Below are 115,343 nucleotides of genomic sequence, written 5' to 3' on the forward strand. Positions count from 1 at the left end.
ATTCCTCCCATCAATACGCGATTAGCTGCCTTAAATCAAAAATTGTCGCCGGAGGGTTAACTAAAATCCCAGCTCGTTAACAATTTTGCACCTTATCGGTGCGCGGGCCATCTGGCCCCTGACCTGGGATACACTATGGAGTTGCTCTGCCCGGCCGGAAATCTTCCGGCGTTGAAGGCGGCTATCGAAAACGGTGCCGACGCTGTTTATATAGGCCTGAAGGATGATACCAACGCCCGCCATTTTGCGGGTCTCAACTTCACCGAGAAAAAGCTGCAGGAAGCGGTAAGCTTTGTCCATCAGCGGCGCAAAAAGCTGCATATTGCGATCAATACCTTTGCTCACCCCGACGGCTACGCGCGCTGGCAGCGGGCGGTGGATATGGCCGCCCAGCTGGGGGCTGACGCGCTGATCCTCGCCGACCTGGCGATGCTGGAGTATGCGGCCGAGCGCTACCCACACATTGAGCGCCACGTTTCGGTGCAGGCTTCGGCCACCAACGACGAGGCGATCCGCTTCTATCACCGCCACTTTGACGTTGCCCGCGTGGTGCTGCCCCGCGTGCTGTCTATTCATCAAGTGAAACAGCTGGCCCGCACCTCGCCGGTTCCGCTGGAGGTCTTTGCCTTCGGTAGCCTGTGCATTATGGCCGAGGGGCGCTGCTATCTCTCATCCTATTTAACCGGTGAATCCCCCAACACCGTGGGGGCCTGCTCCCCTGCCCGCTTTGTCCGCTGGCAGCAGACACCGCAGGGGCTGGAGTCGCGCCTTAATGAGGTGCTGATCGACCGCTATCAGGAGGGCGAGAACGCGGGGTATCCGACGCTGTGCAAAGGCCGCTACCACGTCGACGGCGAGCGCTACCACGCCCTGGAAGAGCCTACCAGCCTGAATACGCTGGAGCTGCTGCCCGAGCTTCTGGCAGCAAATATCGCCTCGGTAAAAATCGAGGGTCGTCAGCGCAGCCCGGCCTATGTCAGCCAGGTGGCAAAGGTGTGGCGTCAGGCGATCGACCGCTGCATGGCTGCGCCCGATCGCTATGCCCCGCAGCCGGCGTGGATGGAGACCCTCGGCGCGATGTCTGAAGGCACGCAGACCACCCTTGGCGCCTATCACCGTAAATGGCAGTGAGAGACAAGATGAAATATTCATTAGGACCGGTTCTCTACTACTGGTCAAAAGAGACGCTGGAGGATTTCTACCAGCAGGCCGCCAGCAGCAGCGCCGATACCATTTACCTGGGCGAAGCGGTATGCAGCAAGCGCCGGGCCACTAAAGTAGGCGACTGGCTGGCGATGGCGAAATCCCTCGCGGGAAGCGGCAAACAGGTCGTGCTCTCTACCCTGGCGCTGGTGCAGGCCGCCTCCGAACTGGGGGAGCTAAAGCGCTACGTAGAGAATGGCGACTTTCTGCTTGAGGCGAGCGATCTTGGCGTAGTAAACATGTGCGCCGAACGTAAGCTGCCCTTCGTCGCAGGGCATGCTCTGAACTGCTATAACGCAGTCACCCTCCGTCTGCTGCTGAAGCAAGGCATGGTGCGCTGGTGCATGCCGGTGGAGCTCTCCCGCGACTGGCTGGCGAACCTGCTTAATCAGTGCGACGAGCTTGGCATCCGCGAGCAGTTTGAGGTGGAGGTGTTGAGCTACGGTCATCTGCCGCTGGCCTACTCTGCCCGCTGCTTTACCGCCCGCTCCGAGGATCGCCCCAAGGACGAGTGCGAGACCTGCTGCATTAAGTATCCCACCGGGCGCAACGTGCTCTCTCAGGAGAACCAGCAGGTGTTTGTCCTGAACGGCATCCAGACCATGAGCGGCTATGTCTACAATCTTGGCAACGAGCTGACCTCGATGCAGGGGCTGGTAGATATGGTACGTCTCTCGCCGCTGGGAACCGAGACCTTCGCTATGCTCGACGCCTTTCGCGCCAATGAAAACGGCGGTGCGCCGCTGTCTCTGACAGCGAACAGCGACTGCAACGGCTACTGGAAGCGCCTCGCTGGCCTTGAGCTGGTTTGAAAAAAAGCTCACTTTGTTAACTACGGTAATCAATTTTTAATGCAGTATTAAAAGATTGCCGTCGACAAAGTGAGCATATGATGACTGACAAAACCGTTTCTTTCTCGGTGCTGGATTTAGCCCCGATCCCGCAGGGCGCTACGGCACGCGATGCGTTCCGCCGTTCCCTGGATTTAGCCCAGCTGGCAGAGAAGCGCGGCTATCGCCGCTTCTGGCTGGCCGAGCACCACAACATGACCGGCATCGCCAGCGCAGCAACGTCGGTGCTGATTGGCTATCTGGCCGCCAATACCCAGACGCTGCACCTCGGTTCCGGCGGCGTGATGCTGCCTAACCACGCTCCGCTGGTGATCGCCGAGCAGTTTGGTACCCTGAATACGCTCTATCCGGGGCGTATCGATCTGGGCCTGGGCCGTGCACCGGGCAGCGACCAGCGCACCATGATGGCCCTGCGCCGGCACATGAGCGGCGATATCGATAACTTCCCACGCGACGTGGCGGAGCTGGTGGACTGGTTTGACGCCCGCGATCCAAACCCGCACGTTCGTCCGGTACCGGGCTACGGGGAGAAGATCCCGGTGTGGCTGCTTGGTTCCAGCCTCTACAGCGCCCAGCTTGCCGCTCAGCAGGGGCTGCCGTTTGCCTTTGCGTCGCACTTTGCCCCGGATATGCTCTTCCAGGCGCTACACCTCTACCGCACGAACTTTAAACCCTCCGCACGGCTGGAGAAACCCTATGCGATGGTGTGCATCAACATTGTTGCCGCCGACAGCAACCGCGACGCGGAGTTTCTCCATACCTCGATGCAGCAGGCGTTTGTAAAGCTACGCCGGGGCGAAACCGGCCAGCTGCCGCCGCCGATTGCCGATATGGGATCCTTCTGGTCGCCGTCCGAGCAGTATGGCGTGCAGCAGGCGCTGAGCATGTCGCTGGTAGGGGATAAAGCTAAGGTGCGCCACGGGCTGGAAACACTTCTGCGCGAGACCGAGGCCGATGAGATCATGGTCAACGGCCAGATTTTCGATCACCAGGCGCGGCTGCACTCGTTTGAGCTGGCGATGCAGGTGAAAGAGGAATTATTGGGGTAAATTTGTTTTGCCGGGCGGCGCTAAGCTTGCCCGGCCTACGGTTGCTGGCGATCTAGTGATATACCGGTAATACGTTAAAGCTCGATAAAATGTGCACCACGGCATTGCCTACCCCGAACAGCAGGATCAGCGCAATCATCGGCTTCCCGCCCCAGACGCGGAACGTGGGGCTACCGAAGCGCTTGCGTGACGCACGCGCCAGCAGAGCCGGAACAATCGCTGCCCAGATGGTCGCCGCCAGCCCGGCATAGCCGATGGCGTAGAGGAAGCCGTTCGGCCACAGCAGCCCACCGACAATCGGCGGCAGGAAGGTCAGCAGCGCGGTTTTAAAGCGGCCGCTGGCGGAGTCGTCAAAGCCAAAAAGATCGGCCAGGTAATCAAACAGCCCCAGCGTCACCCCCAGAAACGAACTGGCGACCGCAAAGTTAGAGAACACCACCAGAAGCAGATCCAGACTGCGGCTATTCAACACGCCGCTCAGGGCCTGCACCAGCACGTCAATATTTCCCCCCTGCTGCGCAATGCCAACAAACGCCGGACGGGTGATATTCCCCATCGTCACCAGCAACCAGATGGTATACAGACCCAGCGCCAGCAGCGAACCGTAAGCAATGCAGCGTGTGATGGTGCGCGGATCCTTGCCGTAGTACTTCATCAGGCTTGGCACGTTGCCATGATAGCCAAACGAGGCGAGGCAAAATGGCAGGGTCATTAGCAGGTACGGCGTGTAGGAGGCGTGGCGCTCGGCGACGTTAAACAGCGTGGCGGGCTCGACGTGCCCCAGCAGGCTACCGAAGGTCAGGAAGAAAGTGATGACCTTTGCGCCCAGCACAATGGCTGTCATGCGGCTCACCGCACGGGTGGAGAGCCAGACGATAAACGCGACGATTAATGCAAAGCCCAATCCCGCCAGGCGCGGTGAAACGTTGAGCGACATCTCCGAGAAGGTGTGGTGCAAAATCGATCCGCTCGCCGAGATATAGGCGTAGGTCAGAATATAGAGCACAAAGGCAATAGAGACGCCGTTAACCAGGTTCCAGCCTTTGCCCAGCAGGTCACGGGTGATGGTGTCAAAGCTGGAGCCAATGCGGTAGTTGAGGTTGGCCTCCAGGATCATCAGCCCGGAGTGCAGCATACAGAACCAGGTAAAGACCAGCGCCGCAAGCGACCAGAAGAACCAGGCGCCCGACATCACCACCGGCAGCGAGAACATCCCTGCGCCAATAATGGTTCCTGCGATGATCACCACGCCGCCGAGCAGCGACGGAGTAGTATGGGTGGTGGAAAGCGTAGCCATTCTCTCTTCTCTCTAAAATGCGTTTCGCTGCGCATTGTACCAGTACATGAGTACATTACCGATAAAAAAAGCCCCGATTGTTGAGATCGGGGCTGGAACGCTTACTTTACAGTAACGTTTCTGCGCTTACACGCTTACGCGTCGTTGTTAAAACGACGGCGCGGCGTGGAGGCGTCATCACGGCGCGGACCGCGGCTTTCACGGCGCTCACCGCTGAAGCGACCAGCACCTGCTGGGGCAGAACCTTCGCGACGCGGGCCACGACCGCCTTCACGACGCTCGCCGCCGCCGAAGCTACGACGTTCGCCAGCCGGACGGTCACCGCCGCCACGGCGCTCACCACGTTCGTGCGGCTGTGCATCGCCCAGCAGCTGCATATTCATCGGCTTGTTCAGAATACGCGTGCGGGTGAAGTGCTGCAGAACTTCACCCGGCATGCCTTTCGGCAGCTCGATGGTGGAGTGAGAAGCGAACAGCTTGATGTTACCAATGTAACGGCTGCTGATGTCGCCTTCGTTAGCGATAGCGCCAACGATGTGACGCACTTCAACGCCATCATCACGGCCCACTTCAATGCGGTACAGCTGCATATCACCAGCGTCACGACGCTCGCGACGCGGACGGTCTTCACCACCACGCTCCGGACGGTCACCACGCGGGGCACGATCGTTACGGTCGCGCGGAGCACGTTCGTCACGGTCACGGAACTCACGCTTCGGACGCATCGGTGCATCTGGCGGTACGATCAGCGCACGTTCGCCCTGAGCCATCTTCAGCAGTGCTGCAGCCAGGGTTTCGATATCCAGCTCTTCGCCTTCCGCTGTCGGCTTGATCTGCGCCAGCAGAGCACGGTACTGATCCAGATCGCTGCTCTCCAGCTGCTGCTGAACTTTCGCGGCGAATTTTTCCAGACGGCGTTTGCCCAGCAGTTCTGCGTTCGGCAGATCGGCTTCTGGAATGGTCAGCTTCATGGTGCGTTCGATGTTACGCAGCAGACGACGCTCGCGGTTCTCAACGAACAGCAGCGCACGGCCTGCACGACCTGCACGACCGGTACGGCCGATACGGTGGACGTAAGACTCGGAGTCCATCGGGATGTCGTAGTTAACAACCAGGCTGATACGCTCTACGTCAAGGCCACGGGCCGCAACGTCGGTAGCGATCAGGATGTCGAGACGACCATCTTTCAGACGCTCCAGGGTCTGCTCACGCAGCGCCTGGTTCATGTCACCGTTCAGCGCGGCGCTGTTATAGCCGCTGCGCTCCAGCGCTTCAGCCACTTCCAGGGTCGCGTTTTTGGTACGGACGAAGATAATCGCCGCGTCAAAATCTTCCGCTTCCAGGAAACGCACCAGCGCTTCATTTTTACGCATGCCGTATACAGACCAGTAGCTCTGGCTGATGTCCGGGCGAGTCGTGACGCTGGACTGGATGCGCACTTCCTGCGGCTCGTTCATAAAGCGGCGGGTAATGCGACGGATCGCTTCCGGCATGGTGGCGGAGAAGAGCGCGGTCTGATGATCTGCCGGGATCTGCGCCATGATGGTTTCAACGTCTTCGATGAAGCCCATACGCAGCATTTCATCCGCTTCGTCCAGCACCAGGCCTTTCAGGCCGGAGAGGTTCAGCGTGCCACGTTTTAAGTGATCGAGCAGACGGCCCGGCGTACCCACAACAATCTGTGGGCCCTGGCGCAGGGCGCGCAGCTGCACGTCATAGCGCTGGCCGCCGTAAAGGGCAACCACGTTTACGCCGTGCATATGTTTAGAGAAGTCAGTCATCGCTTCAGCAACCTGAACGGCCAGTTCACGGGTTGGAGCGAGCACAAGGATCTGCGGCGCGCGCAGGTCCGGATCAATGTTGTTCAGCAGCGGCAGCGAGAACGCTGCGGTTTTACCGCTACCGGTCTGGGCCATACCCAGCACGTCACGACCAGAGAGCAGGTGCGGAATGCACTCAGCCTGGATCGGAGAAGGTTTTTCGTAACCGAGATCGTTAAGCGCCTCAATAATAGAAGGTTTCAGCCCAAGATCGGAAAAAGTGGTTTCGAATTCAGCCATGTAGTACGAGTGCCTCAATGTCATTGGCGGCCAGTCTACATAACTCATCGTGAAAATAATTAGCAATTTTCATTGAAAAGTGTGAACCGGCTCAAAGTAGGTGTATTGACGAACAACAACGCCCTCACCCGCGAAGATGATGGCAATCAAAAAAAGATTGTGGGCTGATGTTTATGTCGTCAGCTATTGCTGGTCCGATTCTGCCAGGTCGTCTTGCTCCTGGCCCAAGAGCGATAATTCCAACAATGCATAACGGTGCTCAACATAGTTGTGTACGTTGTTAGCAACCGCTAATTTGAACAGTGCCGTAGCGCTGTCCTTTTCCCCCAGACTTAGGTAGTACTTACCTAAATAGAAGTTGGTTTCACTGAGATGCTCAGCGAGCGAGGTGTTATCCGTTGCGTCCGCCTTCAGGCGCTCCATTAACGTTTTTTCGTCAATGTTGCCCAGGTAGAACTCGACAATGTTCCATCCCCATTGCTCCTTGTCCGATTTCTCGAAGCGCTGTTCCAGTGCTTCTTTCGCCTGCTTCTCATCGAGCTTCTGCTCGGCGAGATAAAGCCACAGACTGCGGAAAGGATCGTTGGGATCGTCTTGATAAAACGCTAGCAGATCATCTTGCGCTAACTTGTCACGACCGCCGTAGTAGAGAGCGATACCGCGATTCAAGTGCGCGTAGTTGTAAGTTGGATCAAGCTCAAGTACAGAATCAAACGCTTCATAGGCAGCATCAAAATTGCCTGCCTGCGTTAAGTAAATGCCAAGGTAGTTGAATACCTCAGGCATATCGGGTCGGATTGCCAGCGCTTGTGAAAAATCATTTCGCGCTAGTGCCCTCAGACCGAGACTATCATACAACACTCCGCGCTCATATAAAAGCTGCGCGCGTTCATCATCGGTTAAAGCCCGACTGGCAAGAATTTGTTCCATACGTGCCAGAATCACTTCCTGCTGCAAAGTCGGTTGCAATGGCACTGCGAGGACTTCGTTCTTACGCCAGGCAGAGTTGCTGCATCCTGCCAGCGTTAGAGCTGTCGCAACGAAACACCAGCGCAAAAAAGGCTTCATTTCCTACTCCCGAAGACAACAAAAGGTTGAACGTCCTGTCCCCCGGCTGCAATCATGGCATCCTGCCCGGTTGTAAAAGCTCCCCGCCAGCGGCGAGGAGCTCATCGCAACGTTACTCGCCCTGGTCTGCTGCCGGCGCCTGCGGCGCGTCAGTGGACGGAGACTGCTCGGTTGCTTCTTTGATGCTCAGACGGACACGGCCCTGGCGGTCAACTTCCAGAACTTTTACCGGCACTTCCTGACCCATCTGCAGGTAGTCGGTCACTTTCTCAACGCGCTTGTCAGCGATCTGAGAGATGTGAACCAGACCCTCTTTACCGCCACCGATGGCAACGAACGCGCCAAAGTCAACGATACGGGTCACTTTACCATTGTAGATACGGCCAACTTCGATCTCAGCGGTGATCTCTTCGATACGACGGATAGCGTATTTCGCTTTCTCGCCGTCGGTCGCAGCGATCTTCACGGTACCGTCATCTTCGATTTCGATGGTGGTGCCGGTCTCTTCGGTCAGGGCACGGATAACAGAGCCGCCTTTACCGATAACGTCTTTGATCTTGTCCGGGCTGATCTTGATGGTGTGGATACGCGGTGCAAACTGCGAGATGTCGCCGCGCGGCGCGTTGATTGCCTGCTCCATCACACCCAGAATATGCAGACGTGCACCTTTCGCCTGGTTCAGCGCAGCGTGCATGATCTCTTTGGTGATGCCTTCAATTTTGATATCCATCTGCAGGGCAGAGATACCTTCGCGGGAGCCCGCTACTTTGAAGTCCATATCACCCAGGTGATCTTCGTCGCCCAGAATATCGGACAGTACGACAAAGTTGTCACCCTCTTTCACCAGACCCATCGCGATACCTGCCACGGCGGCTTTGATCGGCACACCGGCGTCCATCAGTGCCAGCGAAGCGCCGCACACGGAAGCCATAGAGGAGGAGCCGTTGGATTCGGTGATTTCAGATACCACACGTACGGTGTACGGGAACTTCTCGGTGTCCGGCATCACTGCCAGTACGCCGCGCTTCGCCAGACGACCGTGACCAATTTCACGACGCTTCGGCGAGCCCACCATACCGGTTTCACCTACGGAGTACGGAGGGAAGTTATAGTGGAACAGGAAGCTGTCGGTACGATCGCCCATCAGCTCGTCAATGTTCTGCGCATCACGTGCGGTACCCAGGGTCGCGGTAACCAGCGCCTGCGTTTCGCCACGGGTGAACAGCGCGGAGCCGTGAGTACGCGGCAGCACGCCAGTACGCACGTCCAGACCACGGATCATATCTTTTTCACGACCGTCGATACGCGGCTCGCCTGCCAGCACGCGGCTACGCACCACGTTTTTCTCGATGGCGTGCAGAATGTCGCCCAGCTCGTTAGCGTCCAGAGAGTCGTCTTCAGCAACCAGGGTAGCGATAGTTTCAGATTTGATCGCGTCAACCTGAGTGTAACGCTCCTGCTTGTCGGTGATGCGGTAAGCATCGCTCAGACGGGATTCTGCCAGCGCAGCAACGCGTGCGTTCAGCGCTGCGTCAACCACTTCCGGCTGCCAGTCCCAACGCGGTTTACCCGCTTCTTTCACCAGGTCGTTGATGTTCTGGATCACGATCTGCTGCTGCTCGTGGCCAAATACCACTGCGCCCAGCATCTGATCTTCGCTCAGCAGTTCTGCTTCGGATTCAACCATCAGCACAGCAGCTTCGGTACCGGCAACCACCAGGTCCAGCTTGCTCTCTTTCAGCTCGTCCTGAGTCGGGTTCAGAACGTACTGGTCGTTGATGTAACCAACACGCGCCGAGCCGATTGGGCCGTTGAACGGAATACCGGACAGGGAGAGGGCTGCGGATGCACCAATCATCGCCACGATGTCTGGGTTAACCTGCGGGTTAACGGAAACCACGGTCGCGATAACCTGCACTTCGTTAACGAAGCCTTCCGGGAACAGCGGGCGAACCGGGCGGTCAATCAGACGCGCGATCAGGGTTTCGCCTTCGCTTGGACGGCCTTCACGACGGAAGAAGCCACCCGGGATTTTACCGGCAGCGTAGGTACGCTCCTGGTAGTTAACGGTCAGCGGGAAGAAGTCCTGGCCCGGCTTGGCCTTTTTCTGGCCTACAACGGTAACGAAGACCGCGGTGTCGTCCATGCTTACCATAACGGCAGCCGTCGCCTGACGGGCCATCATGCCGGTTTCCAGCGTCACGGTATGCTGACCGTACTGGAATTTACGAATGATCGGATTAAGCAAAATTTTACCCTTTCTCAAATGTTTGACAGCACACCTTGCGGCGTGCTGACGTTAAACCCGATCCTCAGTGCATCCTCGCGACTAATGACAACCGACACCCCCATGGGTGAAGCCTCTCATTAGCCGCGCGAACCTCTGCAACGAAGATCATTCAAAGCAACAATACAATAGTTTAGAGTGAATTGCTGCCGTCTGGTTGAAAAAAGGGGCCATCAAGGCCCCTTTCTCTGAAACTCGCCAGACTTAGCGACGCAGACCCAGACGCTCGATCAGCGCAGTGTAGCGTGCAACATCTTTACGTTTCAGGTAGTCGAGCAGTTTACGACGCTGAGATACCATACGCAGCAGACCACGACGGCTGTGGTGATCTTTTTTGTGCTCTGCAAAGTGACCCTGCAGGTGGTTGATCTGAGCAGTCAGCAGGGCAACCTGTACTTCGGTAGAACCGCTGTCATTTTCGCCACGACCGAACTCGGAAACGATTTTTGCTTTAGCTTCAACGCTTAGAGACATTTTGAACTCCAAAATTAAAAGAATGAAAGGATGCCGATCTCTAATTCAGCGATCCCAGATTTAACGCCCGCTCGCTGTTACACAGCTAACGCGACGTTAAGCGGCAATATTCTACTCGCAGTACCCTGTTATCGCAAGGTAGCTGCATAAGCTTATGCCGCCGGATACTCTACGACAAGTCGACGCGGGGCAACGCGGCCCTCATCGTCAATCTCGCCCATGCCGATGAACTTGCCTTCGTCACCTTCCGTCACGCGCACCAGCCCGTTCAGCGGCGCGCCCGTGGTGCGTACCGGGTTACCGTTCTTGAAGTAGACCGACGAGGTCAGCGGCAGATTGACTACCGGGAAGTCCGCAGCCGGGCTGTCCATTGGCATCAGCAGCGGATCCAGCAGTTGTGCTGCGGGTCGCGCCTGCTGCTCAGCCTGTTCGACCAGCGCGTGGAGCTGCTCCAGGGTCACCATGCGATCCACCGGATAGGTGCTAACGGCCAGGCGACGCAGGAAGGTCACGTGTGCGCCACAGCCCAGCTTCTCACCGAGATCGTCAATGATAGTGCGGATATAGGTGCCTTTCGAGCAGTGAACTTCCAGCTCCAGCTCGTTGTCTTCGTGGCGAATAAACAGCAGCTCGTAGACGGTAATGGGCCGGGCTTCACGCGGCACCTCAATGCCCTGACGCGCGTACTCATAGAGCTTTTTGCCCTGGTACTTAAGCGCCGAGTACATCGATGGAACCTGCATTGTGTCGCCACGAAAACTCTCCAGCGCGTCAGCAAGCTGTTGCGCACTAAAGGTCACCGGGCGCTCCTCAACGATTTCACCATCCGCATCGGAGGTATCGGTGCGCTGGCCGAGGCGAGCAACCACCCGGTAGCGTTTATCGGAGTCCAGCAGGTACTGGGAAAACTTTGTCGCCTCGCCCAGGCAGATCGGCAGCATGCCGGTCGCCAGCGGATCCAGCGCGCCGGTATGCCCGGCACGGTTGGCGTTATAGAGGCGCTTTACTTTTTGCAGCACGTCGTTGCTGGACATCCCCTGGGGCTTATCCAGCAGCAGCACGCCGTGCACGTCGCGACCGCGACGACGAGGACGACTCATCAGTCCTCCTTGCTGTCGTCCGGGTTGACGCGACGCTCATCGTCCTGTCGCACCACGTTGGTCACCAGGTTAGACATGCGCATCCCCTCGACCAGCGAGTTGTCGTAGAAGAAGGTCAGCTCCGGCACGATACGCAGGCGCATGGCTTTGCCAAGCAGCGAGCGGATAAAGCCAGACGCTTCCTGCAACGCTTTGAGGCCCGCTTTCACCGCGGCTTCATCTTTGTCGTTCAGGAAGGTAACAAACACTTTGGCATAGGCCAGATCGCGGGACATTTCGACACCGGAAACGGTGGTCATCATGCCCAGACGCGGATCTTTGATTTCGCGCTGCAGGATCATTGCAATCTCTTTCTGCATCTCCTGGGCCACGCGCTGTGGGCGACCAAATTCTTTCGCCATAATAAATTCTCCAGACAAAAAAGGGGCCATTAGCCCCTTTTAATATGATTGCCGGGTGACGCGAGGCGATCCCGGCCTACAATCACTCGATGCTACGTTTGATCTCGATAATCTCGAACACTTCGATCATATCGCCAACGCGAACGTCGTTGTAGTTCTTCACGCCGATACCACATTCCATGCCGTTACGGACTTCGTTAACGTCATCTTTGAAGCGGCGCAGGGACTCCAGCTCGCCTTCGTAGATAACCACGTTGTCACGCAGAACGCGGATTGGGTTGTGACGTTTAATCGTGCCTTCGGTAACCATACAGCCTGCGATAGCGCCGAATTTCGGTGATTTGAACACGTCACGCACTTCAGCCAGACCGATGATCTGCTGTTTCAGCTCAGGCGACAGCATGCCGCTCATCGCTGCTTTCACTTCGTCGATCAGATGATAGATGACGGAGTAGTAGCGCAGATCCAGGCTCTCAGCGTCGATAACTTTACGCGCGGAGGCGTCAGCACGGACGTTGAAGCCAACCAGGATGGCGTTGGACGCCGCAGCCAGGGTCGCGTCGGTTTCGGTGATACCACCTACGCCGGAACCGATGATCTTCACTTTAACTTCGTCAGTAGAGAGTTTCAGCAAGGAGTCGGAGATCGCTTCCACAGAGCCCTGTACGTCAGCTTTCAGCACGACGTTCACTTCGTGAACTTCGCCCTCGGTCATGTTAGCAAACATGTTCTCGAGTTTAGATTTCTGCTGGCGTGCCAGTTTAACTTCACGGAATTTGCCCTGACGGTACAGCGCAACTTCACGCGCTTTCTTCTCGTCACGCACCACGGTCACTTCGTCACCCGCAGCCGGCACGCCGGAGAGACCGAGGATCTCAACCGGAATAGACGGACCCGCTTCCAGCACTTCCTGACCCAGTTCGTTACGCATCGCACGCACGCGGCCATATTCGAAGCCACACAGAACGATGTCGCCCTTGTTCAGGGTACCTTCACGAACCAGCACGGTAGCAACCGGACCACGACCTTTATCCAGGAAGGATTCGATAACCGCACCGCTCGCCATGCCTTTACGTACCGCTTTCAGCTCAAGAACTTCAGCCTGCAGCAGGATAGCGTTCAGCAGGTCATCGATACCGGTACCCGCTTTCGCCGACACAGGGATGAACTGAGATTCACCGCCCCACTCTTCCGGCATAACGCCGTACTGGGAGAGTTCGTTCTTAACGCGGTCCATGTCAGCTTCTGGCTTATCGATTTTGTTCACCGCAACCACGATAGGCACCTGCGCCGCTTTCGCGTGCTGGATAGCTTCGATGGTCTGCGGCATCACGCCGTCGTCAGCTGCAACGACCAGCACAACGATATCCGTTGCCTGCGCACCACGAGCACGCATAGAGGTAAACGCGGCGTGGCCCGGGGTATCCAGGAAGGTGATCATACCGTTGTCGGTTTCAACGTGGTATGCACCGATATGCTGGGTAATGCCACCCGCTTCGCCAGAGGCTACTTTCGTTGAACGAATGTAGTCGAGCAGCGAGGTTTTACCGTGGTCAACGTGACCCATGATGGTCACGACCGGCGCGCGCGGTTCTGCCGCAGCGCCTGTATCACGGTCGCTCATTACCGCTTCTTCCAGCTCGTTTTCACGACGCAGGATAACTTTGTGGCCCATCTCTTCGGCCACCAGCTGTGCGGTTTCCTGGTCGATAACCTGGTTGATGGTCGCCATTGCACCCAGCTTCATCATCGCTTTGATGACCTGAGAGCCTTTAACGGCCATCTTGTTGGCCAGCTCGCCCACGGTGATGGTTTCGCCAATCACAACGTCACGGTTAACGGCCTGGGCTGGTTTCTGGAAGCCCTGCTGTAAAGAGGAGCCTTTACGCTTGCCGCCTTTACCGCCGCGACCCGCTGCACGTGCTTCTTCACGGTCAGCTTTAGATTCAGCGTGCTTGTTGCCCTTCTTCTGAGGACGCGCAGCTTTTGTAGCAGTACGGGTACGGCTACGGCCGCCTTCTACTTCGCGATCGTTCTCGTCTTCAGCCTGGCGAGCATGCTGAGAGGTCGTTACGTGATAATCGCTGGTGTCTTCGGTTTCTACAGGTTCGATAACCCCGTTCCTCTCGTTTTCTTCCGCCATACGGCGTGCTTCTTCTGCTACGCGACGTGCTTCTTCTTCAAGCTTACGACGCGCTTCTTCTTCGGCTTTACGCTTCAGCTCTTGCGCTTCGGCTTCACGACGTGCTTTTTCAGCCTGGGCAGCTTTGGTCATTTCGTCAGATGGTTGATTGCTCACTTTGCTCGTTTCCGCAGCGTCGCGCTTCGCCGTATCAGCGGTGTCGCGTTTCGCTTTTTCTTCGGCTTCACGTTTCGCTTTCTCTTGTGCGTCACGCTTGGCTTTGTCCTCGGCTTCACGCTTCGCAGCTTCCTCTGCTTCACGCGTTGCCTTCTCTTCCGCTTCGCGCTTCGCCTCTTCTTCCGCGGCGAGACGTTCAGCCTCTTGCGGATCGCGTTTTACAAAGGTGCGCTTTTTACGGACTTCGATCTGCACCGATTTACTCTTCCCGCCGGTGCCAGGGATATTCAGCGTGCTGCGCGTTTTGCGCTGCAGCGTCAGCTTGTCCGGCGCAGAACCGTGTTCACGGTTCAGGTGCGCCAGCAGCGTCTGTTTCTCTTGCGCTGTGACTGAGTCTTCAGCAGCCTTCGGGATCCCTGCATCAGCAAATTGCTGTACCAGGCGGTCTACGGAGGTCTGAATCTCAGCGGCCAGCGTTTTTACGGTTACATCTGTCATGCTGTTCCTTCCTGCTACAGTTTATTACGCTTCGTCGCCGAACCAGCAAATATTACGTGCGGCCATGATGAGCTCACCCGCTTTCTCGTCGGTTAACCCTTCGATATCGCTTAGGTCATCAATGCCCTGGTCAGCGAGGTCTTCCAGCGTACAAACACCACGAGCAGCCAGTTTAAACGCCAGCTCGCGATCGAGGCCTTCAAGGTTAAGCAGGTCGTCAGCCGGTTTGTTATTACCAAGGCTCTCTTCCTGCGCCAGGGCCAGGGTCGTCAGGGCATTTTTCGCGCGTTCGCGCAGGGCCTCAACGGTCTCTTCGTCCAGACCCTCAATTTCCAGCAGCTCTTTCATTGGCACATAGGCCAGCTCTTCCAGGGTTGAGAAACCCTCTTCAACCAGCACGGTGGCAAACTCTTCGTCAATGCCAAGGTGTTTGGTGAAAGTATCAATCGCCGCATGGGCTTCCGCCTGATGCTTGGACTGGAGATCGTCAACGGTCATGACGTTGAGCTCCCAGCCGCTCAGCTGCGATGCCAGACGGACGTTCTGACCGTTACGGCCAATCGCCTGTGCCAGGTTACCGGCTTCTACAGCGATATCCATGGTGTGCTTGTCTTCGTCCACCACGATAGACGCTACGTCTGCCGGTGCCATCGCGTTGATCACGAACTGCGCCGGGTTATCATCCCACAGGACGATATCGATACGCTCGCCGCCCAGTTCGGTAGAGACCGCCTGAACACGGGCACCGCGCATACCGACGCAAGCGCCGACCGGATCGATACGCTTATCGTTGGTTTTCACCGCGATTTTCGCACGGGAACCCGGATCGCGGGCCGCCGCTTTGATCTCGATAACTTCTTCACCGATCTCTGGCACTTCGATGCGGAACAGTTCGATCAGCATTTCCGGTTTGGAACGGGTCACGAACAGCTGCGCACCGCGCGCTTCAGGACGCACTGCGTAGAGCACGCCGCGAATACGGTCGCCCGGACGGAAGTTTTCACGCGGCAGCATATCTTCACGCAGGATCACGGCTTCAGCATTGCTGCCCAGATCCAGCGTGATGTTGTCGCGGTTCACTTTCTTCACCACGCCGGTGATGATCTCACCTTCGTGCTCACGGAACTGATCGACAACCAGTGCGCGCTCGGCTTCACGTACCTTCTGTACGATAACCTGCTTCGCCGTCTGAGTCGTGATACGGTCAAAGGTCACAGACTCAATCTGATCTTCTACGTAGTCGCCTGGGTTCAGGCTCTCATCTTCGTAGCGTGCGGCTTCCAGCGTGATTTCACGCGTCGGCATGGTGACTTCTTCAACGATTACCCAGCGGCGGAAGGTATCAAAGTCACCGCTCTTACGATCGATCTCCACGCGGACATCGATCTCTTGCTCATATTTTTTCTTTGTTGCTGTAGCCAGCGCGCTTTCCAGCGCTTCAAAAATTTTTTCGCGCGGCAGCGCTTTCTCATTGGAAACAGCTTCAACAACAGCCAAAATTTCTTTATTCATTGGGGGCCTTTCACCTCAATCCAGACTGTTAAAAGTGGGGGACCAGGTTCGCTTTCTGGATGTTGCTCAGCGCGAACACTTCATCTTTACCTTCGACCGTAACGGTGATCATCTCGCCATCAACACCTTTGATAACGCCCTGCCATTTGCGACGATTCTGAACCGCCATACGCAGTACCAGGGTGACCTCTTCGCCTACATAGCGCGCGTAGTGTTCGGCTGTGAACAACGGACGATCAAGACCAGGTGAGGAGACTTCAAGGTTATAAGCGACGGTAATGGGATCTTCCACATCCATCACGGCGCTAACCTGATGGCTGACATCAGCACAATCATCAACATTGATGCCATCTTCACTATCAATATAGATGCGCAGCGTAGATGTGCGACCACGGATAAATTCAATACCAACCAGTTCGTAGCCCAGCGCCTCGACCGGTGCGGTAATCATCTCTGTTAATTTTTGCTCTAATGTGGACAAACCCACCCCCAAGACATAAAAAAAGGGCGTAAGCCCAGTTATTCTGTAGTCAGATAACAAAAAACCCCGATAAATCGAGGCTTTAGATAACTGAACCCTATAGCCGTAACAACGGCCTGGAGAACCTTTCGCAACTGTTTTTTTCAAATGTGACGCCGAAGGCTCAAGGTCTTCATAGTATATTTGAAAAAGAACACTAAGGGAAAGTGGTTGCGGGGGCCGGATTTGAACCGACGACCTTCGGGTTATGAGCCCGACGAGCTACCAGGCTGCTCCACCCCGCGCCTGAATCGTGGCAAATACTACGCCGATATTGCATTAAATGCAAGTTAAGACAGGTGTAAACACCGGGAACGACTGATTAGACAGACATTATAATCAATTGATTTTATTCATTGCAACTAAAAAAGACGCCTTTGCTCTCTGCCCCGCTATTATCCCGTGATTTTTTTTAATGATTTTGCCATGCAACGCTTTCGGTCGCCGCGAAAAGATGATTAAATGAAAACTCACTTATTTTGCATAATCATGCATTACTGATGGGTGCCCAGGCGCTTTTTGCGGTAATGTTTAGCCTATCATCATGGCGTGGCTGTTAAGTCTCTCACCATAGGTATAGTTAGCAGGGATTTATTTTATGACGACGATTCTCAAGCATCTTCCGGTTGGACAACGTATTGGCATCGCTTTCTCCGGCGGCCTCGACACCAGCGCAGCCCTGCTGTGGATGCGCCAAAAGGGCGCGGTTCCTTATGCCTACACGGCGAATCTGGGTCAGCCAGATGAGGATGACTATGAGGCTATTCCACGCCGTGCAAAAGAGTACGGCGCAGAAAATGCACGCCTGATCGACTGCCGTAAGCAGCTGGTTGCCGAAGGCATTGCCGCTATTCAGTGCGGTGCGTTTCATAATACCACCGGCGGACTGACCTATTTCAACACCACCCCGCTGGGCCGTGCCGTCACCGGTACCATGCTGGTTGCCGCCATGAAAGAGGACGGCGTGAACATCTGGGGCGACGGCAGCACCTATAAAGGCAACGATATCGAACGCTTCTACCGCTACGGCCTGCTGACCAACGCCGAGCTGAAGATCTATAAGCCGTGGCTCGATACCGACTTTATCGACGAGCTGGGCGGCCGTCAGGAGATGTCTGAATTTATGATCGCCTGCGGCTTTGACTACAAAATGTCAGTCGAGAAAGCCTACTCCACCGACTCCAACATGCTGGGTGCAACCCACGAAGCCAAGGACCTGGAGTTTCTTAACTCCAGCGTCAAGATCGTTAACCCGATCATGGGCGTCAAGTTCTGGGACGAGAGCGTGAAGATCCCGGCGGAAGAGGTGACTATCCGCTTCGAGCGCGGTTACCCGGTGGCGCTGAACGGCAAAACCTTTGCAGATGACGTTGAGCTGATGCTGGAAGCCAACCGCATCGGCGGCCGTCACGGTCTGGGCATGAGCGATCAGATTGAGAACCGTATTATCGAAGCGAAGAGCCGTGGCATCTACGAAGCTCCGGGGATGGCCCTGCTGCACATCGCCTACGAGCGTCTGCTGACCGGCATTCACAACGAAGATACCATTGAGCAGTATCACTCTCACGGTCGCCAGCTCGGCAAGCTGCTCTATCAGGGCCGCTGGTTCGATCCGCAGGCGCTGATGCTGCGTGATGCGCTGCAACGCTGGGTGGCGAGCGCCATCACCGGTGAGGTGACGCTGGAGCTGCGTCGTGGTAACGACTACTCCATTCTGAATACGGTCTCTGACAACCTGACCTACAAGGCAGAGCGTCTGACCATGGAGAAAGGCGACTCGGTCTTCTCACCGGACGATCGTATCGGCCAGCTGACCATGCGTAACCTGGATATCACCGACACCCGCGAGAAGCTGTTCAACTACGCTGAGACGGGCCTGCTCTCCTCTTCGGCCAGCACCGGCCTGCCGCAGATGGATAGCCTTGAGCATAGCGATAAGCAGTAATATCGCATTGAGGTATTAAGGGCGCATAAGCGCCCTTTTTTATGCCTGCCAGCTTACATCCTACTTCGCCGCGTCGTTCAGTACCGCATCGAATTTATCTACCGGGCAGAAACCCTCCGCATCGACCGGACAGCCTTTCAGCGCTAGCGTTACGCGCTGTGCCGGTGCCTGTAGCGTGAGCACATCGGCATTGCGCAGCTGTTCCGTGCTTTGATACACATACTCAATCTTCATCAGATCGCGGTTAGCGGTCTGGTCATGCCAGCGTTGGAAAATAATTTTACCGCCGATCGGCGTGCGCTCGTACTGGTCATGGAGCTGGTAGGGTTTAAAATCCAACGCCGTCAGCAGCGAGGCGATGTTAGAGTCATGGCCTACCAGCAGCGTGACTTTCGGCGCGCTGGCCCGGTCCGTCACCAGCGCCTTGTCGATATACTTCACCAGCGGTTTCGCCACGTTCTGCGCCACTGCCGTAGAGGTAAAGAGCGAATCCTGATAGCCGTTTTTCAGCTTCGACAGCACGCGCCACTGCTGGTCGGTTTTGATCTCTCCCCAGGCGACCTGATCCATCGGGAAGCCTTCGTAATACTGTAGGGTGAAGGCATCCACCAGCGAGTTGCCCACCTTCAGCGGCCCCGAGACACCCGGCTCTTTCTCATACCCGGCGCTGAAGGTATCTTTCGGGTCGGTCAGGGAGCAGACCTGTTTCTCTTTACAGGAGGGGGAGTCGGCATAATGTGTGATCTGCGCTAGCAGCTTATAGCTTTCATCCAGCTGCATCCCCTGGCGCTCGGTCTGCATGGCCTGTACCGCCTTGTCACGGAACGCCGCGTCCTTATCAGTAATAACGGGATTAAAGGTGGGATCCATCGTGCCCATCGCATCCTGATGGTGAACCGGCACGTCGCAGCCGGGGAACGCGCCGGTAATGAAGAACTGCGCCGTGGCGACGGTACGCTGCAGGCTGTTGGCGTAGGCATAGACGGCGTCAGACGTAGGGCACTCGCCCGCTTTCACCAGCCCCTGCTCCGCCAGCCATTCACGCATGTAGTGCCCCATGTAGACTTCAAGCACCCCGCCCTTGGTGGTGAGCTGCCCGCCCGGCACGTCCCACTCAGGCCATTTGTTCGGCGTCGACTGCTGCAGCACGCTGCCGTTATCCGCCAGCGGCGCGCGCAGGTTGTGGCGGCTCATGATCAACACCTGCTGTAGCTGGTAGCCTTCTGGCGTCGTTTGTGCCTGCGCACCTGCGGTTAATGCGCCGGCCAGCGCAACTGCGAGTAGTGCTCTTTTCATCCCTAACTCCTCACCTTTGTCATTGTCGTGCTAAGTGTGACAGATTAATGACAAATTTCCCGGAGCCGTTTCGCAAAGTGGGCAAGCGCCTACTGCCTAAGCTGATGACCGTATTCATGCATCCAGTCGGCCAGCGCCGCGAGGGCATGTTGCAGGGTGAGACCAAGAGGAGTGATGTGATACTCCACGCGAGGGGGAATTTCAGGGTAGACGGTACGCGTGACCAGCCCGCGCTGTTCGAACAGCCGCAGCTGCTTGGTCAGCTCTTTTTGCGTAATGGGTGCGGCGGCCCGCAGCAGCTCGCCAAAGCGTACCGGTTCGTTGATGACGATCAGACGATAGATAATTGGAATGGCCCACTTTCCGGAGAGCAGTCCGATAAAGCTGGTCATCGGGCAGGGTTCATGCTGACAATTTTTTTCTTCAGCACAGTCGAGTAATAACGCCATTGCACACCTCTTGCCTCGTTAGTATCCAATTGGTACCTGGTTTATTTTAGATAGTAACGTTTCTATAGTGCTTTCTCCAGTGTCCAATCAGGAGAAGAAAATGGGTCGTTTAGCAGATAAATATACGCTGATTACCGGCGGTACGACGGGCATCGGCCTGGCGACGGCGCAGGAATTTATCGCCGAAGGGGCGCACGTGGCGGTAACCGGCCGTAACCCCGACACGCTTGCCGAGGCAAAGCGCATTCTGGGGGATAACGCATGGGTGATCCCTGCCGATGCGGGCGATATTGCCGCGCAAAAGCAGCTTGCCGAGACGATTGCAACCCGCTGGCCGCGGTTGGATGCACTCTTCATCAACGCAGGCGATGTTACCCACGGTGAGATCGAGGCGTGGGACGAGGCCAAATGGGATCGCTTGATGGCGATAAACCTCAAAGGCCCCTTCTTTCTGATTCAGGCCCTGCTGCCGCTGTTGAATAATCCCTCTTCGGTGATCCTCTGCGGCTCGGTTAGCGCACGCATCGGCCTGCCCACCAGCAGCGTCTACGCCGCCAGCAAAGCTGGCCTGCTTTCGCTGGCGCGTACGCTGTCCGCCGAGCTGTTGCCGCGCGGCATTCGCGTAAACGGTCTCAGCCCCGGCCCGGTAGAAACCCCGGCGATGGGCAAGCTTGGCCTTGAGCCAGAGGCGTTACGGGCCATGCAGGAGGAGATTATCAAACTGGTGCCGCTCGGAAGAATGGGTAACGTACGTGAGATGGCAAAGGCCGCGCTCTATCTTGCGTCGGACGACTCAAGCTATACGGTGGGTACCGACTTGCTGGTCGACGGCGGCGTCGGCAGCCTGTAACGCTATGCGGGGCTTGCGGGCCCCTTTTTACTGTCTTACCCGGTCTGGATCTGCATCAGGGTCAGATTGCCACTCATTACCGCGCCGGTATCGATGTAGTATTGATTGGCAAAGCGTTGTGCCTTACGCAACGGCGTATGGCCAAAGATAAAGAGATCGGCACCATGAATATCTTTTACCCTGCCCGCCTGTGAGGCGGCCAGCCGATCCCGGTTCCAGAGGATCTGCTCTTCGTCGACCGGGGTGCCAAAAACGTAGTTATCGTCAGGGTAGTCGGCGTGACACACAATCACTTTTTTACCCTGCGTGGTGACCTCAACGATCAGCGGTAGCGCAGCAATATAGGGCAGCAACGCTCTGGCCTGCTGCTCCTGCTCATCATCAAGATTGAAAAACCAGCTGCCGCCGTTCATCCGCCAGTGGCTGGCGCTGCCGTTATGGAGCAGGCAGTTCAGCATCATCTGCTCATGGTTGCCGCGTACTGTCCGGCACCAGGGACAGGTAACCAGCGTCATACACTCCACGTTCTCCACGCCGCGATCGGTGAGATCGCCAACGGAAATCAACAGATCCTGCGACGTGTCGAACCCAACGAAGCTGAGTTTATTCAACAGCAGGCTGTAGCAGCCGTGAAGGTCGCCGGTAACCCAGATGTTGCGCCATGCCGTGCCGTCGAGCCGCTGCCAGGTCATGATACTGTACCGCACAGGAGTGGTTGCTGTTTTTAAGCAGTATAGCCGGGAGAGGAGAGGAGAAAGCGCGCGCCGCTGTTTTCGTGAAGTACAGACGAAAAAAAAGAGATCTTGCGATCTCTTTTCTCTGGAATATTGGTACCGAGGATGGGACTCGAACCCACAAGCCCGTTAGGGCACTACCACCTCAAGGTAGCGTGTCTACCAATTCCACCACCTCGGTACGGAATACTTACTGTGGGATATCGCTGGTCGGCTTATTAGCCGGCGCTGCGGGTTGAGTCTGCTCAGATTTCGCTGGCGCGCTCAGATTTTCCCACTCGCTCCCTTTGTTGGTTTTATTGCTGTTAATGTTACCCAGCACCAGACTGATAATGAAGAACAGGGTCGCCAATACAGCCGTCATACGGGTCATGAAGTTACCAGAACCACTTGAACCGAACAGCGTACCGGAAGCGCCTGCACCAAAGGAGGCTCCCATATCAGCGCCTTTGCCTTGCTGCAGCATGACCAGACCCACAAGGCCAATCGCCACAATAAGGAAAACTACTAAAAGAGCTTCGTACATAATCAACCTGTTCCTTGCGGAGTTGCCGCGTAACATACGCTTCAAACCCTTAGCGGGTTTCAAACCAAAAGCGGGAGTTAATGTTATTTCCCACTTGAGCGGGTGTGAATACTAACCAAAGCGCATGACCTGCGCAAGGGCAATTTCGCTGCATTGTATCAACTGCGGAAAAAAAGAGCAAAAGCCGTATTCGCAGGCTATCTGATACACTAAATGGGCAAAAAACAGTCGCTTATCGATGCCTGCTTTCTGTATCGATCTTGACTAATTTGTACTTACCGTACTTGCGTACAATTCGCCAGACATCGTCGCCCTGCTCGACAGGCTCATTCAGGCGGTAAAAAACCGTTTTATTACCCATACGCACGCCTAGCTGCAGATCGTCGCCCTCGCCGCTGATCAATGTAACAACGGGTGTACTCTCTATTACCGATAGCGCTGCGGGTTCGGCAGGCAGCGACGCGGATGCTACCGGGTCACCTGGCGAAGTGGCTATCATACGCATTGGGTCGATAACCTGCTGGTTGTGGCTCAACGCCAGATGCAGATGGGGGCCGGTCGTGCGCCCGGTTGCGCCGGAGCGCGCGATTAAATCCCCCTGCTTAACCTGCTCCCCTTTCCGGACGTTAAGCGTGTTGAGATGAAGATAACGGCTGCGCCAGCCGTTGAGATGATCAACGGTGATGAAAAAACCGGTCAACGGTCCATAACCTGTCTCTGCTACCCGTCCGTCGGCAATAGCCTTAACTTTACTGTTCATAGGCGCGTGAAGATCCACGCCTTTATGGTTAAGAAAAATATGCTCAAGCGGATGAAAGCGCATACCGAACGGTGAGGTCACCCGTAGCGGACCAGAGAGCGGCCAGCTAAATAGCGGAGCCGGTTGTTCTGGAGCCATGACGACAGCCTTTTGCAAAGGAAGCGAGGCATACGCAGACAGCGAAAAAATGCTGGCCAGAAGAGTCAGCAAAAACACGAGTACCGGCATTAACGAAGCACCTCCATGTGTAAAATCAACAGCGCGGTAGCCGCTATGGCTGGCCCGAACGGCATGTAGGGCACAGCAGTAGTAATCTGCCGAAAACGCAGCAGGCCACGGATGAAAAATGCCAGCACGCCCAGCATGGCCGACCCCAGCATCAGCTCTGCGATATGGTTAAGCCCAAGCCAGGCCGCACAGGCCGCGTAAAGCTTGACGTCCCCGCCGCCCAGCCCCTCTCGCTTGCAAACCCAAACGTACCCCCGGGCAATGCACTCGTTGAAACACCAGATAAGCAGCGCACCCACCACGCTATCCCGGGGTGATACCGGAATAATGTTCAGCACCGAGGCGGTCAGCCCGAGCCAAAGCAGGAGATAAACCAGGCAATCCGGCAGCAGAAACGTATTGATGTCTATTACAGCCAGCGTATAGAGCAGGCAAAAAAAGCAGGCCAGGAAGAGGATCTGTACCAGCGTGAAATGAGGAAAGTAGAAATAGACCAGGATAAAAAAGACAGCACCGGTAACTAATTCGCTAAGTGGATAGATAACCGGGATTGCACTTTTGCAGTAGCGGCAGCGTCCTCTTAGCAGCAGCCAACTCAGCAGAGGAATATTATCCCATGGCATGACGATATGCTGGCAGCGCGGGCAGTGTGAAGGCGGCCAGCATAAATTAACGTTGGGAAAATGACCCAGCGTAGCGTCGTCTGCCGCGCTGCGCATTAGCATGACAGGCAGGCGATAGATAACAACGTTAAGAAAGCTACCGACGAGTAGCCCCAGGCCCAGCGCAATCCATGGATACCAGGCAGCGAATATCTCTTCAATACGCATCGGGATTAACGCTCAATGGAACAGCGGGAGATATACTCTTTAACCGTTCTGATATCTGCCGGGGAGAGACGCGAAGATCGCGGTGCCTGAGTGTAGGAGACGACCTCGGCATGTGGCGTTATGCCGCTGGGACGAGAGTCTGCTCTTTTCTGCCCGTCCAGCGTAATGTTCATATAAGCAAAATCGATCATATTGATATTTTTGGGTAAAAATGAGGAACCAACATAGCTCTGTGGCTGGAAGGTAATGGCTGGCGTAGCGACGCCACGGTAATTCAGGCTACCGTTCATATCGCCAGCTACGGTTGCATCGGTGCTGCGCTGATACTGAATTAAGAGCGGCCGCGTGTACCTCTCATTTCCGCTTTGGCCACCAGCAGCGCTCTTATTAAAAATCTCAATGGTCAGCAGGCGAAGGTTTCGGGAAGGGATCCAGAGGATCTGGTCGCTCGCAGAGTGTCCGGGTCCCAGCTCACCGGAGATCGAATAGATATGGCTATTTCTGTACCCGGCATCGTTGGCGATCGCGTTATAGAGTGAGATCTGGCCTGGATGGCCCGGCTTCGACCAGTAATCATCACTATAACAGGAGGTATTAAGGCACTTTATCTGACTGCTGTTATCGGTATGGATAACCGGCGAGCTGCCTGCCGGGGCAAAGGTCGGAAAGATATCCTCGTCATGGTGTAATACATAAATAATATTATAGAGATAAGAGGTTTTTTCAGATGCCACGCTTTTTAAATAGAGGGGAAACGGACGTGACAGGTAATCACACTTTGGCGGTGCAAATCGGTATCCTGCAGTCGCGGTGCCCGTCAGATTGATAAACAGGAGGAACGCGGCAACGGCGGCTCCTTTTAAGTTATATTGCATTTTCTTCCCTGAATTAGCCGGTAGTTTTAGAGAGCGTATCCATGAGGGCAAAGAGTCCAATAAAGACCCAGACAACGCACCCCCCCAGGATTAGGGTTGCTAAATTTTTTAAAAAAATGGCAAGTTTGTTAATATAATTATGAATATGTTCGCGAGAACGTTCCGATACCGAAAACAGCACCTCATTAAAAGAGGGCAGATCGGCATAGAGATTAATATTAAGCAGCTCTTCAGCGCCCAGGAGCCCCGAATCCATCGCTTTACCGTAGTTCACTCCCTGCGCCATTTTTCCCAACATGCAGTCGAGATGCCATGTGAGCCAGCGATTAGCATTAGACTGGATAATGACAAGAGCATCGGTCAACGGAATATTATTACTTAACATTAGCGACATGTTATTCAAAAATACGGATGAGGCCAGCTGCCGATAGGTTGAAAAAGGTAACACCCTGTCCAGAACTCTGTTACGCAGGTTACCATTTAGGTTTGCCATAGCAAACTTCGCCAGAAAAACTAAAATAATAAAGCCGATTAATATTTCTAACCACAGGCCTTCGTAGAGGCTAGTGCCAAAATGGAAAAGACTTTGGGTAACGCCTGGCCAACGCTCAATAGGCACAACCGAGGCAAAGGCCGGAAAGACCTTTTGTGCATAGCCTGCGATGACGATTAATGACAGTGAAATCATAATCAATGGAAAAGTTAACGCATTAACGAGTTTCTTACGCAGCTCATCGTTATATTTAATAATTGAGACCAGCGTAAAAAAACCCTCTGCCAGGCTACCGCTCTTTTCTGCGGCTTTAATTAAGCTTAGCTCGCTAACAGGCACCGCCCCGGTAAATACGGCGGAAACGGAGGTCTCCTGTTTCATCTGCATGAGCAGCAGCAGCAGCTTTTGGCTAAAGCCTTTTCCCAGCAGCGCCTGACCCTCCAGCTGCAGTTTTTTCAGGGAGTCATATAGGGGCAACCCCGCTTTAATCATGTCGCCGCAGAATTGATAGATATAGATGCGCTGTTTTTTACTGAATTTTTTCAACGACAATCTCCAGATCTTCCGGGGGAATAATGCCAAACTCCATGCCGAACCAGCGAGCATCTACCTGGCCCTGTAGTACTTTCGCCATCACCTTTTCCCGAATATTAAAGCCTTCGGTCAGCCCCGTAGCCGTATAGCGTTTTTTACGCCAGAGAGTAAAAACCTGTAGCCACGCTTGCTGAGAGATAGCCGCCAGCTCTTCATAACCAGGCAGAAAATACTCCATAGCGATCTGCCGCCCTTTGATACCGCTCTGTTTGCACGCCGGGCACCCCTCTTTGCTAGCGGTATAGAGCGTAAATGTCTTTCCGGAGATGCTGGTCGATTTATAACTTTTTTTACAGCGATCGCACAGGGTCGGGATAAGCTTCTGACACTGCAAACCGGCGATAAAACCTGGCGTAGAGAGCTTGTCGCTACCGATACCCAAAGCAGACATACGCTGCAGCAGCGAAACAATGCTGCCAGCATGGATAGTGGTAAAGCAGAAGTGACCACTCTCTACCGCCCCGGCCAGTGCATTTGCCGAAATGCTGTCACGAATCTCCCCTACCATCAGAACATCGGGATCGCGGCGCAGGGCTGATTTGATCGCGGCATGAAAACCTCCGTCATCGCCGCTGATCACCGAGCTCTGCTTCGCGCCATAGATTTGGTACTCAACGGGATCCTCAACCGTCAGGAAGCAGCCCCTATCCTCATAGCGGTTTATCTGTAACCACTCCATAAGATTTTTTAGGGTCGTCGATTTACCTGAGCCAGTGGTGCCAGCAATCACGTACGCACCATAGGGGTAGCTAAGGATCTTTTTCAAATCCTCACTTTCACAGGCAGAAACGCCTATTTTATCCAGCGAGCCCAGCCCCTCTTTTTGCAGTCCCGATGGAATGATACGCAGCACCGCGTGATAACACTCCGGGGACTCGCCAAAAATGGGAAAGTGAGCATAGCGAAAACGGTAGGGCTTACCGTCCATGTTATAGAGGATGTTGGCGTTCTGTGGAATCGCACGGTTCCACGTCGTATCACGCGTAGTCGCCTCCACGTTGTAGAGTACGAAGACCATCTCATCACACTGGGCCGCTTTGACCTGCATAAACGGCGTCAGCACACCATTTACCCGCGCCTCGAAGACGGCTAATACATCATTGCGTGTGATATGAAGATCGCTGGCCCCCATATTGATCACGCGCTGAAGAATATTACCGAGACGCCGCTGGGTATCGGTAATATCAATCGCGCTCTGCACGGCGCTTATCTGTTTTAATGAGATAAACTCAATAACCTTGTAGTACTGCTCTTCAGTGACCTTAGCCAGCCCAGATAACGCGCGTTTATGCAGCGTGCTCAGGCGTGCCAGCTGGATCTGATACTCAAAGAGCCTGTCCATATCCAGCATGTATACCAGCAGGTACTCTTTACCGCCATAAGCGGCGGTAATACCAATACCTTCAAACTCATCATATTCCCATGCCCCTTTTAGTAGCTCTTCTGGGGCAATACGCACGTAGTCTACACTCACCTTGCCGTTTCCTTGATAGCGAGCCGCGCTCGCTGGTCCCTTACTAGCTGGTACTGGCGACCATCAAGCGTAAAGTTATCCCCCGGCGTGACATAAAGAAGATCGCTTCCGTCGGCGCTGCCCACGGCGACCCGTGACAAACCACCAATGTTTGACTCCAGCAAAATATGTGGGAGTTCGCCGCTGGATGGTCTGCCATCGGCCTCCATAAGCGTTGAATCGGATACCGGTACTGGCTGGCTCGCTGGGCGCATTTTGTCTTCACCACGCAGCTTACGAATTTCGCTCTTCATCCTTTCCAGCTCAAGCTCGTTCGTTAACTCCCGTTTTTTTGCCTCCCAGGCATAATCCTCTTCTACCATTCTCTGGAGGTGCTGCTGCATTGCGCTCTCCTCAGGCGATGGCGCAGGCGGCAGATCCTGTGTCGGCGCGGCATAAGCCAACCCCCCCCCCAGCATGAGCAGGCCCGCCGTTAAACTCCTTATTACGCTTTGCATACTAGTCCTCCCGAAATTTTAATACCTTTATCATTTGACTCTATTTTTCTGATTAAGAAAGCATCGCGATAGGCTTGTTTATAGAGCGCAATCTGCGCGTTAATTTCAGTCGCTCGCGCATAAAAGAGATGGCTTTCGTCGTTGATCTGCATCTCCCACGCAGCGCTTCTCAAGCCACGCACTTTTAACTGACCAGCCAGCGCTTTCTCTGTATCTTTGACTGACGAAGCGGGATAACTTTTATAGGTAATGACACCATTAACGCGTGTCTTTTCACTTTTATCGCTCTTGAGTAACGAGTTATAGCTATTCACGTACGATATGATTTCGTTACAGCTATGCAGGCTTAGCGTTCTGTTACTTTGCCACTCTTTGAGCAATCGGCTCTCTTTATAGGGCAAAGCAGCTCTTGTATATTCAAAATCGTTAACCGGAGCTTTATCCTTTTCACGTTTGACCGGTATCGAAGCTGGATACGTCTTGCCAAAGAAATTAATGACCGGAAGCGTCAGGATGGCTCCAGGCTGAAGCTTAAAGCCAAATGCGCAGCTAAGTGTATCGCATTCAAAACTTACGCTTTTAATGGCGAGGCCCAATGCCGATACCGACAGCGTATTACGCCGGACTTCTGCCAGAATATCGATAGCCTGTGGAATACCCACCCCCGCCAGCGATTTTTTATAAAATGACGCAATCGCTGCAAGATCGGCCTGCTGCTTGCGTAAGGCTAGCTGATGCAGCCGCTTTTTCTCGGCAGGAACCTTTATATCGTAATACCACCAGGCATACGCTCCCCCAATAAGAGCCAGCGAGACAGTAACAATGGTCACGATGGCGATAAGTGGCGTAACATAGCCACTTTTTCTTTTCCAGAAATAGAATCTTTCCCGCATACGTTATTCGCTTAAGTAAAACTGGAGTATGACCGCCAGAATTATTAATAAAACCGCACTGGCGCAAAAACCGATCGTCATAATAAAGCGACGCCGATGCTTAAGTAAGGCTTGATGGCTATGGCACTGTTCAATAACCCTCTCAAGATGTGCATTGGTCAAAGGCTTTATGTCGAGATGCTCATATTTCCCTGAATGATGCATAAGCTCATCAAAGAGTGGACGGGCAATAAAACAGTCTGTCCCGCTTACAATTCGCCCACGGTTAATGACCAGTAGGTAGGTGGTAGCGTCATCGGTGTGGGAGAAATAGATCCCATCGCCAAACAAATTTTTAATGTAAATAGCAAAAGGTTCATAAATCATGGATACCTTACTGCAGTAGCCCGTTGCCAGCTTGCCTTCATCATCACGATAGACAAGCTTACGGTTTGCTTTAACCATTCCGCGAAATGAGGCCTGAGCGGGAAGCCCGAGACATGACATATCCTCAGCTTCCCATAGCAAACCGGTCAGGATATTCTCTTTAAGTAAAATATCATTCACCGTCTATTCCTCTTCATTAGCGAGAGGTAATCGGCTGACGGTAGTAGTCAACGCCAATAACCATGACGACCGTTGCCGAAGCATCATTACTGTTATCATTGACCCCCAGCACCTGGTACTGTAAGCCGCCGTTTTCATCCTTCATATCGTACTTCGCCACCATAAGCAGATCGCCGGGCATGATAATCGATGAATTAAAAGACTCCGTGGTGCTTACGGAAGGCAGCTGCACGTCATCGTACTCTTCAATGCCCTCGAGATAGCGCTTAGTGAACCCGCTAACGACCTCTATACGCCCGTCAGAGAGCACGCGGGGTGTAATAATAAAACTGGTACCGGTAATGATGGAGTCGGTTTCCACATCGACATTCTCTTCGCCGTTGTCATCCACGGTGCGCGTTCGGCTGGAGACGTAGTTCTGCGACCGCGTCATGTTTAGCGGTACCGGCATATTGTTGCGGGTAATAAATGAACCGCTTTGCAGGGAGCGGCTGCCGGTGAGCTTGTAGAGTGCATCCAGCCCACTATTAATATTAACGTTGCTGTTTTTCCAGCCAACAGAGACACCACCGGTTAAGGAGTCAAGAATTGATGAGTTAATTTTTATCGCGCTTGTATCATCGTCAAATGAAAAACCCAGCCCGGCTTCCAGCTGTTTTACCTTGGCTTTATCGAGGGTGAAAATTTTGTAGGTCAGGATAAACTGCCGGCTGTTATCCGCTTTGTATTTATTCAGCGCTTTACTCAGCGCTTCATACTCAGAAGGGCGTGAGTTAACCATGAGGATTGATGTGTCTTTAAACAGATTGTAGTTCCCGGAAGTGACATAGTTTTTAGCCATATCCTCGACGTCGTCCCAGAAGGATGATTCAAACTTAGTCTCTGTTTTGCCGGTTAAACCACCGTTGGTCGTCGCCTCGTTACCGGAGAGATCAAGAGTCGTTTCCGACTTGTTGTTCTCGCCGTAGAAGTCCAGTTTGATAACGTAGGTTTCATATACATTTATTTTTAATATGTTATTGCCGTCGAGTTTGGGACTAACGTCATACAGGGAAGCGATATAGCGCATAAACTCTTCAAAGGTACCGTCAAACTTTACGCTATGAGGCCTATCCCAGCCGCTGGCCGTCCCGTCCGCTTTAGTATCGCCCATCGCTTTATCATTGATGCGATAGCTGATCCCCGTCTGAGCAGCAACCGCATCCAGAATAATAGCAAGGGTGGCTGGCTCGTAGGATGAAATTTTGACGTGTTTACTTAGCAGCTTCTGTTGCTCAACGCTGTACTCAACCTTATGACCTAAAAAAGCAGTATCATATTTAATATAGGGTTTTGCTTTAGATGCGTCCTGAGTCGTGGTATCAGAAAACGTTTTTTTTACACTCTCATCGGTATCGAATTTCTTTTCAAAATCTCCGACGCAGCCCTGCGCCAGTAGCGCCAGCAGTAAAGCTCCCATTTTGATTTTCATAATATGTCCGTATAATTACATTTCATCGATGACAATGACGCGGTTCTTTTCATACTTCTTCACTACCAGTCCATAATTTTCGGAAAAGAAGAGTTCCCCTAGCGCCTGTAAAATATCGTCGTCGGTTTTTCCTGTCAGCGTAATGTCGTTATAGACCAGGTAGTCCTTTTTGCTGTTCCAGAAAAGCTTATAACCATTGCCTGCAACCCAGGCTTTAACACCCTGGCTTAACAATTCATTTTCACGGATTACCATCGAATGGCCTACTGTTGGATCCGGATTATTAAATGGGTTTTTGGCTTCCTGCGCAGCGAATGCATTTAGAGGCATACACGCTATAAAAAAGAGCGAGAGCAATAAACGGCTTGTATAACGCATATCTATTCCTTTAAGAACGTGTTCTGACTAGACTATTGATACTGGAATGAATCTAAGAGATCGGCAGGCGTGCCCGGCTGGGGTACCGTGCTGCACCAGCGGCTAACGGTATAGGAGACTGAATAGGGGTCTACCACATTTACTCCCTCACCGGTATCGCCATCAAACATGCCTAGCATTGAACTAATAATCCAGATGTATTTTGAATTATTATAGATAACATGATCGCCTTTATTACGTCCAGGCCCTAGCACTCGAGGTGAGTCTTCAAAATTTTGTTCGGTAAACTCAACCTGAGCAGTTATACCTGCTAATTGTCCAATTGTACTTTTTGTCAAGCTACTTCTGGTTAAACTAGGGTCGGCATATACGTAACCCCCAGTACTATACGCCCGATAAGCAGAAACTGAGGATATGGCAACGCTCAAACGAGGAAATAACTTTCGCAAAACTTTTATCTGCCGCGGTTTGTTATCAGCATCCATCAATGCTTCTCCATTAGAATCCCGTAAGGTAATGATCTGTTCTACACGAGGGCAAGTTTGTACCGGATAGCGCACGTTAGCTGTATCGTTAATAGTATTATTAATTTCCCCATCGTTATAAGCAGGTTTATTATCTTTTCCTTTTTCCATCGGAGAGCTGTTCATGCCGCCATGCGTAATATAATCCGTGACTGTCGGAGTAACTAATTCAAATGCATCATAAGTATAAGGCACATAATGATAGAGGCTATGATCATCATAAGAATGAGTGACTGTCGAATTTCCTGTTATTTCATTAACATGAAATTCGCCGATAAAAGGTTGTGATTGCCGATCCAAATACTGATAAAACTCAGGGTTACCTTCGGAATCCGTGACAAGATCGCCGCCATAGCTGCGCTGGAAGATATAGACCCTGCGTGCGGTATTCTCCATGACCAGGTTAGCCTGCAGGGTGCCGAGCTTTTGATCGCCACTCGTGTTACCTGCGTCTTTCATATTCAGCGACAGCAGCGTGTCCTCACCGTGCGTTCCGGTTCCGGTGCGCTGTTCGTAACACATCTCTACCTGGCTGTTGGACGCGTTCCAGCACATGTTGCTACCGCCACCGCTGGCGGCAGTACCGCTGTCGTTATCATTTAAATCAAAGGTAAAACGAACGCCAAACGCGCCGGAAGTATAGCCTTTTAAGGAGTTGATATTACTGGCTACCGAGCCAAACTCAACGGGTGTTTTTCCATCGTCATTTTTCGTCACCAACCGCCAGTTGGTATTGGATGAGTCCCGATGCACTACCCATGCGTGCGAAGGCATATTCCCCATATCCGCCAGCGCCTGCGTCAGAGCGGGTTGAAAACGCGCAAACTCCAGCAGGCGGTCGCTGCTGTCGGCGTTAAATTCAACGATCGCATCGATCTGATTGATGCTGCTCTGCCGGCTTTCCAGATCGCTGCCGCGAAAGCCAATTCGATCAATATGCGCTACGCTATTTTTAGCCGCATCGCTCATCCAGCAAGGAAGATACTCCTTTTCAAAGGCATAGCTGGATTTCGGCGTTTTGATGTTGCAATTACTACTAATAAAGCGATAGCGCTGTTGCTGGCTGGCATCGTTGCCGTCACCCCACAGGTAGTATTCATCTTTATTGCCGGTATCGATATCTTCGATGCTGCTGCTCAGGCGTAGCTGATAATCTGCATCTGGCGTGTCGGTATTATAAAGCGGGTTGATTATCTCCTCAGTGTCATCCGCCCCGCGCTCTTTGACTGTAACGTCAGCATCCCTGACAAAATTAATAACGCCTCTCATCTCCTGTACCAGCGCAGCAGAAATATTTCGCTGAGACGAACGATCTGCCTGCTTGCGGACATACCGGGTATACATAGTCAGAAGCCCACCCGCAATGGCCATGACGATGATAATTTCCAGTAATGAGAATCCGCCGTCCCTGCGTTTAATCATTAACAAACTCCAGATACTATGGAAAAAATATCCGCCCTAAAGCGGATATTACAGGTCTATTTAATAATTACTTACTACCGAAAACGATACCGTTATTCGCGCCACCAATATTACAGGTTGCATCGTTGACGATATCTGTACTGTTAATATCTTCCGCAACGGAGAGGGATTTCAGTACGCTACCTACTTTTTTAGCAGTATCCAGCTCAGTTCCATTCAGCTGTGCTGATGCATCCTCGCCGGCCGGCGCAGAGATAATACCAACATAGTCCCACTGGTTCCCCATCTGCGAGAGAAGGTTTCGGCATGTCTGCTGGTCAAGGCCGCTAATGAGAATCACAAAGCCTTTGTGTACGCTGCTAGCAGAGTCAACCAGCGCCTGGCCAATCTGGAAAGCATCGCCTGAAATACCGTTAAACGATTCAGAGGGAGAGATTTTACCCAGTTTATTTAGCGTAACGATAGGTGCGAGGTCGGTCGATGTCGCAATATTGCCTTTGGTCAGCGTTACCGCCGTTGTGGTAGCAGGCGGATATTCGCCTTCATCCTGAAACGCCTCAGCCATTGAGGTCCGAATGGTGTTGGTATTGTTCTGAATATCTGAAATATCCTGGGCGGTAAAGGCCCGCTGCGCTAATACCACTACACCCGCAGCAATCACGCCGATAATGCCAAGAACAATAATAATTTCTAGCAGCGTAACGCCGCGCTGCTTTCTTAATAATAGTGCCGCGGCACTGTCTATTCTATTATTGTTGACGCCTAACAATCCCGTTTTCATAACCCTTCCTTAAATATGTACCATCTTTCACATGGGATAATGCAACCAATGGAATTAATTAGTAATGTAATCACACTATTCTAAATAATTATTAACGCATTAAGAAGGGTATTATTGCCTTTATGCCACTCCAAAATTGGAGTGGCATAATTATAACATTAGGCTTGTTTTACCGCGTCGGCGATACGGTGTGCATATTCAGTGACCTGGGCTTCGTTCTCGCCCTCTACCATAACGCGAATCAGCGGCTCGGTGCCGGATTTACGCAGCAGCACACGTCCGCGGCTACCCAGCGCCGCTTCAACCTCTGCCGTCACGGATTTCACAGTTTCGTGTTCCAGCGGGTCGCCAGTACCTGCGGTAAAGCGCACGTTAATGAGGATCTGCGGGAAGAGCTTCATGCCGCTGCAGAGATCGTGCAGGGTCATGTTGTTACGCACCATGGCAGCAACAACCTGCAGGCCTGCAACGATACCGTCCCCGGTGGTGGTTTTATCCAGCAGAATGATGTGTCCGGAGTTCTCTGCGCCAATACGCCAGCCCTTCTCCTGCAGCTTCTCCAGCACGTAGCGGTCGCCGACCTTAGCGCGGGCAAAAGGAATACCCAGCTGCTTCAGCGCCAGCTCCAGACCCATGTTGCTCATCAGCGTACCAACCGCACCGCCGCGAAGCTGCCCCTGACGCAGGCCTTCGCGCGCAATGATGTAGAGGATCTGATCCCCATCAACCTTGTTGCCTTCATGATCAACCATGATGACGCGGTCACCGTCGCCGTCAAAGGCGATACCGAGATCGGCCTTCTCAGCCAGCACGCGAGCCTGCAGCGCGCGTACGTCAGTAGCACCTACCTCTTCGTTGATGTTGACGCCGTTCGGCTCGCAGCCGAGGGTGATAACATCCGCACCCAGCTCACGGAAGACGCTAGGGGCAATGTGGTAGGTCGCGCCATGGGCACAGTCGACAACAATTTTCAGCGCTTTCAGGCTTAGCTCGTTCGGGAAGGTGCCTTTACAGAACTCGATGTAGCGTCCGGCCGCGTCCACGATGCGGCTGGCTTTACCCAGCAGCGCGGAGTCAACGCAGCTGATCTCTTTTTCCAGCTCGGCTTCAATGGCCTCTTCTACCTCATCCGGCAGTTTGGTTCCGTCGGTTGAGAAGAACTTAATGCCGTTATCGTAGAACGGATTATGGGAGGCCGAGATAACAATCCCTGCTTCAGCGCGGAATGCACGGGTCAGGTACGCTACCGCAGGCGTTGGCATCGGTCCGGTGAAAGAGGCAGAGATACCGGCAGCGGCCAGGCCGGCTTCCAGCGCAGACTCCAGCATATAGCCAGAGATACGCGTGTCCTTACCGATAATGATTTTGCGCGAGCCATGACGCGCCAGAACTTTACCTGCTGCCCAGCCCAGCTTAAGGACGAAATCAGGCGTGATAGGCGCATCACCGACGCGCCCACGAATACCGTCTGTACCAAAATATTTGCGACTACTCATAGCGTTTGTTTTCCTTCGCTGATAGCGTGGCCTCGACCACCCGCATGGCTTCTGTTGTCTCTTTCACGTCGTGGACGCGAATTATGTGCGCTCCCTGCATGGCCGCTATCGTTGCGCACGCCAGACTGCCGCTCAGGCGCTCTGATGGGCCAACGTTGAGCAGCTGACCAATCATCGATTTACGGGACATGCCGACCAGCAGCGGTAGACCAAAATGGTGAAACTCTGCCAGGCGAGCAAGAAGCGCGTAGTTATGGGAGAGATTCTTACCGAAACCGAAGCCGGGGTCGAGTACCAATTTATCCTTTGTAATACCTGCTTTCTCACACCTTGCTATCTGCTCGTGGAAATAACGGTCAACGTCGGCAAACACATCGGCATATTTCGGTGCATCCTGCATGGTCTTCGGATCGCCCTGCATATGCATCAGGCAGACCGGCAGACCGGTTTCCGCCGCTGCCTCCAGCGCGCCAGGCTCGCTCAGGGATCGGATGTCGTTAATCAGATGCGCGCCTACGCGGGCAATCTCCCGAATAACCTCCGGCTTAGAGGTATCTACCGAGATCCACACCTCAAAACGCTGCGCCAGCGCCTCTACCACCGGCACTACGCGGGAGAGCTCTTCATCAACGCTCACCTCAGCCGCGCCCGGCCGGGTTGACTCGCCGCCGACGTCGATAATGGTGGCCCCGGCGTTAATCATCAGGTTGGCATGTTTAACCGCGTCGATCAGCGTATTGTGCGCACCGCCGTCAGAAAAGGAGTCGGGGGTAACGTTGAGGATCCCCATAACGTGCGGATGAGAGAGATCGAGCGTGGTTCCCTGAGCGAAGAGTTTCATAAAGCATCCCTTGTACTGTGTGGGTGATAGATAAGAAAAAACCCCGGAGCACACCCCGGGGTTTTAAATAGTGCTAACGCAGATACCGCATGAGCGTATTTGTCGCCAAACTGCTCAGCGCCAAACCAGACTTACATCGTGTTGCCTGGATTGGGCGTACGCGGTTCATCAACCGGACGCGGCGCACGCGGCGTGCCATTACTGTCAGAACTGTTTGAGCCAGGATCTTCCCAGCCCGCTGGCGGACGCACATCGCGACGGGCCATCAGGTCATCAATCTGCGGAGCGTCGATGGTCTCATACTTCATGAGCGCATCTTTCATTGAATGCAGGATGTCCATGTTATCGTTCAGGATCTGGCGAGCGCGGTTGTAGTTACGCTCAATCAGCAGCTTCACTTCCTGGTCGATAATACGTGCCGTTTCATCGGACATGTGTTTCGCTTTCGCCACGCTGCGGCCCAGGAACACCTCACCCTCTTCCTCTGCATACAGCAGCGGACCGAGTTTGTCAGAGAAGCCCCACTGAGTCACCATGTTACGTGCCAGGTTAGTCGCCACTTTAATGTCGTTGGACGCCCCGGTAGAAACATGTTCCACGCCGTAGATGATCTCTTCTGCCAGACGACCGCCGTACAGCGTGGAGATCTGGCTTTCCAGTTTCTGACGGCTGGCGCTAATCGCATCGCCTTCAGGCAGGAAGAAGGTCACACCCAGCGCACGGCCGCGCGGAATAATCGTCACTTTGTGTACCGGATCGTGTTCTGGTACCAGGCGACCGATGATCGCGTGGCCCGCTTCGTGATACGCGGTCGACTCTTTCTGCGCTTCGGTCATCACCATGGAGCGACGTTCCGCACCCATCATGATCTTGTCTTTCGCTTTCTCAAACTCAACCATAGAGACAACGCGTTTGTTGCCGCGGGCAGCAAACAGTGCCGCTTCGTTGACCAGGTTAGCGAGATCCGCACCGGAGAAGCCTGGGGTACCGCGAGCAATGATTGCCGCATCGATATCCGGCGCCAGCGGTACGCGGCGCATGTGCACCTTCAGGATCTGCTCACGGCCACGCACGTCTGGCAGACCGACCACAACCTGACGGTCGAAACGGCCTGGACGCAGCAGCGCCGGGTCAAGCACGTCCGGACGGTTCGTCGCGGCGATCACGATAATGCCTTCGTTGCCTTCAAAGCCATCCATCTCAACCAGCATCTGGTTCAGGGTCTGCTCACGTTCATCATGACCACCGCCCAGGCCTGCGCCACGCTGGCGGCCCACGGCGTCGATCTCATCGATAAAGATGATGCACGGTGCCGCTTTCTTGGCCTGTTCGAACATGTCACGCACACGAGATGCACCGACACCTACGAACATTTCCACGAAGTCAGAACCGGAAATGGTAAAGAAGGGAACCTTCGCTTCACCGGCAATCGCTTTTGCCAGCAGGGTTTTACCGGTACCTGGAGGGCCGACCATTAAGACGCCTTTCGGGATCTTACCGCCCAGCTTCTGGAAGCGGCTCGGTTCACGCAGGTATTCAACCAGCTCACCCACCTCTTCTTTGGCTTCGTCGCAGCCGGCAACGTCAGCAAAGGTAGTTTTGATCTGATCTTCGGTCAGCATACGCGCCTTGCTCTTGCCGAACGACATGGCACCTTTGCCACCGCCGCCCTGCATCTGGCGCATAAAGAATATCCAGACGCCGATTAACAGCAGCATCGGGAACCACGAAATGAAGATTGAAGCCAGCAGGCTTGGCTCTTCCGGCGGCTCGCCAACTACTTTGACGTTTTTCGTCAGCAGGTTATCAAGCAGTTTCGGATCGTTAACCGGGATGTAAGTCGTGTAACGGTTACTATCTTTCTTGGTAACGTTGATCTCACGTCCGTTGATACGCGCTTCGCGAACCTGGTCCTGATTGACCTCTTGCAGGAAGGTAGAGTAATCCACCTTACGCCCGTTCGACTCGCTGGGCCCAAAGCTCTGGAATACTGACATCAGCACAACGGCAATGACCAGCCAGAGTATTAGGTTTTTCGCCATGTCACTCAAGGGATTAACCTCATATTACAACTGTGTTAAAAACAGCGTCAGGATACTCGGTATCCCGTCTCCTTCAAACCTGGGTTTGATATCAACGGTTTATCATTTTCGCCCGGTCGCTACAATGTACACTTCACGTGAACGCGCACGCGAAGAGTCAGGTTTACGCACTTTTACCTTCGTAAACAGAGAGCGAATTTCTCTAAGATACTCATCAAAACCTTCGCCCTGAAACACCTTCACAACAAAATTTCCGCCCGGTGCGAGAACGTCGCGGCACATCTGCAGCGCCAGCTCCACCAGATACATAGCGCGGGGGATATCCACTGCCGGTGTTCCGCTCATGTTGGGGGCCATGTCGGACATGACCACCTGAACTTTTTCGTCGCCGACGCGTTCCAACAGCGCCTTAACCACTAATTCATCACGAAAATCGCCCTGAAGGAAGTCGACACCAACGATGGGATCCATAGGAAGAAGATCGCATGCGATGATCCGCCCTTTGCCACCGATCTGCGTGACCACATACTGTGACCAGCCACCCGGCGCAGCGCCCAGATCGACAACCGTCATGCCTGGCTTAAAAAGCTTGTCACTTTGCTGTATTTCATCAAGTTTAAACCAGGCGCGGGAACGTAACCCTTTTTTCTGCGCCTGCTGCACATATTTATCGCTAAAGTGTTCCTGAAGCCAGCGGCTTGAGCTGGCAGAACGCTTTTTACCTGTCATCTCTATTTCCAACGTTGTTCATCGTGAGTAGCAGGCTATCAACTATCAGCACAGCCGATTTGGCGATACACTGGAGATGGCGGTAGAATGAACCGTTTTCAATCCCAACGTAAGCAAAAATATACGATGAATCTGAGTACTAAACAAAAACAGCACCTTAAAGGTCTGGCACATCCGCTCAAGCCGGTAGTTATGCTTGGCAACAATGGTTTGACCGAAGGGGTACTGGCCGAGATTGAACAAGCGCTAGAGCACCATGAGCTTATCAAGGTCAAGATCGCTACCGAAGACCGCGAAACTAAGACGCTGATCGTGGAAGCGATTGTTCGTGAAACCGGCGCCTCTAACGTACAGGTCATCGGTAAAACGCTGGTGCTGTACCGCCCATCGAAGGAGCGTAAAATTTCGCTGCCACGCTAAGAATATCCTGGATAGAACACAAAATCTGTGTAAAACGAGGGGTTTTCCGCAAGCTGACAAGCAAAATGCCACGCTCTTGACGTTGTTAAAAGGCCGCTATGCGGCCTTTTTCTTATCTTTACATTACGTCAACATATTACAGGTTGGTGCGTAATTAAAGATATTCTACCTTGAGGATCTCATACTCCACTTCGCCACCCGGGGTGCGGATAACGACGACATCATCCTGCTCTTTCCCTACCAGTCCGCGTGCGATCGGTGAATTTACGGAGATCAGATTCTGCTTAAAATCCGCCTCATCATCACCCACGATGCGGTAGGTCTGCTCTTCATCGTTATCGAGATTCAGCACGGTAACGGTTGAACCAAAAATCACGCGGCCATTGTTAGGCATTTTTGTGATGTCGATCACCTGTGCATTGGAGAGCTTGGCCTCAATGTCTTTGATACGACCTTCACAGAACCCCTGCTGCTCGCGGGCAGCATGGTACTCCGCATTCTCTTTCAGGTCGCCGTGCTCGCGGGCATCGGCAATCGCAGCGATGATTTCAGGACGACGCACGGATTTCAGAAAATCCAGCTCTTCGCGTAATTTTTCAGCACCACGTAAGGTCATCGGAATAGCTTGCATTGTTATACCTCTTAAACATTCCTGTAGGGAGCGGTGGCCCCGCCCCGGTAGCTTTGCCCCTGCATACCGCGCAAAAGAAGGGGTCAAAAAGCAAAAAGAAAACCGACCCGGAGACAAAGCTCCAGGTCAGCAGCAATTTTTCAATTTGATACGCATTTTACCCGGAAGTTCCTTATGGGTCATCGTTTACTTTCCGGTGCGATGCACCGTAGTATGACGGCCTGTTTCCAGGTTTCTAGCGCGAGATTATGCGATTTTCCAGATATGTCATCGGATTGACCACCAGTATAGCGTTGAATGTGCAGGCCGCGAACGTTGATGAGTACATTAACCAGCTTCCTGCTGGCGCAAACCTCGCCCTGATGGTGCAGAAGGTAGGCGCTCAGGCTCCTGATATTGATTACCACAGTCAGCAGATGGCCCTGCCCGCCAGTACCCAAAAGGTGATCACCGCGCTGGCCGCCCTGCTGCAGCTAGGGCCAGATTTCCGTTTTACCACCACGCTTGAGAGTAAAGGCAGCGTTGCGAACGGGGTGCTAAAAGGGGACTTAGTAGCGCGATTTGGCGGCGATCCGACGCTAAAGCGACAGGATATCCGCAATATGGTGGCAGTGCTGAAAAAAGCCGGCGTCCAGCAGATTGAGGGCAATGTGCTGATCGACACCTCGGTGTTTGCCAGCCACGATAAAGCTCCCGGCTGGCCGTGGAATGACATGACCCAGTGCTTCAGTGCGCCCCCCGCCGCCGCGATTATCGATCGTAACTGCTTCTCGGTGTCGCTCTATAGCGCCCAGAAAGCGAACGATCTGGCGTTTATCCGCATCGCCTCCTACTACCCTGTTACCATGTTCAGCCAGGTGCGTACGCTGGCGAAAGGCTCTCCTGATGCCCAGTACTGCGAACTGGACGTCGTCCCGGGCGATCTTAACCGCTTTACGCTCACCGGCTGCCTGACCCAGCGCGCCGATCCGCTGCCGCTGGCCTTTGCGATACAGGACGGGGCGAGCTACGCCGGGGCGGTGCTGAAGGACGAGCTTAAACAGGCTGGTATAACCTATAGCGGGACGCTGCTGCGCCAGACGCTGGTTAACGAGCCGGGAACGGTGATTGCCAGCAAGCAGTCCGCGCCGCTGCACGATCTCTTGAAAATTATGCTGAAAAAGTCGGACAACATGATCGCCGATACCGTGTTTCGCACCATCGGCCATGCGCGCTTTGGCGTGCCGGGGACGTGGCGTGCGGGAGCGGATGCCGTGCGGCAGATCCTGCGCCAGCAGGCGGGCGTTGAGCTGGGTAACAGCATTGTGGTGGATGGCTCCGGCCTGTCGCGCCATAACCTGATCTCCCCTGCCACCATGATGCAGGTGCTGCAATATATCGCCCAGCATGATACCGAGCTGAACTTCATCTCGATGCTGCCGCTGGCAGGCTATGACGGCTCGTTACAGTACCGTGCCGGTCTGCATGCGGCAGGCGTAGACGGTAAGGTGTCGGCGAAGACAGGCTCCCTGCAGGGGGTGTATAACCTGGCGGGCTTTATTACCACCGCCAGCGGCCAGCGTATGGCCTTTGTGCAGTATCTCTCCGGCTATGCGGTAGAGCCTGCCGACCAGCGCAACCGTCGTATCCCGCTGGTGCGTTTTGAGAGCCGGTTGTACAAAGACGTTTACCAGAATAATTAATTCGGCTACGTGCACAAACAAAAACCCCGGCTTATGGCCGGGGTTTTTCGTTTTTACTGCATTAACGCTTGTAGATGAACTCTATACCTTCGTCGTCCTCTTCATCCCAGTCGTCATCTTCATCGTCCTCTTCCACTTCAGCATCTTCAAGCTGCTGGCGGTGGTAGTCATCCCACATGAATTCGACTTTTTCAGGCTGCTTCGCCTCTTCAGCCTGAACCAGCGGGTTCTCGATGATGAAGGTCATGACGTCCCAGCAGAGGTCTTTTACGCCCTGCTGGCTGGCCGCAGAGATAAGATAGTGCTTATCTTCCCAGCCCAGCGCTTTCGCAATCGCCGCGGCCTTCTCTTCGGCCTCAGCTTTATCCATCAGGTCGATCTTGTTGAAGACCAGCCAGCGTGGCTTAGCGGCCAGCTTCTCGCTGTACTTCTCCAGCTCGCCGGTGATGATGCGCGCGTTCTCAACCGGATCGGAACCGTCGATCGGATCGATGTCGATCAGGTGCAGCAGGACACGACAGCGCTCAAGGTGTTTCAGGAAGCGAATACCCAGCCCTGCACCCTCTGCCGCGCCTTCAATCAGGCCCGGAATGTCGGCAACCACAAAGCTCTTTTCGGTATCCATACGCACTACACCGAGGCTTGGCACCAGGGTGGTAAACGGATAGTCCGCCACCTTCGGCTTCGCTGCGGAGACGGCGCGGATGAACGTCGATTTACCGGCGTTAGGCATGCCCAGCATTCCGACGTCGGCCAGCAGCATCAGCTCCAGCTGCAGATCGCGCTTATCGCCCGGCGTACCCATGGTTTTCTGTCGCGGCGTACGGTTAACAGAGGATTTAAAGCGCGTGTTACCCAGGCCGTGCCAGCCGCCTTTAGCGACCATCAGACGCTGACCGTGTTTGGTCATATCGCCCATGGTCTCGCCCGTACCCTGGTCAATAATGCGCGTTCCTACCGGTACCTTAACGGTGACATCTTTACCGCGCTTGCCGGTACAGTCACGGCTCTGGCCGTTCTGCCCACGCTCGGCGCGGAAAGACTTCTCAAAGCGGTAGTCGATCAGGGTGTTGAGGTTCTCGTCCGCTTCCAGCCAGACATCGCCACCGTCACCACCGTCGCCGCCGTCAGGGCCGCCGCGTGGAATATATTTTTCACGACGAAAGCTTACGCAGCCGTTACCGCCGTCACCTGCCACGACCAGAATCGTAGCTTCATCAACAAACTTCATTTTACTCTCCGTTACTCATTCGCCTGAGCGGGGTAAAGTGACAATCACTTCACGCTTGCGCCAGCGTCCCCAGAGGCGGTGGCCTATGGCGGAATACATAGCGCCCGCAACCACGACAAACGCACCGAGATAACCTAAAAGGTTTAACATCGGTCTGGCGAAAACATCAGGCCAGGCCTGTGATAATAAATCTGAAAACAACAGCGTAAACAGCGGGGTCAGCGTGATTAACGCGCTCACCTGCGCCGCCTGCCAGCGCGCCATCGCCTCGACGAGTGCGCCATAGCCTACCAGCGTATTAAGGCCGCAGAAGATCAGACAGGCCAGCTGCCAGTGGCTAAGCCGGGCTATCGTGGCAGGCTCTGCCAACGGCAGCAACGCTATTGTGCATAAAGTGTACAGCAAAAAGAGGATCTGCTGCGAGGCCAGGCGGCGTAATAATACCTTTTGCGCGACCCCGTAGCTCACCCAGACAGCGGCGGCGCTAACGCCGAAAATCACACCCCAGGTGTAATCAGTGAGTCTGGTGAAGATCTCAATCAGGCTGGTGTTGAAAAACATCACCAGCCCGCAAAGCAGCATGACGGCCCCAATGATCTGGGTGCCGCGCATTTTCTCCTTCAGGATAAACACGCTAGCCATCATCATGCCCACCGGTGAGAGCTGTCCAATCACCTGTGATGCCGTCGGGGTTAAATATTGTAGAGAAGAGCTGAAGAGAATGAAATTCCCGAACAGGCCCCCGGTAGCAATAGCCAGCAACACCAGCCAGCGGCGTTGACGGAAAATGCGCATCGGCGGCAGTTTGCCCTTGATGGCCAGAATCGAGCCGAGGCCTATCGCGGCCATTAAAAAGCGATAGAACACGATTGTAGGCGGTTCCATCACCTCCAGCACCTGCTTCATAGCAATGGGCAATGCGCCCCAGCACATGGCTGTCGTTAGCGCTAAAAGGATCCCAATGCCTGCCTGCTGCTTCATTGCCCGTATTCCCTACAAGAGATTTTCCGGACGTCGAATGTAAAAAGCCCCGCAACGTGTTGCGGGGCTTTCATCCGTTACCGGGACGCGAAAAACTTATTCAGCAACGATGCTGATGAACTTACGGTTTTTCGGGCCTTTAACTTCGAACTTAACTTTACCGTCAGTCAAAGCGAACAGAGTGTGGTCACGGCCGCAACCAACGTTAGAGCCAGCGTGGAACTTAGTACCACGTTGACGAACGATGATGCTACCTGCCAGTACTGCTTCTCCGCCAAAGCGTTTTACGCCCAGACGTTTAGCTTCTGAATCGCGACCGTTACGAGTTGAGCCGCCAGCCTTTTTGTGTGCCATTTAAATCTGCTCCCCTAGTCTTAAGCGCTGATGCCAGTGATTTTAACATCAGTGAACCACTGACGATGGCCTTGCTGCTTACGATAGTGTTTACGACGACGAAACTTAACGATTTTAACTTTCTCGCCACGACCGTGAGCAACAACTTCAGCTTTGATAACGCCGCCATCAACGAAAGGAACGCCGATTTTGACTTCTTCACCGTTTGCGACCATCAGAACTTCAGCGAACTCAATAGTTTCGCCAGTTGCGATGTCCAGCTTTTCCAGGCGAATGGTCTGACCTTCGCTTACTCGGTGTTGTTTACCACCACTTTGGAAAACCGCGTACATAAAAAACTCCGCTTCCGCGCACATCTTTCGAGTGATTCAGAGTGCGCTATAAATATTCACAATAGGGCGCGAATATTACGCAAAACGTGAGGCTTTGACAAGAGCGATCGTCAACAGACGAAGAAAAAAAACACAACGTGTATGGTAACGTTTATCTGGCGCGTTTTTTCAGTACAATCAACGATACTATAGCTAACCCGTAACCCTTTGTTATCCCATTTTGACAGGTGATAAACAGGACTTTAAGCCCGGCTTTTGCGATGAATTTAGAAAAAATCAATGAGTTAACCGCGCAAGATATGGCGGGTGTCAATGCGACAATACTGCAACAGCTCGACTCGGACGTACAGCTGATCAACCAGCTGGGGTATTACATTGTCAGCGGCGGCGGCAAACGTATCCGTCCGATGATCGCCGTGCTGGCCGCACGCGCTGTAGGCTATGAGGGACATGATCACGTTACTATTGCGGCGCTAATTGAATTTATTCATACCGCAACGCTGCTGCATGACGACGTGGTGGATGAATCCGATATGCGCCGGGGCAAAGCCACCGCTAACGCCGCGTTTGGCAACGCAGCCAGCGTGCTGGTGGGGGATTTTATCTATACCCGCTCCTTCCAGATGATGACCAGCCTCGGCTCGCTCAAGGTGCTGGCGGTGATGTCGGAAGCGGTAAACGTGATCGCTGAAGGTGAAGTGCTTCAGCTGATGAACGTGAACGACCCGAATATTACCGAAGAGAACTATATGCGGGTTATCTACAGCAAAACGGCTCGTCTGTTCGAGGCGGCTGCCCAGTGCTCAGGCATTTTGGCAGGCTGTAGCGAAGCACAGGAGAAGGGGCTGCAGGATTACGGCCGCTATCTCGGTACCGCCTTCCAGCTTATCGACGACCTGCTGGACTACAGCGCCGATGGCGAGACGCTGGGTAAAAACGTGGGCGACGATCTCAACGAAGGCAAACCTACCCTGCCGCTGCTGCATGCCATGCGTCACGGTACGCCCGAGCAGGCGCAGATGATCCGTGAAGCCATTGAGCAGGGCAACGGCCGCCACCTGTTAACCCCGGTACTGGAGGCGATGGCTGCCTGCGGTTCGCTGGAGTGGACGCGGCAGCGGGCGGAAGAGGAGGCAGATAAAGCTATTGCCGCGCTTCAGGTCTTACCGGACTCCCCCTGGCGTGACGCGCTGATTGGCCTGGCGCATATCGCCGTGCAGCGCGATCGCTGATCCCTACACTCCCGCGTGACCGCGCGGGAATATTCCAAAAAATTCCAATAACCGAATCCTACCAAGTTCAGTAACACCGTGGGATTATTCCTGGCAAATTCCTAAATCGCACTCTTTTATAAGAACTTATTAGAGCTTCAGCTCCCTTAGCGATATGATAGTCCCGCGCACCGTTTTAGCGCAGTGCTTATCGCAATTACAGGGAGGAAAAATGGAACAGAAACTGATTGACTGGCACCCAGCCGATATCATTGCCGCGCTACGTAAGAAAGGGACCTCAATGGCGGCAGAGTCACGCAGAAATGGTCTCAGCTCATCGACGCTGGCTAACGTACTGACGCGGCCGTGGCCGAAGGGGGAGATGATCATCGCCAGGGCGATTGAGACGGATCCGTGGGTCATCTGGCCGTCGCGCTACCACAATCCGATTACTCATGAGTTTATCGATCGTTCGAAGCTGATCAGAAAGAGAGAGAGGAAACAGTCCAAAGCATAAATTTCGTTAATCCGGCAAGCCAACCCCCTTCTCCTTCCGGTAAGGGGGCTGCCTTCCATTAAGCCTTACTCGCCTTTTACGCGTTCGATGTTCGCGCCCAGCGCCCGCAGCTTGTTCTCAATAGTTTCATACCCACGATCGATATGATAAATACGCTCAACGATGGTGGTTCCTTCTGCAATACAGCCCGCCAGCACCAGGCTTGCAGACGCACGCAGATCGGTTGCCATCACCTGGGCACCGGAGAGTTTCTCCACGCCGTGACAGATAGCGGTGTTGCTCTCAATCTCCGCGTGTGCACCCATGCGGATTAGCTCCGGAATGTGCATAAAGCGGTTTTCGAAGATGGTTTCCGTCACGACGCCGGTTCCTTCTGCCACCAGGTTCAGCAGCGTAAACTGCGCCTGCATGTCGGTCGGGAATGCCGGGTGTGGCGCGGTGCGCACGTTAACCGCCTTCGGACGCTTGCCGTGCATATCCAGGCTGATCCAGTCTTCGCCGAGCTCAATATCCGCGCCCGCTTCACGCAGCTTGGCCAGCACCGCATCCAGGGTATCAGGCTGAGCTTTATGGCAGACGATTTTACCGCCGGAGATGGCCGCAGCAACAAGGAAGGTCCCGGTTTCGATACGGTCAGGCAGCACGCTGTAGACACCGCCACCCAGGCGCTCAACGCCCTCAATGGTGATGCTGTCCGTACCCATGCCGGTGATCTTCGCCCCCAGGGTGTTGAGGAAGTTTGCCGTATCGACAATCTCCGGCTCGCGGGCGGCGTTTTCGATAATCGTGGTGCCTTCGGCCAGTGTCGCCGCCGACATGATGGTCACAGTCGCGCCAACGCTGACCTTATCCATCACGATATGCGCCCCTTTCAGGCGACCGTTCACGGACGCTTTAACGTAGCCCTCTTCCAGCTTGATCTCTGCACCCAGCTGCTCAAGGCCGCTAATATGCAGGTCTACTGGACGCGCGCCGATAGCGCAGCCGCCCGGCAGGGAGACTTCGCCTTTGCCAAAACGTGCCACCAGCGGACCCAGAGCCCAGATTGAGGCGCGCATGGTCTTTACCAGTTCGTAGGGGGCGCGATAGATATTAACCGCACTGCCGTCCATCCAGACGGAACCGTTGCGCTCGACCTTCATGCCAAGCTGGCTCAGCAGCTTCATGGTGGTATCGATATCTTTCAGCTTCGGAACGTTACGAATTTCCACGGGCTCTTCTGCCAGCAGGGCGGCAAAAAGAATGGGCAGCGCTGCGTTTTTCGCTCCTGAAATTGTCACTTCGCCCTGAAGCCGGGTCGGCCCCTGTACACGAAACTTATCCATTCATCTCTTCTCTGTTAAGAATTCATACGTACTGTCGGTCAATGACCGCCAGCTCAAAAACCATTAAGTTTGCGGTCGCGCGCCCACTCAGCGGGCGTATAGGCTTTAATCGACAGGGCATGGATGCGGTTGTCCGCAATGTACTCCATCAGCGGCGCATAGACGGCCTGCTGCTTCTTCACGCGACTCATGTCGGCAAAAATTTCACCCACCGCAATAACCTGAAAGTGACTGCCATCGCCGCTAACGTGGGCTTCCTGCAGGGAGAGTGCGTTCATCAGCACGGTCTGGATTTCATGATTTTCCATGGGCTTTAATTCATCTGGTAGTGAAAACAGTCCAACATCTTAGAGGAAAGTGGCGCTGTCTTAAATAAGCAAAAAGCCTCGCTTATCAATCAAGCGAGGCTATGAGTAGTAACGTACTGAAAATATTAGTGTGGCAGCGCATCGGCGGGCAGGTTATAGAGCTGCGCCAGGGTCCGGACCTTATCGCTGACGCCCTCAAGCACGACCTCGCGCCCCTGTTTGCGGGCAAAGGCCACCAGGTGAACCAGCAGGGCCACACCGGCGGTGTCGACGCGGGCTACCCCGGTCAGGTCAATGACGTCAACGCCGTTCAGCGCCTGCGCCCTCGCCTCCCACAGCGCGTTCAGCACGTCCTGATCCAGCTCTCCATGGAGAGCCAGCCGCTCGCCATCGCGCGTCCAGCGTAGCTGGTCAGCCATTATTTCTTCTCGTCCAGGGTGATTTTCTGCTGGGAGATCGATTTCAGCTGTGCGGTCAGACCGTCAATGCCTTTGGTACGCAGCAGGTCGCTCCACTCGTTCTGTTTTGTGGTGATCATGCTGATGCCTTCGGCAATCATGTCATAGGCCTGCCAGTTGCCGGTCTGGCTGTTCTTACGCCACTGGAAGTCGAGGCGCACCGGCGGACGACCGTTTGGATCGTTAATGGTGACGCGGATCGGCACGATAGAGGCATTACCCAGCGGCTTCTCCGGGGCAATCTGGTAGGTCTGGCCGTTATACATCGCCAGTGCCTGGCCATAGGCCTGCTTGAGGTACTCACGGAAGGCGGCAAAGTAGGCATCACGCTGGGCTGGAGTCGCTTCTTTGTAGTAGCGGCCCAGCACCAGTGCACCCGCGTATTTCACCTGCACGTAGGGCAGCAGCTCTTGATCAACCACCTCACGCAGGTAGTCAGGGTTAGCGCGGATTTTCGGCTGTTCGGTTTTAAGGCGATCGAAGGTCTTTTTCGCCGCTTCCTGCATCAGCGTGTACGGGTTGCTCTGATCGGCGGCGGTAGCTGCCGTCAGCGGAGCAATAGCCAGTACGGCAATCATTAACAGTCGTTTAAACATGCGTCACTTCTCCTTATGGATTCGTCGGGGTGGCGGACGGTGCAACGTCAGTATCAGCAGCGCCCGGCGCTGGCGCATCACCTGAACTCTTATTGTCGCTACCTTTGCTGTTGTAAAGGAATTGTCCGATCAAGTCCTCAAGTACCATTGCGGACTTGGTATCCTGAATGGTGCTGCCGTCTTTAAGCATAGAACTTCCCAGCTCGGGATCGTCAAAACCGACGTTAAGCGCCAGATATTGTTCCCCCAGCAGGCCCGAGGTACGAATAGCCAGCGAGCTGGTATCGGGGATCTGGTTATAACGCTCTTCGATATCCAGCGACACGCGCGGCAGGTAGGTTTTCGGATCGAGTTCGATATCAGCCACGCGCCCAACCACGACGCCGCCAATACGCACCGGCGAGTGGATCTTCACGCCGCCAATGTTGTCGAAAGTAGCGGTGATCCGGTAGGTTGGCTCAGTCCGCATAGAGGCGACGTCCGCCGCCTTCAGGCAGATAAAAAGCGCCGCCAGCAGGGCAATCAGAAGAAAAATACCCACCCAAATTTCTGTTTTTTTCGTTTGCATCTACTCAGTTCCCAAACATCAGAGCGGTGAGCACAAAATCGAGGCCGAGAATGGTCAACGATGAGTGCACAACGGTACGTGTGGTGGCCCGGCTGATCCCTGCCGACGTGGGGATCGCGTCATAACCATTAAACAGCGCGATCCAGGTAACAGTAATAGCGAACACCACGCTTTTGATCAGGCAGTTCACCAGATCGAGGCGCAGATCGACGGCGTTTTGCATCGCCGTCCAGAAGAAGCCGGAATCAATACCTTTCCAGTTTACGCCCACCAGCGAGCCGCCCCAGATGCCGACCGCGACAAACATAATGGTCAGCAGCGGCAGCGAGATCACCCCCGCCCAGAAGCGTGGCGCAATCACCCGGCGCAGCGGATCCACGGCCATCATCTCCATGCTGGAGAGCTGCTCGGTCGCCCGCATCAGACCGATTTCGGCCGTCAGCGCCGACCCGGCCCGCCCGGCAAACAGCAGCGCGGCAACCACCGGCCCCAGCTCACGCAGCAGCGACAGCGCCACCAGCATTCCGAGGCTGGTTTCGGCGCTGTAGGTGGTGAGCACCAGGTAGCCCTGAAGCCCAAGCACCATACCGATGAACACCCCGGAGACAAGGATGATGAGCATCGAGAGCACGCCCACATTATAGAGCTGGCGAACCAGCAGCGGGGCGTGCTTGCGAAACTCGGGCTTGCCGACCAGCGCATTGAATAACATCAACCCGGCGCGCCCGAACGTCGCGAGCGTTTTGATCCCGCGATGTCCAAGCGATGCCAGTGCATTTAACAGCATGAGTGGCTTAACTCCCTGTTCCTAGTAAATCATGAAGGTAGTCACCTGCCGGGTAGCGGAACGGCACCGGGCCATCCGCAATGCCGTCAAGGAACTGGCGTACCCGGGGATCGGCATTCTCCTGCAGTCCCTGCGCGCTGCCGTGGGCAACGATCTTTTTGTCGGCCACGATATAGGCGTAGTCGGCAATACTCAATACCTCGGGCACGTCGTGAGAGACGACAATGCAGGTGACGCCCAGCGCGCTGTTCAGCTCAGAGATAAGCTTGACCAGCACGCCCATAGTGATGGGATCCTGGCCAACAAAAGGCTCATCAAACATGATCAGGTCCGGCTCCAGGGCAATCGCCCGCGCCAGCGCCGCCCGTCGGGCCATGCCGCCGGAGAGCTCGGACGGCATCAGCTTTGCCGCGCCGCGCAGGCCAACGGCTTCCAGCTTCATCATCACCGTGCTTTTAAGCAGCGCAGGCGGCAGATGCGTGTGCTCACGCAGCGGATAGGCCACGTTGTCAAACACGGTCATGTCGGTGAACAGCGCCCCAGACTGGAACAGCATGCTCATACGCTTGCGCACGGTGTAGAGGCGGGTACGCGACATGGCCGGTACGTTTTCGCCGTCAAACAGGATCTCGCCGCCATCCGGCGGGATCTGCCCGCCGATCAGGCGCAGCAGCGTGGTTTTACCGATCCCTGACGGTCCCATGATCGCAGTGATCTTTCCCCGCGGCACCGTCAGTGAAATATTGTCGAAGATACACCGATTGCCACGGGAGAAGCTGACGCCACGGACATCGACTAAATTCGCCATCGTCTGGCTCATTTACTTTTCCTTCTGCCTTGTTAGGTGTAACCGGGACGCGTCATTACGCCTGGTCACGATATTTTTACAGAATATTGTGTGCATAGGTTAGCTAAAGCTGGCATTTGTTTTACTTTTAAGCCGCTTAAAGTCAAAATTAGGACTCGCTGTGTCTAACCGATCCTTTTCTCGCCTGCGATCGCTGACTGCGGACCGGCGATTATACCTGAAGAAAGGACTTTAGATGCTTTTAGCGATGGCGCTGTTAATTATTGGTTTACTTTTGGTGGTCTACAGTGCCGATCGTCTGGTGTTTGCCGCATCTATTCTCTGTCGGAGCGTCGGGATCCCGCCGCTGATCATCGGCATGACGGTGGTCACCATCGGCACCTCTCTACCTGAAATCATTGTCTCGATGGCCGCTTCCCTGCATGGGCAGATGGATCTGGCCATCGGCACGGCGCTGGGCTCCAACATTGTTAATATTCTGCTGATCCTCGGTCTGGCCGCCCTGTTCCATCCATTTACCGTACATTCTGATATTCTGCGCCGCGAAATCCCGCTAATGTTGATCGTTAGCGCGCTGGCTGGCGCAGTGTTGTACGATGGCCAGCTTAGCCGGGCGGAGGGTCTCTTTTTACTGCTGTTAGCCGTGCTCTGGCTGGTATTCATTGTTAAGATTGGCCGCCAGGGCAATGATAGCCTGACGCGGGAGCAGCTGGCAGAGCTGCCCCGTGAAGGCAGCCTGTCGGTAGCGTTTCTCTGGCTGGGGGTCGCGCTGATCGTCATGCCGATGGCAACCCGGATGGTGATTGATAACGCCACGGTGCTGGCTAACGTGCTGGGGATGAGCGAGCTGACCATCGGCCTGACGGTCATTGCCATTGGCACTAGCCTGCCGGAGCTGGCTACCGCTATCGCCGGCACACGCAAAGGCGAAGATGATATTGCCATCGGTAATATCATCGGCTCCAGCATTATTAATATCGCCATTGTGCTGGGCCTGCCCGCGCTGATTGTGCCCGGCTCCTTTAACCCGCTGGCCTTTACGCGTGACTTCGGCGTAATGCTGGCGGTCAGCGTTATCTTTGCCCTGCTGTGCTGGCGTCGGCAGCGCCAGACGGGCCGGGGTGCAGGGGCGCTGTTGATCGGCGGTTTTATCATATGGATGGCGATGCTCTACTGGCTATCGCCGTATATCACTGGATAATCGGAAACCTATTATGTCGCACATAGATTTGCCGCCGGGCTTTGACTTTCAACAGGCAGGCAGGGATGTACTGACCATTGAACGTGAAGGCCTGGCCGAGCTTGACCGCTATATCAACGAAGACTTTACCGAAGCCTGCGAAAAAATGTTCTACTGCGCCGGTAAAGTGGTGGTGATGGGCATGGGCAAATCTGGCCATATCGGGCGTAAAATGGCGGCGACCTTCGCCAGCACCGGCACGCCGTCGTTTTTTGTACATCCAGGCGAGGCCGCCCACGGCGATCTCGGCATGGTCGCTCCGCAGGATATCGTTATCGCGCTGTCAAACTCCGGCGAATCTAACGAGATCCTCGCGCTGATCCCGGTGCTGAAACGCTTGCAGGTGCCGTTGATCTGCGTCACCAGCCGTCCGGAGAGCAGCATGGCGCGAGCGGCGGATATTCATCTGTGCGTCAAAGTGCCTCGTGAAGCCTGTCCGCTGGGGCTGGCCCCTACGTCCAGCACCACGGCGGCGCTGGTCATGGGCGACGCGTTGGCGGTAGCGCTATTGAAGGCACGCGGCTTTACTGCAGAGGACTTTGCCCTCTCCCACCCCGGCGGCGCGCTGGGACGCAAGCTACTGCTGCGGGTAAACGATATTATGCACACCGGGGATGAGATCCCCCACGTCAGCAAAGAGGCCTCCCTGCGCGACGCGCTGCTGGAGATCACCCGCAAAAACCTGGGCATGACGGTGGTGTGCGACGACCTGATGAAGATCGAAGGCATCTTCACCGATGGCGACCTGCGCCGCGTGTTTGATATGGGCGCGGACGTAAGGAATTTAGGTATCGCAGACGTAATGACCCCCGGCGGCATTCGCGTTCGCGCAGGCACGCTGGCGGTTGACGTCCTGAACCTGATGCAGTCCCGGCATATTACGGCGGTGATGGTTGCCGATGGCGACCAGCTGCTGGGTGTGGTACATATGCACGATCTGCTGCGCGCAGGCGTAGTGTAAAAAGGATAAGAGAATGAGTAATGCTGGTGCGTCACTGGCGACCTGCTACGGGCCGGTCAGTACGCAAGTGATAGCAAAGGCGGAGAAGATCCGCCTGCTGATCCTGGACGTCGACGGCGTAATGTCTGACGGCCTGATTTTTATGGGTAATAATGGTGAAGAGCTGAAAGCGTTCAACGTGCGCGACGGCTACGGCATCCGCTGCGCGTTGACCTCAGGCATTGAGGTGGCCATCATTACCGGCCGCAAGGCCAAGCTGCTGGAAGACCGCTGCGCTACGCTGGGGATCACGCATCTTTATCAGGGGCAGTCAGACAAGCTGATCGCCTACCGGGAGCTGCTCGCTACCCTCGCCGTCAGCGCCGATGAGGTCGCCTACGTGGGTGACGACCTGATCGACTGGCCGGTGATGGCGGAAGTCGGTTTAAGCGTGGCCGTGGCCGATGCACACCCGCTACTGCTGCCGCGTGCGGACTACGTTACGCATATTCAGGGTGGACGCGGCGCGGTGCGTGAAGTCTGCGATCTGCTGCTGCTGGCACAGGGCAAACTGGAAGAGGCCAAAGGGCAATCGATATGAGTAAAACCAGACGTTGGGTTATCATTCTGCTATCGCTGGCGGTGCTGGTATTGATTGGCGTCAACCTCACCGATCGGGATGACGACAGCGAAGTCGTGATCAACAATAGTGAGCCGACCTACCGCAGCGAGCACACCGATACCGTGGTCTACAGCCCGGAAGGGGCGTTGAACTATCGCCTGATCGCACAGCACGTGGAGTACTTCTCTGACCAGGCAGTCTCCTGGTTTACGCAACCGGTATTAACGACCTTTGACGAAAATAAAGTGCCCACCTGGTCGATTAGGTCAGATAAAGCCAAACTGACTGATGACCGTATGCTGTATCTTTATGGACATGTTGAGGTCAATGCCCTGACAGCAGAGTCCCAACTGCGGAAAATCACGACGGATAACGCGCAGATTAACCTGATTACTCAGGATGTTACCTCGAACGATCTGGTCACGTTATACGGTACAACATTTAATTCCAGCGGCCTGAAAATGCGCGGCAACTTACGCAGCCAAAACGCCGAGCTGATTGAAAAGGTTAGAACCTCCTATGAAATTCAAAATAAACAAACTCAGCCTTAATCTTGCGCTTGCCAGCGTACTTCTGGCCGCGTCTGTCCCGGCGCTGGCGGTGACCGGCGATACCGATCAGCCGATCCATATTGAATCTGACCAGCAGTCTCTGGATATGCAGGGCAACGTGGTCACCTTCACCGGCAACGTGGTGGTGACCCAGGGCACGATTAAGATCAATGCCGATAAAGTGGTCGTTACCCGTCCGGGCGGCCAGGAAGGCAAAGAGATCATTGACGGCTACGGTAACCCGGCCACCTTCTATCAGATGCAGGATAACGGCAAGCCGGTGCAGGGCCATGCGGGTCAGCTGCACTACGAGCTGCAAAATGACTTCGTGGTGCTGACCGGCAACGCCTTCCTTGAGCAGCAGGACAGCAATATCACCGGCGACAAAATTACCTATCTGGTCAAAGAGCAAAAAATGCAGGCGTTTAGCGAAAAAGGCAAGCGCGTGACCACCGTCCTGGTTCCGTCTCAGCTGCAGGACAAAGGCAATAAACCGGCACCGGCCCAGAAGAAGAGTAACTAATTCGTTATGGCAACGTTAACTGCAAAAAATCTTGCTAAAGCCTATAAAGGCCGCCGCGTGGTCGAGGATGTGAGCCTGACCGTTAAATCCGGCGAAATTGTGGGCCTGCTTGGCCCTAACGGGGCGGGTAAAACCACCACGTTTTACATGGTCGTTGGCATTGTCTCCCGCGACGCGGGTAACATCATTATTGATGACGAAGATATCAGCCTGCTGCCGTTGCACGCCCGCGCGCGCCGCGGTATCGGCTATCTGCCGCAGGAGGCCTCTATTTTCCGCCGCCTGAGCGTGTACGATAACCTGATGGCGGTGCTGCAAATTCGTGACGATCTCTCCTCAGAGCAGCGTGAAGATCGCGCCAATGAGCTGATGGAAGAGTTTCACATCGAACACCTGCGCGACAGCCTCGGCCAGGCCCTCTCCGGCGGTGAGCGCCGCCGCGTTGAGATCGCCCGTGCGCTGGCAGCAAATCCTAAATTTATCCTGCTGGATGAACCCTTTGCCGGCGTTGACCCCATCTCCGTTATCGACATTAAGCGCATTATTGAGCACCTGCGCGACAGCGGGCTCGGCGTGCTGATCACCGACCACAACGTGCGCGAGACGCTGGCCGTGTGCGAACGCGCCTACATCGTCAGCCAGGGGCATCTGATTGCCCACGGCACGCCGCAGCAAATCCTTGAAGACGAACAGGTTAAACGCGTATATCTTGGGGAAGACTTCAGACTCTGATAGGGTTAATGACGGTAATGTTTTAGCGGGAGAGAAGTGCTCTGAACATGAAGCAAGGTTTGCAACTGCGGCTAAGCCAACAGCTCGCCATGACGCCCCAACTGCAACAGGCTATTCGTCTGTTGCAGCTCTCGACGCTGGAACTTCAGCAAGAACTTCAGCAGGCGCTGGATAGTAACCCGCTGCTGGAGCAAACCGATCTTCACGATGAGATAGACGCCCAGCAGACCCAGGACACCGAAACATTAGACTCCGCCGACGCCCTTGAGCAGAAAGATATGCCCGAGGAGCTGCCGCTGGATGCCAGCTGGGATGAGATCTACACTGCCGGTACGCCGTCGGGCAATGGCGTAGACTACCAGGACGACGAGCTTCCCGTCTACCAGGGCGAGACCACCCAGTCACTTCAGGACTACCTGATGTGGCAGGTGGAGCTGACCCCCTTCTCTGATACCGATCGCGCTATTGCCACCTCCATTGTCGATGCAGTGGATGAAACGGGCTACCTGACCGTCTCGCTGGAGGATATCCTCGACAGTATGGGCGACAGCAACGTTGGCCTGGACGAGGTGGAAGCGGTGCTGAAACGCGTCCAGCGTTTCGATCCGGTGGGCGTAGCGGCAAGAGACCTGCGCGACTGCCTGCTGATTCAGCTCTCCCAGTTCGCCAGCGATACGCCGTGGCGGGCCGAAGCCAAACTGATCATCAGCGATCACCTCGATCTGCTGGCAAACCACGATTTCCGCACCCTGATGCGCGTGACCCGCCTGAAGGAAGAGGTGCTGAAAGAGGCGGTGAACCTGATCCAATCGCTGGATCCACGCCCTGGCCAGTCGATCCAGACCGGCGAGCCGGAGTATGTGATCCCCGACGTGCTGGTGCGCAAGCATAACGGCCGCTGGATGGTCGAGCTGAACGCTGACAGCATTCCGCGTTTGCAGATCAACCAGCACTATGCCGCCATGTGCAGCGGCACGCGTAACGATGCCGACAGCCAGTTTATCCGCAGCAATCTCCAGGAAGCCAAATGGCTGATTAAGAGCCTGGAGAGCCGTAACGATACCCTGCTGCGCGTCAGCCGCTGCATCGTTGAACAGCAGCAGGCCTTTTTCGACAAAGGCGAAGAGTTTATGAAACCGATGGTGCTGGCAGATATCGCCCAGGCCGTCGAGATGCACGAATCCACCATTTCACGCGTGACAACCCAGAAGTACCTGCACAGCCCGAGAGGTATTTTTGAGCTTAAATACTTCTTCTCCAGCCACGTGAATACCGAAGGCGGCGGCGAAGCCTCGTCGACGGCCATTCGCGCGCTGGTGAAGAAGCTGATAGCCGCAGAAAACCCTGCGAAACCACTGAGTGACAGTAAGTTGACCACCCTGCTGTCCGACCAGGGTATCATGGTGGCTCGCCGTACCGTTGCGAAGTATCGAGAGTCTTTATCCATCCCGCCGTCTAACCAGCGCAAGCAGCTGGTGTGACCCAACCGATAAGGAAGACACTATGCAGCTCAACATTACAGGGCACAATGTCGAAATTACTGAAGCACTGCGCGATTTTGTCGGTACAAAATTTGCTAAGCTGGAGCAGTACTTCGAGCGGATCAATCAGGTCTACATTGTGTTAAAAGTGGAGAAAGTGACACACGTCGCGGACGCCACACTGCACGTTAACGGTGGCGACCTCCACGCCAGTGCGGAAGGGCAAGACATGTATGCGGCTATCGACGGTTTAATTGATAAACTGGCGCGACAGTTAAACAAACATAAAGATAAACTGAAACAACACTAATTGTCCGGGCGTTCGACGGCAGTTAGCAACCTGCTGTGGTCACGCAGCAGGTTGTCTGCACGAGCAACGCTTAGGTGAATTTATGATGAACAACGATTCCGCTCTTCAATTGAGCAATGTCCTTAACCAGGAATGTACCCGCAGCGGCGTGCACTGCCAGAGTAAAAAGCGTGCGCTGGAGATTATCAGCGAGCTGGCTGCCAAACAGCTTAGCCTGCCGCCGCAGGTGGTCTTTGAGGCCATCCTGACCCGTGAAAAAATGGGCAGTACCGGTATCGGCAATGGTATCGCGATCCCCCATGGCAAGGTCGAGGAAGATACCCTGCGCGCCGTCGGCGTCTTTGTACAGCTGGAGACGCCTATTGCCTTTGATGCTATCGATAACCAGCCGGTGGATCTGCTGTTTGCCCTGCTGGTTCCGGCCGATCAGACAAAGACGCATCTGCATACGCTCTCTCTCGTTGCCCGCCGCCTGGCGGACAAAACCATCTGTCGACGCCTGCGCGCCGCGCAGAGCGATGAGGCGCTGTACCAGATCATCACGGACAGCGAAGGCAGCCACGATGACGCGTAGCCGGGGAAAGGCTTTTCTATTTGCTCGCCTGAGGAGAAACGGTACATGGTACTGATGATCGTCAGCGGTCGCTCGGGCTCGGGGAAATCAGTTGCCCTGCGAGCGCTGGAAGACATGGGCTTCTACTGCGTAGATAACCTGCCGGTAGTGTTGTTGCCCGAACTGGCGAAATCGCTGGCCGACCGCCAGATCTCTGCGGCCGTCAGCATTGACGTGCGTAACATGCCAGAGTCGCCGGAAATTTTTGAACAGGCGATGAACAACCTGCCGTCGGCCTTTTCGCCGCAGCTGCTGTTCCTTGATGCCGATCGCAACACGCTGATCCGGCGCTACAGCGATACCCGACGTCTGCACCCGCTCTCCAGCAAGAACCTGTCGCTGGAGAGCGCTATCGACGAAGAGAGCGATCTGCTGGAGCCGCTGCGCTCCCGGGCGGATCTGATCGTCGATACCTCAGAGATGTCGGTGCATGAGCTGGCGGAGATGCTGCGTACCCGCCTGCTGGGCAAGCGCGAACGCGAGTTGACCATGGTGTTTGAGTCGTTCGGCTTCAAGCATGGCATTCCTATCGATGCCGACTACGTCTTTGACGTTCGCTTCCTGCCGAACCCGCACTGGGATCCAAAGCTGCGCCCGATGACCGGTCTTGATAAACCGGTAGCGGCGTTCCTGGATCGACATACCGAAGTGCACAACTTTATCTACCAGACCCGCAGCTATCTCGAACTGTGGCTGCCGATGCTGGAGACCAACAACCGCAGCTATCTCACCGTCGCCATTGGCTGTACGGGGGGCAAGCACCGTTCGGTCTATATTGCCGAGCAGCTGGCGGACTACTTCCGCTCGCGAGGTAAAAATGTGCAGTCTCGCCACCGTACGCTGGAAAAACGCAAAACATGACCGTTAAGCAGACCGTTGAGATCACCAACACGCTGGGCATGCATGCCCGTCCGGCAATGAAACTGTTTGAGCTGGTGCAGGGGTTTGATGCAGAAGTGCTGCTGCGTAATGACGAAGGCACCGAGGCGGAGGCCAGCAGCGTGATTGCGCTGCTGATGCTCGACTCCGCCAAGGGTCGTCAGATCGAGATTGAAGTCAGCGGCCCGCAGGAGCAGGAGGCGCTTGCCGCCGTCATTGCCCTGTTTAACGCCGGTTTCGACGAAGATTAACTTCCGGTCGCGCCGGGTGGCGGTTACGCCTGACCCGGCCTACAGCGTAGCAAAATTGTACATTTCGTGCGCTTAACCCCTGCCTACGTTTCCTTAAGATAACCTTAAGCTAGCCGTTTATTTTCCATTTAAGTTGCCTGGCCATACTTGGATTGTTTCCAAAACAATTTCCAAAAAAGCAGGACAACACATGATTCGCTTATCTCATCTCACCCCGTTGGGCACCGGTCGGCACCGCCAATGCTATGCGCATCCGGATAACGCCCAGCGCTGCATCAAGATCATCTATAACTACGAGAGCGGCGGCGATAAAGAGATCAAGCGCGAGCTGAGCTACTATGCCCATCTCTCTCGCCGTTTAACAGACTGGAGCGGACTGCCGCGCTACTATGGCACGGTCGAAACCGATCTGGGGACGGGATACGTTTACGATATCATCACCGACTTTGACGGCTCGCCGTCGAAGACCCTGACGGAGTATGCCGCCCAGTGCCGTGAAGCAGGCAACAGCAAGGCGCTCTACCCGCTGCTCAGGACGCTGAAAAGCTACCTGCGCAAAAACCGCATCGTTACTATGAACCTGAAGCCGCAGAACGTGCTTTGCCGCCGCATCAGCCCGGATGAAGTGGTGCCGGTGGTGTGCGACAACATAGGCGAAGGCACGCTGATCCCGCTGGCAACCTGGTCAGGCTGGGCCTGCGCGCGTAAGCAGGCCCGCCTGTGGCAGCGCTTTATCGCTCAGCCCGCGCTTGCCAACGGACTTAGTGCAGCGAATGTTGGGTCATAAACCCCTCACCGCCTAGCTGGCGCATCTGGCGCATAATCCATGCCTGGCGGCTGCGCACGTAGCCAGAGGGAGCACTGGCCTTAAAGCGGATAGGATTAGGCAGCACGGCCGCCAGCAGCGCGGCCTCTGACATAGTCAGGCGGCTGGCGGGCTTGTTAAAATAGCGCTGGGCCGCCGCCTCGACGCCAAATACGCCCTCGCCAAATTCAGCGACGTTGAGATAAACCGTCAGGATCCGTCGCTTGCTCCACACCGTCTCCATTCCCAGCGTTAATCCGGCCTCCAGCCCTTTACGCAGCCAGCTGCGCCCGTCCCAGAGAAAGAGATTTTTCGCCGTCTGTTGCGACAGGGTGGATGCACCGCGGATCCGGCTGGCGTTACGCTCGTTATGGGAAACTGCTTTCTGGATAGCGTCAACGTCAAAGCCCCAGTGCGTCGGGAAGGTCTGATCCTCGGCGGCAATCACTGCCAGCCCCATCCAGGGGGAGATATCATCCATCCCCACCCAGTCAGAGTGGGCAACATAGTTGAAATCACCGCTCAGCCAGGCCGATATCTGGCGCTCCGCCATCACCGCCGAGAAGGGAACCGGCATAAAGCTGAACAGCAAAATACCACCGCCCCAGAGCAGAGTCAGCCCCAACAGAGTACGCAGCAACAGACGCTTTATCTTTGCCCTCAACGCGGTACTGCGTAACTTCATTTATGCTAATCCCTTATTGCAACATGCTGACGATTATTAAAAATTTTGATAAGGACGCCAGGCTTCACACATTTCATCGATTCATATAACAAATAAGTTAAGATTTGCTATCTTATGTGCGGGCTTGACACTCTTTCCGCCTGTGCCCATTGAATACCCAACTCTAAAAATACCGGCACGGCCACAATTTCCCTGGTGTTGGCGCAGTATTCGCGCACCCCGGTCTATCCGGGGTCATTTTTTCCCCGCCCCGGCTACCCATGCCTTAAGTACTGCAATATCGTCCTGCCAGGCCAGCTTCATCTCCTCAATCCATTCACCTACGTTGTCCCACCACGCCGGCAGATCGGAAGACTGAATTTGCTTGCCCAGCTGTTGCAGACGGAGCAGGCCAATCGAGCCCGCCGCGCCCTTGATCTTATGCCCCTCTTCCGCGATACCCTTCTGGTCGCGAGCGGTCAGGTTTGATTCGAGGATCGCGATATAGCCCGGCATCATCTTCTCAAACATCGCAATGCCATCGACGATCACCTTCGGGCCGATGATTTCCATGTACTGCTCCAGCATCGGAATATCTAACAGCGTCTGTGCCTTATCGTTATCGACAGCGTCCACCGTACTCTCCTCCTCGTCTTCACAGGTATCCCAAAACTTCTTGATCATCGCGGTCAGCGCCGGTACAGCCAGCGGCTTGCTCAGGACCTCATCCATTCCCGCATCCAGATACTCTTTTTTATCTTTCAAGACGTTGGCGGTCAAGGCCACCAGCGGCGGCAGATCCTCCCGGGCGTAGTTCTGGGTCAGCTGACGAGAGATGTCTAGCCCGGTCATATCCGGAAGCTGAATATCCAGCAGCAGCAGGTCATACTCGCCTGGGGTAAACATCGCCAGCGCATCTGTCCCGGTCATGGCAACATCGACGCTGCATCCCAGCTTTTCCAGCACCGATCGCGCCACGATCACGTTCAGTTCGATATCCTCTACCAGCAGCACGTTCAGGGCCGGGAGCGGCATCTCGTCATCCTCGAAACCATCCTCCACCTCCTCTGCTACCGCAGGGGCGTGTACCGTCAACACAAAGCGCGAACCTTTGCCCGGCTCGCTGGTGACGGTAATATCGCCGCCCATGCTTTTCGCCAGTCGCCGCGAGACCGCGAGGCCAATCCCCGTACCGGTGGCCGGTTTGCCGCCGTGCTTGTCTTTAACCTGGTAGTACATGGCAAAAATTTTATCCTGCTCCGCCGGCGGAATGCCGATACCGGAGTCCTCCACCTCGAAGCGCAGCAGCTCGTTATCGTCATAGCGAATGCGTACCGTCACCTGCCCCTGCTGGGTGAACTTCACCGCGTTGCTGATGAGGTTCCACAGGATCTGCCGCAGCCGGGTGCCGTCGGTGATGACCTTATGCGGCAAGGGCAGCGTCGGCTCGACAACAAAGCTCAGCCCCTTCTGCTGCGCCTGCAGTCCAGAGAGCGTTTCGAGATCGGCCCGGAAGCTGGTGAAGTCTACCGGCTGGTTGTCCAGCTGGACCTTGTGACGCTCCATCTTGTCCATGTCGATAATATCGTTGAAGATATTCCCCAGCGTGACCGCAGAGACGTGGATGGTCTTCAGGTACTTCTCTTGCTCTTCGCTCAGCTCGGTATCAAGCAGGATACGGCTCAGGCCAACGATGCCGTTAAGCGGCGTGCGCAGCTCGTGGCTGATGGTGGAGATAAAGGTGGTCTTGTCCCGGCTGGCGCGCTCCAGCGCGTCCTGGTAACGCTTGCGCTCGGTAATATCCCGGCCAAAGCCCATCAGCCCGTGGCGTTTGCCCACCCGGTCGTAGTAGGGAACCTTGCGGATCTCAAAGCAGGCTTTACGCCCGTCCGGATATTCCAGCCACTGCTCGTAGGTCAGGGAGACATTGTGACGAAACACCTTCTCGTCGGTTTCATTAACCTTCTCCGCCGCCTCCGGCGAGTAAACGTCGTCCGGCTTCAGGTTGACCAGCTGCTTCTCGCTTTTACCGGTCAGCAGCTCCATCGCCCGGTTGCAGCCAGAGAACTCTTTATCTTCGTTGCGGTAGAAAACCAGATCCGGCGAGGCGTCGAGGAACGAGCGCAGGAACGAGGACTGCTGCTCCAGCTGGATCTGCGTCTGCTCGCGCTCTTTCATCTCCACTTTCAGCTGCTCAAAGGTGGCCTGGCGCTCAGCCTCGGCGATAGCGCGATCGTTGAGCACCTTATTGAGCGTGGAGATATTATCTTTAAGCTGAACGTTGAGCTTGAGATCGCGCTCGCGCATCTCTTCGAGCTTCTCTACCAGCCTGGATAGCCGCTGGCGGGACTCCTCCAGCTGCTCAACCACCACCGACAGAAAGTAAACCGCCCAGGGCGTGATCAACAATCCGAAGAAGATCGAGCGGATCACATCGATACTTTCAACCCGGCCATGCAGTACCATGGTCACGGCCATCTGGACAACAATCGCCAATACGACCAGCGCCAGGGCTAGCAGCATAGAGAAGCGCACCAGGCCAAGCTTCATCATGAGATCGACATAGTACTGTGCGAGTAATCGGATTTGCTTCATTAACGAGTTCCTTCACCACAACGTCGCACAATAATACTCAATTCTGAGCAAAGCGTTGAAGGTTGTGCAAAAAAGTGTGGAATTCAACCTGTAGGCCGGATAAGGCGCTAGCCGCCATCCGGCGTGACCGGGTCCGCATAGATTTGTCAGGTGGCGCTTCGCTTACCTGACCTACAAAGACACTGCCAGCTTAAGCCAACCAGGGACGCCCGAGGGCGGAGCCCTGCGCGCCGTGAGCGTTGAGGTACTTATCCAGCTCTACCATGCCGGTCCAGCGGTTCTCGCACCACAGCGGCGCGAGCAGGGTCGGACGCCGGGCGCTGGCCGAGATGCGGTGGTAGATCACCTCCGGCGGCGTATGGCGGATCATCTCCCCGGCGGCATGGGTATAGGCATCCAGCGCGATACCGGTCAATCTCCCGGCCTGCCAGGCCTTTGCCATCGTACTGCCGGTAACAATATGCAGCGGATGCAGCTTGATACCATCAACGCCGGTCTCTACCACCCGCTCCAGGGTTGCAAGGCACTCCCCTTCCCCCTCTCCCGGCAGGCCAACAATCAGGTGGCTGCATACCTTCAGCCCGCGCTGGCGAGCCAGCCGGGTGGTACGCTGGTAGCAGGCGAAGTCGTGGCCGCGGTTAATGCGGTGCAGAGTTTTATCGTGGGCCGTTTGCAGACCCAGCTCCAGCCAGACCTCATACCCCAGCTGCTGGTATTCACTGAGCAGATCCAGCACTGCCTCCGGGACGCAGTCCGGGCGCGTCCCGACGCACAGCCCAACAATATTGGCCTGGCTCACCGCCTGCTGGTACATCGCCCGCAGCACCTGAACCTCGGCCCAGGTACTGGTATAGGCCTGGAAATAGGCCAGATAGCGCCTGGCGCGGTTAACCCGCGTCGCCTGGTAAGCCAGCTGCTCGGCGATAGAGTGGGCCTGCTGGGTCTCATCGGCAAAGGAGGCAACGTTGCAGAAGGTGCAGCCCCCGCGGCCAATGGTGCCATCGCGATTCGGGCAGCTAAAGCCGCCGTGCAGGGTCAGCTTATGCACTTTTTCACCGTAGCGGCGGGCAAGATCGCCACCAAACATATTGACTAATTTTTGTAACTGCATAATCTGAAAGGCCGCCCTTAAAAAAGGGCCAAGCCTGCCACTTTTAGCCTCCGTCGGCGATGACCTGGATCAATCGTCATAGCGGCGCTATTTTCTTTGCATAACCAAGCAAAATTACCGCTATTTCATTCATCGCCGTGTTGATTACTTTTCCTTATATTGCCAGCCTGTTTTTCGACAATTTTTGCGCAAGTGTAAAACAGTGTCTTTATGCGGGTTACTCTACGCAACCAGCGAAAAATAGCGCCTTAATGTAAAAAAATAGTGCATACCGGTAACAATAGCGCTTTCTTATAGTGAGAGAGATCACACTCTGCCTCTGCCTGTTATTGCTGTAACCTGGCTGTAAAATAGGTAAATACTAATTAATATCAAACACTTAACCCAGTGTTAGCACATTTTTGTATAAATAAGATTGTGATTTGACCTGTGTGTCGATTCCCGATAAGTTGGATATCCGCTGGAAGCTTTCTGGGTGAGCAGTCTGCTCACCATATTTATGCAGTAATTTAGATTCCCTCTGAAGCAAGTCCTCAACACTTGTTTGACCTAAGCGAAAAGGATGATAGAGGGCGACATGCGAGGCCTGTAGGCTCCGTCGCCACGCCCTTTCTGCGCCTGTGCGCCACGGTTATGAGCGAGTCACGTAGAGCCTGGGGAGGTTCACTGATATGTTGTACGATAAATCTCTTGAGAGAGATAACTGTGGTTTCGGCCTGATCGCCCACATAGAAGGCGAACCTAGCCACAAGGTAGTGCGTACCGCTATTCACGCACTGGCCCGAATGCAGCACCGCGGTGCGATCCTTGCCGATGGTAAAACCGGCGACGGTTGCGGCCTGCTGCTGCAAAAACCTGACCGTTTCTTCCGCCTGGTTGCCGAAGAGCGCGGCTGGCGCTTAGCCAAAAATTACGCCGTGGGCATGCTGTTCCTGAACCAGGACGCTGAAAAGGCCGCCGCTGCGCGCCGCATTGTCGAAGAAGAACTTCAGCAAGAGACCCTGTCTATCGTGGGCTGGCGCGATGTGCCAACCAATGAAGGGGTGCTCGGTGAAATCGCCCTCTCCTCGCTGCCACGTATTGAGCAAATTTTTGTGAACGCCCCTGCGGGCTGGCGTCCACGCGATATGGAGCGCCGCCTGTTTATCGCGCGCCGCCGTATCGAAAAACGTCTCCAGGACGATAAAGATTTCTACGTCTGTAGCCTCTCTAACCTGGTGAACATCTATAAAGGTCTCTGTATGCCGGCGGACCTGCCGCGCTTCTACCTGGACCTTGCGGACCTGCGCCTGGAGTCGGCCATCTGCCTGTTCCACCAGCGCTTCTCCACCAACACCGTACCGCGCTGGCCGCTGGCTCAGCCGTTCCGCTACCTGGCCCATAACGGTGAGATCAACACCATCACCGGTAACCGCCAGTGGGCGCGCGCGCGTACCTATAAATTTAAGACGCCGCTGATCCCGGATCTGCACGACGCCGCGCCGTTCGTCAACGAAACCGGCTCCGACTCCAGCTCGCTGGATAACATGCTGGAGCTGCTGCTGGCGGGCGGGATGGATATCGTCCGTGCCATGCGCCTGCTGGTGCCACCAGCCTGGCAGAACAACCCGGATATGGATCCGGAGCTGCGCGCCTTCTTTGACTTTAACTCCATGCACATGGAGCCGTGGGATGGCCCGGCGGGCATCGTAATGTCCGACGGTCGCTTTGCCGCCTGTAACCTGGACCGTAACGGTCTGCGCCCGGCGCGCTACGTCATCACTAAAGACAAGCTGATCACCTGCGCCTCAGAGGTCGGGATCTGGGATTACCAGCCAGACGAAGTAGTGGAAAAAGGCCGCGTGGGTCCGGGCGAGCTGATGGTGATCGATACCCGCGGCGGTCGTATTCTGCACTCCCGCGAAACCGATGACGATCTGAAGAGCCGCCACCCCTATAAAGAGTGGATGGAGAAAAACGTCCGCCGTCTGGTGCCGTTTGAAGATCTGCCGGATGACGCGGTGGGCAGCCGTGAGATGGATGACGACCTGCTCGCAAGCTTCCAGAAACAGTTTAACTACAGCGCCGAAGAGCTGGATTCCGTGGTCCGCGTACTGGGCGAAAATGGCCAGGAGGCGGTCGGCTCAATGGGTGACGATACCCCGTTTGCCGTGCTCTCCAGCCAGCCGCGTATCATTTATGACTACTTCCGCCAGCAGTTTGCGCAGGTCACCAACCCGCCAATCGATCCGCTGCGCGAAGCGCACGTCATGTCGCTGGCCACCAGCATCGGCCGGGAGATGAACGTCTTCTGTGAAGCCGAGGGCCAGGCGCATCGCCTGACCTTTAAGTCGCCGATCCTGCTCTACTCCGACTTTAAACAGCTGACCACCCTGTCGGAGCACCACTACCGCGCCGACACGCTGGATATCACCTTTGACGTCAACACCACGTCGCTGGAAGACACGGTGAGCGCGCTGTGTGATAAAGCAGAACAGATGGTGCGCGACGGCACGGTGCTACTGGTGCTCTCTGACCGTAACATTGCCAAAGATCGCCTGCCGGTTCCGGCCCCGATGGCGGTGGGCGCTATCCAGACTCGTCTCGTTGAGAAGAGCCTGCGCTGCGACGCCAACATCATCGTTGAAACCGCCAGCGCCCGCGATCCGCACCACTTCGCCGTGCTGCTGGGCTTCGGCGCGACGGCTATCTACCCGTACCTCGCCTATGAAACCCTGGCGAAGCTGGTGGACACGCACGCCATCGATAAGACCTACCGTAACGTGATGCTGAACTACCGTAACGGCATCAACAAAGGCCTCTACAAGATCATGTCCAAAATGGGCATCTCGACCGTGGCCTCCTACCGCTGCTCGAAGCTGTTTGAAGCGGTCGGCCTGCATGACGAAGTAGCCGATCTCTGCTTCCAGGGCGTGATCAGCCGCATCGGTGGCGCGGGCTTTGCCGACTTCCAGCAGGATCTGCTGAACCTGTCGAAGCGTGCCTGGCTGGCGCGTAAGCCGCTTGAACAGGGCGGCCTGCTGAAGTACGTGCACGGCGGTGAATACCACGCCTATAACCCGGACGTGGTGCGCACCCTACAGCAGGCGGTACAGAGCGGCGAGTACAGCGACTATCAGCAGTACGCTAAGCTGGTCAACGAGCGCCCGGCGGCTACCCTGCGCGATCTGCTGCACATCAACCCGCCAGCGGACGCGGTAAGCATTGACGACGTGGAGCCCGCCAGCGAGCTGTTTAAACGCTTCGATACCGCGGCGATGTCTATCGGCGCGCTGAGTCCAGAGGCCCACGAGGCGCTGGCCGAAGCGATGAACAGCATCGGCGGCAACTCTAACTCCGGCGAAGGCGGAGAAGATCCGGCTCGCTACGGCACCAACAAAGTGTCGCGTATCAAACAGGTTGCCTCCGGCCGCTTCGGCGTGACCCCGGCCTACCTGGTGAACGCGGACGTGATCCAGATTAAAGTGGCCCAGGGCGCGAAGCCTGGGGAAGGCGGCCAGCTGCCGGGGGACAAAGTGACCCCGTACATTGCGAAGCTGCGCTACTCGGTGCCGGGCGTGACCCTGATCTCCCCGCCGCCGCATCACGATATCTACTCGATTGAGGATCTGGCCCAGCTGATCTTTGACCTCAAGCAGGTCAATCCCAAGGCGATGATCTCCGTGAAGCTGGTCTCCGAGCCGGGCGTGGGCACCATCGCCACCGGCGTGGCAAAAGCCTATGCGGATCTGATCACCATTGCTGGCTACGACGGCGGCACCGGCGCAAGCCCGCTCTCCTCAGTAAAATACGCCGGCTGCCCGTGGGAGCTGGGACTGGTTGAGACTCAGCAGGCGCTGGTAGCGAACGGCCTGCGCCACAAGATTCGCCTGCAGGTGGACGGCGGCCTGAAAACCGGCGTAGACATCATTAAAGCTGCGATTCTGGGTGCAGAGAGCTTTGGCTTCGGCACCGGCCCGATGGTGGCGCTGGGCTGTAAATACCTGCGTATTTGCCACCTGAACAACTGCGCAACCGGCGTTGCAACCCAGGACGAAAAGCTGCGTAAGAACCACTATCACGGCCTGCCGTTCAAAGTGACCAACTACTTTGAATTTATCGCCCGTGAGACCCGAGAGCTGATGGCGCAGCTGGGCGTGACCCGCCTGGTAGACCTGATTGGCCGTACCGATCTGCTCACCGCGCTGGAGGGCTTCACCGCCAAACAGCAGAAGCTGGATCTCTCTAAGCTGCTGGAGACCGCCGAGCCGCACCCAGGCAAAGCGCTCCACTGCACCGAGCACAACCCGCCGTTTGATAACGGGGTGCTCAATGACCAGCTGCTGAACCAGGCCAGGCCGTTTGTCGACGATCGCCAGAGCAAAACCTTCTGGTTTGATATTCGCAACACCGACCGTTCGGTAGGCGCATCGCTCTCCGGCTACATTGCCCAGACGCATGGCGATCAGGGCCTGGCGTCGGATCCGATTAAAGCCCACTTCAGCGGCACCGCAGGCCAGAGCTTCGGCGTGTGGAACGCGGGCGGCGTTGAGCTGTACCTGACCGGGGATGCCAACGACTACGTCGGTAAAGGCATGGCGGGCGGTCTGCTGGCGGTACGTCCGCCGGTTGGCTCGGCCTTCCGTAGCCATGAGGCGAGCATTATCGGTAATACCTGCCTGTACGGCGCGACCGGGGGTCGTCTGTACGCCGCAGGCCGCGCGGGCGAACGTTTCGGGGTACGTAACTCCGGGGCGATCACCGTGGTGGAAGGCATTGGCGACAACGGCTGTGAGTACATGACCGGCGGCATCGTCTGTATTCTCGGCAAGACCGGCGTTAACTTTGGTGCGGGCATGACCGGCGGCTTCGCCTACGTGCTGGATGAAGACGGCGAGTTCCGCAAACGCGTGAACCCGGAGCTGGTGGAAGTGCTGAGCGTCGACGACCTCGCGATCCATGAAGAGCACCTGCGCGGCCTGATCACCGAGCATGTACAGCATACAGGCTCCTCGCGGGGAGAAGAGATTCTGGCGCACTGGCCTACCTTCGCAGCGAAGTTTGCGCTGGTTAAGCCGAAGTCCAGCGATGTTAAAGCCCTGTTGGGTCACCGTAGTCGCAGCGCCGCAGAGTTGCGCGTGCAGGCGCAGTAAGAGGTAGCAATGAGCCAGAACGTATACCAGTTTATCGACTTACAGCGCGTGGATCCGCCCAAGAAAGCGCTGAAGATCCGTAAGATCGAATTTGTTGAAATTTATGAGCCGTTTTCAGAAGGCCAGGCCAAGGCGCAGGCAGACCGCTGCCTCTCCTGCGGCAATCCGTACTGCGAATGGAAATGTCCGGTGCATAACTACATCCCGAACTGGCTGAAGCTGGCCAACGAGGGGCGTATTTTTGAAGCCGCCGAGCTGTCGCACCAGACCAACACCCTCCCGGAAGTGTGCGGCCGGGTCTGTCCGCAGGACCGCCTTTGCGAAGGCTCCTGTACCCTGAACGACGAGTTCGGCGCGGTGACCATCGGCAACATCGAGCGCTATATCAACGATAAAGCGTTCGAGATGGGCTGGCGTCCGGATCTGACCGGCGTGAAGCAGACTGACAAACGCGTCGCCATCATCGGCGCAGGCCCGGCAGGTCTGGCATGTGCCGACGTGCTGACCCGCAACGGCGTGAAGGCGGTGGTCTTCGATCGCCATCCGGAGATCGGCGGCCTGCTGACCTTTGGTATTCCGGCCTTTAAGCTGGAAAAAGAGGTGATGACCCGCCGCCGGGAGATTTTCACCGGCATGGGCATTGAGTTCAAACTCAACGTTGAAGTGGGCCGTGATGTACAGCTTGACGATCTGCTGAAGGATTATGATGCGGTGTTCCTTGGCGTAGGCACCTATCAGTCCATGCGCGGCGGTCTGGAAAACGAAGAGGCCTCTGGCGTATTTGATGCCCTGCCGTTCCTGATCGCTAACACCAAGCAGATCATGGGCTTCGGTGAGACCGCTGATGAACCTTTCGTCAGCATGGAAGGCAAGCGCGTCGTGGTGCTGGGCGGGGGTGATACCGCGATGGACTGCGTGCGTACCTCGATCCGTCAGGGCGCAACCCACGTGATCTGTGCCTATCGCCGTGACGAAGAGAACATGCCAGGCTCCCGCCGCGAAGTGAAAAATGCGCGTGAAGAGGGTGTGGAGTTCCAGTTCAACGTCCAGCCGCTGGGTATTGAAGTGAATGCTAACGGCAAGGTGAGCGGCGTGAAGATGGTGCGTACCGAGATGGGCGCGCCGGATGCACACGGTCGCCGCCGGGCTGAGATCGTCGCAGGCTCTGAGCACGTGGTTCCGGCTGATGCGGTGGTGATGGCGTTTGGTTTCCGTCCGCACAGCATGTCCTGGCTGGCACAGCACAGCGTTGAGCTGGACGCCCAGGGCCGGATCATCGCCCCGGAAGGCAACGAAAACGCCTTCCAGACCAGCAACCCGAAAATCTTCGCCGGGGGTGACATCGTGCGCGGTTCGGACCTGGTGGTGACGGCGATTGCCGAAGGGCGCAAAGCCGCCGACGGCATTATGAATTACCTCGAAGTGTAAACAACGAGCCGGATGGGTAAACGCCCTCCGGCTTTTTTTATGCGGCTAGCCATACGGCAGGTAAGCCTGAATCAACCCGCGACTGCACCTCTCTCACTATTATAACCACTCTTCTTGTGCTAACAGCGCCGCGCCCAATAGCCCCGCATCATGACGGTAGTGTGCTGCCCGCAAAGAGACCTGATACACCGAAGGCTCCTGCGCCAGGAAGTCTGCAACCTGCGGTAGATAGCCCTCTGCCAGCCCAACGCTGCCCCCAACTACCACTGTCTGACAGTCGGTAATGGCCTTCACGTCCGCAATAAGACGCGCCAGCGTGCGGGCAGAATTTGCTACTAGCTCACGCGCCTGGGACACGCCCTGTGCCGCAAGCATAAATATCGCTTTGGCATCCAGCCCGGCTAGCTCATCCTTTGCCAGCGCGGCAATGCCGCGCCCCGACGCAATGGCCTCAACGCAGCCTCGCCGCCCGCAGCCGCAATGGGGGCCAGCAGGATCGGCCAGCGTATGACCCAGGTGCCCGGCCAGCCCACTGTTGCCCATAAGTAGTTGTCCGTTGAGCACCGCGCCGCCCCCTACGCCGGTGGAGACCGTCAGAAACACCATATCGTCCTCGCCAGGCAAGGCACAAAACTCAGCCCAGGCCGCAGCCTGAGCATCATTCATTGCCATTACGGGTAAGTCCGTTATCGCAGAGAGAAACCCGACCAGCGGAAACTGCGCCAGCCCGCCAAGGTTAGAGGGGTTGATGGATGTCAGGACACCCCCGTGGATGATCCCCGTCGAGGCCACCGCCACCCGATCGGCCTGCGCCCTGAAAGGTGCGACCAGCGAATGCAACGCCTGCTGGAGTGCCTGCGGCGTCTGGCTGGCGGGCGTAGCGCACTCCCTGCGTGCCGTAATGGTTTGGCCCTCCACCAGGGCCGCAGCCAGCTTCGTGCCGCCGATATCAATGGCCAGCGTCGTCATTTCACCGCCTCACGCATGGCGTCATTAAACCACTGGCAGATATGTTCAAGGCGGGTGATTGCTGAGCCGACAGTGACGGCCCATGCCCCGTGTTGCATCGCCTGCGCCGCCAGCGCCGGTGAGTTGTACCGGCCTTCAGCAATCACGCGGCACCCCGCATCGCTTAACGCACGCACCAGCGCCAGGTCGGGAGCGATGGGCGTGTCTGGCGTCAGGTAACCTGAAAGCGTAGAGCCTATCAGCTCTGCTCCGAGCCGCTGACAATAGCCTCCATCCTCAAGGGAAGCGCAGTCCGCCATAGCCAGCCGTTGGTGATGATGGATCCGCGCCACAATGGCTTCCCGCGTTATCGGCCGGACGCGATCGGTGCCATCAAAGGCAATAATGTCGGCTCCCGCCGCCACCAGCGCATCCACATCTTCAAGGAAGGGGGTGATGCGCACCGGCGAATCAGGCAGATCGCGCTTAATAATGCCAATCACCGGAACCGAGAGCAGCGGACGCGCGGCCCGCAGGTTCGCGATCCCTTCTATGCGTACCGCCACGGCGTCAGCCTGCTCTGCCGCCTGCGCCATCGCCGCGACAATTTCTGGCCTGTCCATCGGACTTGCTGGCACCGGCTGGCAGGAGACAATCAATCCGCCCTGTGCCGCTCTCTTTTGGCTAAGCATTTCAATCAATGACATCACGTTATCCTTTGTGTTTGATCAGCCGACTTTTGCTGACGCTGAAAGGCATTGCGCCGCTCAGCGGTTTGCCGTCAATGGCGTCATGCGTTCGCAAGGCTTCCGGCCTCAGCCAGCGCTGTACGCGGGAGGGCATATCCAGACCGATAAGCAGGATCACGACAAACGTCAGGCCAAAGGAGAGCGAACCCAGTGCCGTACCGAGCTCCATATTCTGTGCCAGCAAGGCCCCGATCACCGGCGCAATCGCCCCACCCAATGCCCCCACGTTGTAGGTAAAGCCCAGCCCGGCAGCACGCTGGTCAGTATCAAAATAGCCGCCGATCAGTTTGGGTAATATTCCTGAGATCCCCTGCCCCAGCATCTGCTGGAAAAAGAGTAGCAAGGCCAACACCCAGAGATTTGTGCCGCCGATCGCAAAGACAGGGATAATCAGCAGTTGCGAGGCCAGCAGGCTGTAGACATAAGCTTTACGCGTACCGAGCCAGTCGCCGAGGAAGCCACCCGTGCAGCAGCCTATGGCCGCACCGAATCCGCTGAAGAACAGTACCTGCGCCACCGTTGACGGATCATACCCCAGGTCGGTTTTAAGCCAGGTAGGCAGCAATGCCTGAATGGGCCATGAGTAGAGGAAGGCAAACAGCACGACAACCATCAGCGTGACGCCGGTGGGCCAGCGTTTGCCGCTGCTTTGCACCATAAAGCTGACAAATACAGCGGCACACAGCAGCCCCAGGATCACGATCAGCCCTGCGTTGTTCAGTTCACCGGCAAAGCAGAACCACAGTGCCGTTCCGGCAAACAGGGTCATCACAATATTGATGACGCGGTATTTCCCGCGATAAAGAGTATCGACCATGGTTCGCACCGGCGCTTTGCCTTCATGTTTCGCTTTCCAGTCTTCCGCTTCAGGTATGTTTTTGCGCAGCCACAGCGCAAACACGATAGGCAAGATGCCGAGAAAGAACAGCGCGCGCCAGCCCCACAGGGGCACGACGAGGCTATATACTTGCGCGGCCAACACGGCACCGACGGAGAAGCCAGAGATAAGAAAACCGCTCGCCTTATTGCGCAGGTGTTTTGGCCAGCTTTCAATCACGTAGGTCGCACTGGAGCCGTACTCGCCCGCCATTCCCATGCCAATAACCATCCTGGCAATAAACAGCGTGATGTAGCCCGGCGCAAAACCGCAGGCCAGCGTGCCAAAGGAGAAAAGCACGATGCTGGTGATCATCGCCAGCTTACGCCCGTAGCGATCGCCCATCGCCCCCAGCAGCAGACCGCCGAACCAACGCGAAATAAAGGCTGCCGAAATCAGGCTTGCCGCCTCCACGGTCGTCAGGCCAAACTCACTTTTTACTTCTGTTAGAACTAATGCAATTAACACAAAATCGAAGCCATCAAGCAGATATCCCAGCCAGGCGGCAGAGAAGGCGCGCCACTGAGGGCGACTAAGATGGCGATACCACGGGATGCTTTGGGTAGAAGTACTCATTTCACTCTCCCGACGATTTCTCTGTCGTTTTGCCGGATAAGCAAAGCGCCATCCGGCAGTGCGTTAGCGTTTTTCCGCCATCAGTTGCTCTGCCAGAGCTTTTAACGCTGGCGTAAATTTTTCGTCTACCGGCGCAAACGGTTTGCGGCACAGCGGCACGGAGACCACGTCCATATAATGCAGTACCGTCTTCAGGCCACGAAAGACGCCTACCTTTATCAACAGGTCAATGACCTTGTTGCATTCGCTTTGCAGGCGTTGCGCGGTGGCGTTATCCCCTTCGCGCACCGCTTTCGCAATCGCCTGATAGCGCCAGGCCATAATGTTGTAGGTACTGCCGATCCCACCGTCTGCGCCTGCGAGAAGGCCAGAGGCAAAGATCTCGTCGTAACCGTTGTAGAGCACCAGATCCGGATGCGCGCGACGGATCTGCTCCATCTGGAAGAGATCGCCAGAGGTTTGCTTTAGGGCAGCAACGCCCGGCAGGGTGACCAGCGTAGCGATCTGATCAAGCGTCAATTTAACGCCGCTCAGCGCCGGGATGTTGTACACCACCATCGGCAAACCATCGGCAGAATCAATAATTGCACGGTAATGATCGCAATGTTCTTCAAAGCTGAAGGGGTAGTAAAACGGTGTGATCGCGGACACGGCGTCGAAGCCAACGCGAGCGGCAGCGGTGGCAAGCCGTTGGCTTTCCGCTGTACTGACGCAGCCCACGTGGGCGATTAACGTTATTTTTCCCTTCGCCTCTTCCGCCACGATCTCCATTACCTGCTCGCGTTCGGCAAGGCTTTGTACAAAGGCCTCCCCCGTCGAACCGCCGACATAAAGACCATCAATGCCTTGCTGAATATTGAACTGAACCAGACGACGCAGGCTCTCTTGATCCAGCATCTGCTGGCTGTTAAACGGCGTCAGAAGTGCGGCCATTACGCCACGTAATTGCATTGCCATAGCTACCTCAATTGATAATGGGTCTGTTTTAAAGATATACCTTTATACCTGTTATACCAGAACGATGACGCGGCGATCCTATCCAGAACGCTTATATTGCGATCTGCTTCACTAAAGGGAGGTTATTTTTTAGCTTTGGCGCGTTGGCCGAAAGCATGCCATGTAGCAGAAACGCTGTTGAGGTGAGTTTGCAACGCCCGATCGGCTTCATCGGGATCGCGAAGGCGGATCGCATCCACGATCGCAATGTGCTGTCGATAGCTAACGTCGTTGTGCTGATATAGCTCTGAATCTGCCACTTTAGGCCGCGCGGCAATCAGCCAGTCGAGCAATGCGACGTGGATCGCCATAAAGATCGGGTTACCGGGGATCTCTGCCAGCACACGGTGAAAATCAACATCGGATCGGATGAACAGCGTGTTGTCATCAAGCGACTGACTGTTAATCTCCAGCGCTTTTGTTAGCCGTTCGATCTGTTCATCGCTGGCATACTCTGCGGCGTAGCGCACGAGACTGGACTCAAAGAACAACCGCAGCTGCTCAAAATGGGCGATACCGCCGGGCTGGGTCAGAAAATCTTTCGCCATGCCGGAGAGTTCGCTAATGATGGTATCGGCAGACGGCATGGAGACACGCGCGCGCTCGCCGTTGTTAATCTGTACCAGCCCCTTACGCTTCAGCGCCGCCAGCGCTTCACGTACAGAGGGACGGCCAACGTTGAAAAACTCCATTAACTCGCGCTCGGAAGGCAGCTGCTCCCCCTGGGCAAACTCTTTCCGACGGATCATTTGCTCCAGCTCCTCTTCCACCATATCAGAGAGCTTTTTGCGCGCAAGCGGACGGCGTCGCAGCGTGCGGCCAGGCATTTCCGTTGAGTTTTCAGCTTTAAGATCAATTGGTTTCATAGCAGTCCGGTGCCGGAAAGGGAGAACAATTCATCATAACACAGGAAGTCAGAGGTGGCGAAAAGGGGCAGAAAGCAAAACAGGCCCCGAGGGGCCTGTGGGATTACTTCACGACGCGCAGCGCCGGACGGCCACCGCGCGGCGGTGGATCGTTATCGGGCTCGTTGTCATCGTCAACGTGATCGGGCTTGTCGCCGTCGATCACCGACATCACGGTTTCGCTTTCAGCCGTTACCGTTTCGTCATCGTCGTTGACGGTAACCGCTTCGCCATCGTAGGCCGCTTCCGGCTCGAACATGGTACCTGCGCCGTTTTCACGGGCGTAGATAGCCAGCACGGCAGCCAGCGGCACGTAAACCTGGCGCGGCACGCCGCCGAAGCGCGCGTTGAAACGCACTTCGTCGTTCGCCAGCTCAAGGTTCCCTACCGCACGCGGGGCGATGTTGAGAACGATCTGTCCGTCTCGGGCGTACTCCATCGGCACACGTACGCCAGGCAACGTCACGTCTACCACCAGGTGCGGCGTGAGCTGGTTATCCAGCAGCCATTCATAGAATGCGCGCAGCAGATATGGACGGCGTGGAGTGAGCTGTGACAAATCCATGCGTATTAACCCCGGCCGAGGCGCATTTCGCGTTCGGCTTCTGTCAGAGAAGCGAGGAAGGAGTCGCGTTCGAAAACGCGGGTCATGTAGCCTTTCAGCTCTTTCGAACCGGTACCGCTCAGCTCAATGCCCAGCTGCGGTAAACGCCACAGCAGCGGTGCCAGGTAGCAGTCTACCAGACTGAACTCATCGCTCAGGAAGTAAGGTTTCTGGGTAAAGACCGGGGCGATACTCAGCAGCTCTTCACGCAGCTGCTTACGGGCGGCATCTGCCTGAGCACCGGCGCTGTTGACGATAACGTTCATCAGCGTGTACCAGTCTTTCTCAATGCGTTGCATGTAAAGACGGCTCTCACCACGCGCAACCGGATAGACCGGCATCAGCGGCGGGTGCGGGAAGCGCTCGTCCAGGTACTCCATAATGATGCGAGACTCCCACAGGGTCAGCTCGCGATCCACCAGCGTCGGTACGCTTTGATTGGGGTTGAGGTCAATCAGATCCTGAGGCGGATTATCCTTTTCCACGTGTTCGATTTCGAAACTCACACCTTTTTCGGCCAGCACGATGCGGACTTGGTGGCTATAGATGTCAGTAGGACCAGAAAACAGCGTCATTACCGAACGTTTGTTGGCAGCGACAGCCATGAAAACCTCCAGGTATATTCAGAATATTACTGCTGCGAGCCACAAAGTGACTAGCCAGATGTAAGGTCACCCATCCACCCGGAGAGACGCATTTGTGCAAAACGCAGCAAAAAATGAGCAATCCCCGGCATTTGGGCAGAAAATTGGATGATAGTTTACCAGATTTTGCGGGCTTTGTGGTGAGGCGATTCCGGAAATGCTGCAAATCAGGAAAAAATCGATGCTTGCTGTGGATATCTTATCTTTTGTCCATAAAAAAACCCGGCATAAACCGGGTTTTTGCGCCATTCGTTCTGCGTAAGCAGAAACAAATTAACGTTTGGAGAACTGAGGACGACGACGTGCTTTACGCAGACCGACTTTCTTACGTTCAACCTGACGAGCGTCACGAGTAACGAAGCCTGCTTTACGCAGTTCGCCACGCAGGGACTCGTCGTACTCCATCAGAGCGCGGGTGATACCGTGACGGATCGCACCAGCCTGACCAGAGATACCACCACCTTTAACAGTGATGTACAGATCCAGTTTCTCAACCATGTCGACCAGTTCCAGCGGCTGACGAACTACCATGCGGGCAGTTTCACGACCGAAGTACTGTTCCAGAGAACGTTGGTTGATAACGATTTTACCGCTGCCCGGTTTGATGAAAACGCGAGCTGCAGAACTTTTGCGGCGACCAGTGCCGTAGTATTGATTTTCAGCCATTGCCATAATCCCGATTAGATGTCCAGAACTTGCGGTTGCTGTGCCGCGTGGTTGTGCTCGTTACCCGCGTAAACTTTCAGTTTACGGTACATAGCACGACCCAGCGGGCCTTTTGGCAGCATGCCTTTAACCGCGATTTCAATCACACGCTCAGGACGGCGGGCAATCATCTCTTCAAAGGTCGCTTGTTTGATACCACCGATGTGGCCAGTGTGGTGATAGTACACTTTGTCAGTACGCTTGTTACCGGTTACGGCAACTTTGTCAGCGTTCAGAACGATGATGTAATCACCGGTATCTACGTGCGGAGTGTATTCCGCTTTGTGCTTACCGCGCAGGCGACGAGCCAGTTCGGTAGCCAGACGGCCCAGAGTTTTACCGGTCGCGTCAACAACATACCAGTCGCGTTTTACGGTTTCTGGTTTAGCTGTAAAAGTTTTCATTAAAAGCTTACCCAAGTAATAAGTTACACGTTGGTGAACACCCAAACGTTTAGTCAGTTGAGGCTCACACGACAAAGTCCGGCAAACCTACCCCTTCGAATAGCAAATGCCAGCACATAGAAAGTTTTGGGAAAAAAACCTTCTCGTAACGTGGGGTCGCAAGATTATAGAGAAGTCGGGGTCAAAGATCGACCCCTTTTTATACTTCGTGACGAGGTTTTCGCCTTTATCCGGCCAGGTGCTCGCGGGCTAAATAGTCCTCGCTCTGCATCTCCTGTAAACGCGACAGGCAGCGCTGGAACTCAAACTTCAGCCGCTCGCCCCGGTAGATCTCATGCAGCGCCGCGTCGGCGCTGATCACCAGCTTAACGTGGCGCTCGTAAAACTCATCCACCAACGCGATAAAGCGCCGGGCTTCACTCTCCATCAGCGGGGTCATCACCGGGACGTCAAACAGCAGCACGGTATGGAACATCTGCGAGAGCGCAATGTAGTCGTGCTGGCTGCGGGCATCGACGCACAGGGTAGTAAAAGAGACCGCGAGCGTCTGGTTCTCGACCCCCAGCGTCGGCAGCGGACGGTGGTTGATCTCAAGCGTCGGATGATTCTCCCGCTTCGCCCCGGCCAGCGCCTGCCACAGCGTCTCCATCTGCTGCGCCGTCTCGGCATTCAGCGGTGATAGCCAGAGGTGCGCCTGAGTCAGCGTGCGCAGGCGGTAATCAATCCCGGCGTCAACGTTCATGATGTCGCAGTGCTGCTTGATCGCCTCGATAGCTGGCAGGAAGCGCGCGCGCTGCAGGCCGTTGCGATAGAGATTCTCCGGCGGAATATTTGACGTGGCGACCAGCGTAATACCACGGGCAAACAGCGCCTGCATCAGGCCGCCCAGCAGCATGGCATCGGTGATATCCGAAACAAAAAACTCGTCAAAGCAGAGTACATCGGTCTCGGCCTTAAAGCGGTCGGCAACGATCTCCAGCGGATCGCTCTGCCCCTGCAGCTGGGTTAGCTCTTCGTGCACCCGCAGCATAAAGCGGTGAAAGTGCAGCCGCTGTTTACGCGTGCCCGGCAGGCTATGGTAGAAGAGATCCATCAGCCAGGTTTTCCCCCGCCCAACGCCGCCCCACATATACAGGCCCCGCACCGGCGCTGCGTTGTGCGTCTCGCGCTTGCCCAGCAGTTTACCAAACGCCGCCCGCAGTCCGCCGCCGGCAGCGGGCGTCTCGGTACGGTTCGTGAGCTGCTGATAGAGGGTCTCCAGCCGATTGACGGCCTCGCGCTGGACGTCGTCAGGCTGATGGCTGCCCTCTTTTAGGGCCAGTTGATATCGCGATGTGGGGGTAAGGCTCTGCATGATGCTATTGTTATTCCTTGATAATTGATTTGCCGCAGGTCCTGGCTGGTGAAAAAAAGGCCGTTCTACACTACGCCATGCTGTGCCAGGATTCCACTTATACGGATTTAGCGGTTATAGTGGCATAATGAGGCACAGGCAAGGAGCCTCGCCGCCTACACCCTACGGACTTACAACACAACGGGAGATGTTCATGACCTGGGAATATGCGCTAATTGGATTAGTCGTCGGCATCATTATTGGTGCTGTGGGCATGCGCTTTGGAAACCGCAAACTGCGCCAGCAGCAGGCCTTACAGTATGAGTTAGAGAAGAACAAAGCCGAGCTGGAAGAGTATCGTGAAGAGCTTACCGGCCACTTTGCCCGCAGCGCAGAGCTGCTCGATAACATGGCCCACGACTACCGTCAGCTTTATCAGCACATGGCAAAAAGCTCCAGCCAGCTGCTGCCAGAGATGTCTGCAGAGGACAATCCGTTCCGCAACCGCCTTGCCGAGTCCGAAGCCGGTAACGACCAGGCTCCGGTTCAGATGCCGCGTGACTACTCCGACAGCGCGTCGGGCCTGCTGCGCGGTGCAGCGAAGCGCGACTGATCCTGACCTACTTTTTTTTCGGGCGTACTGGCTACGCCCGCCTCTTCTTTCGCCATCCCAGCTATTATTTAATCATTATCCGCATTGTTACCCGGTTGAAAATTCAATAACATCGATCCGTTTTGGGACATTTTTTTCCTTACACTTCAGGTCACGAGAGCTTGCATCAATGAAGAAAAGAAACCCGCTGTTGAGTGCATTAGCGTTAAGTGTCGGATTATCTCTCTCGGCACCGTTCCCGGCGGCGGCCTCGCTGCCCGCACAGATCCCCGGCCAGCCGGCGCTTCCCAGCCTCGCGCCGATGCTGGAGAAGGTACTGCCTGCGGTGGTGAGCGTGCAGGTAGAAGGCACGGCGGTCGCTCCCGAGCAAAAAATACCTGAAGAGCTGAAAAAATATTTCGGTGAGGAACTGCCTGATGGCCAGGCCCAGCCGTTTGAAGGGCTAGGCTCCGGCGTGATCATCGACGCCGCCAAAGGCTATGTGCTGACCAATAACCACGTGATTAACCAGGCGCAGAAGATTAACGTCCAACTTAACGATGGTCGTGAGTTTGAAGCCAAGCTGATTGGCGGCGATGACCAGAGCGATATCGCCCTGTTACAGCTGCAGAACGCCACCGGGCTGACACAGATTGCCGTTGCCGACTCCGATAAGCTGCGGGTCGGTGATTTTGCCGTCGCGGTTGGTAACCCGTTTGGCCTCGGCCAGACCGCTACCTCAGGGATTATCTCGGCCCTCGGACGGAGCGGGCTCAACCTTGAGGGGCTAGAGAACTTTATTCAGACCGATGCCTCTATTAACCGCGGCAACTCCGGCGGCGCGCTGCTCAACCTCAACGGCGAGCTAATCGGTATCAACACCGCGATTCTGGCCCCAACCGGGGGCAGCATCGGCATCGGCTTTGCTATCCCCAGCAACATGGCGCAAACCCTCGCCCAGCAGCTGATCCAGTCCGGTGAAATCCAGCGCGGCCTGTTAGGTATTAAAGGCATGGAGATGAGCGCTGATATCGCCAAGGCGTTTAACCTCAACGTGCAGCGCGGGGCCTTCGTAAGCGAAGTGCTGCCTGGCTCAGGTTCAGCCAAAGCCGGGATCAAATCGGGCGACGTGATCGTCAGCCTGAACGGCAAGCCGCTGAACAGCTTTGCCGAGCTGCGCTCGCGCATTGCCACCACAGCGCCTGGCACCAAGGTCAAGCTTGGCCTGCTGCGCGATGGCAAAGGCCAGGACGTGGAAGTGACCCTGGACAAAAGCACCGCCTCCTCCGCCAGCGCGGAGACCCTCTCTCCGGCATTACAGGGCGCAAGCCTGGCCGATGGGCAGCTGAAGGATAGTACCAAAGGCATCAAAGTTGAGGAGGTGGCCAAAGAGAGTCCCGCCGCCCAGGCTGGCCTGCATAAAGACGACGTGATAATCGGCGTCAACCGCGAGCGGGTGCAGTCCATCGCCGAGATGCGTAAGGTGCTGGAGACGAAGCCTAATATCATTGCGCTACACGTCGTGCGCGGTAACGATACGCTCTATTTACTCCTGCGCTAGCCCCAGACTGCCGGACATCACCGACGCTGTGTGATGTCCGGATAAGTCGTGCTATGCTGCCCGCACCCTCTTTAACGACGTCCGCATCATGTTAGTGAAGCTATTTCGATCTGTCGCTATTGGCCTCATTGTAGGTAGCCTGCTGCTGGCTGCCCTGCCCTCGCTACGTCAGCTGAGCGCCTCCGCTACCCCGCAGTTTGACAGCACCGATGAAACGCCGGTGAGCTATAACCAGGCGGTGCGCCGGGCTGCGCCTGCGGTGGTCAACGTCTATAACCGCAGCGCAGCCAGCTCGTCCAACAATCAGCTGGAGATCCGCACCCTGGGTTCCGGGGTGATTATGGATCAGCGCGGGTATATTATTACCAACAAGCATGTGATTAACGATGCGGATCAGATCATCGTCGCGCTGCAGGACGGTCGCGTATTTGAGGCGCTGCTGGTCGGCTCCGATACGCTAACGGACTTAGCGGTGCTGAAGGTCAACGCCACCGGCGGCCTGCCGGTGATCCCTATCAACCGTCAGCGCACCCCGCACATCGGCGACGTCGTTATGGCTATCGGTAACCCCTATAACCTCGGCCAGACCATCACCCAGGGGATCATCAGCGCCACCGGCCGCATCGGTCTGAACCCGTCGGGACGGCAGAACTTCTTGCAGACCGATGCCTCCATTAACCACGGCAACTCCGGCGGCGCGCTGGTTAACTCCCTCGGCGAGCTGATGGGCATTAATACCCTCTCGTTTGATAAGAGCAACGATGGCGAAACGCCGGAAGGGATCGGCTTCGCTATCCCGTTCCAGCTGGCCACCAAGATTATGGATAAGCTGATCCGCGACGGGCGGGTGATCCGTGGCTATATCGGTATCGGCGGCAGAGAGATCGCGCCTCTGCATACTCAGGGCGGTGGGATCGATCAGATCCAGGGGATCGTGGTTAACGAGGTGGCCCCGGACGGTCCGGCGGCACGCGCAGGTATTCAGGTTAACGACGTGATTGTCTCGGTGAACGGCAAGCCAGCCATTTCGGCACTGGAGACGATGGACCAGGTGGCGGAGATCCGTCCGGGTTCGGAGATCCCGGTCGAGGTGATGCGTGAGGATAAAAAGCTGCTGCTACACGTGACGATTCAGGAGTACCCGGCTACAAACTAGCCCAGTTTTGTAGTTCCGTAGGCCCGGTAAGCATAGCGCCACCGGGCATTGCGGTAATGCCGGGTGGCGGCTTACAGCCTTACCCGGCCTACGAGAGCTACGGTTCTGAATTACTTATTCACAAACTCTTCGCCGAGCTGGATATCTTTTTTCAGCGTCTCCAGCATTCCTTCCATTGCCTGCTGCTCGAAAGCGCTCAGGGTGCCGATAGACTGGCGCTCCGCGACGCCGTTTTTACCCAGCAGCAGCGGCTGAGAGAAGAAGCGTGCGTGCTCGCCATCGCCCTCAACGTAGGCGCACTCAACGACGCCCTGTTCGCCCTGCAGGGCGCGTACCAGCGAGAGCCCAAAGCGCGCCGCCGCCTGGCCCATAGAGAGGGTTGCAGAACCGCCACCGGCTTTCGCTTCGACCACTTCCGTACCCGCGTTCTGAATACGTTTGGTCAGATCGGTCACTTCCTGCTCGGAGAAGCTAACGCCAGGGATCTGCGACAGCAGCGGCAGAATAGTGACGCCAGAGTGACCGCCGATAACCGGCACTTCAACATCACCAGGCTGCTTGCCTTTCAGCTCGGCCACAAAGGTGTTGGAGCGGATGATGTCCAGCGTGGTCACGCCAAACAGTTTGTTCTTGTCGTAAACGCCTGCTTTTTTCAGCACTTCAGCGGCGATAGCGACGGTGGTGTTCACCGGATTAGTAATAATGCCGATGCACGCCTGCGGACAGGTCTTCGCAACCTGACTCACCAGGTTTTTAACGATGCCAGCGTTGACGTTAAAGAGATCGGAGCGATCCATTCCTGGCTTACGTGCGACGCCCGCAGAGATCAGTACCACGTCTGCACCTTTCAGCGCTGGGGTAGCATCTTCGCCAGCGAAGCCCTCAATTTTAACAGCAGTAGGGATATGACTCAGGTCAACCGCCACGCCAGGGGTGACAGGTGCGATGTCGTACAGAGAGAGTTCTGAGCCTGAAGGCAGTTGGGTCTTGAGAAGTAGGGCTAGCGCCTGGCCAATACCGCCTGCCGCGCCGAGGACTGCAACTTTCATCCTAAACTCCTTATTATGATTAGCGAAATATACCGTTACTCCGTTGCTAAGGACATGACAACATGGGGTAAATGATAGCGATCATTCTGCAGAAAAAACGCGCCTCAGCTCGCTTTTAGCATCATCCACTTTCTGTTGCCCTCTCCGGCAGCATGAAAATTTCCTTCATAAAGCCAGGCATATCCCCGCAGGCGGTACAATACACCCTGTAAAGCTAGCAAAACAACAGCACTTTAATAACATTTATTTTACTTTTAATCTTATTTGTGACCCGTGACACAGGCATGTTTCTCGATAAGTTATTTTGATAAAATCCGCGGCTTTCATAACATTATTTCAGCCTTAATAGTGGCAGACTATTTGCATAAAAATTCATTTTTATGCATAATAATGTTGTTTCAATCGCCATTCTACGGGTGACTTATGCGAAGCTCGGCAAAACAAGAAGAATTAGTTAAGGCGTTCAAAGCGCTGCTTAAAGAAGAAAAGTTCAGCTCCCAGGGCGAAATCGTCCTGGCACTGCAGGAGCAAGGGTTTGATAACATTAATCAATCCAAAGTCTCCCGAATGCTGACGAAGTTCGGTGCGGTGCGTACGCGCAACGCCAAAATGGAGATGGTCTACTGCCTGCCCGCAGAGCTTGGCGTGCCGACTACCTCAAGTCCACTGAAGAACCTGGTGCTGGACATCGACTATAACGATGCGGTGGTGGTTATCCACACCAGCCCGGGGGCCGCCCAGCTGATTGCGCGCCTGCTGGACTCATTAGGGAAATCAGAAGGCATTCTCGGCACCATCGCGGGGGACGATACCATCTTTACCACCCCTGCCAGCGGTTTTACCGTAAAGGATCTCTACGAAGCGATCCTGGTGCTGTTTGAACAAGAGCTATGATCCTCTCTCCCCTCGCGCCTTAGCGAGGGGAATCTTTTTCGGTTAGCCCGTTTATCACCATAATCCACTGCCTGCGCCTTTAACAGAATGTGCGATTCTCTGTCATCTCTGTGTCATCCAGTGGATCCCACCTGCGCGATCGCACAAAATGCTAAAAAAGCGTATCCATATGATTTTCTTAGAGATACCAATCAATTACCCCTCTTAAAACCGCATTTTTATTCTTTTACGTTATAAGAAGTTAAATTTATGTGACGTAATAACCCATGAAACCATTAGCATGGTATTAATTTTTGCGGTGATTAGTGTATACTTGATTTTGTGATGAGGGTCACGAAACAAGACCCCAGTAAATAAGAATCCGACGAGGTAAACACCATGAAAATCAAAACAACTGTAGCCGCTCTGGGCATCCTGTCTGCACTCTCTTTCGGTGCTTTGGCTGCCGACTCCATTAACGCTGATCAGGCGCAGGGCCGCCAGGCAATCGGTACGGTTTCCGTAGGCGCAGTAAGCTCCTCACCGATGGATATTCGTGATGCGCTGAATCAAAAAGCCGAAGCACAGGGCGCATCCTCTTACCGTATTATCGAAGCGCGTACCGGTGACCACTGGCACGCCACTGCAGAACTCTACAAATAAACCCTCGTCGTAGTGTTCTACGACCTTGCCCCCGCCTGTCGGGGGCTTTTTTATACCTGCTTTTTTATAACTGAAGTGTGCCTTCAGGCGCGCACGTTGAACCGCAGCATGCCGCCCAGCTCCTCTTCGGCTTCGTCAAAGAGCAGGATTAACGCGCCAAAGCGACGACGTTGTTTTTCATGCAGGTGGACAAACTCGATCTCAAGCGGCATCGGCAGAACGTTATCCTCACTGGTTACTACCTCCCACAGCGAGTCCAGATTATTCACCTTTGTCCGATCGATAGTAAAAGTGCGGCAAAATTCGCGATAAAAAGCGTCTTGATCGTCAATTTCGTCAAAATCAAACGTGTAAATAGTCATTATTAGCCATCCTGCGCGAATGGGCGGCCTGCGCCGCCCCAGCGTTTATAATCCTCCGAGATGAAGAGTCTTAACCTCCTGGTACTCTTCCAGTCCCAGCACCGATCCTTCCCGGCCTAAGCCAGACTCTTTCACTCCGCCAAATGGTCCCAGTTCGGTAGATACCGCGCACTCGTTAACCCCAATCATCCCGGCTTCCAGCGCCTGCGATACGCGGAAGACGCGCTGTAGATTCTGAGTATAGAAGTAGGCTGCAAGGCCAAACGGCGTATCGTTAGCGCGATGGATCACCTCATCTTCGGTGGTAAAGCGGAAGCAGGCAGCCACCGGGCCGAAAGTCTCCTCCGCAGCCAGCTTCATGCTGTCGCTACAGTTGGTGAGCACCGTTGGCTGCCAGAAGTTTCCTCCCAGCGCGTGGGCTTTGCCGCCCGCCAGCGCCGTTGCGCCTTTGGCGATCGCATCCTCTACATGTTCGCGTACCTTGTCCACCGCCGCCGACTCGATGAGCGGCCCCACAACCACGCCCTCCTCCATACCGTTACCCACTTTCAGGGCGTTAACCCGCTCGGCGAGCTTGTTCACGAAGGCGTCATAAACGGCTTCGTGGATATAGAAACGGTTGACGCTGACGCACACCTGCCCGGCGTTACGGAATTTATTGGCAATCGCCCCCTCAACGGCGGCATCGATGTCTGCATCGTCAAAGACGATATAGGGCGCGTTGCCCCCCAGCTCCATCGACACTTTTTTCATGGTTTCAGCGGCGTTACGCACCAGCGTTTTACCCACGGCAGTAGAACCGGTGAAGGAGATTTTACGCACCTGCGGGCTGGCCATGATCGCATCGCTGATCTCAGCGGTGGTGCCCGCCACGGCATTGAGTACCCCATCCGGGACGCCCGCTTTTTTCGCCAGCTGCACAAGGGCAAAGGCGCTGAGGGGCGTATTGTTGGCGGGCTTGATGACGCCGGTACAGCCAGCCGCCAGCGCCGGACCCAGCTTGCGGGTCAGCATTGCCATCGGGAAGTTCCACGGCGTGATGGCTGCAACAACGCCAATCGGCTCGCGGGTGGCAAGAATACGCGAGCCGGGTTTAATCGGTGGAATAATCTCGCCGTTGGCGCGCTTCGCCTCTTCGGCGAACCACTGAATAAAGCTGGCGGCGTACTCGACTTCGCCCTCCGCCTCTTTCAGCGGCTTACCCTGCTCGCTGGTCATCAGCTGTCCCAGCCAGGTTTTGTTCTCAATAATCAGCGCATACCAGCGGTAGAGAATAGCGGAGCGCTCTTTCGCGGTTTTCGCCCGCCAGGCAGGAAACGCGCGCGTGGCGGCAGCAATCGCCTCCTCGGTCTCTTTTTTGCCTGCTTTAGCGACCTTCGCAATCACCTCGCCCGTTGCCGGGTTGGTCACGTCGAAGGTGTTCTCCAGCGTTTTCCATACGCCGTCTACAAAATAGCCTGTTTGAAAAAGCGCATTGTCCTGAAGTGCCTGTGTCGCCATGCGTCCTCCCGATCCCCGTGAATGAATGACTCCGCTAAGTATAGCTACAAAAAAACCGACGCCTCTGGCGTCGCTAAGCTCTGGGGAAATGGAAGTATGTGGCCCCAGTGAATCTGTTCCGTTCACCTCATGCCGGGAACTACATATGGCGTACGTCATTCGTGAACGGGATAAGGGGGCCACCGCGGCCCCCTTATCGATCCCCGCGGCCCCGCGGGGACTCAACACCTCGCTGTGAGACCGTACTCCACAGCAACAAAGAAATCGCTGTAGGCTCGGAATTAAAGCGAGGTGTTGGGTCCGGCTGAAAATCGCCGAGGCATTCACTTCCGGCCGGGGCAGCCCGCATGGATGCGGGCTGAGGGCGTGCCTTACAGGGAAGTTACCTCACGCCCGACCCGAAAGCCGGAAGGGATAAGTCGAGGGAACCGCAAAGCGGCGATTTTCCCTGCCGGGAGCCCGGGTCGCCAGGGTGGTGGCGGCGAGCCACCCTGGCACGTTCACGTGTGCGGAATTTACAGATGAGTAAAATGTATGAAGTGAACGGAAATTACCGCAAACTCACATACCCGTCCTACCCTTTTGGCAAAACGCCAATTAGCGAGTAGTCAGCGCAGACTGGTATTTGTGGAGCACATCTACCAGTCGTTTCACCGGATGGGTGACCTGCTCCGGTGCGTCCCAGTCGCGAAGTTTTTCCTGGTAGACCTCCAGCTCCTCCAGCAGCTGGCTGAAGTAGCGGCGGCGCGTCGTGTCGCTGCGGGCGGCAATAACGCTGTCTGCCGTACGCCGTAGCTGACGGTGGAAAGCAGAGAGTTCGACATTCACCGGGATCGGCGCATCGCGAAGACGCTGGTGGGCAATAATCATGGTCAACGCCAGACGGAATTTGCCCACGTCCCCCGGGAACTTGTTCAGCAGTAAAAAGAGCTGCTGATAGAGCGCGGGCAGGTGGTTTTCTCTACGCCGTGCCGTGTTAGTGGTCAGCGCCGAGACCGCCGCCGAAACAAACTGGTTCAGCAGCACGCGGCCGGTGCGCGCCCGGGAGTTATCCCGCACCAGCAGGATCACCAGCAGAGCCAGCACGCAACCGACAATCTGCCCCAGCGCACTGTCGAGGAAGCGGTTGAACTCAAAGGTCATCGGGTTATCCAGCACGAGGATGTTGATGGTGCTCGCCAGCGCTCCCAGCGATCCCAGACGCCGCTTCTGCACCTCAATGCCGATAAAGAAGGCCAGCACCGCCAGACTGATGCACAGCAACAGCATGCTTTGCTGGGTGGCAGGCATCACCACCAGAAAATAGAAGGCCCCGATGGGCAGCGCCGCCAGCGTGCCGTAGACAAAGTCCATCGCCACCATGCGCGGGTTGGGCAGGCGCATCGCCAGCGAGGTGACCACCGCAATCATGATCATCGCCCCGCTGCCAGAGGTCCAGCCGGTCCAGAGCCAGAACAGGGTCCCTAACATACAGGAGAGCGTGGTGCGCCAGAAGTTAACCATCGCATGGTGCCGCTCTGCCGACTCCGCTTTTACCACCGCCTCGGCGCGCAGCACCTCCTCTTCGGTCGCGCTGATGCGGGTATTGCCAATCACCCCGCGCTTAAGCAGCAGAAAGCGCGTCGCTGCGCCGACCCAGCTATAGATAGTGATGGGCGTATCGTGCTCGCCGGTCCAGGCAAGCACCCGGCGCATCCGCTTGAGCTGCTTATGCACGTCCTGCACCGTCTCTACCGGCGTGGCGAACAGCTCCCGAAACGTATCGGTGACGATCTCTGGACGCGACTGCTGCATCAGCCAGGTCTCACACGCCTGGGTAATCAGAGTCAGCGACAGGGTATTGATCACCTTCAGACGGCGGTTGGCCCGCGTCCAGCGCGACGACTCCATATTGAGGTTGGTACGCATCCCGTCCAGGGCATTGGTACGCCGCACCAGCGCCCCCCAGGCCTTATCCATCTCATCGCCGTCGCCATTCTGCACGCAGAGCTGCATCAGCTGGTACTGCGCCAATAGCAGGCTGTCCAGCTCACGGTCAATCTCCTGCTTCACCGAGCGCGGCGAGAAGAGCAGATCGGCCACGATAGCGCAAACGATCCCGATGACAATCTCGCTGCAGCGCTCAACGGCAAACTGTGGGGTCAGCAGCGGTTCGGCCTGCACGGTAATGACGATGATCAGCGCGGTGTAGCCCGACAGACCCCACGCGTAGGAGTTTTCAACCCGCACCAGCGAGGAGAGCCAGGTACAGAAGCCCGCCCACAGACAGCAGACCATCAGCATCACCAGCGGGGCGCGGATCATGCCGATGATCATCACCAGCGCAGCAACGCAGCCGATAAAGGTGCCGACGATACGCAGCATGCCCCGGTAGCGGATCGCTCCCGAGTAAGGTTCGCCCCCGGCGGCAAAGGCCGGGCCAGCGGCCACAATCGCTGCCGTCAGCACCGCCCAGCGCGGCGTTTCAAGATTAAAGTGGAAGCCAACAAACAGCGCCAGCACAATGGCGCAGGCCAGCTTGATGGCAAAGCGCACATGCTGGTTGGCGATGGAGAAAATACCCATCGTGCTTAGCCCATCTCACGCAGACGGTGGGCCAGCTTGCGGAAGAAGGAGTCCTGGCTGGCGTCCCGGTCTTTCTCCCCGGTGATCACCACCGTCGCGGTGGTGCCCGCCGGCCACAGGTTGCCCGGCTGGCTGTCGAGGCGGATACGCACCGGCACGCGCTGTGCCAGACGGACCCACTCCAGGTTAGAGTCGATGGTCGCCATCCCTTTGGCATCGCGGCTGCTGCTGGCGTTGGTCACCCCGGCGGCGATGCTGTCCACCGTGCCTTTCAGCACCTGGTTACTGCCAAGCGGCGTAATTTCGGTGCGATAGCCGGGACGCACGCCCTCCAGCTTGGTCTCTTCCATATAGGCCAGCACGTAGAAGGAGTCATGTTTTACCAGCGCCACCGCCGTTGAACCACGGGTGATAAACTCGCCGGTATAGACGTTAAGGTTGGTTACCCAACCGGCGGACGGGGCGCGGATCACCGTGCGCTCCAGGTCCAGCTTCGCCATATCGCGCGTGGCTTCGGCTTTTGCCAGCTGGTGAAGCACGGTTTGCAGGACGTTATTCGCCTGGTCAATCTCTTCCCGGGACATCGCCTGGATGCCGAGCTTATTACGCCGTCCGGCTTCCCGGCGTTTTTCCGTAGCCAGCGCCTGGTAGTAAGCGACATCCGCCTCAGCCTCCTCCAGCGCTTTCTGGTAGCGCGGCTGGTCGATGGTAAACAGCACCTGGTCTTTCTGCACCAGCTGGTTATCATGAACCTTCACATCGGTGATAAGCCCGGCGACGTCAGGGGCAATCGCCACCACGTCGGCGCTAAAGCGGGCGTCGCGCGTCCACGGCGACTCGGTGTAGTAGACCCAGGCACGAAAAATAGCGATGAAAGCCAGTATCACCAGAATCACGGTGATAGCGGTACGAGAGATATTTTTTATAAACGTTTTCACATCAACCTCAGACGAACAGGCGCGACAATAAATAGAACAGGCAGCAGTAGAGAGCTGTATTGAACAGCGCTGGATGCCAGACAAAATCGTAGATCCCGGTCGGGATCAGCACGCGGCGCACCAGCCAAAAGAGGGCCAGCGATAACAGTAGCTCGAAGAATATCGGCGGGAACGACAGGCCGAAGACCACGATAACGGGAAACAGACTCATGTTAACCTTGATTAGAGAGCGTGCAGGCGATGGTTTATTATTCACGTCACCGCAGGAATAAGGGCCGGAGAGGCCGGGCGAGAGTGACGTGTCTGTTACTTAGCTAACAGTATTTTACCGTAACTGTTATGTTGTTATCTATATTGTGTTATCTAAATCACTTTTAAGCCAGAGTGAACAATGGAAAGATTAAAACGTATGTCGGTGTTCGCCAAAGTGGTTGAGCTAGGATCGTTCACCGCCGCTGCCCGACAGCTCCAGATGAGCGTCTCCTCCATCAGCCAGACCGTCGCCAGACTGGAAGATGAGCTGCAGGTTAAGCTGCTCAACCGCAGCACCCGCAGCCTCGCCCTGACCGAAGCGGGCAAGATCTACTACCAGGGCTGCCGTCGGATGCTGCACGAGGCGCAGGACGTGCATGAACAGCTCTATGCCTTTAACAATACCCCTATCGGTACCCTGCGCATCGGCTGCTCGTCTACCATGGCGCAGAACGTGCTGGCCAAAATGACCGCCGAGATGCTGCGCGACTACCCTGGCCTGTCGGTGGATCTGGTCACCGGGATCCCTGCCCCGGATCTGATTGCCGATGGGCTGGACGTGGTGATCCGCGTGGGCGCGCTACAGGATTCGAGTCTCTTCTCCCGGCGTCTGGGGGCCATGCCGATGGTGGTCTGCGCCGCGAAAAGCTATCTGACGCAGTACGGCGTACCTGAAAAGCCAGCCGATCTCGCTAATCACTCCTGGCTTGAGTATAGCGTGCGCCCCGACAATGAGTTTGAGCTGATCGCCCCGGAAGGGCTGTCGACGAAGATCGTTCCCCAGGGACGCTTTGTCACCAACGATCCCATGACCCTGACCCGCTGGCTGACGGTGGGCGCAGGGGTGGCCTACGTCCCGCTGATGTGGGTGATCGACGAGATCAACCGTGGCACGCTGGAGATCCTCTTCCCGCGCTACCAGTCGGATCCGCGTCCGGTGTATGCCCTCTATACCGAGAAGGATAAGCTGCCGCTGAAGGTGCAGGTCTGTATCGATGCGCTGACAAACTACTTTGTGGAGGTGTCGCAGGTGTTTCAAACCATGCGCGGACGCGCAAAAGAGAAGTGAGGGATTTCCTGCCGGCTATCACCGGCAGGAAGAGGCGAGCAGGCCTTACGCCGTGCCGCCGACGGTTAGGTTGTCTACCTTCAGCGTTGGCTGGCCGACGCCCACCGGCAGGCTCTGCCCCTCTTTACCGCAGACGCCGACGCCGCTGTCGAGCTTGAGATCGTTGCCGACCATGGAGATCTGCTGCATGGCTTCGATGCCGGAGCCGATCAGGGTTGCCCCTTTCACCGGCGTCGTCACCTTGCCGTTCTCAATCAGGTAGGCTTCCGAGGTAGAGAAGACAAACTTACCGGAGGTGATATCCACCTGGCCGCCACCAAAGTTCGGGGCAAAGATCCCGTACTCCACCGACTCGATGATCTCCTGCGGAGTCGATTTCCCGGCCAGCATATAGGTGTTTGTCATACGCGGCATCGGCAGATGCGCGTAGGATTCACGACGGCCGTTGCCGGTCGGTGCCACGCCCATCAGGCGCGCGTTGAGCTTGTCCTGCATGTAGCCTTTCAGGATACCGTTTTCGATCAGCACGTTGTACTGACCCGGCGTGCCTTCATCATCGATAGAGATTGAGCCACGGCGGTTCATCATGGTGCCGTCATCAACCACGGTGCACAGCTCGGAGGCCACCAGCTCGCCCATCTGGCCGCTGAACACTGAGGTGCCGCGACGGTTAAAGTCCCCTTCCAGACCGTGACCTACCGCCTCGTGCAGCAGCACGCCCGGCCAACCCGCGCCCAGCACCACCGGCAGGGTACCCGCCGGAGCCGCCACCGCAGAGAGATTCACCAGCGCCATGCGTACCGCCTCTTTGGCCCAGGCGTCCGCCCGCGCTTCGCCGTCGGCGTCGCTAAGGAACCACTCGTAGCCAAAACGACCGCCACCGCCGCTGGAGCCGCGCTCGCGTTTACCGTCATCTTCCACCTGCACGCTGACCGACAGGCGTACCAGCGGGCGAACGTCCGCCGCCAGCGTGCCGTCGGTGGCCGCCACAAGGATCAGCTCATAGACGCCGGTCAGGCTGGCGGTGACTTCCTGCACGCGCTTGTCGGCAGCACGGGCCACGTTGTTAACCCGGCGCAGGATGTCCAGCTTCTCTTCCCGGCTCATGCCCTGAAGCGGATCGACGCTGGTATAAAGGGCGCTATGCTCAACTGCACCGAGGGTCTGCACCCGGCCATCACCGGCGTCGCGGACGATGGTGCGCGCAGCCTGGGCGCTCTGCTCCAGGGCCAGCAAACTGATCTGATCGGCATAGGCAAAGCCGGTCTTCTCGCCGCTGACGGCACGCACGCCTACGCCCTGGTCGATATGGTAGGAGCCATCTTTAATAATGTTATCTTCTAAAACCCAGGATTCGTGATAGCTCGACTGGAAATAGAGGTCGCCGTAGTCGAGACGGCGCTCGGCCAACTGGCCGAGGATGGAAAACAGATCCTGATGGCTCAGGCCGTTTGCCGCGAGTAATTGTTCACTAACCAGGTTCAAACTCATCGTTTTGCTACTCTCAGGTTGCCGCGCGTTGCGGTTATAAATTTCACTCTATTGAGAGTGAGGCAATTCGCTCAACTCGTCAAATCATTGCTATTTCGCGGGCGGGGTTCGCGGCTGGCGCAACACTTCGTTGATCTGCGGTTTATCCATCGGGCCGCTGATGTGGTAGCGCAGAATAGAGACCTTGCTCCACAGCGGCCCCAGCACCTTGCTGGCGGCAAACACCGCTGCGCCAACGATCGGGTTAACGGCGAACGCGGCCGCGACGCCAACGGTGGCAGAGATCTCTGGGGCGACGATGGCCTCTACGTCCAGCTCCCGGCGCACCAGATTGACCGATCCCTTCATGGCGATATCCGCCTCAAGGCCGTCCACCAGCGTATCGTCGGTATGCAGAACGCCATCTTTGATCCATGCCGTGCTGCGGATAGAGTCAAAGTAAAAGCCTTCGCTAAAGGTGTCGCTGAAGTCAAAGCGCAGCTTACGCAGCAGGGCGTCAAAGCTCAGCAGACGCAGCAGCTGCCCGGCACGGCCGGTACTGACGTCGGCGATCTGCCCCTTGCCGAGGCGGGTATGCAGCACGCCGTTAAGAGAGGCCACATCCGGCTGCCACGGAGTATCACGCCAGTGGAGATCGTAATCCGCATCGACCGACGCATCACGCATAGGCGTGGTGACGCCAAAGAACTCCGTGGCCGAATCAATCTTATTCGCCCGCAGCTTACCTTTAATGGACGTGCGCTCGGCACCGCTGCGGTTAACCCACTCGCCGCCGGCGGTCAGGCGGGCGAAGCCGCTGTCCACCAGACCGTTGGCCAGGGAGAGCGTATCGCCCTTGATGGTAAAATCACCCTCAATGCGGCCATATTTCTGTCCCCACAGCCAGCACTCGGCGCAGCGCAGCTGAAGATCGGGCCAGCCGCTGAAATCGATCCGCGTCTTGCCGGTCAGCAAAGCTTTTGGCGACAGCGGCTCGCTGGTTACCGGGGTCGGGTTATAGTAGAGATAGCGAATGGCGGCGGTCCAGGGCCTGTTATCCGCCATTGTCAGCGCCGCCGCGATCTCGCGCCCCTGTACGTCGACTTTCGTGCCGCCCGCTACGGACTGCGTCTCAAGGCTGACGTTGTTCCACTGCTGGCCGCCAAGGGTGAGCGCCGGGGTGCGCAGGGTAATTGCCTGCGGGAAAGCCGTAGCGCTGCTGACGTTGCTGGCCACGCCCTGCTGGAATAGCCCCAGCCACTGCGCGCCGTCCAGCGGCGGCAGGTTCAGCTCGACGCCGCTTTGCGCCGGCAGCGGCGGAATGGTCTGGCTCTCTGAGGCCCAGATAGCGCGGTCCAGGGTCAGCTTTTGATTCAGCAGCCAGCGACTATTGAAATGGTTATCGCTGCCCGCAGCCCCGGTCAAATCGAAGCTGCGCAGATTGCCCGTCACGTTCAACTTCACCGGCAGAGACTGGCCTGCTGGTTTATTCAGCGGCGAGGGGAGTCGGCTGGCGAGATTTTTCAGGTCGCCTTTAATATCCACGTTATAGCGTGCACCTGCGTTGTAAGGCAGCTCAATGCCAACCTTGCCGTTCCACGCTACGCTGCCGCTGAGGGCATCGTTGACCTGTTTTGGCAGGACGCCGGTGCGGGCGGGCTGCCAGTTTGCATTCATGTCGATCGCCACCTCGTAGGCCTTTTTGCCTTCGGTGGTGGAGAAGTTGACGTTGAGCGGCTGATTAAACCAGCTGGCGGTCAGCGGCTCGCTCTGCAGGTTGCCGTTCACGAAGCTGAAGTTGCCGTTGAGATTGTGCAAAGTGCTGTTCAGCGGCTTGATAAACAAGCTGTTATCCCGCAGCCTCACCTCGCCTTTGGCCGTGGTGATCTCGCCGTCCAGCGGAATATCGAGATGTAAGCGAGCGCTCACATCGCCATCAAGCTGAAGCTCGTCAAGGGTCGCGCCAAGAGAGTCCTTCAGCGGCGTCTCGTTGAAGTACGGCCCAACCTCTTTGCCCGGACCATTGATGTCAGCATCAATCAGCAGCTTCTCTTCTCGGTAGTCTGGGATCGCCGCCGCCAGGTTGCGCGCCTGCACCCCGCCGAGGCTGACCTCATCGCTCTTCATAAACAGGCCGTCGTTGAGGAAATCCAGCTCGATGTCGAAATTCTTTAGCGCTGGCCAGCCGGGCTGGAAGGCGTACACCGCATTGTGCAGCGGCACCAGCACCTCAAACTGCCCTTCATTGTGCTTGTAAGGGAAGAGATGCGGATTACCGCCGTAGACCAGCGTGGCGTTATCCACCTGGCCGCCCTGAATAGCCCCGCTCAGGTAGTCCACCAGCGCTTTGCCCATCAGGTTTTCCGGGAAATAGCGCCACGCCTGCCCGGCGTCGTTAGTGCTAATCCCAGCGAGGATCCCCAGCCACGGCTCGTCGTGGGTCGGCTTGAGATAGCGGAAATCACCCCGAGCACGCAGGCCAGTGGCCTCAATATCCAGCTGGCGGCCATCCAGCTGGAAGCCATCGCTGTTATTCAGCCAGTTAAGGGTCGCCACCCCTTTTTTGATCTCCAGCGGAGCACGGAACACGGTTTTATAAGGCATGGTGGCCTGGGTCACCTCCGCCGTTAGCCGGCCATCCTCCGCGCTGCCGCTCAGGGTTCCGGCCAGATGCTGGACGCCCGGCAGCATCTTCCACTGCTGCCAGGAGAGATCCTGCCAGCGTGCCTGGAAGCGCGTTTTATCCGTGGCCTGAAGCGGAATATCTAGTGCCAGCTGCTCAATCTGCCCGGCAGGCTGCATCGCTCGCCAGATCTCACCCAGCGCGGGAGAGAATTTTTCAGCAATTGGCAGCAGACCATCCAGGCCGCTAAGCTCAAGGTGATTGGCGCGCACGCGCAGCTCATCGCTACGGGTGTTGTTTACGCCACCTACCGTCTGCTCGGGGATCCACGCCAGGGTCAGCGCCCCCTTCGGCCAGGGTTTATCATCCAGCGTGACGCGGGTAGAGGGGATAGCGAACTGCCAGCCTTGCTCCCCTGTCCGGGTCACGTGCGCCGTCAGATTATCCACGCTCAGACGGTGCGTTTTCGCCTCGCCCTGCCAGCTTGCGCCGCCCTTTTTCAGCAACACATCGCCGCTGGCGATCTCGCCTTTGCTGACGGTCATCCACCCTTCAAGACTAAAGCGGGCGCTATCAAGGGCAACGTTATCCTGCATCCATTTGCCTAACCACGGCTTAACGTCGACGTCATCCGCCTGAAGCCACAGTCGTCCGTTACTGAGCAGGCCGTTGTCGTCCCGCAGATCCATCCGCACCTGCATCACGCCGTGCTGGCCGGTGAGGCTGGAGAGGCTCACCTGCCCCTCGGCCCGGTGGCGTGCGCTGTCGTTAAGCCAGGTAAGCTGAGGGATCGCCAGTTCGGCCCGCTGGCCGGAAGGGGTCAAGAAGCTGATATCGCTGTCGCGCAGATCGAAGTGGTCGAACTGGCGTAGAAAGAGATCGCTGAGACGGTTGCCTTCGATGTCCTGCTGGCTGTCGCCCTGCTGTATTGGGGTATTGGTGTAGACGCGCAGCCGGTAGAAGGTGAGATCGCGAAACTGCCAGCGCAGATGCAGCAGGCTCTGCCAGACGTCCAGGGCCAGGGTAACGCGCTTAACCGAGAATTCACCGCCGTCGCTCAGGCCAGCGCTGATATCGCGCACCTCAACCTGCGGGCCGAAGTTTTGCCAGTTGGCCTCAATGTAGCTGGCGTTGATCGGCATCCCCGTGGCCGCCTCAATCTTTGCCAGCAGCGCCGGACGCCAGGTGTTGAGATGCGGCAGCACAAGACGCAGGCCACTCACCAGCAGCGCGACGATGACAATCAACGTTGCGGCAGTCAGCAGCAGTATCCCAGGCAATCGCCTCACGCATCTCTCCTTGTCAGCCAAAAAACAGGCCTTGCTCGTGTCGCAGCATGCTGCGTAATTACATCATTACCACGTCGAACTGCTCCTGGTTATAGAGCGGCTCAATTTGTACTTTTACCTGTTTGCCAACAAAGATCTCCACTTCTGCCAGCGCATGGGACTCGTCGCTTTTTAGCGCTTCTGCCACTGCAGGAGAAGCATAGACTAAGAATCGATCGGAATCGTAGGCGTGATGCACACGAACGATCTCCCGCATGATCTCATAGCAGACGGTCTCTACCGTTTTGACCGTCCCGCGCCCGTGGCAGGTTGGGCACTCGTTGCAGAGCACGTGTTCCACGCTCTCCCGGGTGCGTTTGCGGGTCATCTCCACCAGGCCAAGCTGGGAGAAGCCGTTGATGCTGGTTTTGACCCGATCCTTGCTCAGCGCCTGCTCCAGGGAGTGCAGCACCCGGCGGCGGTGATCCTCATTACTCATATCGATAAAGTCGATAATGATAATGCCGCCAAGGTTGCGCAGGCGCAGCTGGCGGGCAATGGCCTGGGTCGCTTCAATATTGGTGTTGAAGATAGTGTCGTCGAGATTGCGATGTCCCACAAACGCGCCGGTATTGATATCGACGGTGGTCATCGCTTCGGTCTGATCGATAATCAAGTAGCCGCCGGACTTCAGCTCAACCTTGCGCTCCAGCGCGCGTTGGATCTCATTCTCTACGTCGAAGAGATCGAAGATCGGCTGCCGCCCGCTGTAGTGCTCCAGCTTGCTGGTCATCTCCGGAATGTATTCCGCAGTGAACTCCATCAGGGCGTCAAAGGTCAGGCGCGAGTCGACGCGGATGCGGTCGAGCTGGGCATCGGCAAAGTCGCGCAGCACCCGCTGGGCAAGAGCCAGCTCGCCGTACATCTGGTAGCGGGTCTGGGGACGCTTTTTACGTTCCATCACCTTGGTCCAGACGCGCTTCAGGTAGGCCGCATCCGAGGCGAGATCCTCTTCGCAGACGCCCTCGGCCGCCGTACGGATGATAAAACCGCCCTGCTCGTCGCAGTACTCCGCAACGATCTTTTTCAGCCGCTCGCGCTCGTTTTCGCTTTCAATACGCTGGGAGACGCCCACGTGAGAGGCCCCTGGCATAAAGACCAGGTAGCGCGAGGGTAGCGTAATATCGGTGGTCAGGCGTGCGCCCTTGGTGCCCAACGGATCTTTGACGACCTGCACCATCAGATCCTGACCCTGACGCACCAGCTCGGAGATATCGCGCACGGTGAAGTTTTTCTGCTCTTCGCCGGCGACGCACTCGGTATGGGGCATGATATCGGAGGCGTGGAGGAAAGCCGCCTTATCGAGACCAATATCTACAAAAGCCGCCTGCATGCCCGGCAGGACCCGGCTCACGCGCCCTTTGTAGATATTGCCGACGATACCGCGCCGCGCTTCGCGCTCGATGTGGATCTCCTGCAGGATGCCGCCGTCAATATAGGCGACGCGCGTCTCCGATGGCGTTACGTTCACCAGCAATTCAGCCGTCATGTTTATCCCTTCCCTCACGCAGTGCGTTAAAATCGCTTATCAGTTCGCCGGTCTCTACCAGCGGCAGGCCAACTACAGCATAGTAGCTGCCGTTGATGCGGCGAACAAAGCAGCCGCCCAGCCCCTGGATACCATACGCACCTGCTTTATCCATCGGTTCGCCACTGGCAATGTAGGCCTCTATGTCGTGCTCGGCCAGCGCCTTAAAGGTGACGTCGGTAACCACGAGGCGCTCCAGCACCCGCTGGCTGTCAGCCAGCGCAACGGCGGTCATCACCTGGTGAGTCTGTCCCGAAAGCTGGCGCAGCATTGCAGCAGCATGGTGGGTATCTCTGGGTTTTTCAAGCACTTCACCGTTTACGATGACAATGGTATCGGCTCCCAGCACCGGCAGATCCCGCGCGGCCAGCGTAACGCCAGCCTGGGCTTTCTCCCGCGCCAGGCGCACCACATACTGCTGGGCGCTCTCCTGGGGATGGCGCTGCTCCTCCACGCCCGGAATAATGCGCTCAAAAGAGACGCCGAGCTGGGTGAGCAGCTCCTGACGGCGTGGCGAACCGGAGGCGAGATAGAGATCTGTCATAAATACCTTTTATTGCACCGCAAACTGCTGGCGGATTTTACGCATCAGCAGGAAGAGCCAGGGCCAGAGCACGCCGTCAACAATGCTGCTCCAGAAAACTTCCGGACGGAACGACACGTTGATGACTAAAAACTCGGCCCAGAAAACAATGATATTTGCCGCCAGCGACAGCAGCATCACCACCAGCGCCTGCTGCCAGAGCGCCAGGTTACGGAAAAGCTGATATTTCAGGGCAACCAGGTAAGCGATGATGCTGAGCGACAGCGCGCGGACTCCAAGGGTTGAGCCGCTGATCAGATCCAGTATGGCACCCATCATTAAACCTGTACCGACATTTACGCGGTGCGGCAGGGCGAGGATCCAGTAGAGCAGAATAAGCAGTACCCAGTTTGGCCGGAAAACAAGAATGTTATCCGGCCAGGGCATAATTTGCAGCAACAGCGCAATGAGGAACGAGAGCCAAATGACCCAGCGCCCCTGGCTACGATAGCTGGCCACTATTGCCCCCCGGATGCAGGCTGCGAGGGCGTGTTAAGGCCGGTAGCAGGCTCAGGGACGGGCGCAGGCGGCCCCATGGAGTTGGGCGCAGGCAGCACCTGCGGCATCATCTGCATCAGCCGCTCGTTGGCCACGCGGTGTACCTCTTCCGGGGTCATCGGGTTTGCGCCGTTGCGATCGGCTCCCCACAGCAGCAGCAGGTAGCGTAAACGCTGGAGCCCTGCCATTGGACGCGCCTGGATAACCGTATAGGCGCGCTGGGTGTCAAGCTTCACGGAGGAGACAACGCCAACCGGATACCCTTCCGGGAAACGGCCCCCGAGGCCGGAGGTAACCAGCACGTCGCCGACGCGAATATCGGTATTCGCCGGCAGATGCTCAAGCTGGAGATCGTCGGTACAGCCGTTACCGGCCGCAATCACGCGGATATCGTTACGCAGCACCTGGATTGGCAGCGCATGGGTTGCATCGCAGATCAGCAGCACGCGGCTGGTGAGCTTGGCAACCGCCACCACCTGGCCAACCACGCCTTTATCACTGATCACCGGCTGGCCTTCATAGACGCCGTTCACGCTACCCTTGTCGATCACCACCTGATCGCTGTAGGGATCGTTCACCGTCGAGATGACCTGGGTGACCATTTTTTGCTCATCCTGACGCAGGGGTGAGCCCAGCAGCTCGCGCAGACGCGCGTTCTCCTGTTTGTACTGTCCCAGCATCAGCAGCTCGCTGTTTTTCAGCAGCAGCTCCTGGCGCAGCGCCCGGTTTTCAAGCTCAAGCTGATCGCGCGAGGCTAAGGTTTGCGACACGCTGTCGAGCAGTTCACGGGGACCGTTTGAGACAAAGTAGAAAGGACTGACGGCGGTATCCATGTACGTTCGGATCTGACTGAACGTACCGAGGCGGCTGTCGGCGATAATGACACCAAGCGCAATCAGCACCGCCAGGATCAGGCGAATCTGTAGCGACGGGCCACGGCTAAAAATGGGCTTCATAGGCTATGCGTCTTCTCAGGCCGGATAGATCGGGGGCAACGGCTGCGTTACCCCAGACCTCATGCGGACTACTCTTCGCTGAACAAGTCGCCGCCGTGCATGTCGATCATTTCCAACGCCTTGCCGCCGCCACGGGCTACGCAGGTCAGTGGATCTTCTGCAACCACGACAGGAATGCCTGTCTCTTCCATCAGCAGACGGTCAAGGTTACGCAGCAGCGCACCACCGCCGGTCAGGACCATACCGCGCTCGGAGATATCGGAAGCCAGCTCCGGCGGGCACTGCTCAAGGGCCACCATCACCGCGCTCACGATGCCGGTCAGCGGCTCCTGCAGCGCTTCGAGGATTTCGTTAGAGTTCAGGGTAAAGCCGCGCGGCACGCCCTCGGCCAGGTTACGACCACGGACTTCGATCTCGCGCACTTCATCGCCCGGATAGGCAGAGCCGATTTCGTGTTTGATACGCTCAGCGGTTGCTTCACCGATCAGGGAGCCGTAGTTACGACGCACATAATTAATGATGGCTTCGTCGAAACGGTCGCCGCCGATGCGCACGGAGGAGGAGTAGACCACGCCGTTCAGGGAGATCACCGCCACTTCGGTCGTACCGCCACCGATATCCACCACCATAGAGCCGGTCGCTTCGGACACCGGCAGGCCAGCACCGATTGCCGCCGCCATTGGCTCTTCAATCAGGAAGACCTCACGTGCACCCGCACCCTGCGCGGATTCACGGATAGCGCGACGCTCAACCTGGGTTGCGCCAACTGGCACACAGACCAGTACGCGCGGGCTTGGACGCATGAAGCTGTTGCTGTGCACCTGCTTGATAAAGTGCTGCAGCATCTTTTCCGTGACGAAGAAGTCGGCGATCACGCCGTCTTTCATCGGGCGGATAGCCGCAATATTGCCAGGCGTACGGCCCAGCATCTGCTTAGCTTCATGGCCTACAGCAGCGACGCTCTTCGGAGAACCGGCACGATCCTGACGAATAGCCACCACGGAAGGCTCATTCAATACGATGCCTTGTCCTTTTACATAAATCAGGGTATTCGCAGTACCCAGGTCAATGGACAAGTCATTGGAAAACATGCCACGAAATTTTTTCAACATACTAAGGGATAATCCTGAAAGCTGGGGCGGAAAACAAAATCCGCTTACTTTACCAACCACACGCAGCAGCGACAAGGCGCAAAAATCATCTGCTACGGTGAAAATTAGTGCAGTTCGTTTCCTCTGTTACAAATTGGCCTGACTCCTTCAGGACTCCACGGTATAGCAGCGCTCCTCGCCTCATCATTTTGTAACGCATCAAAGGACGTTCACTGTCTTACGCTATTCGGACCGGCAGGCAGACATGCACACCCCCAGGCGATACAGCGCGCGTTATTCTACGTGAAAACACATTAAACGGCAGGTCAAACCGAGTATCTTTGTGAATATTTTTTCACGCTTGCATCAAGTGGTTCTGATGCGGCAAAGAAATCCCCCTGCCCGCCTGCTACACCACGCTCAATTAGCGTCTGCCATTCGCCTCTGGAGCGAAGACCGGTGGCGAAGACACGGGTCTGCGTGCCTTTGCAGGTCTCAACCAGACTCTGTACCAGCAGCTGGTTCTCGGTGCGCTTCTCAATGTTGCGCACCAGGCTTGGGTGCAGCTTTAACAGCTCGGCGTCCAGCGCCTTGATCCAGCTGGTGCTGACCAGCGTCAGACCTGCCTGAGTAACGGCAACGCGGGCACCTAAAGCATTAATCAGACGTACCACCGGTTGTAACCGACTGATGTGTTGACAAACATCTGCCTCTGCAAGTTCAAAAATAATGCGTTTTCGCTTCGATTTTTCACATTGCATCAGCGTATCCCGCAGCCAGCGCTGGAACCGAGGGCGAATGAGCGACTCCACGGTGATCTGTAAAGCCAGCGTCTCCTGTGGCCAGAAGCCCAGAAACGTCACCAGCCGGGTAATGAGCTGCCGGTCATACTCCTCCGAGAGGCCGAACTGTAACACCATTGGCATATACTCGGCGGAGATCACCTCCTGTTCGCCATCAAAGAGACGGCACATCAGCTCGCGGTGGTGGACGCTGCCGTCGCGGTTGATGGCTGGCTTATGGTACAGGCGCGGCCCGCCCCGGCTAAGCATCTGCTCGATCAGCGTTCGCCAGCGCACGTTGCCGCGCCCCTTCTCCGGCAGGCTGTCATCGTAAACTGCCCAGCTGTTCGCCCCCTGCAACACGGCGGTACGCGTCGCCGCCTCGGCATGCTCCATCACCTGCCTTGTGGTCTGCCCGCTGCGCCAGGCGCAGATGCCGATGTGCATCATATCTTCCCGGTCGAGCATCTTTGACGGCGGCAGAACGTCCACAGACTTCAGCAGCTGCGCGGCGATACTTTCAGACTCTTTAAGCGTGCGGTGGGAGAGCAGCACCGCAAAGTCGCTGCGGTGGTAGCGGGCCAGCAGCGCACCGGGGTAACGCATAATGAAGGTTGAGAGCAGGTTGATTAGAATAAAGAAGTGCTCCTCGGTGGCCGCGGCCCCCCAGCTGTCCCGCAGCAGATCAAAGTCCGGCAGGCGGATCATCATCACCACCCCGTGCGACCCAACCTTCTCCTGATCCTCCAGCAGCGTCGCCAGCTGGTTATCAAAAAAGAGTCGGTTGTTGAGCCCGGTTTTGGTGTCCTGAGCGGCATAGGAGCGGATCAGCGTATCCATACGGCTGCGCTGCTCGCCAGCGAAATGGATCTCGGTCAGCAGTAGATCGAGCGCGCTGCTGGCCCGGGCGGGCCACTCATGGATGCTGCCCCGCACCCGCTGGCCGCGCTCGCCGTTGAGGATCCGGGTGGCCCGGCTCTCCAGCAGCTCCTGGCCCGCCAGCTGACGGCGCTGCCAGCGTACCGCCAGAAAGATAATAATGACCATAAAGCCAACGGCGAACGTCAGCGGTACGGTGGTGATGACCGAGTGAAAGTAGTTGGCCATCGGATCCTGATAAACCAGCAGGATGCTCGTTCCTGGGTTCTTAATCGAGGGGACAAGGCGTTCGCGATGCAGATCGCTGCTGCCTGCGGGACGGTAGCTGCCGCTGCGCACATGATCGAGCAGGATATGCTCCCCCTGCTTTACCACCACGCGCACGATATCAACAGGCACCATCAGCTCATCCAGCTGGACCGCAAGCGCCGAAGGCGGCTGCAAAATCAGCCGCGTGTCGATTACCGCCGCAACCGACTCCACGCGCTCGGCAACTTTCTGCTCAATGGCGCGGTAAAAGCTGAACGAGCACCCCAGAAGCGTGACAAAGATTGCCAGCCCGGTTAGCAGAGTGACAAAAGCCGAGAATTTCGTCGTTAAGCGCATCCGTGTGTTAACTCCGTGGGTTAAGAGCTGACGCCTGTACCGGGTCATCTGGCAATTTATTGCGTTAAATCGGCATAGCGTTTTAATTAGCGAGTATAGTCTTCAGAAATTTTTTGCCAATCATCAAGCAACCGGAGAAGAGATATGCAGGCCTTGATTTTAGAACAGCAGGATGGAAACACGCTCGCCTCGGTGCAGGATATTGCCGATAGCCAGCTGCCGCAAGGTAATGTGACGGTGGATATTGCCTGGTCCAGTCTGAACTATAAGGATGCGCTGGCAATCACCGGCAAGGGTAAAATTATCCGTAACTTTCCGATGATTCCGGGTATCGACTTTGCGGGTACGGTTCATGCCAGCGAGGATCCGCGCTTTCACGTTGGTCAGCAGGTGCTGCTGACCGGCTGGGGCGTTGGGGAGAACCACTGGGGCGGCCTGTCACAGCGGGCTCGGGTCAACGGCGACTGGCTGGTGGCGCTGCCGCAGGGGCTGGACGGCCGTAAGGCGATGATCATCGGCACGGCGGGCTTTACCGCAATGCTCTGCGTGATGGCGCTGGAAGAGGCGGGCATACGTCCTGCCGACGGCGAAATTGTGGTTACCGGCGCCAGTGGCGGCGTGGGCAGCACGGCGGTCGCTCTGCTGCACAAGCTCGGCTACCAGGTCGCGGCGGTCTCTGGTCGGGAAAGCACCCATAACTACCTCAAGGGTCTTGGAGCCAGCCGTATTCTGGGCCGCGACGAGTTTGCCGAGAGCCGCCCGCTGGAGAAACAGCTCTGGGCCGGTGCGGTGGATACCGTAGGCGATAAGGTGCTGGCTAAGGTGCTGGCCCAGATGAACTACGGTGGCTGCGTGGCGGCCTGTGGCCTGGCGGGCGGCTTTGCGCTGCCGACCACCGTGATGCCGTTTATTCTGCGCAACGTGCGTCTGCAGGGCGTTGACTCGGTGATGACACCTGCTGAAAAACGTACCGCCGCGTGGTCGCGTCTGGCACAGGATCTGCCCGAATCGTTCTACGAACAGAGCGCAACGGAAATTAGCCTTGAACAAGCGCCGGAGTTCGCTAACGCGATTATTAACAACCAGGCCCAGGGGCGTACGCTGGTTAAAATTGCCTGACAGGCAATTTTTTATTACAGGCTCGCACTAACGCGACTCCTCCGTCATGCTTATAGTCTTAGTCACTTAGTATGAGACGCTGGCGGAGAGTGTAATGAAGAAGAGAAAGCTGAGGGAAGCGGACGTCACGGCGGAGTCCGTTTTTATGTTACAACGTCGGCAGGTTTTAAAAGCGCTGGGCATTAGCGCGACGGCGATGTCGCTCTCATCAGCTGCCCATGCCGACCTGCTCGACTGGTTTAAAGGCAACGATCGCCCGAAAGCCCCGGCGGGTAAGCCGCTTGAATTCAGCAAGCCTGCCGAGTGGCAAAGCACCCTGCCCCTCACCCCCGAGGATAAGGTTACGGGCTACAACAACTTCTATGAGTTTGGCCTCGACAAAGCCGATCCCGCCGCCAACGCGGGCAGCATGAAAACCGATCCCTGGACGCTGAAGATCGACGGTGAGGTGGCTAAACCGATCACTCTCGATCATGACGATCTGACCCGACGCTTTCCGCTGGAGGAGCGTATCTACCGGATGCGCTGCGTCGAAGCCTGGTCGATGGTGGTGCCGTGGATCGGCTTTCCGCTACACAAGCTTCTCGAACTGGTGCAGCCCACCAGCAACGCAAAATATGTGGCGTTTAAAACGCTCTACGCCCCAGAGCAGATGCCTGGCCAGAAAGACCGCTTTATTGGCGGCGGGCTGGCGTATCCCTACGTAGAGGGCCTGCGTCTCGACGAGGCCATGCACCCGTTGACTATGCTCACGACCGGGGTCTACGGTAAAGCGCTGCCGCCGCAAAACGGTGCGCCGGTGCGTCTGACCGTGCCGTGGAAGTACGGTTTCAAGGGTATTAAGTCGATCGTCAGCATTACGCTGACCCGCGATCGACCGCCGACCACATGGAACCTCTCTGCCCCTAACGAGTACGGCTTTTTCGCTAACGTGAACCCCCACGTCGATCACCCGCGCTGGTCGCAGGCCACGGAGCGGTTTATCGGCTCGGGCGGCATTCTCGACGTCAAGCGCCAGCCGACCCTGCTGTTCAACGGCTATGCCGATGAGGTAGCCTCGCTCTATCGCGGCATGGACCTTCGGGAGAACTTCTAGGTGCGCATCACGGCAAAACAGATCGTCTGGCTCAAGGTAGTCCTGCACCTGGCAGGCCTGCTTCCTCTATTATGGCTCTTCTGGGCAGCCAGCCAGGGCTACTTCAGCGCCGATCCGGCGAAGGATATCCAGCACTTTACCGGCAGAATGGCGCTAAAGTTCCTGCTTGGCTCGCTGCTTATTACCCCCCTGGCGCGCTATGGTAAACAACCCCTGCTGATCCGCACCCGGCGTCTGTTAGGCCTCTGGTGCTTTGCCTGGGCATCGCTGCATCTGGTGAGCTATTCGCTGCTGGAGCTGGGGATCAATAACCTGGCGCTGCTGGGCCAGGAGCTGGTAACCCGCCCCTATCTGACGCTGGGGATCGTCAGCTGGCTGGTTCTGCTGGCGCTGGCGCTGACCTCTACCCAGGCCGCACAGCGCAAACTGGGCCGAAACTGGCAGCGTCTGCATAATTTCGTCTATCTGGTCGCGATCCTCGCCCCCATTCACTATCTGTGGTCGGTCAAGGTACTGTCGCCCCAGCCGCTTATCTACGCCGCCCTCGCCTCTATCCTGCTTGCCTGGCGCTATAAGAAGTTTCGCCAGTGGTGGCGATAGCGCAGCGATCGTACGGTAATGTGTGCGGTTTGCCACAATTCTGATAGCCATTACGCCCGTTTTCCAGCGGGCGTAAGATAATCTTCCCTGATAAGACCAGTATTTAGCTGCCAAATGCTACGAAATCGTTATAATGTGCGACCTTGGTTTTCACGACAGGGCATTTCGTGCGCTGAAAACGTGACAACCATGCAACGAAGGTATATTTTGTTTTTTACCGGAGATTTGCAGGAGATAGCAGCACAATGGCGGACAAGTTGCACATTTTGCTCTTAAACGGCCCCAACCTAAACATGCTGGGTACGCGTGAACCAGACAAGTACGGCACGCTGACGTTAACAGAAATTGTTAACCGTTTAACCGCGGAAGCGGAGGCGCTGAACGTCGGGTTAGAGCATTTACAGTCGAACGCAGAGTACGTCCTACTCGACCGCATTCATCAGGCTAAAGACAATATTGACTATATCCTGATTAATCCGGCCGCGTTTACGCACACCAGCGTAGCGTTGCGCGATGCGCTGCTCGCCGTGGATATCCCGTTTATCGAGATCCACCTGAGCAACGTTCATGCACGCGAACCGTTCCGCCATCACTCTTATCTCTCCGATATCGCTGCTGGCGTCATCTGTGGATTCGGCGCTGACGGCTATTCATACGCATTACAGACGGCGGTTAAACGCCTGTCACAAACACACTAAACAAGAGTACGGAACCCACTCATGGATATTCGTAAGATTAAAAAACTGATCGAGCTGGTTGAAGAATCAGGCATCTCCGAACTGGAAATTTCTGAAGGCGAAGAGTCTGTTCGCATCAGTCGGTCTGCACCGAACGCAGGCTATCCAGTGATGCAGCAGGCCTATGCCGCACCGATGATGCAGCAGCCTGCGCTCTCTAACGCCGTTGCACCGGCCCCCGCTCCGGTAGCCGAAGCACCGGCGGCAGCGCAAATCAGTGGCCACATCGTACGTTCCCCAATGGTCGGGACTTTCTACCGCACCCCTAGCCCGGACGCGAAAGCCTTTATCGAAATTGGCCAGAAAGTGAACGCGGGCGACACCCTGTGCATCGTTGAAGCGATGAAAATGATGAACCAGATCGAAGCCGACAAGTCCGGCGTGGTGAAAGCCATTCTGGTGGAAAGTGGTCAACCGGTTGAATTTGACGAGCCACTGGTCGTTATCGAGTAACGAGGCGCACATGCTGGAAAAAATTGTCATCGCCAACCGTGGCGAGATTGCTCTGCGTATTCTGCGTGCCTGTAAAGAACTGGGCATTAAGACCGTCGCTGTGCACTCCACTGCGGATCGCGATCTAAAACACGTACTTCTGGCGGATGAGACGGTCTGTATTGGCCCGGCTCCGTCCGTAAAAAGCTATCTGAACATCCCGGCTATCATCAGCGCCGCTGAAATCACCGGCGCGATGGCAATCCATCCGGGTTACGGCTTCCTCTCTGAGAACGCCAACTTTGCCGAGCAGGTTGAGCGCTCCGGCTTTGTCTTCATCGGCCCGAAAGCCGACACCATTCGCCTGATGGGTGACAAAGTGTCTGCGATCACCGCGATGAAGAAAGCGGGTGTACCGACGGTACCGGGCTCTGACGGTCCGCTGGGCGAAGACATGGCGGCTAACCGCGCCCATGCCAAACGCATCGGCTACCCGGTGATCATCAAAGCCTCCGGCGGCGGCGGCGGTCGCGGTATGCGCGTCGTGCGCAGCGATGCCGAGCTGGCGCAGTCCATCTCCATGACCAAAGCGGAAGCGAAAGCCGCTTTCAATAACGACATGGTCTACATGGAGAAGTACCTCGAGAACCCACGCCACATCGAAATTCAGGTGCTGGCAGACGGTCAGGGGAACGCTATCTATCTGGCGGAGCGTGACTGCTCTATGCAGCGCCGCCACCAGAAAGTGGTTGAAGAGGCACCGGCACCGGGTATTACCCCAGAGCTGCGCACCTTCATCGGCGACCGCTGCGCGAAAGCGTGCGTGGATATCGGCTACCGCGGGGCGGGTACCTTCGAGTTCCTGTTCGAAAACGGCGAGTTCTACTTCATTGAGATGAACACCCGTATCCAGGTTGAGCATCCGGTTACCGAGATGATCACCGGCGTGGATCTGATCAAAGAGCAGCTGCGTATTGCTGCCGGTCAGCCGCTCTCCATCAAACAGGAAGATGTCGTGGTGAAAGGCCATGCGGTCGAGTGCCGTATCAACGCCGAAGACCCGAACACCTTCCTGCCAAGCCCGGGGAAAATTACCCGTTTCCATGCGCCGGGCGGCTTTGGTGTGCGCTGGGAGTCCCATATCTACGCCGGTTATACCGTACCGCCGTACTATGACTCCATGATCGGTAAGCTGATCTGCTTCGGTGAGAACCGTGACGTGGCGATTGCCCGCATGAAGAACGCCCTGCAGGAGCTGATCATCGACGGTATCAAAACCAACGTTGATCTGCAGACCCGCATTATGAACGACGAGAACTTCCAGCACGGTGGAACCAACATCCACTATCTGGAGAAGAAGCTCGGTCTTCAGGAAAAATAAGCGCGCTTGCCGCATCAAGGGCCGGATCTTCCGGCCCTTTTTTATTTCTGGGGATCGCAAAGTTCCCTGGGGTACAATCCCCGCTTTGCTGGTTTATGAGGAACGATAATGGATCAACGTTTCGTTCAGGCACACAAAGAGGCCCGCTGGGCGCTGTGGCTTACCCTTTTCTATCTGGCTGCATGGTTAGCGGGTGCTTACTTACCTGGCCCGGAGATTGGCTTTACCGGTCTGCCGCACTGGTTTGAGATGGCCTGCCTGCTGATCCCGCTGCTGTTTATTCTGTTGTGTTGGGCAATGGTGAAGTTTATCTATCGCGACATCCCGCTGGAGGATGATGATGCAGCTTGAAGTGATCCTGCCTCTGGTTGCCTACCTGCTGGTGGTGTTTGGCCTGTCGGTCTATGCCATGCGCCAGCGCAAAACGGGAACGTTTCTAAACGAATACTTTCTCGGCGGCCGCTCGATGGGCGGCGTGGTGCTGGCGATGACCCTGACCGCCACCTATATTAGCGCCAGCTCGTTTATTGGCGGCCCAGGCGCAGCGTATAAATATGGCCTCGGCTGGGTGCTGCTGGCGATGATCCAGCTGCCTGCGGTCTGGCTGTCGCTGGGTATTCTGGGCAAGAAATTTGCCATTCTGGCGCGGCGCTATAACGCGGTGACCCTTAACGACATGCTGTTTGGCCGCTACCGGAGCCGTCTGCTGGTGTGGCTGGCAAGCATTAGCCTGCTGGTGGCTTTTATCGGCGCTATGGCGGTGCAGTTCATCGGTGGCGCACGGCTGCTGGAGTCGGCGGCGGGGATCCCCTACGAAACCGGCCTGCTGATCTTTGGTATTAGCATCGCGCTGTATACGGCTTACGGTGGCTTTCGCGCCAGCGTGCTTAATGACGCCATGCAGGGCATGGTGATGCTCATCGGCACCATCGTGCTGCTGATTGGCGTGGTGCATGCAGCAGGCGGCCTCGGTAACGCCGTAGAGACCCTACGCCATATCGATCCGCAGCTGGTGACGCCTCAGGGCGCTAACGATATCCTCTCCCCGACCTTTATGACCTCGTTCTGGGTGCTGGTCTGTTTCGGCGTGATCGGCCTGCCGCATACCGCCGTGCGCTGCATCTCCTATAAGGACAGCAAGGCGGTGCACCGGGGGATGATTATCGGCACCGTGGTGGTCGCGATCCTGATGTTCGGGATGCATCTTGCGGGCGCGCTGGGACGGGCGGTGATCCCTGACCTGACGGTACCGGATCTGGTGATCCCGACCCTGATGGTCAAAGTGCTGCCGCCTTTTGCTGCCGGGATCTTCCTCGCTGCGCCGATGGCGGCGATCATGTCGACGATCAACGCGCAGCTGCTGCAAAGTTCCGCTACGATCATCAAAGATCTCTACCTGAACCTGCGCCCGGATCAGATCCACAACGAACGCCGCCTGAAACGGATGTCGTCGGCGATCACGCTGATCCTCGGGGCGCTGCTGCTGCTGGCAGCCTGGCGTCCGCCGGAGATGATCATCTGGCTAAACCTGCTGGCTTTTGGCGGACTGGAAGCGGTATTTCTCTGGCCGCTGGTGCTGGGACTGTACTGGGAGCGAGCCAATGCTGCCGGCGCGCTGAGCGCGATGATTGTCGGCGGCGTGCTGTACGCCCTGTTAGCGACCTTTAATATTCAGTACTTCGGGTTCCACCCGATTGTACCGTCGCTGCTGTTAAGTTTGCTGGCGTTTGTAGTGGGGAACCGCTTCGGTCACCCGACTCCGGAAGCCAACGCTATTTCAATTGATAAATAAAGAGTTTTGCCATGCCGTGGATCCAACTAAAACTGAATACGACCGGTGCCAATGCGGAAGAGCTGAGCGATGCCCTGCTGGAAGCCGGTGCGGTCTCCATTACTTTCCAGGATACGCACGATACGCCGGTGTTTGAGCCGCTGCCGGGCGAGACCCGCCTGTGGGGCGATACGGATGTCATCGGCCTGTTTGACGCCGAAACCGATATGAAAGAGGTGGTGGCTATCCTTGAGGGACATCCTCTGCTGGGGAGTGGCTTTACGCACAAGATCGAGCAGCTGGAAGACAAGGACTGGGAGCGCGAGTGGATGGAGAACTTCCACCCGATGCGCTTTGGCGAGCGCCTGTGGATCTGCCCGAGCTGGCGCGAGGTGCCGGATGCTAATGCGGTTAACGTGATGCTCGACCCAGGCCTGGCGTTTGGTACCGGCACGCACCCAACCACTTCGCTGTGCCTGCAGTGGCTGGACGGCCTCGATCTGGTGGGCAAGACGGTGATCGACTTTGGCTGCGGCTCCGGCATTCTGGCCATTGCTGCCCTGAAGCTGGGCGCGGCAAAGGCCATTGGTATTGATATCGATCCGCAGGCCATTCAGGCCAGCCGTGACAACGCCGAACGCAACGGCGTCTCCGAGCGCCTGGAGCTGTATCTGCCCCAGGACCAGCCTGCCGAGATGCAGGCCGACGTGGTGGTCGCCAACATTCTCGCCGGTCCGCTGCGCGAGCTGGCCCCGCTGATTAGCGTTCTGCCGGTGAGCGGTGGCCTGTTAGGGCTGTCGGGCATTTTGGCCAGCCAGGCCGAGAGCGTGTGCGAAGCCTATGCCGATCGCTTCACGCTCGACCCGGTGGTCGAAAAAGAAGAGTGGTGTCGCATTACCGGTCAAAAACGGTAATCTCCCCAGCGTGGCCTACGGGCCACGTTTCTGTTTGTAAATTCGCCAAAATGATAAGCAGAAATGAGAGCACGATCGCATTCGAAAGTGCTCTTTTGCTTATAAAAACAGCGTATTATCCCGTCAGCGCCGTCGCAGATGCAATAAAAACGGATAACTTTCAGGAAAATATTAGCGGTTAAAAAAAATGCGATTTACGTTAAAATCATGATTAATAATGATATTTATTTCTTGCGCTCATCATTGCTTACGATTCATTGATCTACAACCGGGTATTGTTCAAAGTTTGGCCTTTCATCTCATGAAAAAAATGCGTAATATACGCCGCCTTGCAGTCACAGTATGGTCATTTCTTAACTCATGCGAATCGGACACCACCAGCTCAGAAATCGCCTGATTGCAGCACCGATGGCAGGCATCACCGACAGGCCATTCAGGACGCTGTGCTACGAGATGGGAGCGGGTTTAACCGTATCCGAGATGATGTCCTCTAACCCAGAGGTATGGGCGAGCGACAAATCACGTTTACGGATGGTGCACGTTGATGAGCCAGGGATCCGCACGGTGCAAATTGCCGGTAGCGTTCCTGAAGAGATGGCGGAAGCCGCGCGTATCAACGTGGAAAGCGGTGCCCAAATTATTGATATTAATATGGGTTGCCCGGCTAAAAAGGTGAATCGCAAGCTAGCAGGTTCAGCCCTGTTACAGCACCCCGATCTGGTGAAGTCGATCCTGACGGCGGTGGTGGCAGCGGTGGAGGTTCCCGTTACGCTGAAGATTCGCACCGGCTGGTCGCCGGAGCACCGTAACTGTGTAGAAATTGCCCAACTGGCTGAAGACTGTGGTATCCAGGCTCTGACCATTCATGGACGCACCCGCGCCTGTTTGTTCAACGGAGACGCGGAATACGACAGCATTCGGGCAGTTAAGCAGAAGGTTTCCATTCCGGTTATCGCGAATGGTGACATTACTGACCCGCTTAAAGCCAGAGCCGTGCTCGACTATACAGGGGCTGATGCTCTGATGATAGGTCGCGCGGCTCAGGGAAGACCCTGGATCTTTCGGGAAATCCAGCACTATCTGGACTCTGGGGAGCTGCTGCCCCCCCTGCCTCTGGCAGAGGTTAAGCGCTTACTTTGCGCACACGTTCGGGAACTGCACGACTTTTACGGTCAGGCAAAAGGGTACCGAATTGCGCGTAAACACGTCTCCTGGTATCTCCAGGAGCACGCTCCAGATGACCAGTTTCGGCGCACATTCAACGCCATTGAGGATGCCAGCGTACAGCTGGAGGCGTTGGAGGCATACTTCGAAAATTTTGCGTATTAGAAATAAAGAGCTGACAGAACTATGTTCGAACAACGCGTAAATTCTGACGTACTGACCGTTTCTACCGTTAACTCTCAGGACCAGGTAACCCAAAAACCCCTGCGTGATTCCGTGAAACAGGCACTGAAGAACTATTTTGCTCAACTGAACGGTCAGGATGTGAATGACCTGTATGAGCTGGTACTGGCTGAAGTTGAACAGCCCCTGTTGGACATGGTGATGCAATACACCCGCGGTAACCAGACCCGTGCTGCTCTGATGATGGGCATCAACCGTGGTACCCTGCGTAAGAAACTGAAAAAATACGGCATGAACTGATACTAATCAGTTAAGTGTTTGTTTAAAAAGGCGCTACTCGGCATGGGGATGCGCCTTTTTTGTTGCTGGTCTACCTGTTTTTTTTATCTGTACGAATTAACCTCTATTCCTCCTCAAAAACAGGGGTTTAAATCCCTTCCTCCGCTCTGAATTGGGTGCTAATGTCACTGCCCTTTATGCCCACGGGCATGAAGTTATAGCGATCAATAACCGTTATTGTGAATGAGTTGGTGGCATCATGCAGGTTAGCCAGTACGACCAGATCCTCGTCGTCATTTCTTTTATCGTTGCCATCATGGCAGCCTACACCGCCCTGAATATGGCAGGCCGGGTTTCGACCAATCCTGGCAAGGCCGGCTGGCTCTGGCTGGCCGGCGGCGGTCTTGCGCTGGGTATCGGCATCTGGGCCATGCATTTTATCGGCATGCTGGCGATGGAGCTGACCATGAGCATGAGCTACGATCGGCTGCTCACCGGCCTGTCGATGCTGATTGCCGTCGGCTCGTCCCTGTTTGCCCTATGGCTGGTCAGCACACCTCAGCTGCGCCTGCGCCGCCTGCTGCCCGGCTCGCTGGTGATGGGCGGCGGCATTGCCGGTATGC

At 56.2% G+C, this 115,343-nt stretch carries 111 protein-coding genes and 2 tRNA genes (1 of these 113 running past the window's edge); 41 read left to right on the plus strand and 72 right to left on the minus strand.

What is annotated here, in order from left to right:
- Positions 1–135: 135 nt before the first annotated feature.
- The 3 genes from ubiU to WFN61_RS16335 all read left to right on the plus strand — a co-directional run bounded on the left by ubiU (position 136) and on the right by WFN61_RS16335 (position 3,103).
- A complete protein-coding gene (gene ubiU, locus WFN61_RS16325; protein WP_222889494.1) occupies positions 136–1,131 on the plus strand; it encodes a ubiquinone anaerobic biosynthesis protein UbiU in 996 nt (331 codons plus the stop codon).
- Between the two features lie 8 nt (positions 1,132–1,139).
- Positions 1,140–2,015: a U32 family peptidase gene (locus tag WFN61_RS16330; protein ID WP_436880903.1), complete on the plus strand. Its 876-nt coding sequence runs from the start codon at positions 1,140–1,142 to the stop codon at positions 2,013–2,015.
- Positions 2,016–2,095: 80 nt separating this feature from the next.
- Positions 2,096–3,103: a luciferase-like monooxygenase gene (locus WFN61_RS16335; protein WP_144817704.1), complete on the plus strand. Its 1,008-nt coding sequence runs from the start codon at positions 2,096–2,098 to the stop codon at positions 3,101–3,103.
- A 52-nt stretch (positions 3,104–3,155) separates the two neighbouring features.
- Here the strand turns inward: WFN61_RS16335 and mtr are convergent, their stop codons facing one another.
- From mtr to WFN61_RS16390, 12 genes are all read right to left on the minus strand, one after another.
- Complete coding sequence (mtr, locus tag WFN61_RS16340; protein WP_312178117.1) at positions 3,156–4,400, minus strand: tryptophan permease; 1,245 nt, start codon at positions 4,398–4,400, stop codon at positions 3,156–3,158.
- A 134-nt stretch (positions 4,401–4,534) separates the two neighbouring features.
- Positions 4,535–6,460, minus strand: a complete 1,926-nt coding sequence (locus WFN61_RS16345) for a DEAD/DEAH family ATP-dependent RNA helicase (protein WP_312282490.1) — start codon at positions 6,458–6,460, stop codon at positions 4,535–4,537.
- The gene (yrbN, locus tag WFN61_RS20990; RefSeq protein ID WP_144817703.1) at positions 6,453–6,533 is read right to left on the minus strand and encodes a protein YrbN; all 81 of its coding nucleotides are present in this window, start codon (positions 6,531–6,533) and stop codon (positions 6,453–6,455) included. Before yrbN ends, WFN61_RS16345 begins: the two co-directional genes overlap by 8 nt.
- Before the next feature lie 110 nt (positions 6,534–6,643).
- On the minus strand, positions 6,644–7,528 hold the full coding sequence (nlpI, locus tag WFN61_RS16350; RefSeq protein WP_042390165.1) for a lipoprotein NlpI: 885 nt from the start codon (positions 7,526–7,528) through the stop codon (positions 6,644–6,646).
- Positions 7,529–7,640: 112 nt separating this feature from the next.
- Complete coding sequence (gene pnp / locus WFN61_RS16355; protein WP_144817500.1) at positions 7,641–9,776, minus strand: polyribonucleotide nucleotidyltransferase; 2,136 nt, start codon at positions 9,774–9,776, stop codon at positions 7,641–7,643.
- Between the two features lie 243 nt (positions 9,777–10,019).
- On the minus strand, positions 10,020–10,289 hold the full coding sequence (gene rpsO / locus WFN61_RS16360) for a 30S ribosomal protein S15 (protein WP_004385056.1): 270 nt from the start codon (positions 10,287–10,289) through the stop codon (positions 10,020–10,022).
- A 152-nt stretch (positions 10,290–10,441) separates the two neighbouring features.
- A complete protein-coding gene (gene truB / locus WFN61_RS16365; protein ID WP_144817499.1) occupies positions 10,442–11,389 on the minus strand; it encodes a tRNA pseudouridine(55) synthase TruB in 948 nt (315 codons plus the stop codon).
- Positions 11,389–11,790 carry a 30S ribosome-binding factor RbfA gene (rbfA, locus tag WFN61_RS16370; RefSeq protein ID WP_312178120.1) on the minus strand — a complete coding sequence of 134 codons (402 nt, stop codon included), beginning with the start codon at positions 11,788–11,790 and terminating at the stop codon, positions 11,389–11,391. The genes truB and rbfA overlap by 1 nt, the downstream gene beginning before the upstream one ends.
- A gap of 82 nt (positions 11,791–11,872) precedes the next feature.
- The gene (infB, locus tag WFN61_RS16375) at positions 11,873–14,587 is read right to left on the minus strand and encodes a translation initiation factor IF-2 (RefSeq protein WP_257758928.1); all 2,715 of its coding nucleotides are present in this window, start codon (positions 14,585–14,587) and stop codon (positions 11,873–11,875) included.
- 24 nt (positions 14,588–14,611) lie between these two features.
- Positions 14,612–16,099, minus strand: coding sequence for a transcription termination factor NusA (nusA, locus tag WFN61_RS16380; protein WP_222889490.1), 1,488 nt, complete (start codon positions 16,097–16,099; stop codon positions 14,612–14,614).
- A gap of 28 nt (positions 16,100–16,127) precedes the next feature.
- Positions 16,128–16,580, minus strand: coding sequence for a ribosome maturation factor RimP (gene rimP / locus WFN61_RS16385; protein WP_144817702.1), 453 nt, complete (start codon positions 16,578–16,580; stop codon positions 16,128–16,130).
- A gap of 207 nt (positions 16,581–16,787) precedes the next feature.
- A tRNA-Met gene (locus WFN61_RS16390) sits at positions 16,788–16,864 on the minus strand.
- A 353-nt stretch (positions 16,865–17,217) separates the two neighbouring features.
- Here WFN61_RS16390 and argG point away from each other — a divergent pair.
- Positions 17,218–18,564 carry an argininosuccinate synthase gene (argG, locus tag WFN61_RS16395; RefSeq protein WP_144817496.1) on the plus strand — a complete coding sequence of 449 codons (1,347 nt, stop codon included), beginning with the start codon at positions 17,218–17,220 and terminating at the stop codon, positions 18,562–18,564.
- Between the two features lie 60 nt (positions 18,565–18,624).
- Here argG and agp read toward each other — a convergent pair whose 3' ends face one another.
- Both agp and WFN61_RS16405 read right to left on the minus strand, forming a co-directional pair.
- A complete protein-coding gene (gene agp, locus WFN61_RS16400; protein WP_337038946.1) occupies positions 18,625–19,860 on the minus strand; it encodes a bifunctional glucose-1-phosphatase/inositol phosphatase in 1,236 nt (411 codons plus the stop codon).
- An 89-nt stretch (positions 19,861–19,949) separates the two neighbouring features.
- Positions 19,950–20,309 carry a winged helix-turn-helix transcriptional regulator gene (locus WFN61_RS16405; RefSeq protein ID WP_144817494.1) on the minus strand — a complete coding sequence of 120 codons (360 nt, stop codon included), beginning with the start codon at positions 20,307–20,309 and terminating at the stop codon, positions 19,950–19,952.
- A gap of 100 nt (positions 20,310–20,409) precedes the next feature.
- Here WFN61_RS16405 and WFN61_RS16410 point away from each other — a divergent pair, with 100 nt between their 5' ends.
- Positions 20,410–21,159, plus strand: a complete 750-nt coding sequence (locus WFN61_RS16410; protein ID WP_257758924.1) for an SDR family oxidoreductase — start codon at positions 20,410–20,412, stop codon at positions 21,157–21,159.
- A 35-nt stretch (positions 21,160–21,194) separates the two neighbouring features.
- Here WFN61_RS16410 and WFN61_RS16415 read toward each other — a convergent pair whose 3' ends face one another.
- From WFN61_RS16415 to rlmE, 19 genes are all read right to left on the minus strand, one after another.
- A complete protein-coding gene (locus tag WFN61_RS16415; RefSeq protein WP_312178125.1) occupies positions 21,195–21,854 on the minus strand; it encodes a metallophosphoesterase in 660 nt (219 codons plus the stop codon).
- 133 nt (positions 21,855–21,987) lie between these two features.
- Positions 21,988–22,074: transfer RNA gene (locus WFN61_RS16420), tRNA-Leu, on the minus strand.
- A gap of 9 nt (positions 22,075–22,083) precedes the next feature.
- On the minus strand, positions 22,084–22,419 hold the full coding sequence (gene secG, locus WFN61_RS16425) for a preprotein translocase subunit SecG (protein ID WP_042390130.1): 336 nt from the start codon (positions 22,417–22,419) through the stop codon (positions 22,084–22,086).
- Positions 22,420–22,651: 232 nt separating this feature from the next.
- Positions 22,652–23,317: a M23 family metallopeptidase gene (locus WFN61_RS16430; RefSeq protein ID WP_312178123.1), complete on the minus strand. Its 666-nt coding sequence runs from the start codon at positions 23,315–23,317 to the stop codon at positions 22,652–22,654.
- 89 nt (positions 23,318–23,406) lie between these two features.
- Complete coding sequence (locus WFN61_RS16435; RefSeq protein ID WP_337038947.1) at positions 23,407–24,237, minus strand: prepilin peptidase; 831 nt, start codon at positions 24,235–24,237, stop codon at positions 23,407–23,409.
- Between the two features lie 5 nt (positions 24,238–24,242).
- Positions 24,243–25,172, minus strand: coding sequence for a hypothetical protein (locus tag WFN61_RS16440; RefSeq protein ID WP_313680983.1), 930 nt, complete (start codon positions 25,170–25,172; stop codon positions 24,243–24,245).
- Positions 25,126–26,151: a type II secretion system F family protein gene (locus tag WFN61_RS16445; RefSeq protein ID WP_337038948.1), complete on the minus strand. Its 1,026-nt coding sequence runs from the start codon at positions 26,149–26,151 to the stop codon at positions 25,126–25,128. Before WFN61_RS16445 ends, WFN61_RS16440 begins: the two co-directional genes overlap by 47 nt.
- The gene (locus WFN61_RS16450) at positions 26,135–27,673 is read right to left on the minus strand and encodes an ATPase, T2SS/T4P/T4SS family (protein WP_144817488.1); all 1,539 of its coding nucleotides are present in this window, start codon (positions 27,671–27,673) and stop codon (positions 26,135–26,137) included. The genes WFN61_RS16445 and WFN61_RS16450 overlap by 17 nt, the downstream gene beginning before the upstream one ends.
- On the minus strand, positions 27,670–28,170 hold the full coding sequence (locus tag WFN61_RS16455) for a hypothetical protein (protein ID WP_337038949.1): 501 nt from the start codon (positions 28,168–28,170) through the stop codon (positions 27,670–27,672). Before WFN61_RS16455 ends, WFN61_RS16450 begins: the two co-directional genes overlap by 4 nt.
- Positions 28,158–29,063, minus strand: coding sequence for a hypothetical protein (locus tag WFN61_RS16460; protein WP_337038950.1), 906 nt, complete (start codon positions 29,061–29,063; stop codon positions 28,158–28,160). Before WFN61_RS16460 ends, WFN61_RS16455 begins: the two co-directional genes overlap by 13 nt.
- A gap of 3 nt (positions 29,064–29,066) precedes the next feature.
- Positions 29,067–29,609 carry a pilus assembly protein gene (locus WFN61_RS16465; RefSeq protein WP_257758916.1) on the minus strand — a complete coding sequence of 181 codons (543 nt, stop codon included), beginning with the start codon at positions 29,607–29,609 and terminating at the stop codon, positions 29,067–29,069.
- A gap of 16 nt (positions 29,610–29,625) precedes the next feature.
- On the minus strand, positions 29,626–31,080 hold the full coding sequence (locus tag WFN61_RS16470; protein WP_257758915.1) for a type II and III secretion system protein: 1,455 nt from the start codon (positions 31,078–31,080) through the stop codon (positions 29,626–29,628).
- A gap of 15 nt (positions 31,081–31,095) precedes the next feature.
- A complete protein-coding gene (locus WFN61_RS16475; protein WP_257758914.1) occupies positions 31,096–31,458 on the minus strand; it encodes a toxin co-regulated pilus biosynthesis Q family protein in 363 nt (120 codons plus the stop codon).
- Positions 31,459–31,490: 32 nt separating this feature from the next.
- On the minus strand, positions 31,491–33,404 hold the full coding sequence (locus WFN61_RS16480; protein WP_337038951.1) for a type II secretion system protein: 1,914 nt from the start codon (positions 33,402–33,404) through the stop codon (positions 31,491–31,493).
- A 67-nt stretch (positions 33,405–33,471) separates the two neighbouring features.
- Complete coding sequence (locus WFN61_RS16485; protein ID WP_144817481.1) at positions 33,472–34,185, minus strand: type IV pilus major pilin; 714 nt, start codon at positions 34,183–34,185, stop codon at positions 33,472–33,474.
- 158 nt (positions 34,186–34,343) lie between these two features.
- On the minus strand, positions 34,344–35,681 hold the full coding sequence (glmM, locus tag WFN61_RS16490; RefSeq protein WP_337038952.1) for a phosphoglucosamine mutase: 1,338 nt from the start codon (positions 35,679–35,681) through the stop codon (positions 34,344–34,346).
- The gene (folP, locus tag WFN61_RS16495) at positions 35,674–36,522 is read right to left on the minus strand and encodes a dihydropteroate synthase (protein WP_144817479.1); all 849 of its coding nucleotides are present in this window, start codon (positions 36,520–36,522) and stop codon (positions 35,674–35,676) included. The genes glmM and folP overlap by 8 nt, the downstream gene beginning before the upstream one ends.
- Before the next feature lie 131 nt (positions 36,523–36,653).
- Entirely contained in the window at positions 36,654–38,564 is a 1,911-nt protein-coding gene (gene ftsH, locus WFN61_RS16500) for an ATP-dependent zinc metalloprotease FtsH (protein WP_042390103.1), read from the minus strand.
- Between the two features lie 102 nt (positions 38,565–38,666).
- Positions 38,667–39,293 carry a 23S rRNA (uridine(2552)-2'-O)-methyltransferase RlmE gene (rlmE, locus tag WFN61_RS16505; protein WP_042390101.1) on the minus strand — a complete coding sequence of 209 codons (627 nt, stop codon included), beginning with the start codon at positions 39,291–39,293 and terminating at the stop codon, positions 38,667–38,669.
- Positions 39,294–39,419: 126 nt separating this feature from the next.
- Between rlmE and yhbY the strand changes: the two genes are divergently transcribed.
- Positions 39,420–39,713, plus strand: a complete 294-nt coding sequence (gene yhbY, locus WFN61_RS16510) for a ribosome assembly RNA-binding protein YhbY (RefSeq protein WP_042390674.1) — start codon at positions 39,420–39,422, stop codon at positions 39,711–39,713.
- A gap of 154 nt (positions 39,714–39,867) precedes the next feature.
- On the opposite strand, the gene greA is transcribed toward yhbY, so the two are convergent.
- The gene (gene greA, locus WFN61_RS16515; protein WP_042390099.1) at positions 39,868–40,344 is read right to left on the minus strand and encodes a transcription elongation factor GreA; all 477 of its coding nucleotides are present in this window, start codon (positions 40,342–40,344) and stop codon (positions 39,868–39,870) included.
- Positions 40,345–40,592: 248 nt separating this feature from the next.
- Between greA and dacB the strand changes: the two genes are divergently transcribed.
- Positions 40,593–42,026 (plus strand): serine-type D-Ala-D-Ala carboxypeptidase, encoded by a 1,434-nt coding sequence (gene dacB, locus WFN61_RS16520; protein ID WP_222889471.1) that lies wholly within the window; start codon positions 40,593–40,595, stop codon positions 42,024–42,026.
- A gap of 61 nt (positions 42,027–42,087) precedes the next feature.
- Here dacB and cgtA read toward each other — a convergent pair whose 3' ends face one another.
- From cgtA to rplU, 4 genes are all read right to left on the minus strand, one after another.
- On the minus strand, positions 42,088–43,257 hold the full coding sequence (cgtA, locus tag WFN61_RS16525; RefSeq protein WP_144817477.1) for an Obg family GTPase CgtA: 1,170 nt from the start codon (positions 43,255–43,257) through the stop codon (positions 42,088–42,090).
- Positions 43,258–43,272: 15 nt separating this feature from the next.
- Positions 43,273–44,238: a DMT family transporter gene (locus WFN61_RS16530; RefSeq protein ID WP_337038953.1), complete on the minus strand. Its 966-nt coding sequence runs from the start codon at positions 44,236–44,238 to the stop codon at positions 43,273–43,275.
- Positions 44,239–44,334: 96 nt separating this feature from the next.
- Complete coding sequence (gene rpmA, locus WFN61_RS16535; protein WP_017457338.1) at positions 44,335–44,592, minus strand: 50S ribosomal protein L27; 258 nt, start codon at positions 44,590–44,592, stop codon at positions 44,335–44,337.
- A gap of 20 nt (positions 44,593–44,612) precedes the next feature.
- Complete coding sequence (gene rplU / locus WFN61_RS16540; protein WP_042390095.1) at positions 44,613–44,924, minus strand: 50S ribosomal protein L21; 312 nt, start codon at positions 44,922–44,924, stop codon at positions 44,613–44,615.
- Between the two features lie 260 nt (positions 44,925–45,184).
- Here rplU and ispB point away from each other — a divergent pair, with 260 nt between their 5' ends.
- Entirely contained in the window at positions 45,185–46,156 is a 972-nt protein-coding gene (gene ispB, locus WFN61_RS16545) for an octaprenyl diphosphate synthase (protein ID WP_144817475.1), read from the plus strand.
- Positions 46,157–46,367: 211 nt separating this feature from the next.
- A complete protein-coding gene (gene sfsB, locus WFN61_RS16550) occupies positions 46,368–46,652 on the plus strand; it encodes a DNA-binding transcriptional regulator SfsB (protein WP_144817474.1) in 285 nt (94 codons plus the stop codon).
- Positions 46,653–46,717: 65 nt separating this feature from the next.
- Here sfsB and murA read toward each other — a convergent pair whose 3' ends face one another.
- The 7 genes from murA to mlaF all read right to left on the minus strand — a co-directional run bounded on the left by murA (position 46,718) and on the right by mlaF (position 51,514).
- A complete protein-coding gene (gene murA, locus WFN61_RS16555; RefSeq protein ID WP_144817473.1) occupies positions 46,718–47,977 on the minus strand; it encodes a UDP-N-acetylglucosamine 1-carboxyvinyltransferase in 1,260 nt (419 codons plus the stop codon).
- Positions 47,978–48,030: 53 nt separating this feature from the next.
- Positions 48,031–48,285 (minus strand): BolA family iron metabolism protein IbaG, encoded by a 255-nt coding sequence (gene ibaG, locus WFN61_RS16560; protein WP_042390090.1) that lies wholly within the window; start codon positions 48,283–48,285, stop codon positions 48,031–48,033.
- A 125-nt stretch (positions 48,286–48,410) separates the two neighbouring features.
- Positions 48,411–48,704 (minus strand): lipid asymmetry maintenance protein MlaB, encoded by a 294-nt coding sequence (mlaB, locus tag WFN61_RS16565; protein WP_144817472.1) that lies wholly within the window; start codon positions 48,702–48,704, stop codon positions 48,411–48,413.
- Complete coding sequence (mlaC, locus tag WFN61_RS16570) at positions 48,704–49,339, minus strand: phospholipid-binding protein MlaC (protein WP_144817471.1); 636 nt, start codon at positions 49,337–49,339, stop codon at positions 48,704–48,706. The genes mlaB and mlaC overlap by 1 nt, the downstream gene beginning before the upstream one ends.
- Before the next feature lie 13 nt (positions 49,340–49,352).
- Positions 49,353–49,907: an outer membrane lipid asymmetry maintenance protein MlaD gene (gene mlaD / locus WFN61_RS16575; RefSeq protein ID WP_144817470.1), complete on the minus strand. Its 555-nt coding sequence runs from the start codon at positions 49,905–49,907 to the stop codon at positions 49,353–49,355.
- 4 nt (positions 49,908–49,911) lie between these two features.
- Positions 49,912–50,694, minus strand: a complete 783-nt coding sequence (gene mlaE / locus WFN61_RS16580; RefSeq protein ID WP_144817469.1) for a lipid asymmetry maintenance ABC transporter permease subunit MlaE — start codon at positions 50,692–50,694, stop codon at positions 49,912–49,914.
- Positions 50,695–50,701: 7 nt separating this feature from the next.
- On the minus strand, positions 50,702–51,514 hold the full coding sequence (gene mlaF / locus WFN61_RS16585) for a phospholipid ABC transporter ATP-binding protein MlaF (RefSeq protein WP_103821353.1): 813 nt from the start codon (positions 51,512–51,514) through the stop codon (positions 50,702–50,704).
- Positions 51,515–51,737: 223 nt separating this feature from the next.
- On the opposite strand from mlaF, the gene WFN61_RS16590 reads away from it, so the two are divergent.
- The 12 genes from WFN61_RS16590 (at position 51,738) to yrbL (ending at position 60,431) form a co-directional block, all read left to right on the plus strand.
- Entirely contained in the window at positions 51,738–52,703 is a 966-nt protein-coding gene (locus tag WFN61_RS16590) for a calcium/sodium antiporter (RefSeq protein WP_337038954.1), read from the plus strand.
- Between the two features lie 13 nt (positions 52,704–52,716).
- Positions 52,717–53,703, plus strand: a complete 987-nt coding sequence (gene kdsD / locus WFN61_RS16595) for an arabinose-5-phosphate isomerase KdsD (RefSeq protein WP_144817467.1) — start codon at positions 52,717–52,719, stop codon at positions 53,701–53,703.
- 13 nt (positions 53,704–53,716) lie between these two features.
- Positions 53,717–54,283 (plus strand): 3-deoxy-manno-octulosonate-8-phosphatase KdsC, encoded by a 567-nt coding sequence (gene kdsC, locus WFN61_RS16600; protein WP_144817466.1) that lies wholly within the window; start codon positions 53,717–53,719, stop codon positions 54,281–54,283.
- Positions 54,280–54,855, plus strand: a complete 576-nt coding sequence (gene lptC, locus WFN61_RS16605; protein WP_144817465.1) for an LPS export ABC transporter periplasmic protein LptC — start codon at positions 54,280–54,282, stop codon at positions 54,853–54,855. The genes kdsC and lptC overlap by 4 nt, the downstream gene beginning before the upstream one ends.
- Entirely contained in the window at positions 54,824–55,378 is a 555-nt protein-coding gene (gene lptA / locus WFN61_RS16610) for a lipopolysaccharide ABC transporter substrate-binding protein LptA (RefSeq protein WP_222889463.1), read from the plus strand. The genes lptC and lptA overlap by 32 nt, the downstream gene beginning before the upstream one ends.
- 6 nt (positions 55,379–55,384) lie before the next feature.
- The gene (gene lptB, locus WFN61_RS16615) at positions 55,385–56,110 is read left to right on the plus strand and encodes an LPS export ABC transporter ATP-binding protein (RefSeq protein WP_042390075.1); all 726 of its coding nucleotides are present in this window, start codon (positions 55,385–55,387) and stop codon (positions 56,108–56,110) included.
- Between the two features lie 47 nt (positions 56,111–56,157).
- Entirely contained in the window at positions 56,158–57,591 is a 1,434-nt protein-coding gene (gene rpoN, locus WFN61_RS16620) for an RNA polymerase factor sigma-54 (RefSeq protein ID WP_042390074.1), read from the plus strand.
- Between the two features lie 22 nt (positions 57,592–57,613).
- Positions 57,614–57,901, plus strand: coding sequence for a ribosome hibernation promoting factor (gene hpf, locus WFN61_RS16625; RefSeq protein ID WP_042390073.1), 288 nt, complete (start codon positions 57,614–57,616; stop codon positions 57,899–57,901).
- Positions 57,902–57,983: 82 nt separating this feature from the next.
- Positions 57,984–58,475 carry a PTS IIA-like nitrogen regulatory protein PtsN gene (gene ptsN / locus WFN61_RS16630; protein ID WP_337038955.1) on the plus strand — a complete coding sequence of 164 codons (492 nt, stop codon included), beginning with the start codon at positions 57,984–57,986 and terminating at the stop codon, positions 58,473–58,475.
- Between the two features lie 45 nt (positions 58,476–58,520).
- Positions 58,521–59,375, plus strand: a complete 855-nt coding sequence (gene rapZ, locus WFN61_RS16635) for an RNase adapter RapZ (RefSeq protein WP_042390071.1) — start codon at positions 58,521–58,523, stop codon at positions 59,373–59,375.
- Positions 59,372–59,644, plus strand: coding sequence for a PTS phosphocarrier protein NPr (npr, locus tag WFN61_RS16640; protein WP_042390070.1), 273 nt, complete (start codon positions 59,372–59,374; stop codon positions 59,642–59,644). Before rapZ ends, npr begins: the two co-directional genes overlap by 4 nt.
- Before the next feature lie 190 nt (positions 59,645–59,834).
- Positions 59,835–60,431, plus strand: coding sequence for a PhoP regulatory network protein YrbL (gene yrbL / locus WFN61_RS16645; RefSeq protein ID WP_144817461.1), 597 nt, complete (start codon positions 59,835–59,837; stop codon positions 60,429–60,431).
- Here yrbL and mtgA read toward each other — a convergent pair.
- From mtgA to WFN61_RS16660, 3 genes are all read right to left on the minus strand, one after another.
- On the minus strand, positions 60,406–61,134 hold the full coding sequence (gene mtgA, locus WFN61_RS16650) for a monofunctional biosynthetic peptidoglycan transglycosylase (RefSeq protein WP_144817460.1): 729 nt from the start codon (positions 61,132–61,134) through the stop codon (positions 60,406–60,408). The genes yrbL and mtgA overlap by 26 nt on opposite strands.
- A 234-nt stretch (positions 61,135–61,368) precedes the next feature.
- The gene (gene arcB / locus WFN61_RS16655; RefSeq protein ID WP_337038956.1) at positions 61,369–63,708 is read right to left on the minus strand and encodes an aerobic respiration two-component sensor histidine kinase ArcB; all 2,340 of its coding nucleotides are present in this window, start codon (positions 63,706–63,708) and stop codon (positions 61,369–61,371) included.
- A gap of 190 nt (positions 63,709–63,898) precedes the next feature.
- Complete coding sequence (locus WFN61_RS16660; protein WP_337038957.1) at positions 63,899–64,819, minus strand: TIGR01212 family radical SAM protein; 921 nt, start codon at positions 64,817–64,819, stop codon at positions 63,899–63,901.
- Positions 64,820–65,490: 671 nt separating this feature from the next.
- On the opposite strand from WFN61_RS16660, the gene gltB reads away from it, so the two are divergent.
- Positions 65,491–69,951, plus strand: coding sequence for a glutamate synthase large subunit (gene gltB, locus WFN61_RS16665; RefSeq protein WP_337038958.1), 4,461 nt, complete (start codon positions 65,491–65,493; stop codon positions 69,949–69,951).
- Positions 69,952–69,960: 9 nt separating this feature from the next.
- Positions 69,961–71,379, plus strand: a complete 1,419-nt coding sequence (locus WFN61_RS16670) for a glutamate synthase small subunit (RefSeq protein ID WP_144817456.1) — start codon at positions 69,961–69,963, stop codon at positions 71,377–71,379.
- A 99-nt stretch (positions 71,380–71,478) separates the two neighbouring features.
- On the opposite strand, the gene nanK is transcribed toward WFN61_RS16670, so the two are convergent.
- The 10 genes from nanK to zapE all read right to left on the minus strand — a co-directional run bounded on the left by nanK (position 71,479) and on the right by zapE (position 80,141).
- Complete coding sequence (nanK, locus tag WFN61_RS16675) at positions 71,479–72,348, minus strand: N-acetylmannosamine kinase (protein ID WP_337038959.1); 870 nt, start codon at positions 72,346–72,348, stop codon at positions 71,479–71,481.
- Complete coding sequence (locus WFN61_RS16680; RefSeq protein ID WP_257758899.1) at positions 72,345–73,034, minus strand: N-acetylmannosamine-6-phosphate 2-epimerase; 690 nt, start codon at positions 73,032–73,034, stop codon at positions 72,345–72,347. The genes nanK and WFN61_RS16680 overlap by 4 nt, the downstream gene beginning before the upstream one ends.
- Positions 73,035–73,038: 4 nt before the next feature.
- A complete protein-coding gene (locus tag WFN61_RS16685; protein ID WP_257758897.1) occupies positions 73,039–74,529 on the minus strand; it encodes an MFS transporter in 1,491 nt (496 codons plus the stop codon).
- Between the two features lie 63 nt (positions 74,530–74,592).
- A complete protein-coding gene (gene nanA, locus WFN61_RS16690) occupies positions 74,593–75,486 on the minus strand; it encodes an N-acetylneuraminate lyase (protein WP_337038960.1) in 894 nt (297 codons plus the stop codon).
- A gap of 122 nt (positions 75,487–75,608) precedes the next feature.
- The gene (gene nanR / locus WFN61_RS16695) at positions 75,609–76,391 is read right to left on the minus strand and encodes a transcriptional regulator NanR (RefSeq protein WP_337038961.1); all 783 of its coding nucleotides are present in this window, start codon (positions 76,389–76,391) and stop codon (positions 75,609–75,611) included.
- A gap of 103 nt (positions 76,392–76,494) precedes the next feature.
- On the minus strand, positions 76,495–76,995 hold the full coding sequence (gene sspB, locus WFN61_RS16700) for a ClpXP protease specificity-enhancing factor (RefSeq protein WP_337038962.1): 501 nt from the start codon (positions 76,993–76,995) through the stop codon (positions 76,495–76,497).
- 5 nt (positions 76,996–77,000) lie between these two features.
- Positions 77,001–77,639, minus strand: coding sequence for a stringent starvation protein SspA (gene sspA, locus WFN61_RS16705; protein ID WP_144817449.1), 639 nt, complete (start codon positions 77,637–77,639; stop codon positions 77,001–77,003).
- A 312-nt stretch (positions 77,640–77,951) separates the two neighbouring features.
- Positions 77,952–78,344 (minus strand): 30S ribosomal protein S9, encoded by a 393-nt coding sequence (gene rpsI / locus WFN61_RS16710; protein WP_003025138.1) that lies wholly within the window; start codon positions 78,342–78,344, stop codon positions 77,952–77,954.
- Positions 78,345–78,358: 14 nt separating this feature from the next.
- Entirely contained in the window at positions 78,359–78,787 is a 429-nt protein-coding gene (gene rplM / locus WFN61_RS16715) for a 50S ribosomal protein L13 (RefSeq protein ID WP_024551131.1), read from the minus strand.
- A gap of 226 nt (positions 78,788–79,013) precedes the next feature.
- Positions 79,014–80,141: a cell division protein ZapE gene (gene zapE, locus WFN61_RS16720; protein WP_257758894.1), complete on the minus strand. Its 1,128-nt coding sequence runs from the start codon at positions 80,139–80,141 to the stop codon at positions 79,014–79,016.
- Between the two features lie 193 nt (positions 80,142–80,334).
- Between zapE and zapG the strand changes: the two genes are divergently transcribed.
- The 3 genes from zapG to degS all read left to right on the plus strand — a co-directional run bounded on the left by zapG (position 80,335) and on the right by degS (position 83,429).
- Positions 80,335–80,733, plus strand: a complete 399-nt coding sequence (gene zapG, locus WFN61_RS16725) for a Z-ring associated protein ZapG (protein ID WP_042390038.1) — start codon at positions 80,335–80,337, stop codon at positions 80,731–80,733.
- Positions 80,734–80,902: 169 nt separating this feature from the next.
- On the plus strand, positions 80,903–82,273 hold the full coding sequence (gene degQ / locus WFN61_RS16730) for a serine endoprotease DegQ (protein WP_337038963.1): 1,371 nt from the start codon (positions 80,903–80,905) through the stop codon (positions 82,271–82,273).
- Between the two features lie 88 nt (positions 82,274–82,361).
- Positions 82,362–83,429 carry an outer membrane-stress sensor serine endopeptidase DegS gene (degS, locus tag WFN61_RS16735; RefSeq protein ID WP_144817446.1) on the plus strand — a complete coding sequence of 356 codons (1,068 nt, stop codon included), beginning with the start codon at positions 82,362–82,364 and terminating at the stop codon, positions 83,427–83,429.
- 110 nt (positions 83,430–83,539) lie between these two features.
- Here degS and mdh read toward each other — a convergent pair whose 3' ends face one another.
- On the minus strand, positions 83,540–84,478 hold the full coding sequence (mdh, locus tag WFN61_RS16740) for a malate dehydrogenase (RefSeq protein WP_144817445.1): 939 nt from the start codon (positions 84,476–84,478) through the stop codon (positions 83,540–83,542).
- 423 nt (positions 84,479–84,901) lie between these two features.
- On the opposite strand from mdh, the gene argR reads away from it, so the two are divergent.
- Together argR and yhcN are read left to right on the plus strand one after the other, a co-directional pair.
- Positions 84,902–85,372, plus strand: coding sequence for a transcriptional regulator ArgR (gene argR / locus WFN61_RS16745; protein WP_042390030.1), 471 nt, complete (start codon positions 84,902–84,904; stop codon positions 85,370–85,372).
- Positions 85,373–85,750: 378 nt separating this feature from the next.
- Complete coding sequence (gene yhcN, locus WFN61_RS16750) at positions 85,751–86,014, plus strand: peroxide/acid stress response protein YhcN (RefSeq protein WP_337038964.1); 264 nt, start codon at positions 85,751–85,753, stop codon at positions 86,012–86,014.
- Between the two features lie 83 nt (positions 86,015–86,097).
- On the opposite strand, the gene WFN61_RS16755 is transcribed toward yhcN, so the two are convergent.
- The 5 genes from WFN61_RS16755 to aaeX form a co-directional block, all read right to left on the minus strand.
- The gene (locus tag WFN61_RS16755; RefSeq protein WP_144817443.1) at positions 86,098–86,376 is read right to left on the minus strand and encodes a barstar family protein; all 279 of its coding nucleotides are present in this window, start codon (positions 86,374–86,376) and stop codon (positions 86,098–86,100) included.
- A gap of 45 nt (positions 86,377–86,421) precedes the next feature.
- Positions 86,422–87,876 (minus strand): NAD-dependent succinate-semialdehyde dehydrogenase, encoded by a 1,455-nt coding sequence (locus WFN61_RS16760; protein WP_337038965.1) that lies wholly within the window; start codon positions 87,874–87,876, stop codon positions 86,422–86,424.
- Positions 87,877–88,473: 597 nt separating this feature from the next.
- Positions 88,474–90,441, minus strand: a complete 1,968-nt coding sequence (gene aaeB, locus WFN61_RS16765) for a p-hydroxybenzoic acid efflux pump subunit AaeB (RefSeq protein ID WP_337038966.1) — start codon at positions 90,439–90,441, stop codon at positions 88,474–88,476.
- A gap of 5 nt (positions 90,442–90,446) precedes the next feature.
- Entirely contained in the window at positions 90,447–91,379 is a 933-nt protein-coding gene (aaeA, locus tag WFN61_RS16770; RefSeq protein WP_144817440.1) for a p-hydroxybenzoic acid efflux pump subunit AaeA, read from the minus strand.
- Positions 91,380–91,386: 7 nt separating this feature from the next.
- Positions 91,387–91,590, minus strand: a complete 204-nt coding sequence (gene aaeX, locus WFN61_RS16775) for a p-hydroxybenzoic acid efflux pump operon protein AaeX (RefSeq protein ID WP_042390018.1) — start codon at positions 91,588–91,590, stop codon at positions 91,387–91,389.
- Positions 91,591–91,770: 180 nt separating this feature from the next.
- Here aaeX and aaeR point away from each other — a divergent pair, with 180 nt between their 5' ends.
- Complete coding sequence (aaeR, locus tag WFN61_RS16780) at positions 91,771–92,700, plus strand: HTH-type transcriptional activator AaeR (protein ID WP_313572788.1); 930 nt, start codon at positions 91,771–91,773, stop codon at positions 92,698–92,700.
- Positions 92,701–92,745: 45 nt separating this feature from the next.
- Here the strand turns inward: aaeR and tldD are convergent, their stop codons facing one another.
- The 8 genes from tldD to csrD form a co-directional block, all read right to left on the minus strand.
- Positions 92,746–94,191, minus strand: coding sequence for a metalloprotease TldD (tldD, locus tag WFN61_RS16785; RefSeq protein ID WP_144817438.1), 1,446 nt, complete (start codon positions 94,189–94,191; stop codon positions 92,746–92,748).
- Between the two features lie 90 nt (positions 94,192–94,281).
- On the minus strand, positions 94,282–98,082 hold the full coding sequence (gene yhdP, locus WFN61_RS16790; protein WP_337038967.1) for an AsmA2 domain-containing protein YhdP: 3,801 nt from the start codon (positions 98,080–98,082) through the stop codon (positions 94,282–94,284).
- 58 nt (positions 98,083–98,140) lie between these two features.
- Positions 98,141–99,610, minus strand: a complete 1,470-nt coding sequence (gene rng / locus WFN61_RS16795) for a ribonuclease G (RefSeq protein ID WP_144817436.1) — start codon at positions 99,608–99,610, stop codon at positions 98,141–98,143.
- Positions 99,600–100,193, minus strand: coding sequence for a Maf family protein (locus tag WFN61_RS16800; protein ID WP_337038968.1), 594 nt, complete (start codon positions 100,191–100,193; stop codon positions 99,600–99,602). The genes rng and WFN61_RS16800 overlap by 11 nt, the downstream gene beginning before the upstream one ends.
- A 9-nt stretch (positions 100,194–100,202) precedes the next feature.
- Positions 100,203–100,691 (minus strand): rod shape-determining protein MreD, encoded by a 489-nt coding sequence (gene mreD / locus WFN61_RS16805; RefSeq protein WP_042390004.1) that lies wholly within the window; start codon positions 100,689–100,691, stop codon positions 100,203–100,205.
- Complete coding sequence (mreC, locus tag WFN61_RS16810) at positions 100,691–101,686, minus strand: rod shape-determining protein MreC (RefSeq protein ID WP_144817434.1); 996 nt, start codon at positions 101,684–101,686, stop codon at positions 100,691–100,693. The genes mreD and mreC overlap by 1 nt, the downstream gene beginning before the upstream one ends.
- Before the next feature lie 68 nt (positions 101,687–101,754).
- Positions 101,755–102,798, minus strand: coding sequence for a rod shape-determining protein MreB (gene mreB, locus WFN61_RS16815; protein WP_006818047.1), 1,044 nt, complete (start codon positions 102,796–102,798; stop codon positions 101,755–101,757).
- A 305-nt stretch (positions 102,799–103,103) separates the two neighbouring features.
- Entirely contained in the window at positions 103,104–105,044 is a 1,941-nt protein-coding gene (csrD, locus tag WFN61_RS16820) for an RNase E specificity factor CsrD (RefSeq protein ID WP_337038969.1), read from the minus strand.
- 144 nt (positions 105,045–105,188) lie between these two features.
- Between csrD and acuI the strand changes: the two genes are divergently transcribed.
- The 12 genes from acuI to WFN61_RS16880 form a co-directional block, all read left to right on the plus strand.
- Positions 105,189–106,163 carry an acrylyl-CoA reductase (NADPH) gene (gene acuI / locus WFN61_RS16825; RefSeq protein WP_144817432.1) on the plus strand — a complete coding sequence of 325 codons (975 nt, stop codon included), beginning with the start codon at positions 105,189–105,191 and terminating at the stop codon, positions 106,161–106,163.
- 94 nt (positions 106,164–106,257) lie between these two features.
- Complete coding sequence (msrP, locus tag WFN61_RS16830) at positions 106,258–107,259, plus strand: protein-methionine-sulfoxide reductase catalytic subunit MsrP (RefSeq protein ID WP_312235433.1); 1,002 nt, start codon at positions 106,258–106,260, stop codon at positions 107,257–107,259.
- Entirely contained in the window at positions 107,260–107,859 is a 600-nt protein-coding gene (gene msrQ / locus WFN61_RS16835; protein WP_144817430.1) for a protein-methionine-sulfoxide reductase heme-binding subunit MsrQ, read from the plus strand. It abuts the gene before it with no gap.
- 245 nt (positions 107,860–108,104) lie between these two features.
- Positions 108,105–108,557, plus strand: coding sequence for a type II 3-dehydroquinate dehydratase (aroQ, locus tag WFN61_RS16840; RefSeq protein ID WP_103821398.1), 453 nt, complete (start codon positions 108,105–108,107; stop codon positions 108,555–108,557).
- A 21-nt stretch (positions 108,558–108,578) separates the two neighbouring features.
- Positions 108,579–109,049 carry an acetyl-CoA carboxylase biotin carboxyl carrier protein gene (accB, locus tag WFN61_RS16845; RefSeq protein ID WP_042389989.1) on the plus strand — a complete coding sequence of 157 codons (471 nt, stop codon included), beginning with the start codon at positions 108,579–108,581 and terminating at the stop codon, positions 109,047–109,049.
- Between the two features lie 10 nt (positions 109,050–109,059).
- The gene (accC, locus tag WFN61_RS16850) at positions 109,060–110,409 is read left to right on the plus strand and encodes an acetyl-CoA carboxylase biotin carboxylase subunit (RefSeq protein ID WP_144817429.1); all 1,350 of its coding nucleotides are present in this window, start codon (positions 109,060–109,062) and stop codon (positions 110,407–110,409) included.
- A 108-nt stretch (positions 110,410–110,517) separates the two neighbouring features.
- Complete coding sequence (locus tag WFN61_RS16855) at positions 110,518–110,760, plus strand: YhdT family protein (protein ID WP_312176496.1); 243 nt, start codon at positions 110,518–110,520, stop codon at positions 110,758–110,760.
- On the plus strand, positions 110,750–112,201 hold the full coding sequence (gene panF, locus WFN61_RS16860) for a sodium/pantothenate symporter (RefSeq protein ID WP_337038974.1): 1,452 nt from the start codon (positions 110,750–110,752) through the stop codon (positions 112,199–112,201). The genes WFN61_RS16855 and panF overlap by 11 nt, the downstream gene beginning before the upstream one ends.
- A gap of 11 nt (positions 112,202–112,212) precedes the next feature.
- The gene (gene prmA / locus WFN61_RS16865; RefSeq protein WP_337038970.1) at positions 112,213–113,094 is read left to right on the plus strand and encodes a 50S ribosomal protein L11 methyltransferase; all 882 of its coding nucleotides are present in this window, start codon (positions 112,213–112,215) and stop codon (positions 113,092–113,094) included.
- A 360-nt stretch (positions 113,095–113,454) separates the two neighbouring features.
- Positions 113,455–114,423 (plus strand): tRNA dihydrouridine synthase DusB, encoded by a 969-nt coding sequence (dusB, locus tag WFN61_RS16870; RefSeq protein WP_042389979.1) that lies wholly within the window; start codon positions 113,455–113,457, stop codon positions 114,421–114,423.
- Between the two features lie 21 nt (positions 114,424–114,444).
- Positions 114,445–114,741: a DNA-binding transcriptional regulator Fis gene (gene fis, locus WFN61_RS16875; RefSeq protein ID WP_000462905.1), complete on the plus strand. Its 297-nt coding sequence runs from the start codon at positions 114,445–114,447 to the stop codon at positions 114,739–114,741.
- A 238-nt stretch (positions 114,742–114,979) separates the two neighbouring features.
- Positions 114,980–115,343: the beginning of a putative bifunctional diguanylate cyclase/phosphodiesterase gene (locus WFN61_RS16880; RefSeq protein WP_144817426.1), read on the plus strand. The gene runs 1,697 nt beyond the window's last position; only the first 364 of its 2,061 coding nucleotides appear in the window; it begins with the start codon at positions 114,980–114,982; the stop codon falls past the right edge of the window.

It is taken from the genome of Pseudescherichia sp. AS216, from assembly GCF_037152055.1.
Classification (GTDB): Bacteria; Pseudomonadota; Gammaproteobacteria; order Enterobacterales; family Enterobacteriaceae; genus Pseudescherichia.

Bases quoted from the DNA above. Each gene is read 5' to 3' on its own strand.
- ubiU (WP_222889494.1), top strand. From the start codon at position 136: ATGGAGTTGCTCTGCCCGGCCGGAAATCTTCCGGCGTTGAAGGCGGCT.
- WFN61_RS16330 (WP_436880903.1), top strand. From the start codon at position 1,140: ATGAAATATTCATTAGGACCGGTTCTCTACTACTGGTCAAAAGAGACG.
- WFN61_RS16335 (WP_144817704.1), top strand. From the start codon at position 2,096: ATGACTGACAAAACCGTTTCTTTCTCGGTGCTGGATTTAGCCCCGATC.
- mtr (WP_312178117.1), bottom strand. From the start codon at position 4,400: ATGGCTACGCTTTCCACCACCCATACTACTCCGTCGCTGCTCGGCGGC.
- WFN61_RS16345 (WP_312282490.1), bottom strand. From the start codon at position 6,460: ATGGCTGAATTCGAAACCACTTTTTCCGATCTTGGGCTGAAACCTTCT.
- yrbN (WP_144817703.1), bottom strand. From the start codon at position 6,533: ATGAAAATTGCTAATTATTTTCACGATGAGTTATGTAGACTGGCCGCC.
- nlpI (WP_042390165.1), bottom strand. From the start codon at position 7,528: ATGAAGCCTTTTTTGCGCTGGTGTTTCGTTGCGACAGCTCTAACGCTG.
- rpsO (WP_004385056.1), bottom strand. From the start codon at position 10,289: ATGTCTCTAAGCGTTGAAGCTAAAGCAAAAATCGTTTCCGAGTTCGGT.
- truB (WP_144817499.1), bottom strand. From the start codon at position 11,389: ATGAGTCGTCCTCGTCGTCGCGGTCGCGACGTGCACGGCGTGCTGCTG.
- rbfA (WP_312178120.1), bottom strand. From the start codon at position 11,790: ATGGCGAAAGAATTTGGTCGCCCACAGCGCGTGGCCCAGGAGATGCAG.
- infB (WP_257758928.1), bottom strand. From the start codon at position 14,587: ATGACAGATGTAACCGTAAAAACGCTGGCCGCTGAGATTCAGACCTCC.
- nusA (WP_222889490.1), bottom strand. From the start codon at position 16,099: ATGAATAAAGAAATTTTGGCTGTTGTTGAAGCTGTTTCCAATGAGAAA.
- argG (WP_144817496.1), top strand. From the start codon at position 17,218: ATGACGACGATTCTCAAGCATCTTCCGGTTGGACAACGTATTGGCATC.
- agp (WP_337038946.1), bottom strand. From the start codon at position 19,860: ATGAAAAGAGCACTACTCGCAGTTGCGCTGGCCGGCGCATTAACCGCA.
- WFN61_RS16405 (WP_144817494.1), bottom strand. From the start codon at position 20,309: ATGGCGTTATTACTCGACTGTGCTGAAGAAAAAAATTGTCAGCATGAA.
- WFN61_RS16410 (WP_257758924.1), top strand. From the start codon at position 20,410: ATGGGTCGTTTAGCAGATAAATATACGCTGATTACCGGCGGTACGACG.
- secG (WP_042390130.1), bottom strand. From the start codon at position 22,419: ATGTACGAAGCTCTTTTAGTAGTTTTCCTTATTGTGGCGATTGGCCTT.
- WFN61_RS16430 (WP_312178123.1), bottom strand. From the start codon at position 23,317: ATGGCTCCAGAACAACCGGCTCCGCTATTTAGCTGGCCGCTCTCTGGT.
- WFN61_RS16435 (WP_337038947.1), bottom strand. From the start codon at position 24,237: ATGCGTATTGAAGAGATATTCGCTGCCTGGTATCCATGGATTGCGCTG.
- WFN61_RS16455 (WP_337038949.1), bottom strand. From the start codon at position 28,170: ATGCAAAGCGTAATAAGGAGTTTAACGGCGGGCCTGCTCATGCTGGGG.
- WFN61_RS16460 (WP_337038950.1), bottom strand. From the start codon at position 29,063: ATGCGGGAAAGATTCTATTTCTGGAAAAGAAAAAGTGGCTATGTTACG.
- WFN61_RS16470 (WP_257758915.1), bottom strand. From the start codon at position 31,080: ATGAAAATCAAAATGGGAGCTTTACTGCTGGCGCTACTGGCGCAGGGC.
- WFN61_RS16475 (WP_257758914.1), bottom strand. From the start codon at position 31,458: ATGCGTTATACAAGCCGTTTATTGCTCTCGCTCTTTTTTATAGCGTGT.
- WFN61_RS16480 (WP_337038951.1), bottom strand. From the start codon at position 33,404: ATGATTAAACGCAGGGACGGCGGATTCTCATTACTGGAAATTATCATC.
- WFN61_RS16485 (WP_144817481.1), bottom strand. From the start codon at position 34,185: ATGAAAACGGGATTGTTAGGCGTCAACAATAATAGAATAGACAGTGCC.
- glmM (WP_337038952.1), bottom strand. From the start codon at position 35,681: ATGAGTAGTCGCAAATATTTTGGTACAGACGGTATTCGTGGGCGCGTC.
- folP (WP_144817479.1), bottom strand. From the start codon at position 36,522: ATGAAACTCTTCGCTCAGGGAACCACGCTCGATCTCTCTCATCCGCAC.
- ftsH (WP_042390103.1), bottom strand. From the start codon at position 38,564: ATGGCGAAAAACCTAATACTCTGGCTGGTCATTGCCGTTGTGCTGATG.
- rlmE (WP_042390101.1), bottom strand. From the start codon at position 39,293: ATGACAGGTAAAAAGCGTTCTGCCAGCTCAAGCCGCTGGCTTCAGGAA.
- yhbY (WP_042390674.1), top strand. From the start codon at position 39,420: ATGAATCTGAGTACTAAACAAAAACAGCACCTTAAAGGTCTGGCACAT.
- greA (WP_042390099.1), bottom strand. From the start codon at position 40,344: ATGCAAGCTATTCCGATGACCTTACGTGGTGCTGAAAAATTACGCGAA.
- dacB (WP_222889471.1), top strand. From the start codon at position 40,593: ATGCGATTTTCCAGATATGTCATCGGATTGACCACCAGTATAGCGTTG.
- cgtA (WP_144817477.1), bottom strand. From the start codon at position 43,257: ATGAAGTTTGTTGATGAAGCTACGATTCTGGTCGTGGCAGGTGACGGC.
- WFN61_RS16530 (WP_337038953.1), bottom strand. From the start codon at position 44,238: ATGAAGCAGCAGGCAGGCATTGGGATCCTTTTAGCGCTAACGACAGCC.
- rpmA (WP_017457338.1), bottom strand. From the start codon at position 44,592: ATGGCACACAAAAAGGCTGGCGGCTCAACTCGTAACGGTCGCGATTCA.
- rplU (WP_042390095.1), bottom strand. From the start codon at position 44,924: ATGTACGCGGTTTTCCAAAGTGGTGGTAAACAACACCGAGTAAGCGAA.
- ispB (WP_144817475.1), top strand. From the start codon at position 45,185: ATGAATTTAGAAAAAATCAATGAGTTAACCGCGCAAGATATGGCGGGT.
- sfsB (WP_144817474.1), top strand. From the start codon at position 46,368: ATGGAACAGAAACTGATTGACTGGCACCCAGCCGATATCATTGCCGCG.
- murA (WP_144817473.1), bottom strand. From the start codon at position 47,977: ATGGATAAGTTTCGTGTACAGGGGCCGACCCGGCTTCAGGGCGAAGTG.
- ibaG (WP_042390090.1), bottom strand. From the start codon at position 48,285: ATGGAAAATCATGAAATCCAGACCGTGCTGATGAACGCACTCTCCCTG.
- mlaB (WP_144817472.1), bottom strand. From the start codon at position 48,704: ATGGCTGACCAGCTACGCTGGACGCGCGATGGCGAGCGGCTGGCTCTC.
- mlaC (WP_144817471.1), bottom strand. From the start codon at position 49,339: ATGTTTAAACGACTGTTAATGATTGCCGTACTGGCTATTGCTCCGCTG.
- mlaD (WP_144817470.1), bottom strand. From the start codon at position 49,907: ATGCAAACGAAAAAAACAGAAATTTGGGTGGGTATTTTTCTTCTGATT.
- mlaE (WP_144817469.1), bottom strand. From the start codon at position 50,694: ATGCTGTTAAATGCACTGGCATCGCTTGGACATCGCGGGATCAAAACG.
- mlaF (WP_103821353.1), bottom strand. From the start codon at position 51,514: ATGAGCCAGACGATGGCGAATTTAGTCGATGTCCGTGGCGTCAGCTTC.
- WFN61_RS16590 (WP_337038954.1), top strand. From the start codon at position 51,738: ATGCTTTTAGCGATGGCGCTGTTAATTATTGGTTTACTTTTGGTGGTC.
- kdsD (WP_144817467.1), top strand. From the start codon at position 52,717: ATGTCGCACATAGATTTGCCGCCGGGCTTTGACTTTCAACAGGCAGGC.
- kdsC (WP_144817466.1), top strand. From the start codon at position 53,717: ATGAGTAATGCTGGTGCGTCACTGGCGACCTGCTACGGGCCGGTCAGT.
- lptC (WP_144817465.1), top strand. From the start codon at position 54,280: ATGAGTAAAACCAGACGTTGGGTTATCATTCTGCTATCGCTGGCGGTG.
- lptA (WP_222889463.1), top strand. From the start codon at position 54,824: ATGAAATTCAAAATAAACAAACTCAGCCTTAATCTTGCGCTTGCCAGC.
- lptB (WP_042390075.1), top strand. From the start codon at position 55,385: ATGGCAACGTTAACTGCAAAAAATCTTGCTAAAGCCTATAAAGGCCGC.
- rpoN (WP_042390074.1), top strand. From the start codon at position 56,158: ATGAAGCAAGGTTTGCAACTGCGGCTAAGCCAACAGCTCGCCATGACG.
- hpf (WP_042390073.1), top strand. From the start codon at position 57,614: ATGCAGCTCAACATTACAGGGCACAATGTCGAAATTACTGAAGCACTG.
- ptsN (WP_337038955.1), top strand. From the start codon at position 57,984: ATGATGAACAACGATTCCGCTCTTCAATTGAGCAATGTCCTTAACCAG.
- rapZ (WP_042390071.1), top strand. From the start codon at position 58,521: ATGGTACTGATGATCGTCAGCGGTCGCTCGGGCTCGGGGAAATCAGTT.
- npr (WP_042390070.1), top strand. From the start codon at position 59,372: ATGACCGTTAAGCAGACCGTTGAGATCACCAACACGCTGGGCATGCAT.
- yrbL (WP_144817461.1), top strand. From the start codon at position 59,835: ATGATTCGCTTATCTCATCTCACCCCGTTGGGCACCGGTCGGCACCGC.
- mtgA (WP_144817460.1), bottom strand. From the start codon at position 61,134: ATGAAGTTACGCAGTACCGCGTTGAGGGCAAAGATAAAGCGTCTGTTG.
- arcB (WP_337038956.1), bottom strand. From the start codon at position 63,708: ATGAAGCAAATCCGATTACTCGCACAGTACTATGTCGATCTCATGATG.
- WFN61_RS16660 (WP_337038957.1), bottom strand. From the start codon at position 64,819: ATGCAGTTACAAAAATTAGTCAATATGTTTGGTGGCGATCTTGCCCGC.
- gltB (WP_337038958.1), top strand. From the start codon at position 65,491: ATGTTGTACGATAAATCTCTTGAGAGAGATAACTGTGGTTTCGGCCTG.
- WFN61_RS16670 (WP_144817456.1), top strand. From the start codon at position 69,961: ATGAGCCAGAACGTATACCAGTTTATCGACTTACAGCGCGTGGATCCG.
- nanK (WP_337038959.1), bottom strand. From the start codon at position 72,348: ATGACGACGCTGGCCATTGATATCGGCGGCACGAAGCTGGCTGCGGCC.
- WFN61_RS16680 (WP_257758899.1), bottom strand. From the start codon at position 73,034: ATGTCATTGATTGAAATGCTTAGCCAAAAGAGAGCGGCACAGGGCGGA.
- WFN61_RS16685 (WP_257758897.1), bottom strand. From the start codon at position 74,529: ATGAGTACTTCTACCCAAAGCATCCCGTGGTATCGCCATCTTAGTCGC.
- nanA (WP_337038960.1), bottom strand. From the start codon at position 75,486: ATGGCAATGCAATTACGTGGCGTAATGGCCGCACTTCTGACGCCGTTT.
- nanR (WP_337038961.1), bottom strand. From the start codon at position 76,391: ATGAAACCAATTGATCTTAAAGCTGAAAACTCAACGGAAATGCCTGGC.
- sspB (WP_337038962.1), bottom strand. From the start codon at position 76,995: ATGGATTTGTCACAGCTCACTCCACGCCGTCCATATCTGCTGCGCGCA.
- sspA (WP_144817449.1), bottom strand. From the start codon at position 77,639: ATGGCTGTCGCTGCCAACAAACGTTCGGTAATGACGCTGTTTTCTGGT.
- rpsI (WP_003025138.1), bottom strand. From the start codon at position 78,344: ATGGCTGAAAATCAATACTACGGCACTGGTCGCCGCAAAAGTTCTGCA.
- rplM (WP_024551131.1), bottom strand. From the start codon at position 78,787: ATGAAAACTTTTACAGCTAAACCAGAAACCGTAAAACGCGACTGGTAT.
- zapE (WP_257758894.1), bottom strand. From the start codon at position 80,141: ATGCAGAGCCTTACCCCCACATCGCGATATCAACTGGCCCTAAAAGAG.
- zapG (WP_042390038.1), top strand. From the start codon at position 80,335: ATGACCTGGGAATATGCGCTAATTGGATTAGTCGTCGGCATCATTATT.
- degQ (WP_337038963.1), top strand. From the start codon at position 80,903: ATGAAGAAAAGAAACCCGCTGTTGAGTGCATTAGCGTTAAGTGTCGGA.
- degS (WP_144817446.1), top strand. From the start codon at position 82,362: ATGTTAGTGAAGCTATTTCGATCTGTCGCTATTGGCCTCATTGTAGGT.
- mdh (WP_144817445.1), bottom strand. From the start codon at position 84,478: ATGAAAGTTGCAGTCCTCGGCGCGGCAGGCGGTATTGGCCAGGCGCTA.
- argR (WP_042390030.1), top strand. From the start codon at position 84,902: ATGCGAAGCTCGGCAAAACAAGAAGAATTAGTTAAGGCGTTCAAAGCG.
- yhcN (WP_337038964.1), top strand. From the start codon at position 85,751: ATGAAAATCAAAACAACTGTAGCCGCTCTGGGCATCCTGTCTGCACTC.
- WFN61_RS16755 (WP_144817443.1), bottom strand. From the start codon at position 86,376: ATGACTATTTACACGTTTGATTTTGACGAAATTGACGATCAAGACGCT.
- WFN61_RS16760 (WP_337038965.1), bottom strand. From the start codon at position 87,876: ATGGCGACACAGGCACTTCAGGACAATGCGCTTTTTCAAACAGGCTAT.
- aaeB (WP_337038966.1), bottom strand. From the start codon at position 90,441: ATGGGTATTTTCTCCATCGCCAACCAGCATGTGCGCTTTGCCATCAAG.
- aaeX (WP_042390018.1), bottom strand. From the start codon at position 91,590: ATGAGTCTGTTTCCCGTTATCGTGGTCTTCGGCCTGTCGTTCCCGCCG.
- aaeR (WP_313572788.1), top strand. From the start codon at position 91,771: ATGGAAAGATTAAAACGTATGTCGGTGTTCGCCAAAGTGGTTGAGCTA.
- tldD (WP_144817438.1), bottom strand. From the start codon at position 94,191: ATGAGTTTGAACCTGGTTAGTGAACAATTACTCGCGGCAAACGGCCTG.
- rng (WP_144817436.1), bottom strand. From the start codon at position 99,610: ATGACGGCTGAATTGCTGGTGAACGTAACGCCATCGGAGACGCGCGTC.
- WFN61_RS16800 (WP_337038968.1), bottom strand. From the start codon at position 100,193: ATGACAGATCTCTATCTCGCCTCCGGTTCGCCACGCCGTCAGGAGCTG.
- mreC (WP_144817434.1), bottom strand. From the start codon at position 101,686: ATGAAGCCCATTTTTAGCCGTGGCCCGTCGCTACAGATTCGCCTGATC.
- mreB (WP_006818047.1), bottom strand. From the start codon at position 102,798: ATGTTGAAAAAATTTCGTGGCATGTTTTCCAATGACTTGTCCATTGAC.
- csrD (WP_337038969.1), bottom strand. From the start codon at position 105,044: ATGCGCTTAACGACGAAATTCTCGGCTTTTGTCACTCTGCTAACCGGG.
- acuI (WP_144817432.1), top strand. From the start codon at position 105,189: ATGCAGGCCTTGATTTTAGAACAGCAGGATGGAAACACGCTCGCCTCG.
- msrP (WP_312235433.1), top strand. From the start codon at position 106,258: ATGAAGAAGAGAAAGCTGAGGGAAGCGGACGTCACGGCGGAGTCCGTT.
- aroQ (WP_103821398.1), top strand. From the start codon at position 108,105: ATGGCGGACAAGTTGCACATTTTGCTCTTAAACGGCCCCAACCTAAAC.
- accB (WP_042389989.1), top strand. From the start codon at position 108,579: ATGGATATTCGTAAGATTAAAAAACTGATCGAGCTGGTTGAAGAATCA.
- accC (WP_144817429.1), top strand. From the start codon at position 109,060: ATGCTGGAAAAAATTGTCATCGCCAACCGTGGCGAGATTGCTCTGCGT.
- WFN61_RS16855 (WP_312176496.1), top strand. From the start codon at position 110,518: ATGGATCAACGTTTCGTTCAGGCACACAAAGAGGCCCGCTGGGCGCTG.
- panF (WP_337038974.1), top strand. From the start codon at position 110,750: ATGCAGCTTGAAGTGATCCTGCCTCTGGTTGCCTACCTGCTGGTGGTG.
- prmA (WP_337038970.1), top strand. From the start codon at position 112,213: ATGCCGTGGATCCAACTAAAACTGAATACGACCGGTGCCAATGCGGAA.
- dusB (WP_042389979.1), top strand. From the start codon at position 113,455: ATGCGAATCGGACACCACCAGCTCAGAAATCGCCTGATTGCAGCACCG.
- fis (WP_000462905.1), top strand. From the start codon at position 114,445: ATGTTCGAACAACGCGTAAATTCTGACGTACTGACCGTTTCTACCGTT.